The 115343-nt window shown below is 50.6% G+C and carries 94 protein-coding genes, 1 tRNA gene, 2 pseudogenes and 1 riboswitch (1 of these 98 only partly in view); of the genes and pseudogenes, 15 read left to right on the top strand and 82 right to left on the bottom strand.

Annotated elements, in window-relative coordinates:
- Positions 1-70: 70 nt before the first annotated feature.
- From ypfJ to hemA, 13 genes and pseudogenes are all read right to left on the bottom strand, one after another.
- Positions 71-931: a KPN_02809 family neutral zinc metallopeptidase gene (gene ypfJ, locus NST26_RS25270; RefSeq protein ID WP_340980081.1), complete on the bottom strand. Its 861-nt coding sequence runs from the start codon at positions 929-931 to the stop codon at positions 71-73.
- Between the two features lie 194 nt (positions 932-1125).
- Entirely contained in the window at positions 1126-1677 is a 552-nt protein-coding gene (locus NST26_RS25275) for a hypothetical protein (protein ID WP_036725930.1), read from the bottom strand.
- Positions 1678-1859: 182 nt separating this feature from the next.
- Positions 1860-2303 carry a hypothetical protein gene (locus NST26_RS25280; protein WP_155991463.1) on the bottom strand — a complete coding sequence of 148 codons (444 nt, stop codon included), beginning with the start codon at positions 2301-2303 and terminating at the stop codon, positions 1860-1862.
- Positions 2304-3061: 758 nt separating this feature from the next.
- Positions 3062-3787: pseudogene (locus tag NST26_RS25285) on the bottom strand (RluA family pseudouridine synthase); the annotation flags it as partial.
- A 125-nt stretch (positions 3788-3912) separates the two neighbouring features.
- A complete protein-coding gene (gene hemL / locus NST26_RS25290) occupies positions 3913-5214 on the bottom strand; it encodes a glutamate-1-semialdehyde 2,1-aminomutase (RefSeq protein WP_200869542.1) in 1302 nt (433 codons plus the stop codon).
- Between the two features lie 24 nt (positions 5215-5238).
- Positions 5239-6237 (bottom strand): porphobilinogen synthase, encoded by a 999-nt coding sequence (hemB, locus tag NST26_RS25295; RefSeq protein ID WP_036725935.1) that lies wholly within the window; start codon positions 6235-6237, stop codon positions 5239-5241.
- Positions 6238-6379: 142 nt separating this feature from the next.
- Positions 6380-7927, bottom strand: coding sequence for a uroporphyrinogen-III C-methyltransferase (gene cobA, locus NST26_RS25300; RefSeq protein WP_340980082.1), 1548 nt, complete (start codon positions 7925-7927; stop codon positions 6380-6382).
- A gap of 91 nt (positions 7928-8018) precedes the next feature.
- Entirely contained in the window at positions 8019-8963 is a 945-nt protein-coding gene (gene hemC / locus NST26_RS25305) for a hydroxymethylbilane synthase (protein ID WP_036725936.1), read from the bottom strand.
- Between the two features lie 70 nt (positions 8964-9033).
- Positions 9034-9369, bottom strand: a complete 336-nt coding sequence (locus tag NST26_RS25310; protein ID WP_340980083.1) for a hypothetical protein — start codon at positions 9367-9369, stop codon at positions 9034-9036.
- A 79-nt stretch (positions 9370-9448) separates the two neighbouring features.
- A complete protein-coding gene (locus NST26_RS25315; RefSeq protein ID WP_340980084.1) occupies positions 9449-10096 on the bottom strand; it encodes a precorrin-2 dehydrogenase/sirohydrochlorin ferrochelatase family protein in 648 nt (215 codons plus the stop codon).
- A 15-nt stretch (positions 10097-10111) separates the two neighbouring features.
- Positions 10112-10330 carry a hypothetical protein gene (locus tag NST26_RS25320; RefSeq protein ID WP_340980085.1) on the bottom strand — a complete coding sequence of 73 codons (219 nt, stop codon included), beginning with the start codon at positions 10328-10330 and terminating at the stop codon, positions 10112-10114.
- Between the two features lie 51 nt (positions 10331-10381).
- Positions 10382-11209, bottom strand: a complete 828-nt coding sequence (ccsA, locus tag NST26_RS25325) for a cytochrome c biogenesis protein CcsA (RefSeq protein ID WP_209877043.1) — start codon at positions 11207-11209, stop codon at positions 10382-10384.
- Between the two features lie 5 nt (positions 11210-11214).
- A complete protein-coding gene (gene hemA / locus NST26_RS25330) occupies positions 11215-12606 on the bottom strand; it encodes a glutamyl-tRNA reductase (protein WP_036725939.1) in 1392 nt (463 codons plus the stop codon).
- A gap of 331 nt (positions 12607-12937) precedes the next feature.
- Positions 12938-13040, top strand: a riboswitch (purine riboswitch).
- Positions 13041-13165: 125 nt separating this feature from the next.
- Here hemA and NST26_RS25335 point away from each other — a divergent pair.
- The 3 genes from NST26_RS25335 to hpt are packed head-to-tail and all read left to right on the top strand — an operon-like array spanning position 13166 to position 15832.
- Complete coding sequence (locus NST26_RS25335) at positions 13166-13726, top strand: phosphoribosyltransferase (protein WP_340980086.1); 561 nt, start codon at positions 13166-13168, stop codon at positions 13724-13726.
- Between the two features lie 33 nt (positions 13727-13759).
- A complete protein-coding gene (locus NST26_RS25340) occupies positions 13760-15274 on the top strand; it encodes an IMP dehydrogenase (protein ID WP_340980087.1) in 1515 nt (504 codons plus the stop codon).
- A gap of 30 nt (positions 15275-15304) precedes the next feature.
- Positions 15305-15832 carry a hypoxanthine phosphoribosyltransferase gene (hpt, locus tag NST26_RS25345; protein WP_076079431.1) on the top strand — a complete coding sequence of 176 codons (528 nt, stop codon included), beginning with the start codon at positions 15305-15307 and terminating at the stop codon, positions 15830-15832.
- Between the two features lie 424 nt (positions 15833-16256).
- On the opposite strand, the gene NST26_RS25350 is transcribed toward hpt, so the two are convergent.
- From NST26_RS25350 to NST26_RS25445, 20 genes are all read right to left on the bottom strand, one after another.
- Positions 16257-17819, bottom strand: coding sequence for a glycoside hydrolase family 76 protein (locus tag NST26_RS25350; RefSeq protein ID WP_340980088.1), 1563 nt, complete (start codon positions 17817-17819; stop codon positions 16257-16259).
- 56 nt (positions 17820-17875) lie between these two features.
- A complete protein-coding gene (locus NST26_RS25355; RefSeq protein WP_340980089.1) occupies positions 17876-18934 on the bottom strand; it encodes a glycoside hydrolase family 76 protein in 1059 nt (352 codons plus the stop codon).
- A gap of 18 nt (positions 18935-18952) precedes the next feature.
- On the bottom strand, positions 18953-20029 hold the full coding sequence (locus NST26_RS25360; RefSeq protein WP_340980090.1) for a glycoside hydrolase family 76 protein: 1077 nt from the start codon (positions 20027-20029) through the stop codon (positions 18953-18955).
- A 42-nt stretch (positions 20030-20071) separates the two neighbouring features.
- Positions 20072-20959 (bottom strand): carbohydrate ABC transporter permease, encoded by an 888-nt coding sequence (locus tag NST26_RS25365; protein ID WP_036725951.1) that lies wholly within the window; start codon positions 20957-20959, stop codon positions 20072-20074.
- A gap of 34 nt (positions 20960-20993) precedes the next feature.
- Positions 20994-21881 carry a carbohydrate ABC transporter permease gene (locus NST26_RS25370; protein ID WP_339250561.1) on the bottom strand — a complete coding sequence of 296 codons (888 nt, stop codon included), beginning with the start codon at positions 21879-21881 and terminating at the stop codon, positions 20994-20996.
- Between the two features lie 75 nt (positions 21882-21956).
- A complete protein-coding gene (locus NST26_RS25375; RefSeq protein WP_340980091.1) occupies positions 21957-23258 on the bottom strand; it encodes an ABC transporter substrate-binding protein in 1302 nt (433 codons plus the stop codon).
- A 49-nt stretch (positions 23259-23307) separates the two neighbouring features.
- Positions 23308-24594 (bottom strand): glycoside hydrolase family 125 protein, encoded by a 1287-nt coding sequence (locus NST26_RS25380; RefSeq protein ID WP_340980871.1) that lies wholly within the window; start codon positions 24592-24594, stop codon positions 23308-23310.
- A gap of 249 nt (positions 24595-24843) precedes the next feature.
- Positions 24844-26007 (bottom strand): GntR family transcriptional regulator, encoded by a 1164-nt coding sequence (locus tag NST26_RS25385; protein ID WP_340980092.1) that lies wholly within the window; start codon positions 26005-26007, stop codon positions 24844-24846.
- Between the two features lie 95 nt (positions 26008-26102).
- On the bottom strand, positions 26103-27263 hold the full coding sequence (locus NST26_RS25390) for a glycoside hydrolase family 88 protein (protein WP_340980093.1): 1161 nt from the start codon (positions 27261-27263) through the stop codon (positions 26103-26105).
- Complete coding sequence (locus NST26_RS25395) at positions 27256-28623, bottom strand: hypothetical protein (protein ID WP_340980094.1); 1368 nt, start codon at positions 28621-28623, stop codon at positions 27256-27258. Before NST26_RS25395 ends, NST26_RS25390 begins: the two co-directional genes overlap by 8 nt.
- A gap of 69 nt (positions 28624-28692) precedes the next feature.
- Positions 28693-30468 (bottom strand): cache domain-containing sensor histidine kinase, encoded by a 1776-nt coding sequence (locus tag NST26_RS25400; protein WP_340980095.1) that lies wholly within the window; start codon positions 30466-30468, stop codon positions 28693-28695.
- Positions 30465-32099, bottom strand: coding sequence for a response regulator (locus NST26_RS25405; RefSeq protein WP_340980096.1), 1635 nt, complete (start codon positions 32097-32099; stop codon positions 30465-30467). Before NST26_RS25405 ends, NST26_RS25400 begins: the two co-directional genes overlap by 4 nt.
- Positions 32100-32131: 32 nt before the next feature.
- The gene (locus tag NST26_RS25410) at positions 32132-33730 is read right to left on the bottom strand and encodes an extracellular solute-binding protein (RefSeq protein ID WP_340980097.1); all 1599 of its coding nucleotides are present in this window, start codon (positions 33728-33730) and stop codon (positions 32132-32134) included.
- A gap of 100 nt (positions 33731-33830) precedes the next feature.
- Positions 33831-34697 (bottom strand): carbohydrate ABC transporter permease, encoded by an 867-nt coding sequence (locus tag NST26_RS25415; protein ID WP_340980098.1) that lies wholly within the window; start codon positions 34695-34697, stop codon positions 33831-33833.
- An 11-nt stretch (positions 34698-34708) separates the two neighbouring features.
- A complete protein-coding gene (locus NST26_RS25420; RefSeq protein WP_340980099.1) occupies positions 34709-35668 on the bottom strand; it encodes an ABC transporter permease in 960 nt (319 codons plus the stop codon).
- Positions 35669-35937: 269 nt separating this feature from the next.
- On the bottom strand, positions 35938-36204 hold the full coding sequence (locus NST26_RS25425; protein WP_339250580.1) for a hypothetical protein: 267 nt from the start codon (positions 36202-36204) through the stop codon (positions 35938-35940).
- 129 nt (positions 36205-36333) lie between these two features.
- A complete protein-coding gene (locus NST26_RS25430) occupies positions 36334-36666 on the bottom strand; it encodes a DUF3139 domain-containing protein (RefSeq protein ID WP_340980100.1) in 333 nt (110 codons plus the stop codon).
- Positions 36667-37068: 402 nt separating this feature from the next.
- A complete protein-coding gene (locus NST26_RS25435) occupies positions 37069-37848 on the bottom strand; it encodes an SDR family NAD(P)-dependent oxidoreductase (protein WP_340980101.1) in 780 nt (259 codons plus the stop codon).
- Positions 37849-37964: 116 nt separating this feature from the next.
- Complete coding sequence (locus NST26_RS25440; RefSeq protein WP_076079414.1) at positions 37965-38282, bottom strand: hypothetical protein; 318 nt, start codon at positions 38280-38282, stop codon at positions 37965-37967.
- Positions 38283-39096: 814 nt separating this feature from the next.
- On the bottom strand, positions 39097-40287 hold the full coding sequence (locus tag NST26_RS25445) for a hypothetical protein (protein WP_340980102.1): 1191 nt from the start codon (positions 40285-40287) through the stop codon (positions 39097-39099).
- A 206-nt stretch (positions 40288-40493) separates the two neighbouring features.
- On the opposite strand from NST26_RS25445, the gene NST26_RS25450 reads away from it, so the two are divergent.
- Complete coding sequence (locus tag NST26_RS25450; RefSeq protein ID WP_036697495.1) at positions 40494-40673, top strand: hypothetical protein; 180 nt, start codon at positions 40494-40496, stop codon at positions 40671-40673.
- Positions 40674-40745: 72 nt separating this feature from the next.
- Here NST26_RS25450 and NST26_RS25455 read toward each other — a convergent pair whose 3' ends face one another.
- The 5 genes from NST26_RS25455 to NST26_RS25475 form a co-directional block, all read right to left on the bottom strand.
- Positions 40746-41624 (bottom strand): sugar phosphate isomerase/epimerase family protein, encoded by an 879-nt coding sequence (locus tag NST26_RS25455; protein WP_339250593.1) that lies wholly within the window; start codon positions 41622-41624, stop codon positions 40746-40748.
- 56 nt (positions 41625-41680) lie between these two features.
- The gene (locus NST26_RS25460; protein ID WP_340950607.1) at positions 41681-42703 is read right to left on the bottom strand and encodes a LacI family DNA-binding transcriptional regulator; all 1023 of its coding nucleotides are present in this window, start codon (positions 42701-42703) and stop codon (positions 41681-41683) included.
- 65 nt (positions 42704-42768) lie between these two features.
- Positions 42769-44343: a DUF3502 domain-containing protein gene (locus NST26_RS25465; RefSeq protein ID WP_340950605.1), complete on the bottom strand. Its 1575-nt coding sequence runs from the start codon at positions 44341-44343 to the stop codon at positions 42769-42771.
- Between the two features lie 79 nt (positions 44344-44422).
- Positions 44423-45319 carry a carbohydrate ABC transporter permease gene (locus NST26_RS25470; RefSeq protein WP_036725974.1) on the bottom strand — a complete coding sequence of 299 codons (897 nt, stop codon included), beginning with the start codon at positions 45317-45319 and terminating at the stop codon, positions 44423-44425.
- Between the two features lie 27 nt (positions 45320-45346).
- The gene (locus NST26_RS25475; RefSeq protein ID WP_036725975.1) at positions 45347-46282 is read right to left on the bottom strand and encodes an ABC transporter permease; all 936 of its coding nucleotides are present in this window, start codon (positions 46280-46282) and stop codon (positions 45347-45349) included.
- Between the two features lie 408 nt (positions 46283-46690).
- On the opposite strand from NST26_RS25475, the gene NST26_RS25480 reads away from it, so the two are divergent.
- A complete protein-coding gene (locus NST26_RS25480; protein WP_340980104.1) occupies positions 46691-50050 on the top strand; it encodes a GH36-type glycosyl hydrolase domain-containing protein in 3360 nt (1119 codons plus the stop codon).
- Positions 50019-52253 carry a beta-glucosidase BglX gene (gene bglX / locus NST26_RS25485; RefSeq protein ID WP_340980105.1) on the top strand — a complete coding sequence of 745 codons (2235 nt, stop codon included), beginning with the start codon at positions 50019-50021 and terminating at the stop codon, positions 52251-52253. The genes NST26_RS25480 and bglX overlap by 32 nt, the downstream gene beginning before the upstream one ends.
- An 85-nt stretch (positions 52254-52338) precedes the next feature.
- Here the strand turns inward: bglX and NST26_RS25490 are convergent, their stop codons facing one another.
- Positions 52339-53109, bottom strand: coding sequence for a DeoR/GlpR family DNA-binding transcription regulator (locus NST26_RS25490; RefSeq protein WP_076079406.1), 771 nt, complete (start codon positions 53107-53109; stop codon positions 52339-52341).
- Between the two features lie 893 nt (positions 53110-54002).
- Here NST26_RS25490 and NST26_RS25495 point away from each other — a divergent pair.
- The 3 genes from NST26_RS25495 to NST26_RS25505 are packed head-to-tail and all read left to right on the top strand — an operon-like array spanning position 54003 to position 59094.
- Positions 54003-54971: a metallophosphoesterase family protein gene (locus NST26_RS25495; protein ID WP_339250606.1), complete on the top strand. Its 969-nt coding sequence runs from the start codon at positions 54003-54005 to the stop codon at positions 54969-54971.
- 25 nt (positions 54972-54996) lie between these two features.
- The gene (locus NST26_RS25500) at positions 54997-55869 is read left to right on the top strand and encodes a DMT family transporter (protein ID WP_340980106.1); all 873 of its coding nucleotides are present in this window, start codon (positions 54997-54999) and stop codon (positions 55867-55869) included.
- A 54-nt stretch (positions 55870-55923) separates the two neighbouring features.
- Complete coding sequence (locus NST26_RS25505) at positions 55924-59094, top strand: hybrid sensor histidine kinase/response regulator (protein WP_340980107.1); 3171 nt, start codon at positions 55924-55926, stop codon at positions 59092-59094.
- Between the two features lie 95 nt (positions 59095-59189).
- Here NST26_RS25505 and NST26_RS25510 read toward each other — a convergent pair whose 3' ends face one another.
- From NST26_RS25510 to NST26_RS25530, 5 genes are all read right to left on the bottom strand, one after another.
- On the bottom strand, positions 59190-64460 hold the full coding sequence (locus NST26_RS25510; protein ID WP_340980108.1) for an S-layer homology domain-containing protein: 5271 nt from the start codon (positions 64458-64460) through the stop codon (positions 59190-59192).
- A 262-nt stretch (positions 64461-64722) separates the two neighbouring features.
- A complete protein-coding gene (locus NST26_RS25515) occupies positions 64723-66507 on the bottom strand; it encodes an aminopeptidase P family protein (protein WP_340980109.1) in 1785 nt (594 codons plus the stop codon).
- Positions 66508-66584: 77 nt separating this feature from the next.
- Positions 66585-66737, bottom strand: coding sequence for a hypothetical protein (locus NST26_RS25520; RefSeq protein WP_155991469.1), 153 nt, complete (start codon positions 66735-66737; stop codon positions 66585-66587).
- A 357-nt stretch (positions 66738-67094) separates the two neighbouring features.
- Positions 67095-68495, bottom strand: coding sequence for a helix-turn-helix domain-containing protein (locus tag NST26_RS25525; RefSeq protein WP_445323341.1), 1401 nt, complete (start codon positions 68493-68495; stop codon positions 67095-67097).
- A gap of 165 nt (positions 68496-68660) precedes the next feature.
- On the bottom strand, positions 68661-69587 hold the full coding sequence (locus tag NST26_RS25530; RefSeq protein ID WP_340980111.1) for a helix-turn-helix transcriptional regulator: 927 nt from the start codon (positions 69585-69587) through the stop codon (positions 68661-68663).
- A gap of 174 nt (positions 69588-69761) precedes the next feature.
- Here NST26_RS25530 and NST26_RS25535 point away from each other — a divergent pair, with 174 nt between their 5' ends.
- Positions 69762-70457 (top strand): nuclear transport factor 2 family protein, encoded by a 696-nt coding sequence (locus tag NST26_RS25535; protein WP_340980112.1) that lies wholly within the window; start codon positions 69762-69764, stop codon positions 70455-70457.
- A 253-nt stretch (positions 70458-70710) separates the two neighbouring features.
- Here the strand turns inward: NST26_RS25535 and NST26_RS25540 are convergent, their stop codons facing one another.
- The 29 genes and pseudogenes from NST26_RS25540 to lonB all read right to left on the bottom strand — a co-directional run bounded on the left by NST26_RS25540 (position 70711) and on the right by lonB (position 101340).
- The gene (locus NST26_RS25540; protein WP_340980113.1) at positions 70711-71361 is read right to left on the bottom strand and encodes a YdcF family protein; all 651 of its coding nucleotides are present in this window, start codon (positions 71359-71361) and stop codon (positions 70711-70713) included.
- Between the two features lie 3 nt (positions 71362-71364).
- The gene (rfbB, locus tag NST26_RS25545; protein ID WP_340980114.1) at positions 71365-72360 is read right to left on the bottom strand and encodes a dTDP-glucose 4,6-dehydratase; all 996 of its coding nucleotides are present in this window, start codon (positions 72358-72360) and stop codon (positions 71365-71367) included.
- Positions 72361-72400: 40 nt separating this feature from the next.
- Entirely contained in the window at positions 72401-72961 is a 561-nt protein-coding gene (gene rfbC, locus NST26_RS25550) for a dTDP-4-dehydrorhamnose 3,5-epimerase (protein ID WP_340980116.1), read from the bottom strand.
- Positions 72962-72981: 20 nt separating this feature from the next.
- Positions 72982-73860 (bottom strand): glucose-1-phosphate thymidylyltransferase RfbA, encoded by an 879-nt coding sequence (gene rfbA, locus NST26_RS25555; RefSeq protein WP_340980117.1) that lies wholly within the window; start codon positions 73858-73860, stop codon positions 72982-72984.
- A gap of 17 nt (positions 73861-73877) precedes the next feature.
- Positions 73878-73997, bottom strand: a pseudogene (locus NST26_RS25560) (NAD-dependent epimerase); the annotation flags it as partial.
- 93 nt (positions 73998-74090) lie between these two features.
- Entirely contained in the window at positions 74091-74372 is a 282-nt protein-coding gene (locus NST26_RS34095; RefSeq protein WP_445323342.1) for a helix-turn-helix domain-containing protein, read from the bottom strand.
- Between the two features lie 278 nt (positions 74373-74650).
- Positions 74651-76108, bottom strand: coding sequence for a lipopolysaccharide biosynthesis protein (locus NST26_RS25565; RefSeq protein WP_340980118.1), 1458 nt, complete (start codon positions 76106-76108; stop codon positions 74651-74653).
- Positions 76105-76764: a CatB-related O-acetyltransferase gene (locus NST26_RS25570; protein WP_340980119.1), complete on the bottom strand. Its 660-nt coding sequence runs from the start codon at positions 76762-76764 to the stop codon at positions 76105-76107. Before NST26_RS25570 ends, NST26_RS25565 begins: the two co-directional genes overlap by 4 nt.
- 109 nt (positions 76765-76873) lie before the next feature.
- Positions 76874-78061 (bottom strand): hypothetical protein, encoded by a 1188-nt coding sequence (locus NST26_RS25575; RefSeq protein WP_340980120.1) that lies wholly within the window; start codon positions 78059-78061, stop codon positions 76874-76876.
- 288 nt (positions 78062-78349) lie between these two features.
- Positions 78350-79429, bottom strand: a complete 1080-nt coding sequence (locus tag NST26_RS25580; RefSeq protein ID WP_340980121.1) for a glycosyltransferase WbsX family protein — start codon at positions 79427-79429, stop codon at positions 78350-78352.
- A 29-nt stretch (positions 79430-79458) separates the two neighbouring features.
- Positions 79459-80325: a glycosyltransferase gene (locus tag NST26_RS25585; protein WP_340980122.1), complete on the bottom strand. Its 867-nt coding sequence runs from the start codon at positions 80323-80325 to the stop codon at positions 79459-79461.
- A gap of 165 nt (positions 80326-80490) precedes the next feature.
- Positions 80491-81600, bottom strand: a complete 1110-nt coding sequence (locus tag NST26_RS25590) for a glycosyltransferase family 1 protein (protein WP_340980123.1) — start codon at positions 81598-81600, stop codon at positions 80491-80493.
- A gap of 1 nt (position 81601) precedes the next feature.
- Positions 81602-82576, bottom strand: a complete 975-nt coding sequence (locus NST26_RS25595) for an SDR family oxidoreductase (RefSeq protein WP_340980125.1) — start codon at positions 82574-82576, stop codon at positions 81602-81604.
- Between the two features lie 2 nt (positions 82577-82578).
- Positions 82579-83901 (bottom strand): nucleotide sugar dehydrogenase, encoded by a 1323-nt coding sequence (locus tag NST26_RS25600; protein WP_340980126.1) that lies wholly within the window; start codon positions 83899-83901, stop codon positions 82579-82581.
- A gap of 26 nt (positions 83902-83927) precedes the next feature.
- The gene (locus NST26_RS25605) at positions 83928-85028 is read right to left on the bottom strand and encodes a glycosyltransferase family 4 protein (RefSeq protein WP_340980127.1); all 1101 of its coding nucleotides are present in this window, start codon (positions 85026-85028) and stop codon (positions 83928-83930) included.
- The gene (locus tag NST26_RS25610; RefSeq protein ID WP_340980128.1) at positions 85025-86164 is read right to left on the bottom strand and encodes a DegT/DnrJ/EryC1/StrS family aminotransferase; all 1140 of its coding nucleotides are present in this window, start codon (positions 86162-86164) and stop codon (positions 85025-85027) included. Before NST26_RS25610 ends, NST26_RS25605 begins: the two co-directional genes overlap by 4 nt.
- A complete protein-coding gene (locus tag NST26_RS25615) occupies positions 86164-86802 on the bottom strand; it encodes an acetyltransferase (RefSeq protein ID WP_340980130.1) in 639 nt (212 codons plus the stop codon). The genes NST26_RS25610 and NST26_RS25615 overlap by 1 nt, the downstream gene beginning before the upstream one ends.
- 27 nt (positions 86803-86829) lie before the next feature.
- A complete protein-coding gene (locus NST26_RS25620; RefSeq protein WP_340980131.1) occupies positions 86830-87450 on the bottom strand; it encodes a sugar transferase in 621 nt (206 codons plus the stop codon).
- 99 nt (positions 87451-87549) lie between these two features.
- Complete coding sequence (locus tag NST26_RS25625) at positions 87550-88602, bottom strand: stalk domain-containing protein (RefSeq protein ID WP_340980133.1); 1053 nt, start codon at positions 88600-88602, stop codon at positions 87550-87552.
- Between the two features lie 2 nt (positions 88603-88604).
- The gene (locus tag NST26_RS25630; protein WP_340980135.1) at positions 88605-89264 is read right to left on the bottom strand and encodes a hypothetical protein; all 660 of its coding nucleotides are present in this window, start codon (positions 89262-89264) and stop codon (positions 88605-88607) included.
- A gap of 23 nt (positions 89265-89287) precedes the next feature.
- On the bottom strand, positions 89288-91120 hold the full coding sequence (locus tag NST26_RS25635) for a polysaccharide biosynthesis protein (RefSeq protein ID WP_340980136.1): 1833 nt from the start codon (positions 91118-91120) through the stop codon (positions 89288-89290).
- Positions 91121-91161: 41 nt separating this feature from the next.
- On the bottom strand, positions 91162-91848 hold the full coding sequence (locus NST26_RS25640; protein WP_209876903.1) for a CpsD/CapB family tyrosine-protein kinase: 687 nt from the start codon (positions 91846-91848) through the stop codon (positions 91162-91164).
- Entirely contained in the window at positions 91829-92605 is a 777-nt protein-coding gene (locus tag NST26_RS25645; protein WP_083678063.1) for a YveK family protein, read from the bottom strand. Before NST26_RS25645 ends, NST26_RS25640 begins: the two co-directional genes overlap by 20 nt.
- Positions 92606-92703: 98 nt before the next feature.
- Positions 92704-94731 carry an S-layer homology domain-containing protein gene (locus tag NST26_RS25650; RefSeq protein WP_340980137.1) on the bottom strand — a complete coding sequence of 676 codons (2028 nt, stop codon included), beginning with the start codon at positions 94729-94731 and terminating at the stop codon, positions 92704-92706.
- A gap of 92 nt (positions 94732-94823) precedes the next feature.
- Positions 94824-95606: a tyrosine-protein phosphatase gene (locus NST26_RS25655; protein WP_340980138.1), complete on the bottom strand. Its 783-nt coding sequence runs from the start codon at positions 95604-95606 to the stop codon at positions 94824-94826.
- A gap of 101 nt (positions 95607-95707) precedes the next feature.
- The gene (locus tag NST26_RS25660; RefSeq protein WP_340980139.1) at positions 95708-96295 is read right to left on the bottom strand and encodes a non-ribosomal peptide synthetase module; all 588 of its coding nucleotides are present in this window, start codon (positions 96293-96295) and stop codon (positions 95708-95710) included.
- Positions 96296-96325: 30 nt separating this feature from the next.
- The gene (gene yihA / locus NST26_RS25665) at positions 96326-96991 is read right to left on the bottom strand and encodes a ribosome biogenesis GTP-binding protein YihA/YsxC (RefSeq protein ID WP_036726020.1); all 666 of its coding nucleotides are present in this window, start codon (positions 96989-96991) and stop codon (positions 96326-96328) included.
- A 12-nt stretch (positions 96992-97003) separates the two neighbouring features.
- Complete coding sequence (gene lon / locus NST26_RS25670) at positions 97004-99397, bottom strand: endopeptidase La (RefSeq protein ID WP_339311338.1); 2394 nt, start codon at positions 99395-99397, stop codon at positions 97004-97006.
- A 233-nt stretch (positions 99398-99630) separates the two neighbouring features.
- A complete protein-coding gene (gene lonB, locus NST26_RS25675; RefSeq protein ID WP_036726022.1) occupies positions 99631-101340 on the bottom strand; it encodes an ATP-dependent protease LonB in 1710 nt (569 codons plus the stop codon).
- Between the two features lie 182 nt (positions 101341-101522).
- Between lonB and NST26_RS25680 the strand changes: the two genes are divergently transcribed.
- The 4 genes from NST26_RS25680 to NST26_RS25695 are packed head-to-tail and all read left to right on the top strand — an operon-like array spanning position 101523 to position 105600.
- A complete protein-coding gene (locus NST26_RS25680; RefSeq protein ID WP_445323343.1) occupies positions 101523-102992 on the top strand; it encodes a spore germination protein in 1470 nt (489 codons plus the stop codon).
- A 41-nt stretch (positions 102993-103033) separates the two neighbouring features.
- The gene (locus NST26_RS25685) at positions 103034-104239 is read left to right on the top strand and encodes a Ger(x)C family spore germination protein (RefSeq protein WP_340980141.1); all 1206 of its coding nucleotides are present in this window, start codon (positions 103034-103036) and stop codon (positions 104237-104239) included.
- The gene (locus NST26_RS25690; protein WP_209876889.1) at positions 104236-104445 is read left to right on the top strand and encodes a hypothetical protein; all 210 of its coding nucleotides are present in this window, start codon (positions 104236-104238) and stop codon (positions 104443-104445) included. The genes NST26_RS25685 and NST26_RS25690 overlap by 4 nt, the downstream gene beginning before the upstream one ends.
- Before the next feature lie 33 nt (positions 104446-104478).
- Positions 104479-105600 (top strand): GerAB/ArcD/ProY family transporter, encoded by a 1122-nt coding sequence (locus NST26_RS25695; protein WP_340980142.1) that lies wholly within the window; start codon positions 104479-104481, stop codon positions 105598-105600.
- Positions 105601-105685: 85 nt separating this feature from the next.
- On the opposite strand, the gene ispG is transcribed toward NST26_RS25695, so the two are convergent.
- The 5 genes from ispG to NST26_RS25720 all read right to left on the bottom strand — a co-directional run bounded on the left by ispG (position 105686) and on the right by NST26_RS25720 (position 111472).
- Positions 105686-106831: a flavodoxin-dependent (E)-4-hydroxy-3-methylbut-2-enyl-diphosphate synthase gene (gene ispG, locus NST26_RS25700; RefSeq protein ID WP_209877026.1), complete on the bottom strand. Its 1146-nt coding sequence runs from the start codon at positions 106829-106831 to the stop codon at positions 105686-105688.
- A gap of 130 nt (positions 106832-106961) precedes the next feature.
- Positions 106962-108218 carry an ATP-dependent Clp protease ATP-binding subunit ClpX gene (gene clpX / locus NST26_RS25705; protein ID WP_209876883.1) on the bottom strand — a complete coding sequence of 419 codons (1257 nt, stop codon included), beginning with the start codon at positions 108216-108218 and terminating at the stop codon, positions 106962-106964.
- Between the two features lie 12 nt (positions 108219-108230).
- Complete coding sequence (gene clpP / locus NST26_RS25710; protein ID WP_340980144.1) at positions 108231-108821, bottom strand: ATP-dependent Clp endopeptidase proteolytic subunit ClpP; 591 nt, start codon at positions 108819-108821, stop codon at positions 108231-108233.
- A 282-nt stretch (positions 108822-109103) separates the two neighbouring features.
- Positions 109104-110447, bottom strand: a complete 1344-nt coding sequence (gene tig / locus NST26_RS25715) for a trigger factor (RefSeq protein WP_340980146.1) — start codon at positions 110445-110447, stop codon at positions 109104-109106.
- Between the two features lie 95 nt (positions 110448-110542).
- Positions 110543-111472 (bottom strand): hypothetical protein, encoded by a 930-nt coding sequence (locus NST26_RS25720; protein ID WP_209876881.1) that lies wholly within the window; start codon positions 111470-111472, stop codon positions 110543-110545.
- Between the two features lie 153 nt (positions 111473-111625).
- On the opposite strand from NST26_RS25720, the gene NST26_RS25725 reads away from it, so the two are divergent.
- Positions 111626-111699, top strand: a tRNA-Arg gene (locus NST26_RS25725).
- Positions 111700-112553: 854 nt separating this feature from the next.
- Here the strand turns inward: NST26_RS25725 and NST26_RS25730 are convergent.
- The 4 genes from NST26_RS25730 to pstA form a co-directional block, all read right to left on the bottom strand.
- Positions 112554-113786, bottom strand: coding sequence for an SEC-C metal-binding domain-containing protein (locus tag NST26_RS25730; RefSeq protein ID WP_340980147.1), 1233 nt, complete (start codon positions 113784-113786; stop codon positions 112554-112556).
- 27 nt (positions 113787-113813) lie between these two features.
- Positions 113814-114230 carry a hypothetical protein gene (locus tag NST26_RS25735; RefSeq protein ID WP_340980148.1) on the bottom strand — a complete coding sequence of 139 codons (417 nt, stop codon included), beginning with the start codon at positions 114228-114230 and terminating at the stop codon, positions 113814-113816.
- Positions 114223-115029: an RQC-minor-1 family DNA-binding protein gene (locus NST26_RS25740; RefSeq protein WP_340980150.1), complete on the bottom strand. Its 807-nt coding sequence runs from the start codon at positions 115027-115029 to the stop codon at positions 114223-114225. The genes NST26_RS25735 and NST26_RS25740 overlap by 8 nt, the downstream gene beginning before the upstream one ends.
- Positions 115030-115279: 250 nt before the next feature.
- On the bottom strand, positions 115280-115343 hold the final stretch of the coding sequence (pstA, locus tag NST26_RS25745) for a phosphate ABC transporter permease PstA (RefSeq protein WP_076086486.1). Its footprint extends 818 nt past the window's final position; only the last 64 of its 882 coding nucleotides appear in the window; its start codon lies beyond the right edge, outside the window — the gene reads right to left on this strand; its stop codon occupies positions 115280-115282.

Consider the following 115343-nt stretch of genomic DNA (forward strand, 5'->3'; position numbering starts at 1 on the left):
CCTAATAAGAACAAGAGCCGCTCTCCGTCAAACGGATGGGCGGCTCTTGTGGTGACAGAGCAGTTGCAGGCTACAGTTCAGCAGCCTTAAAGGTATCTCCACCGGCAATCGTGCCGGAGTTAAAGCCCTTGTAGAACCAGCGCTTGCGCTGTTCGGACGTTCCGTGTGTGAAGCTGTCCGGCACCACATATCCCTGCGCCCGCTTCTGGATCGTATCATCCCCGACTGCGCTCGCCGCGGTCAGCGCCTCATCCAAATCTCCTTCCTCCAGCAGATTCTGGCCCTGAACATGATGCGCCCACACCCCGGCATAATAATCGGCCTGCAGCTCAAAGCGGACCTGATATTTGTTGAATTCGGTCTCGCTGAGGCGCTGGCGCAGCGAATTCAGCTGCTCGGAAGCGCCCAGCAGCGTCTGCACATGATGACCCACCTCGTGGGCAATCACATACGCCATGGCGAAGTCACCCGGCGCCTTGAACTGCTGCTGCAGCTCATCATAGAAACTGAGGTCGATATACAGGTTGGCATCCCCCGGGCAATAGAACGGGCCGACGGCCGAGCTCGCGGTTCCGCAGGCAGAGTTCACGCTGCCGCTGTAGAGCACAAGCGTCGGGTCCTGATAAGTCATCCCCTGCTCCTTGAAGATATCGGACCAGACATCCTCGGTATCGGCCAGCACCACGGATACGAACTCGGATAACTCCTTCTCCTGGGCGCTCTGTTCATAAGGGACACTTGAGTTCGTGCCCGAACCCGTTGAGGTCAAATTCCCCATAATATCGCCGATATTCCCTCCGCTCAGCAGCGTAACAATCACTATAATCACAATCCCGCTGATTCCGCCGCCAATCAGCTTGCCCCCGCCTCCGCCGCCGCGGCCTCTGCGGTCTTCCACATTAGAACTGCCCCTTCTACCCTGCCATTTCATGGCCTTCCCCCCAGTTATGAATACTCGCGCATGCTGATGTATTTGTACTTATTACTGTTATACCCATAATTGCAGGGGTGCCACTCTCTTGAACAGCGGAGCCGGTCTGTCGACAAATGGAAACAGCATAGCAAAACCCCTCCACAGCCGCAGCCATGAAGGGGTTAACATCGTTTAAATGATGGAACAGCTGTTTATTTTGCAGCTTTGGCCGCACTTAGAATGGCCTTCAGGTAACCTTGAGTATCCACCAGAGTTGCACCGCTTACAGCGTCAACAACTTGCTCTTTGCTTTTGTTAGTCAGTGTAGCTTCAAGGGATTTTATAGTTTTGCCTGTTGCGAATTTCTCGATAGCCGCCAGGTTCTTGTCATAGGCTACTGTCGATTTGGCTTCTTCCGTCATGTGCTCACTGTAGTATTTGGCGTTGGCCTTCTTGGAGGCCAGCACCATATTAGGGTCTTTGTAATTCTTGCCAAAATCCTTGTCCGAGTTCGGTACGCCAGTGGCTACATCGGTGCCCAGGAACTGATAATCATCCAGCGAAGCCGCAACGATTACGCCATTCTGGACTACAGCAACCGCTACGGTGAAGCATTTGGTGCCATGGGCAGCCGCTTCCACCCGGCCTACCTTAAGCGGTGCACTCGCTGCCGAAGTGACATTGTTCAGAGCGCCGCTGTTCCCTACCCCGACAAGTGCCAACGAGATGCCGGCCACGAGCATTAACTTAGTAACTTTTTTCACAAATATTCCCCCAGTTCATCAAATAGACTGCGCTTACATAATATTTTTATCAATATATTGGAAGCTCGTCAGTTACAAATGTTACTGGAAATCTGCAAATATCTGGATTGTAAATGCGCAGAGGGAAATTAAAGGGGATATTTGGAGACCAAGCTGCCAAAATAGCAGTCAGCCTCCATAGATTAGCTGCAATTCTCTTTAACCGTCACCTTGTCATTCGTGATTATTACCTTGGAATATCCGGATAAAGTTTCGGTGTAGGAGCATACTCCGATGGTTTTGGGAACGTCCGGTTCTCTCGGGTCTGAATACTTCAGATAAATTCCGCCTTCACCGCTTAAGGTCAGCCGGGGCTTAATTTTTAATGTTTTTCCGCTTTTGAGTATCTTGCCAACTTCGTCTGCTGACGCCTCCGCTGCTGCGCCGGTTACCACTCCTGTCTCCTGAATACTCAGCTCAAAGTCCGATTGATTGTCTACCGTCACCCGGAAGCTCTGAAGCTGGGCAACCAGACCCAGTACACCGTAGTTGTTGTTCAGTTGCACAACCACCATTATTCCGGCGGCAATCACCAGGGTCGAGGCGGCTAAGATTCCTAACACTCTGCGATTCCATCTCAATCTCACAGCCAGATCATCTCCTCATATTAGTAAGACGGGCTTGAGCGCGGAAATGTATCAGAGGACACGTGGGCTAACTGGTGGCTACAATGAAATAAGTGGAAAAAGGACAACTGTTCACCAGTAAATCTACGAATATCCGGCAACAGTTGGAACAAAAACACTTATATAACCTGAAAATAAACATATAGGACATATTGAGAAAATTAGATGCCCTAAATCCACTTAACGTTCCCTGGAGAGTAATAGTGTGTAAATTAAATAACATAAATCCACTTCTTGTTCGATGTTTCGGCTGGGGGAGGTCGCACTGAACAACAACTAAAAAGCCGGGCCGCAATCCTCCAGATATCAGAGAAACGCGGCCCGGCTGGGCATGGCATCTATGGAGTTACTTAACTTCACGGAGCCGATTAGGTAATGGCCTACTCCAGATCTACGCCGCCGATTTGCTCGCGCAGGCGGCGCAGATCCTCCGGCCAGGGATCAGATACCTCGATCTTACTTCGGGTCCAGGGGTGGGCGAAAATCAGCTTCTCGCCATGCAGTGCCTGGCGGTCGGAACTCTCCTGCTTCGCCTTGACTCCCGGCTTCGAAGGTGGAGCTGGCGGCTGCTTGCCTTGGACTTGCAAACCAGGGGTAAGGCCTGCCTTCTCCTGCTCTTCGAACCAGGCCGTAATGGCAGATTTCACCTGACCAGGCTCCGAACGAAGGGGCTGCTTCTCCTTAAGGCTGTTGCCGGAAGAAATACCCGCAGTATGCCAGGCCGATCCTCCATAGAGGTCGTCCCCGAAGAGCGGATGCCCCGCATGGCTGAGGTGGACACGAATCTGGTGCGTCCGGCCCGTCTCCAGTTGCAGCTTCACTACGGTCCCGCCGGGCAGGGCTTCGCGTCCCACAATCCGTGTTACCGCCTCCTGCCCTCCCGGGGATACCCGCCTGCGCGCCGCATGATGGCGGTCACGGCCGATCGAGGCATCGATCACCGTAAGCTCCGGAGGCACTGTGCCTTCAACAATCGCGGCATACAGGCGGGATACGTTCTTCTCACGCATATCCTCATCCAGCACAAGCTGGGCGTATTCGTTCTTCGCATACAGCACAGGTCCGGTAGTATCCTTGTCCAGCCGGTGGATATGGCGGACGGCAATCCCTCCGCCGGAGGCCGCATAATGCGCGGCTACGAGATGATCCAGCGTCACTTCCGTGCTGCTTCCGTCCGGATGAACCGCCAGACCCGCAGGCTTGTGGACCACAAGGCAGAAGTCGTCCTCGAACAGCACCTCAGCCGTAGCCTCCTGCCATACCGGCTCTATTCCGGCTTCCCGGTGAGGGAATAGGGCCAGCCGCAGCCGGTCGCCCCGCCACTGGATGCCGTTCTCGCGGCGCAGCCGGGCGTGCAGCTTCGCTGGCATCCCGGCTACGCCCAGCAGCCAGGCATCGATGGCGGCCTGCTTGTCGGCAGCCGCTGTAATGATCCGGCCAGGCATGGCTTCCAGCCATTCTCCGCGCCGGGTCCACTTGCCGCCGCCCGCGAAGGGGCCGCTGGCGCCATCACTTCCGTCTTGGATCTCGCCGCCGCCATGCTGGCCGGACAGCTCCTCCGGTCCAGCCGTCATAGCGATTTCAGGGCCTGGTAATGGCCCGCAATCGTATCGTCAATATCCTGCTCGCTGTGCGCAGCAGATACGAACATTCCCTCGAACTGGGACGGCGGAACGCTGATGCCCTGATCCAGCATTTTGCCGAAATAACGCTTGAACAGCTCCAGGTTACTGGTCTTGGCCGTCTCGAAGTTAATGACCGGCTCCTCCGTGAAGAACGGACATACCATCGAGCCCACGCGGTTAATCGTCAGCGGAATTCCCGTCTCCTGCGCATTGCGCTTAAGTCCGGCTTCCAGTCTCGCGCCAAGCGACTCCAGACGGGTGTAGACCTCAGGGGTCAGCAGTGCAAGCGTGCTGTAGCCCGCCGCCATCGCCAGCGGATTCCCGCTGAGTGTGCCCGCCTGATAGATCGGACCGGACGGGGCGATCTGCTCCATAATCTCTCTTTTGCCGCCGTAAGCCCCTACAGGCAGACCGCCGCCGATCACCTTGCCGAAGCAGGTCAGATCCGGGTCCATCCCGAACAGCCCCTGCGCACATCCCCGGTCCACACGGAAGCCGGTCATCACCTCGTCAAAAATCAGCAAAGCCCCGTACCCTGTCGTCACCTTGCGGAGACCCTCCAGGAAGCCCGGAAGCGGAGGCACCACGCCCATATTTCCGGCGATCGGCTCAACGATGATAGCGGCAATTTCGTTGCCGTAACGCTCAAACGCGATTTTGACCCCGTCCAGGTCATTATAAGGTACCGTGATCGTATTCACGGCCACACCTTCCGGCACGCCCGGACTATCCGGCAGCCCCAAGGTCGCCACCCCGGAACCGGCCTTAATCAGCAGGCTGTCGGCATGGCCGTGATAGGAGCCTTCGAATTTGAGGATTTTGCTGCGTCCGGTATAGCCGCGGGCCAGTCTGATCGCGCTCATTGTCGCTTCCGTTCCCGAGTTCACCATGCGGACAATGTCCACCGAGGCTACGCGTTCTACCACGGTTTTGGCCATTGCGGTCTCAAGCAGGGTCGGCGCGCCGAAGCTTGTCCCTCTGGCCGCAGTCTCCTGCAGCGCCTTCACCACCTCAGGATGGGCATGTCCCATAATCAGCGGTCCCCACGAGCAGACGTAGTCAATGAAGCTGTTGCCGTCAATATCGTAGATCCGTGAGCCTTCGCCCCTCTCCACATAGACCGGGGTCAATCCTACAGATTTGAATGCCCGGACTGGGCTGTTCACCCCGCCGGGAATATATTGTTTTGCCTCTTCAAAAGCCATGCGGGAAGCCTCTTCCCGGCGGTTCAACGGCATATTGCCCATGCTTGTTCCCTCCAGTTCCTGATCCTAGCCGCGCAGCCAACGGGCTGCGTCCTTGGCGAAATAGGTAATAATTATATCTGCTCCGGCGCGCTTCATGCCGGTCAGCATCTCCAGCACAACCGCCTGCTCATCGATCCAGCCCTGCTGCGCAGCCGCCTTGACCATCGAGTACTCCCCGCTGACGTTGTAGGCTACAAGCGGCAGATCGAACTGGTCGCGGATGGTGCGGATGACATCCAGATAAGCCAGCGCAGGCTTCACCATCAGCATGTCCGCGCCTTCCAGCACATCGGAATCCGCTTCGCGAACGGCTTCCCGCAGGTTGGCCGGGTCCATCTGATACGTCTTGCGGTTGCCGAACTGGGGAGCGGAATCCGCTGCTTCGCGGAACGGGCCGTAGAAGGCGGAGGCGTATTTTACCGAATAGGACATAATCGGCACCTGCTCGAAGCCATTCGCATCGAGTCCGGCACGGATCGCCTGCACGAATCCGTCCATCATGTTGGACGGCGCGATAATATCCGCCCCTGCCCGGGCCTGCGAGACCGCCGTGCGGGTCAGCAGCTCAAGCGAAGCATCGTTGATTACATCCCCGTGCACCACACCGTCCACCGTATGGGTATGCACCATGCCGCAGTGGCCGTGGTCGGTGAATTCACACAGGCAGGTATCGGCGACAACCAGTAGGTCGGGATACCATTTTTTGATCAGACGCGTGGCTTCCTGCACAATGCCATCGTCTGCGAAGCCGGACGAGCCAACCGCATCCTTCGTCTCGGGAATACCGAACAGCAGTACCGCCGGAATGCCGAGGGAAGCAATCTCATCCACCTCCGCCTTCAGCGTATCCAGCGAGAAATGATAGACGCCGGGCATGGAGCTGATCTCATTCTTCACACCTGTTCCATAGGTTACAAAAATCGGCTGGATGAAATCCAGCACATTCAGAACGGTCTCGCGCACCATGCCGCGAATACCGGCCGACCCGCGCAAACGGCGGTGTCTGGTTATTGGAAAGCTCATTTGATGTATCCTCCTGTTCAGTAAGTATATAATCACATCTATTCGTCTTAAGCAGTATTGAGATGTTAAAGTTATCGCTGCCAGTAGGCCAGACCCGTTTGCAATGCTCAAAGACAATGCTGACAGATCCGGCAGGAACAGGCTATCTCAGCCTCGTCGATTCATTCCAGCGGCATAGCTCCTGCATCAGTCCTTCGATGGTGGCTTCTTCCGGGAGCAGTCCCGGAGTGAGGCCCGCTTCGACTGCGGTCTGCTCGGTAACCGGGCCGATGCAGGCAATCTTGACGCCCGCCAGCAACTCCAGCGGATCTTCCAGGCCCATTCTCTTCAGAATGCCGAGGAAATTGCGCACCGTGGACGAGCTGGTGAAGGTTACCGCATGGATGCGCTTCTCCTCCAGCAGCTTCACCAGCTCAATATCATCCTCCCCGGTGACAATCGTCTCATACGTATCCACCTCGGTCACTTCCAGCCCCAGTTCCCCGAGCTTCGCCGGCAGCCACTCACGCGCCAGGTCGCCGCGCGGAAGCAGCACCTTCTGCCCGGACTTAAGCTCGGGGCCGAAGGTTTCGATCAGCCCTTCCGCCTGAAAGCGTCCGGGCAGCTCCTCGGAGATCAGCCCGCGCTCTGCGAGCGCCGCAGCCGTCCCCGGTCCCACAGCGCACAGCCGCGCCCCGTGCAGGCTGCGGATATCCAGCTTCTGCTGCGTCAGATGACGCATGAAGAAGTCCACGCCGTTCGGACTGGTGAAGAACACCCAGTCGTACGCCGCAAGCCCGCCAAGAGCCGCAGCGATCTCCGCCTGCTTGCCCGCATCCCGCTGCATCACCGTCTCAATGACCGGGAACTCGTACGGCTCGCCGCCCAGCTCCTCGATCCGGTCCACCAGCTCACTTGCCTGCGCACGCGCCCGCGTCACTACAATGCGCTTGCCGAACAGCGGCAGCGCCTCCACCCACATCAGGTGCTCCCGCTGGAGCACAACATCACCGACCACAATAACCGCCGGCGGCTGAAAATCCGCTGCCGTAACCTTCGCCTCAATATCGGCCAGCGTGCCGGTCAGCGTCTCCTGATCCGCACGGGTTCCCCAGCGCACCAGCGCCACCGGAGTTTCCGGCGGACGTCCGTGCTTCATGAGCTGGGCGCTGATGTAGCCAATTTTGGCGACACCCATCAGGAATACCAGCGTGCCTGTCGCATTCGTTACTTTATCCCATTGAATGGAATGATCCAGCTTATCCGGGCTCTCATGGCCGGTAATAATCGACAGGGAAGACGATGCCTCCCGGTGGGTCACCGGAATACCGGCATACGCCGGGACGCTGATGGCCGAGGTAATGCCCGGCACAATCTCATAGTAGATGCCATTCCTGCGCAGCAGCTCCGCTTCTTCACCCACCCGGCCAAAAATCACGGGGTCCCCGCCCTTCAGACGCACCACCGTTTTGCCCTCCAATGCGAGATCTACCAGCAGCTGATTAATATCCTCCTGCTTCATCGTATGGCGGTCCGAAAGCTTGCCTACGTATATTTTCTCACCGCCGGGCTTCATCCATTTCAGCAGCCTTGGACTGGCCAGCCTGTCATAGACCAGCACATCGGCCTTCCGGATACACTCCAGCCCCTTGACTGTAATCAGCTTCGCATCCCCCGGACCTGCACCTACCAGATATACCTTCCCCGCCATCTCCGTCATCCCCTTATCCCTCTACACATGCGATTCTGGCCTGCATAAGCTTCTCCCCAACGCACACTATTCCCTGTCTAACCCTTACCCCTTATTCCCTTACATCTGCCAAAATCTTCTCCGCACCTCTGGCCACCAGCTTACGCGCGACCTCCGAACCCAGCTCCACCGGATCATTGCCGGTGCAGGTCTCCTTCAGAATGACTGTGCCGTCCGGTGTTCCGACCATTCCGGTTAACGTTATGGACGGACCTGCAGCTTCGCCTTCCGGCTCAAGGATCGCGTAAGCGCCGATCGGCACCTGACAGCCGCCGTTCAGGGCGCCCAGGAAGGTCCGCTCCGCTGTCACCGTGAGTGCCGTGCGCTCATCATTATACAGCGCCAGCAGCTTGCGCAGTTCCTCATCGTCCTCACGGCACTCAATACCGAGTGCTCCTTGGCCTACAGCGGGCAGGCAGACCTCAGGCGGCAAATATGCCGTAATCCGGTCCTGCCAGCCCATCCGCGACAGCCCCGCTGCTGCCAGCAGAATCGCGTCATATTCGCCGCTCTCCAGCTTCTTCAGCCGCGAATCAATATTGCCGCGTACCGGCTCAATAAGCAGATCCGGCCGGAGTGCAGCCAGCTGGCTGGAGCGCCGCAGACTGCTTGTGCCAACGCGCGCGCCTTGCGGCAGACCCTCCAGGCCCACTCCGCTATTAGAGATCAGAACGTCGCGCGGATCTTCACGCTTCGGCACCGCACCATTCATCAAGCCTTCCGGCAATTCGGAAGGCATATCCTTCATGCTATGTACTGCCATATCAATATCCTTTGCCAGCATCGCCTGTTCAATTTCCTTGACGAACAGACCTTTGCCGCCCACTTTGGACAGGGTCACATCGAGAATCCGGTCACCCTTGGTCACAATCTTATGCACCTCAAAAGTAAAATCAAACCCATGCTCTCCGCTAAGCCGCTCCAGATCGGCAATCACATGCCCCGTCTGCGTTAAAGCCAGCGCACTTTGTCTGCTGCCCACGATAATCTTCCGCATGCCCACTCCCCCTGTTCAAGTCACCTCTACCCGCCATACTCCCATGCTTGCTGAATTCAGTCGATTTCCGCTAAAAATGAGGGGCAGTTCTGCCCTTCATTTGGCCGTTCCAGCCACTTTGGCTGAAATGAGGGGCACTTTTGCCCTTCATTTGGCTGTTCCAGCCACTTTGGCTGAAATGAAGGGCACTTTTGCCCTTCATTTGGCTGTTCCAGCCACTTTGGCTGAAATGAAGGACACTTTTGCCCTTCATTTGGTCGCTCCAGCCACTTTGGCTGAAATGAGGGGCACTTTTGCCCTTCATTTGGCCGTTCCAACTAATTTGGCTGAAATGAGGGGCACTTTTGCCCTTCATTTGGCCGTTCCAGTTACTTTGGCTGAAATGAGGGGCACTTTTGCCCTTCATTTGGTCGCTCCAGCCACTTTGGCTGAAATGAGGGGCACTTTTGCCCTTCATTTATCGGTCTATGCTGCGTTGATCACCGCTAGATCTCCCGGTTACGCGCCACCCATGACTCGATCTCGTCCCGGGTCCATGGTATAAAGGTGCCCTGCCGAAGCTCATTCAACACATCCAGCTTCCCCAGCCGCCGTAAGAGCCGCGACCGGTTCTCTGCCTCTGGCTCCAGCTGCTTAATCGCTGTCCGCAGCTCATGCAAAAAATCCAGATACGGCTCGTATTCCTCGCCGAGCAGCCCCGCAATCTGCTGCGTAATCTCCGCAGCCGCAGACGGTCCCGCCCCGGAGGTCGAGACCGTAACCGTCAAGCGCCCGCGGCGGAGCACGCCGGGCGTAATGAACGTGCCCGCCTCCGCATGGCTGGCCACATTAACGGGCAGCCCCAGCTGCCGGGCTTCCGCGGCAACGACCTCGTTCACCGCCCTGTTATCGCTGGCGGCATAGACCAGAACCGCTCCCTGGAGATCCCCGGGAGCATAGGGCCGGCTGATCCATTGCAGCCGCCCCTCATCAGCCATCGCAGCCAGCGTCCCGCTGAGCGAGGGGCTGATCACCACCAGTTCCGCGCCCGCTTCCAGCAGCGGAGCCGCCTTGCGCGCAGCCACCGCCCCGCCGCCAACGATCACCACCCGCCGGCCTTCCACATCCAGCATAATCGGCAGATACTTTTTCATCCCGCTCACTCCAGCTCACCCCAGCGCTTCCAACTCGCTCTCATCCATCGTCCATCCCACTGGCAAGCTACTCTCCATCCCATTCACTCCAGCTCTCCCCAGTGCTTCCAACTCGCTCTCATCCATCGTCCATCCCACTGGCAAGCTACTCTCCATCCCGCTCACTCCAGCTCTCCCCAGCGCTTCCAACTCACTCTCATCCATCGTCCATCCCACTGGCAAGCTACTCTCCATCCCGCTCACTCCAGCGCTTCCAACTCACTCTCATCCATCGTCCATCCCACTTTACTCCCCGCCCCAGCCATGGAACTCCGACCAGGAATTCAGCAGGAAATTAAGAATAATGAAGCCGTAACCCGCAATCGCCCAGCGGGCCATGACTGTACCGCTTCGGCGGCCGGAGAACTTCAGCACAAGGTAGACGATGTAGACGCCCAGGCCCGTAAGTGTAGTCAGGACCTTCGTATCCTGAAAAAGCGGTATCCGTCCTTCCGCGACAATCGACAGTCCCGCCAGAATCAGCGAAGCCAGCAGCAGCGGAACTCCGGCCAGGATCGCCGTGTAGGAATATTTGTCCATCGTCTCCAGGCTGGGCAGCCTGCGGACGCGGTCATCCCACTTCTTATTCTTCAGCTTCGTATGCAGGAACAGATACATTATCGCAAATACTGTCCCCAGTGTCAGTGCGGCAAAGCTCAGATTCGCCAAAATGACATGCATCGCCAGCCACCCGTGCACCGCACTCCAGCTCTGCAGCGTATGATCCTCTGCCGTCAGCCATACCCGGTTCAGCAGAAATACGCTGAAGCCCGCCATGCTGAGCAGCAGCACCGTGAACTCACCACCGCGTGTATACGTCACGGCAAACGAGGTAACCACCATGCTGAAGGAGAACCAGAACAGGAAATCATAAGGTGTGAAAATTGGCAATCCGCCCTCCTGGGAGAAGCGGATCGCAAGGCCGGTCAGCTGAAGCAGGCCTACGACAGCAAGAAGCCCTGTGCCCAGCCGCTTTCCGCCCGGATTGCGCCGAAGGCAATCCGAGAAAACAAACAGCAGGCTCAGGGCATATAGCAGTAGAGCGGCATCATATATTCCGTTCAGCAGTAGCATGTTGCTCACCCGCCCAGCAGACCGGCTGGGGTAAGCACCGCTCCCGGCCCCCGGATCTCTCCGCCGGAGGGCCGTTCAGCAGAGCTGCGCTGATGGGGTTCAACACTTCCACCGGCCGGAGCTGCATCCAGCTGCTCCTGCAGAGCGAAGATTTGAGTGAAATACTCCAGTGCTTCATTGCCCTGCTTGCCGCCGGACATCTCCTTGATCACATTGATCGGATCATGCATCATCTGGTTGACGATGCTCTTGGTCAGCCGGCGGATCACCTTGCGCTGATGCTCATCCAGCTCAGGCAGCTTGTTGAACAGGCTATCCATCGTTTCTTCATATATTCCGTTGGACTTGTCCTGCAGTGCACGGATCACCGGTCTGACGCCAAGCGTCTTCAGCCATTGCTGGAAATCCGCCATCTCGCCTTCAATCATAACCTCGATCTTGGCGGCTTCACTGCGGCGCATCTCCAGATTGCTCTCCACAATGCCTTCCAGATCATCGATATCATAGAGGAATACATCCGGCACACTGGCAGCAGCAGGGTCAATATCGCGCGGCACAGCAATGTCGATCATGAACAGCGGCCGTGAAGGGCGGCGCTTCATGCCCTCGGCTACCTGGGCCGCCGTCAGCACATAGCCGTCTGCACCCGTAGAGCTGATCACAATATCCACTTCATCCAGAGACTTCAGCGCCTCTTCAATCGTGCTGGGCTTACCCGAGAATTTCTCGGCCAGCTCGATAGCACGGGACAAGGTACGGTTGGCGACAATCACTTCCGCCGCGCCGCTGCTGTACAGATGCTTCACCGTCAGCTCGCTCATTTTGCCGGCGCCGAGAATGAGCACTCTTTTGCCGGTGAACATGCCGAAGATCCGCTTCCCCAGCTCCACCGCCGCATAGCTGACCGACACCGCGCTCTCGCCAATCGAGGTCTCACTATGCGCACGCTTGCCGAGCGTCACCGCCTGCTTGAACAGCCGGTTGAACCAGGTTCCGGTAACCCCTTCCGCCTGAGCCGTCAGGAAGGCACTGCGCACCTGACCCAGAATCTGCGTCTCGCCAATCACCATGGAATCCAGACCGCAGGTGACACGCATCAGATGGGCAATCGCCTGCTCGTCTTCATATATATACATATGTTGCGTAAATACATCGCTTCTTACTCCGAACCACTGCTCCATGAAGCTGCGGATGAAATATCCGCACATATGAAGGCGGTCCACGACCACATAAATTTCCGTCCGGTTACAGGTGGCGACAACGACCCCTTCCAGAACGCTCTTCGTCTGCAGCAGCTGATGAAGCGCAGCAGGCAGATCCTTTTCGGCAAAAGCGAACTGTTCCCTCACCTCTACGGGAGCCGTACGGTAATTCAGGCCAACGACGACAATATGCATCGCTTGTTCACCATCCTAATCTATATTCATTGGTGTAGGCTCTGTTACTGCTTAGCAGCAAATATTAGTATCAATTTCACAAGATCTCAAATCGCTGTGTTAAGTATATCACATCAAAATACGGCTTTTAACAAAACCTTTGAACTATTTATGAATTGCAGATAATAATTATTATAAACAAGTGCGAAAGTTATGGAATATAACATATTGATGAAATATTGACACACTTTATTGCGGATGATAGCATATAACAAATGATCTGAGTTAAGTTTTATAACATATGTAGCAAAAATAATCTGATTATCCGTATCCAAGTTAGCATCACGTCAGTTATATCTCTTCAAACCTCTCTTGTATAAGCCCGTTAATCCGGAATGGGCGTATCTACAGGCAACCGTAAATTGCCCCAGGCTACAAGAGGCCAGCCCCCCTGCTGGATTAATCAGAGTGAGCTCACGGGCGAAACCGGGCTTTTCTCCGCTGATGTATCCTGCTCTGGGCTGCGCCTCCTTTAGCCTGGGGTTTTTGGCATCCATTATAATAGAAGGAGTGAGGGCAAATGAGTGCTTCCTACGCAAGCTTAAGTGAATCGATCCGTAAGGCTAGAAATGTGAGGATCTACAAGAACAAGGACACCGCCTATGACTTCAAGCTCTACCCCTTCGGAGAACGCGGTACGTACATCGCCCCCGAGCTGATCCGTGAAATCACTCACAATCTGGCGGATGCTGTAACGGAGCAGTTTCCCGATTTTGATTACATTGTCTCCCCTGAACCCGGCGGTCATACCTGGGGGATGCTGGCTGCCTATAAGCTGATGAAGCCGATGAATATTCTGCGGCTCAGCACGGAGCTGTATGAGAATTATGAGGTTAGTGTCAGACGCGAGACGGCGTATAATGAGAATTATATCTATTTTGACGGCTTCTCTGCCGGTGACCGCGTGCTGCTGCTGGATGATGTGATTAGTTCAGGTGCTACGATCCGCTGCATTGCTGCTCAGTTGTCCGTGATGGGCATAGTGCTCGTCGGTGTGCAGGCGATTCTGGCCAAAGGGGAGCATTACAGGCAGCTGGAAGCGGACATTGGAGTACCCGTCAGATTTTTGTCCCAGGTATGAGTTGTCAAAAAAATAGCAGGGGAGTGACAAGCCATGGCTTTTTATTACGAGCAGCCTTCAAGAACCTTCAGTGAGTTCCTGCTGGTACCCAGCCTGACCACCAAAGATTGCATTCCCGGAAATGTGGATCTTAGCACACCGGTCACCAAATTCCGCCGGGGAGAGACCCCGGCACTAACCATGAACCTCCCCGTGACTTCGGCGGTAATGCAGGCGGTATCCGACCACAACATGGCGATTGCGCTGGCGAAAAGCGGGGGCATCTCCTTCATCTACGGCTCCCAGTCCATCGGCCAACAGGTCGAAATGGTCCGCCGGGTCAAAAAGTTCAAAGCAGGATTCGTCCTCAGCGACTCCAACCTGCGCCCGGAAGATACGCTTCAGGATGTGCTGATGCTGAAGGCGCGCAGCGGCCACTCCACCATTGCGATCACAGACAACGGAGAACCGACAGGCAAGCTGATGGGCATCGTCACCAGCCGGGATTACCGCGAGAACCGCCTCCCGCCGGATTGTCCGATTACGGAGTTCATGACCCCGCTCGCTTCGCTGATCTACGCCGAAGAAGGCATCACGCTGACCGAAGCGAACGACATGATCTGGGACCACAAGCTGAACTGCCTGCCGATTGTAAATGCCGGCGGACATCTCGTCCATCTCGTCTTCCGCAAGGATTATGACAGCCACCAGGAGTATCCGCTGGAGCTGCATGACGGCAACAAGCAGCTGATTGTCGGCGCGGGTATCAACTCCAGGGATTACAAGGACCGTGTACCGGCGCTGGTCGAAGCCGGGGCAGATGTGCTGTGCATTGATTCCTCGGACGGTTACTCTGAGTGGCAGGCGGAGACCATCCATTATATTAAGGAGACTTTCGGGGAGAGCGTGAAGGTCGGCGCGGGCAATGTTGTTGACAAGGAAGGCTTCCTGTACCTCGTAGAGGCAGGAGCAGATTTCATCAAGGTCGGTATCGGCGGCGGCTCCATCTGCATCACCCGGGAGCAAAAGGGCATCGGCCGGGGCCAGGCCTCCTCTGTCATCGAAGTGGCGGCGGCCCGCCAGGAATATTACGAGCAAACCGGCATCTATGTCCCCATCTGCTCGGACGGCGGGATTGTCCATGATTATCATATTGTGCTGGCGCTGGCGATGGGCGCTGACTTCGTGATGCTTGGGCGCTATTTTGCCAGATTCGATGAGAGCCCCGGACGCAAGCTGCTGGTCGGCGGGAACTTCGTGAAGGAATATTGGGGCGAAGGCTCTAGCCGGGCCCGCAACTGGCAGCGTTATGACTTCGGCAATGCCGATAAGGAGAGCAAGCTGGAGTTCGAGGAAGGCGTGGATTCTTTCATTCCCTATGCGGGACGGCTTAAGGACAATCTCGATCTCAGCATCAGCAAAATCAAGTCCACCATGTGCAATTGCGGCTCGCTGACCATCCCGGAACTACAGCAGAAGGCCAAGATTACCCTGGTTTCCTCGACAACGATCTTTGAAGGAGGCACACATGATGTTATGCTTAAGGAAAAGGACAGATCATCCTCGTGATCACATCCTAATCCATAAGGAGCGTCAACCATGACCCAAATTACCAAAGTTCTGGTCAGCAAGGACCAGCTGCAGCAGCGAGTACAGGAATTGGGCGCTGAAATATCGCGTGACTATGAAGGCAAGGAACTGGTGCTTATCGGCATTCTTAAGGGCGGGGCCGTCTTCATGTCTGATCTGATGCGTGAGATCACCTTCCCGGTCGGCGTCGACTATATGTCGGTGTCCAGCTACGGGGCAAGCTCCACCTCCTCCGGAGTCATTACGATCAAGAAGGATATCGACATGGATATCCGCGGCAAGCATATCCTGCTGGTCGAAGATCTGATCGACACCGGCCTGACGCTTCAGCATTTGAAGGAGCTGTTCGCCCTGCGCGAGGCGGCAAGCGTGCGGATCTGCACTATCCTCAGCAAGCCTTCCCGCCGCCTCGTCGATGTTCCCATTGACTACAGCGGGATTGACATCCCGGACGAATTTGTCGTCGGCTATGGCCTAGATTACGCCGAGCAGTACCGCAATCTGCCGGAGGTCTGGATCGTAGAGACCGGGGACTAACAGGGTCAGATTTAAAAAGTTGGAGTGGGCGCGATGAGTGGGCTCTAACGGACCTGATAGACCCTATTCCCAGGAAAACGCCCCTTTTTGAGGTTTAACGGACGGAGTGGACCTTATCGTCTCTCTACGAGATGGTTAAGATTAGAAATTCCAAGAATAAGCTCCATGGGGTCCGTTACTTTGCCCAAGCGGAAGCTTTCATCTGGAATAAGCGCGCCTCCGTCCGTTACACCTTGCCAAACGCCGCAATGAACAACTCCCATCTTCATCTTTAAATCTGACGCTGTACTAGAACTAATAAGCAAGCAGAAGGGAGCGCCAATTACGGCGCTCCCTTTGTGCTGCAATATTACCTCAGGACCCAGAAACTCCTGCGTGCCCTTGCTTTTTGCTTTAACAATCCGCCTGTTCTGCCGCCCCGCATTTACAGCCCGCTCAGCAAATCAACATTCAGATAATTCGTATTTCCGAGTGCACTGTTATACCCGAGTTGAATAGTGTTCGAGCCTGCATTCAGCGGAATCGTGACGGATACCGTTCCGTAGGTGCTCCAGCTGGAGGTAGAATTGAATACCAGGTTGGAGGCTGTTACCACGCCGTTCACTTTCACGTAGCGTGAAGCACTGCCGGCCGCCGCCGCGTAGCGGAAGGTGACGGTTCTGGTTCCGGCCGTATTCTGGTTGACATAGAAATCAATGGAGGTGCCGCTTGTGTTCCATCCCCCGACATACCCTCTTCCGCTAAATCCGGCATTGGTGCTCTCATTGATCATCCCGCCTCCCCCAACCAGCGTCCGCACTGCGTTCTCCGCTTCATAAGCCCCGTTGCCCGCAATGTACCCGGTGTAGCCGTCGGCGGGAACGAGCTGCAGAATAGAAGCGCCCGCAGCGGCGGCCAGGCTCTGCACATAGGAGGAGCCTGTATTGCGCAGCCAGTCGCTGCCGATGATTCCATCGCTTACGCGGCGGTGATTCCAGGCCTGCGTTGCATTCTGCTGGAGAAAGTTCAGGTATTGCGGCTGTCCGCCCAGCGTACGGAGACGGTTCAGGTTGCGGGCGAAGACCATCTTGAAGCCCGCGGCATCATTCTCCCCTTCATACATCAGAGTCTGGGCTGATACCATTTTGTTAACGGCATACCCGGCTGCATTATTGGCATCCGTAAGGTAAGCAGCAGTTCCGGTAGCCTGATACAGGGACACAGCCGCCCCCAGGAACGTTCCGTAATTGTAAGTGAAGTCCCAATCCTTAACGATACCGCTGCCTGCACCTTCAATATGATCGTTGATATTGCTGCCGCCAACCAGGGTAGATTTGGTCCAGTTATAGATTTGAGTAGCCTTGGTCAGATAAGCAGGATCATTGTAGGCACTAGACAGCTTGACTGCGGTCATAACCATCGGGGCATTCGTGGCCATATTCTTCTGGGCGTTGGCCTGGCCCGGCACATGGGCGTCCCTTCTCCACCAGATCCCGCCGCCGTACGTGCTGTCCCATTCGCTGTAGATTTGGCCAAACAGGAAGCTGGCGCGGTTCAGATACTCCGTGGTTCCAGTCAGTTCATAGGCTCTTGCGCAGGCCAGCGCCCACCAGCCCAGGTCATCGTTGAACGGATTTGTCATCATATCCGGGTATTTGGCCTTGAATCCGGTGTAGATCTCATCGATCATCGTGCGGTAGACATTGCTGCCCGTGCGCTCGTAGGCATCCATTACGGTCTCCCAGAGCTGTGCCTCCCACCAGAAGTCGGTGTAGAGACCCCCGTTCGGCCCATGGGCATGTTCAGAATGAATCTGGTGATCGCTGTTGGTATAGAAGTATTTGGCGGAAGAATCATAGAATACTTGCACAAAAGAGTTCATTGCAGCATCAGCATTGGAGACGGTGAAAGCCTCTGCCGTACTTCCCGCACCGGGAGACGGTACAGACAGAGACAGGGACAACAGACAGAGAACTGCGGCCGTTCTTACTTTCTTCCAGGTGAACATTTCCAAATACCCCCTTCATTTATACATCCATTCCACAACCGTCAGGCGGCAGCCGGCTAATGGCTAAGCTTGGCTGCCCCCTCAAGCAGCATCAGACCGCTGAGCTGTACACTAAGCTGTACCGGCAATACGGGAACCTGCTCCCAAGAGGGTCCGCACAGCCCCAGCGTCCGGTCCAGCCCTTGCGCCCATAGCGTACGGGCATTGGCCCATATGACTTCACGGACCCGGTCATTTCCGGGGAAATGCTGCTCCAGCTGTACCAGATAGCGGATCAGAATTCCCTTGAACAATCCGGTGTCGTCAATCCCTTCATCCGGCAGCAGCAGCGAATCAGAATGGCATAAGCGGCCGATGCAGGCCTCAGCGGTCCGGCGGGCATCTGCGGCATAGCCGGAATCGCCGGTGACACGGCAGAGCTCTATCCCTGCTCCCACGAACACGCCCTGACAGTAAGTGAATTCCCAGTCGTAATCGATCTGCCCATCGCCCTGCCGGTTCATTCCATCCCATACGAACCCGGTGTCAGGGTCAACCAGATTGGCCTGGTTCCAGCGGTAAATCCGGATCGCCCAGTTCAGATCCTCTTCATGCCCAAGCAGCGAGTATAGGCGGGCGGCCAGAATAGCGGCCGGGGCATTCGCCGGCGTGTTCTTGTAATCCAGCTGATCTTTTTTCCAGGCCATGCCGCCCCCGCAGTGCCCATTCCAGGCCGTCTGAATATCCGCCCATAATTCAAGTACAGCATTCAGATATTCCGCTTCACCGGTAGCCTGATGCGCCCGCAGCAGCGCAAGGGCAGTCCATTCCATATCATCATAATAATTATGCTTGAACGTCCCGCCGTTATAGATTTTCAAGCTGCGGCTCAGGCCGCGGATGCGTTCGGCATATCCAGAATCCCGCGTCCGTTCGTAAGCATCGGTCAGAGCATCAATGACATGCGCCTGCCACCAGTAGTAGAAATTGTCGCCTGCCCTGCTGTATTCCCGCGGATACCACTGGTTCATAATTCCGCTGTCCGCATTATAGTAGTGCCGCCACAGGGAGTCCTGGAGCCAGTCTGCACGCGCTGCCCAGTCTTCTGCTGATGATGTCCCGTTGTAATGATCCATACGCCACCTCCTCCTATTCTAAAATGAGGTTCGAGTTTTCGGCTGCCCGGTCCCTGCAAGCACAGCCATCCGCTCCAGCAGCTTCAGGCCGCTCAGCTGGGTGCTCAATTGAACTACGCCTGAAGGCACCGCAGTCCAATCAGGTCCGAACAGAACCCGGTCTGCCGGCTTCCCCTGGTCCCACAGCATCTCTGCGTTACTGCGCAGGAAGGCCGCAGCGGCTCCGTCTTCCGGCACGGCTTGTGCCAGTTCTGCCGCATAGCGGACCAGAATGCCCTTGAAGAGACCGGCATCGCCGCCGCCCTCATCCGGGAGTATACCGGAATGCGGGCCAGCCAGCTCCTTGACCGCTGCGGCAAACGTGCGCCGGGCCTCCTCAAGATAGTCACGGCTCCCGGTAACCCGGTACAGCTCGATAGCCGCACCGATATAAACACCCTGATTGTACGTATATTTCCAATCCTTATCGATCCGGCCGTCACCGGTACGGTTCATCCCATCCCAGACGAAGCCCGTGTCCGGGTCCACCAGACGGGATTGCTGCCAGTTATAGAGCGCATGCGCCCACTCCAGGTCCTGCGGATCTCCAAAGGCCTGATACAGGCGGGCGGCAAGGATGGCAGCCGGTGCATTGGCCGGGGTGTTCTTGTAATCCAGCTGCGATTTCTGCCAGGCGATGCCGCCCCCCGAATGGCTGTTCCAGCCGGTTCTGATATCCGTCCAGAGGATAAGAACCGTCTCTTTGTACAGCTCATCTCCCGTTGCCTGATAAGCGCGAAGCCAGGCCAGGGCCATCCACTCCATGTCGTCGTACAGCTCATTGGGCCATACTCCGTCATTGCGGCGGAGCAGCCCCCCATGTAGAGCGGACAGTCGTTCGCGGTACTTAGCAGCCCCAGTCCGCAGCAGGCCGTCGACCAGCACATCCACGGCATGGGCCATCCACCAATAATGAAAGACTGTATTACATGCGCCTTCCGGACATGGTGTCTCAATGTCATACATTCCGATGTCTTCGTTCCAGAAGAATACATCCAGCGCTTCCTGCGCCGAGTCCGCCCGTTCCGCCCATTGTTCAAGCTCTATTTGCTTCATATGGTCTCTCTCCCCGTCTATAATTTGCCTCCCTTAGTTGGCTCAGCCTTTGATGCCGCTGAAGGCAATCCCCTGTACAAAATAACGCTGCAGCGCCAGGAACAGCACCAGTATCGGCAGAATCGCCACCAGCGCCCCGGCCATCATCGGCCCGTAATCCGTCTGAAAATTATAAGAAAAAGCCTGCAGGCCCATCTGAATCGTCGCCTTGTCCGGATCATTCAGCACGATCATCGGCCACAGGAAGCTGTTCCAGCCGGCCTGGAAGGTGAAGATGCTCAAGGTAGCCAGCGCCGGACGGGTAAGCGGCAGATAGATCCTCCAGAAAATTTTGAATTCCCCACAGCCCTCAATCCGGGCCATCTCCAGCATGTCAGTGGGGAGTGTAAGAAAAAATTGCCGCATAAAGAATACAGCGAAGCTCCCGGAAGCGCCGGGAAGAATAATGCCCCAGAAGGAGTTCATCAGCCCATTGCCGCCCCCGCCAAAAAGATCATTGCCTCCGGCAAACGGAATATGGCGCATCACATACACTGTCGGGATCATGGTCACAATGCCGGGAATCATCATTGCCGCCAGCAGCACGCGGAACACCGGCTTGTTCAGCCTGAATCTCAGCTTCGCAAAGGCATAGCCGCTAAGTGATCCGAAAAACAGGTTTGCCAGGACGCCCGACACGGCAAGCACGAGCGAATTCCAGAAGAATAAAGCAAACGGCACCGTTGAAAAGGCTTTGCGGTAATGCTCGAAGGTCAGATGCTTCGGAAACCACTGGATCGGCATCGCAAAAATCTCATCATCCGGCTTGAGTGAGGTTAGCAAACTCCAGTAGAATGGCAGAAACATAACAACCGCTATAAGGATACATACAATATAGAAAATGAGCTTGTAGAGGCCCTTCTTCAAGGCCGAACCCCCAGTAACACCCATCCTGCAAACCTCCTTTTTCCTGGACAAGCTGCCCCTAAATGATCGATTCCTCCGCTTTGGAGACCCGCATATTAATCAGCGAGAAAATAAGAATGGCTACAGCAAGCACAAAGGCCTGCGCCGAGGCATAGCCCATCTGCAGCTGATTGAAGCCCTGCTGATAGATTAGGTAGACCGGGGTCTTGGTCACATTGGCCGGACCGCCCTGCGTCAGTACAAAGGCCTGGTCAAACAGCTGCAGCGCACCGATAATCGCCATCGTGCTGACCAGAAAGGTAGTTGGCCGCAGCTGCGGCCAGGTGATGAAGCGGAAGCTGTCAAATGTATTCGCCCCGTCCAGCCGTGCCGATTCATAGAGATAATCCGGGACCCCCTGCAGACCGGCCAGATAAATAATCATATTGGAGCCGACGGATTGCCAGAGGGTGAGCATTACAATGGACAGCATCGCCGTACTTGTCTCGGACAGCCAGGCAGGACCGGTAATGCCCACATAGGACAGCAAGCCGTTCACCAGACCGAATTCCGGATGCAGCAGCCAGATCCATACGGTGGCCGCAGCTACAGCCGACGTCAGCGTGGGCAGATAATAGAAGGTGCGGAACAGCTTGACTCCCCGCCACGCCCTGCTCAGCAGCATGGACAGCAGGAGGGAAATGATAATATTCAGCGGAACAAAAATAATCGAGTAGAAGAACACATTCTTGAACGTCTTCCACAGCAGGCTGTCTTCAATCAGGCGGCGGTAGTTGTCCAGGCCGACCCAGTCATTCTGGCTAAGCACATCATAGTTGGTGAAGCTTAAATACAGGGCCATCACTACAGGTATAACTGTAAACACAGTGAACAGCAGCACCGTAGGCGTAATGAATACATAAGCCGTCCGGGCTTCGTGCCGTTCCACTTTTCTCATGGAAGCCATACAACTCCCCCTCTCATCATCCGGCAAGGCTCCATGGCAGCAGGGAGGCACCGCCTCCCCGCGGCATCAGGCTGGTTACTTAACAACCGCGTTATCCTTCAGCATCTTGTCGCCTTGTTCCTGAGCCTTTTTCAGCGTGTCTTCAATGCTCTGCTTGTTCTGCTGGTTCAGCTGAAGATTAGGCGCAAGCGCATCGGTCTCCATCACGGAATAGCCGGGATGAGTCGGGCGGATTTTGGCAAATTCCAGCGTATCCAGAAACGGCTTCCACTGCGGGTCATCCTGGAAAAACGGATCTTCCATCGAAGGCTTGAAGCCCGGAAGATTCAGACTGGTCTTGGCCCACATCAAGGCATTATCCTTGTTCGCGGTCCACCATTTAATGAATTCCCATGCCTCATCATGATGCTTGGAGCCCTCCGGAATCACGAGTCCGAAGCCGCCCATCACACTGCCCTTGTCGCCGTTCGGCCCGGCAGGAGGCGGTACAATGCCATATTCGAGATCTTTACCGTATTTGTTATAGGTACTGAGCATCCAGGGGCCGGAATAGAGCATGGCGACCTTGCCTGTAACGAAGGCATCCTGCCCTTCGCCAAGTCCCAGCTCAAAGCCAACCTTATACACCTTGTCTTTGTTCATCAGGCGGTCCCAGAATTCAAGCACCTGCTTGCCCTGCTCATTATTGAAATTGGTTTTGCCGTCCTCAGTAAGCATCTGGCCGCCTGCCTGCTGGAGATACATATTGAACAGGCCGAGGTCGCCCATGGAGAAGCCCGCCACCTCCAGCTTGTCGCCGTTCCACTTGGTCAGCTTGGCAGCAGCCTGCTCCAGTTCATCCCAGGTAGTCGGAGGCTGAAGCCCTGCTTCATCCAGCAGCTTCTTATTGTAGAATAATGCCCGTGCATCAACGGTCAGCGGAAGCCCGTATAATTTATCGTTATAGGAGAGCTCGGTCAATGACTCGCTGTAGAAATCATCCTTGGAAATGCCGTCACGCGTTAAGTACTCATCCACCGGATGCAGCACGTTCTTGGGAGCATACAGCGAGGTCCGCCAGCGGTCCCAGAACAGCACATCAGGTGCACCGCCATTGGTGGCCGCCGTCAGGAATTTGGTAATCATATCCTGCTGCAGCACATATTTTACATGAATTTTGTCCTGTGATTTGTTGAAGGCATCCACCATGGTCTCGAACTGCTTCTGGCCTTCACCGCCCCAATCGCCCCAGAACGTCAGCTCCGTCTTCTTGCCGCTGCTGCCGCTTCCGGCTTTGCCGTCATTCGCAGGGCTTTCTTTTGCCGAATTACCGCTGCAGCCTGCCGCCAAGGCAGCGACCATCATCACCGAGAGTACCGTAACCCATCCTTTTTTCATTATTACATCCCCTTCATTTGTATTTGTCTGTTATTAGAGCCCGGGCTGCTCAGCCTCTACTCACCTCAATTCCGCAGCGCATAAGCAGCAGCTCGCAGAACATCATATTGGCCCAGGAAAACCAGGGTCTGGTATACTCTTCCGGATGATCCGCATGAAAAGCCTCATGCATCAATCCGGTTCCGGCATCCGTCTGTTGCAGCAGCTCAAGCATTGCCTCCTGCTCCTCCCTCTTCCCGGAGGTCATTCCCTGAACCGCCAAGGCGATAGGCCATATATAATGCGGAGGGGTATGGGGACTGCCAATACCCGCTGCCGCCTTGCCTTCATAGAAATAGGGGTTGGTCCGGCTTAGAATAAGCTTGCGGGTGTTGAGATACACCGGATCCTCCGCAGATGTATAGCCAAGGTAAGGAATAGACAGCAGGCTGGGCACATTGGCGTCATCCATAAGGTTCACGCCTCCCAGGCCGTCGGTCTCATAGGCGTAGACAAGACCATATTCAGGGTGCTCCACAATGCCATGCCGCCGGATTCCCCCGTCAATCTGCTCAGCCAGATCTTCCGCCGCCTGTGCAAGCTCCGGGTTGCCAAGCACATCGGATGCGATTTCGCTGACGTACCGCAGGACAACGACAGCGAACATATTGGCAGGCACCAGGTAACCGTATTCGCAGGCATCATCGCTTGGACGAAAGCCTGACCAGGTCATTCCGGTATAGGCGGTTACAGAGCCTTTGCCGTCGCGGACAAGCGTATCGGTTGGCATACAGTTCACGCGTTCAAAAACATAATCGGAACCGCTCTCATGACTCTGCTCCCTGATCCACAATTGAATAATCTGCCACACTCCGGCTTCAAACGCTGAATTGAACTGCGTGACCCGCCCGGTGTTTTTCCATAGCAGATAGCTAAGCTGAATGGGATAGCAGAGGGAATCGATTTCGTATTTCCGTTCCCAAATCCATGGACTCATCGCCGTTTTGTCTTCCTGGTGACCCCGTCCATCCGCTTCCCGGTTGAACGCATTCGCATAGGGATCAATGGCAATATAGGCAAATTGCTGTGCGATAAGCCCTTCAATCATGCCGGCAATTTCTTCATCTTCGGAGGCGGGGATCAGGAAGGGACGGACTTGTGCGGTGGAATCCCGCAGCCACATAGCCGGTATATCACCGGTAATGACAAAGGTTGTTCCATCCGGGTTGCGCTGTATCGTTGTGTTCCAGGTATTGAGCATGCACTGTTCAAACATATCTGCCAGGTGCGGATGGCTGGGCAGTTTTTGACGTACACGGCCAGCCAGCTCCCGCAGGGAATCAGGTGTTTCCTTCATCGCTTTCAATCGGAATGACCTCCTCTGTAATGAATGAAGCGCTTTCACAAATGAGTATATTGGTATGTAAATGATATGTCAATATGTATTTTTAGATAATAATATATTAACATATGAAATACACTGATATTGACTAGACTAGGCTAACTTGCAAGCTTAATCTTCCGGCCGGAAACGGATCACATTGGACACAGCAAAAAAACCCATCCGGCGGAATGTCCGGCGGAATGGGTCTTTAGATTACAGCAGCTAGTTGTGACGGACAGGGCCGGTCGAATTCCCGGGCACCAGCTCAGCTTCCAGCATCACCTTATGGGGAACGGCCTCACCGTTCATAATACGCAGTACATTCTCCAGGGCAATCCGGCCCATCTCCTCTTCATTCTGCCGCATATGGGTGAAGGCATACCCGCCTCCCAGATGGGTCGGCGGACTGTCGAAGCATATAATGGAGATATCCTCAGGTATGCGCAGCCCCAGACGTTCCACCGCAGTCTTCGCGAGCAGCGCGATATTGTATTCTATGGCAAATAACGCCGTGACGGACGGATGGCTCTGCAGATGGGTGACCAGCCGCGAGATGTCCCGTTCAATATTATCCGCATTAAAAAACTTAGGCAGCGTCGAGGTCAAATCGCTGACCCACAGCTCCTTGTCAACCATGACCCCCCGCTGCGCATGGGCCTGAATGAAGCCCTCAATCCGGTCCTCCACCGCAGTGGTGTCCACGGGAGGCGGAGACAGAAACGAAATATGTGTATGCCCGAGGTCAAATAAATACTCCGTCGCTTCAAGGGCCGCCTGCAGATTATCGGTGCTGATGGAGGCCGCAGCTACTCCTTTTAGATGTCTGTCTACCAGCACGAGCGGAAAACGCCCGATGACCAGCTTCAGAATTTCCGCATTGAAATACTCGCCCTGGGCCGGGAAAATAATCAGACCGTCCACACCCAGATTCAGCAGCTTCTGGATCGCCTGCTCTTCATTCTCCGGAATCCCGAAGGTTCTCCGCAGCACCAGAAAACAGTCATTATCGCGCGAAGCCTGCTCCATCCCGTAGATCAGCCCCGTCCCGTAGCTGTTGCCGAAGTCGGTGATGATCAGGCCGATTGTTTTCTCATCGGCACGAATATTCAACGCAGCCGGGGCTGTGAGGTTCATCCCCGGGTCAGACTGCTCAGCGGAAGCATCTGTTACGAACGAGCCGCGGCCGGGCTTGCGGACAATCAGCCGTTCGGCGGCCAGCATCTCAAGTGCTTTTTTGCTGGTTATGCGGCTGACACTATAGGTCTCAGCCAGCTCTTTCTCGGAAGGAACCCGCTCGCCGGGTTTATAAGCCTCTGTAAGGATACTCTCCTTCACTTCATCAAAGATCTTCTCATACATCGGCTTGGAAGAGGTTGTTTCAGCCATAACGTTCCTGGTCCCCTGACGTTCATTTTTCGGTATCATACATAATAATATATCATGATATATTGAATTTGTCGATCCGGGTCACCAGAACTTGTCTACCAATAACTCCGCCACTCTCTAAGCACCCGTATCAGGGCCTCACAGTAGAAATAATCCCCCCAGAGGGTGCACTCGTCGATTCCCCAGCCCCGCGGTTTATTATAGACACCATGCAGCAGAATACCGTTGGAATGCAAATGGTCCTTCGTCGTATACCCTTCTGCGAGTGCGGCCAGCATCTCCAGAGCAGCTTTCCTGTACCCGGCTGCACCCGGATCATCAGCCGGTAATTGCCGGCAGAGCTCCAGCAGCCCGCAGACGGCAATAGCAGCAGCCGAGCTGTCCTTCTCCTGGCCGTCGCCGTCCGTAAATATCAGATCCCAATACACAATGCCGTCCGCCGGAAGTTTGGCCAGGAAATAGTCGGCCAGCTGCCTGGAGGCATCAAGCAGCGATGAATCGCCTGTATGGGCGTAGGCAAGCGCGAAACCGTAGATGCCCCAGGCCTGACCTCTCGCCCAACAGGAATCATCGGCATACCCCTGATGAGTGTTGCCGTACAGCGGGTTGCCCGTTTCCGCGTCCATATAATAGGTGTGATAGGAGGTATGGTCGGGGCGGACCAGATACCGGGCCGATTGCCGGGCATGTCTGTGGGCTATGGATGCCAGGGCGCTGTCCCCGGTCTCTTCAGCAGCCCAGTGGAGCAGCGGAAGATTCAGCAGGCAGTCGATAATCATCCGGCCGCGCTGCGCCGGGTCATTCAGATCTCCCCAGGCCTGGATGATTCCAGCCTCCGGAAAGTAACGGTCCGCCAGCAGTCCGGCCGCTTCCAGCGCCATCTCCCGCGCCGCCGGATTGCCGGTAATCCGGTAGGCGGCAACCGCCGAGAGGCTGTACAGAAAACCCAGATCATGCGTATCCACCGCGATCCGCTCCTCCACCCGCCGCCGGAAGCTGTCCAGCTGCTCTTCTGCCGCTTCCCGGTACCTGCTGTCTCCGGTCCATTCATACGCCAGCCAGACCATGCCGGTCCAGAAGCTGGCCGTCCAGTCCGTATTCTCTATTGCAGGATAGACCAGATCTTGGCTGGCCGGCGCCGGAAACAGACCTGTATATACGGGCAGGTTCTGCTCAATTTTACCCATCGCATACTTCAGGGCCTGTTCGAAGAACAGCCGCTCATCCTCCTTGAGTTCACGCAGCGCTTTATGCATGGCCTTCCAGCCTCCTTTTTAAGCGGAGTGTAAGTCCGATTGTCTGCCGGCCGCCGGTCAGATTGAATCTGAGGAAGGCTAGCTTGTCCTTGATCAGCTTAACTTCAGCCCCGCCTGAACAAGCGCTGACTTCATAGCCCGCCAGATCATCCCAGTATACTAACCCGAACGGAACAGCGATGCTGCTCCCAATCTCATATTCAAGTTCAATCACCGCATCCGTCTTCAGATACTTCGTCACGAACACCGGCGGAACAGCTTCTGTGAAATCATCGTTCATATTCAGCTTCCCGATGTAATTGCGCAGCAGACGGGGCCTGCATTCTCCCTCCACGAAGGACAGCTGGCACTCTTTATCATAGTACAGGAAGGTTTCCGGCCAAGGGCCGAAGCCTACTCCGCCCAGAGTCATGGTGTATTCGTTAACCTCCGGCCGTACCGGATAATCATGGGTCAGCATATAGGATGCTGCCGTATATTCATTCTGCTCTTTGTACAGGCGCACAGCATGAGGTAAAGTCGTTAAGGTAATAGGATAGCCGGTAATATATTTGAAAAAGAGATCCAGCATTCCCGCGCATTCCCCGACATGGGAAGCCGGGAATACAGTGAACCGGTCAGTGAACTCCATCTCATGGCCTTCCTGCTGCTGGAGGAAAAACACCTGCCCGTTATGATCCGTATTGAACAAATATTCATCGAACAGATGCTTCCAGTAGTCGATATTCTCTCCCGTACACAGACCGGCGCGCAGCACATCGTTGGGGTCCGTGGAATAGATGACCGGGCTGCCGGTATGGTAGGTGGCGTGCAGGTCACGGGCGGTCCATTCACAGGCCACCACCTGGCCCCGGCCGGAATGCGGCACCTTGAAGCTCCCGCTGTCCACATACCATGACCCCCAGGGAATGCCCTTATGGGTGATGCCATCCCACCAGAACTGCTCAAAGCAATATCCCCACATGCCCTCAAAATCCAGCTCCTCCAGCACTTCAATCACTTCATTGTAAATCTTCCCCCTTGCGGCCACCTTGGTGGTGGCCCATGGGAATGCCTCCTGAAGCAGCGACCAATCCTCTTCCAGCCGCTGCTTCAGGACCTCCTTGGAGGAGCCGGCCTCCTCCTCAAAGAAAGGACATTGCAGGATGACATCATCGCCGAAGGCGATATGCCATTCCCCGATCCGCTCCCGCAGAACCGGAATCGAGCCCCGGTTGACAATCCAGGTTACGGGAATGCGGTATTTATGCGCAAGCTCCGCCGTCAGCTCAATCCCGTCAAGGGCGACACCCTTGCCCCAGTCTGCATCATAATGGGCAGCGTAGCTGACGAAGGTATATATAAGTCGTTCCGGTTTCAACACAATCCCTCCAGGTATTCATAATTTGTTCCTGCCGGACCCTGAGGTGCGCGGCCTCTCCGCTGCTGCCTAGTTATCTTCATACTCCCCCGGAAACCGGAGGGTTACAGCGGTAAGCTTGTAAGGCTCACTCTCCAGCTCCATTACGGCCTTGTCCCCATAGTGCAGGCGCAGCCGGGTGTAGACATTCCGCAGAGCATAGCCGCCATTCTCCTGCCCGGCTGCTGAGACAAGTCCGGCTTCTACCCGCTCCTTGTCGAAGCCCTCCCCATTGTCCTCCACCTTACAAACGAGGAAGGCCCCTTCCCGGTACACGCGGATGTTAATCCGTCCGGTATAGTCCTCACTTTGGAATCCATGGAGAATCGAGTTCTCCACCAGGGGCTGGAGCAGGATTTTTAGCAGCGGCTGCTCTTCCAGCCCTTCCTCCACTGCAATCTCATAGGTGAACAGCTCCTCGTAGCACTGCTGCTGCAGGCTTAAGTAACGGGTGACATGATCTACCTCCTTGGCTACGGTTGTCAGATCACGGCCGTTATTAAGCCCAAGCCGGAACAGCTGGGACAGGGAGACAATCATCTCCTTCACATCCTCCTGCTTGCGGGATTCCGATTTCCAGAGAATCGTATTCAAGGTATTGTAGAGAAAATGAGGATCAATCTGCGCCTGCAGCGCCTTGACCTCAGAGACGCGCTTCTGCTTCTCCGCCTCGGTGACGTTTTGGATGAGCTGCTCAATTTTGACCAGCATGATGTTGAAGCGTTCGCCCACCTGTGCCACCTCATCCCTGTAATCGCTGGAGAAGCGCACGGAGAGATCGTTGTCACCGGCTCTGGACATCAGACGCTGCAGCCGGTAGAGAGGCCGGATCAGCAGGCCGGTAATCCACTTCGACAGAATCAGCGCCAGCGGAATGAGCGCGAGAACGATAATAAGCGTGGCCCACCACATATAGCGGATATCCTTCAGCAGCACAGCCTTAGGCTGGAAGTAGAAGATCATCCAATTATCCGGAAAGGTCACCTTGGCCCAATTGACCAGATATTCCTTCCCTTCGAACCTGTATTCAAAATGATTGCGCCCCGCGTTAACCTCGCGCTGGAAGGCCGCTTCCCGCATCGGGGCCACGAAGCGGGAATGCTCATCCATCACCGGATTACCCGCTGCGTCAATGACTGCAATGCTTCCGCTGTCGCCGACCACATTCGTCTCGGCATATTCTTTGATGGCAGACTCCCGCACATTGACGACCACCTGCACATCGGTTCCCCGATAAGCGGAGATCGGCTCGATCAGCAGGCTGAGGACACTGCCGCTGTTCTCGAACAGCTCGTCACGATGGGCAGGAATCCATAGCGGCAGCGTCTTCTCCTGCATAATCCGGCTTAGCGGAGTGTCCGCGAAATCCAGATTCGTCCGCTTCGCCCCGGTGACGGAATAGAATTCACCGATGGGCGTGGACACAAGCACCGAATCAATGGATGGCTCGATCAGCTGCATCTGGACCAGGGGCACCTGCAGCGCATTGTTCAGCGCAAAATAAGAGTAGTAGCTGGCTTCTGTTCCCGGCGAGGCGCGGAGAACATCCTCGAAGGGCGGACTCATCATAAAGGTCAGGACCGACAGCCGGACCTTGCGCAGCTTCTCCTCCAGCGCCTGGGCCGATTTGCCGATCATCATCTGGCTGAGCTCTGCCGTCTTTCGCTCCAGAAGCCGTGAAGCCAGGTATTGCGAGGAGACGCCTGTAACCCATATTGCCAGAATCACGATGGACACAATACCGATCCAGAGCCTGGTCTTGAAGGTGGAATTGTGCAGGAATGTCCGCAGAACAGGCTTTCTCATCCGTTGCCCTGTCTGGGCCCATAGGCCGCCCGGAATTCCGTGGGCGTCATGCCAGTCGTTTTCTTGAATACATCGCTGAAATAGGAGCGCTCCTCATAGCCGAGGTTTTCGGCAATTTCGGCAATGGGCCGGTCGCCGGCCAGCAGCAGCTTGGCCTGTTCCATCTTCTCCTGGATGACGAAAGCGCCAACGGAGAGCCCGGTCACCTTCTTGAACAGGTTGGAGAAATAGCTGGTGCTCAGGTGAACATGGGCAGCATAGTCGCCGACCATCAAATTGAGATGCAGATGCTCACGCATGTAACGGATAACCGCCTGAATCGTCTCCTGGGCGCTGTATTGCAGCCGGGACTGGACCTGCACACAGCTCAGCTTGCACAGCTGCTTCAGCGATTCGCGCAGATCGTTCAGCACCGCGCGGGGCGAGGTCAACACCTTCATTAACTCGGGCAGCTCCGGACTCTCGGCCAGTTCAGGCACCGCATTGCGGATCAGAGCGGCAAGCTCTACACAGAGCGCCTTCGCACTATCCGGCGAAGGCAGGGCCTCTGTCTTCCCGGCAGTCTCCAGCAGCGCCAGCAGCGACTTCTCAGCCTGCCCGGCATTGCCGGAGCGCAGCGCATAGACCAGCTCCTTCTCCAGATCGGCATCAGGACGCGGAAGCACCTCGGGGCGCTGCGTGATATGCTCCCAGAAGAACACACTGTTGCCCCCGGTATAGAACGTGTAGGTTAGTGCTTCTACTGCCTGCTGATAGGCAACGGGAAGCTCATCCAGCTCCTGAACCGTCCGGCTTACGCCTGCCGAGACCGTGCATTTGGAGTAACGCTCGGCGTTCTCCCGGCATTCCTCGGCGATTCCCAGCGCGCTGGCCCCATTCCCTGTGTTGACAATGAGCACGAAGCGGTGAACCGATTCGCGGAACAGGGTTCCCTTGGCCACCCGGAGTACAGTCTCCTCTACGATGTTCTGCACGGCAAACCGCAGCAGCTCCGCATCATTGACCGGAATCTCCTCGCTCTTCTGTACGAAATGGTCAATCTCCAGCACCACGACGGCGAGCGGAGAGGACTGCATATCCATCTGCAGAAATTCCCAGCGCCTGCGCAGCGTCTCCGGTTGGGCCGAGAAGCGGACCAGCAGGCTGAGGTATTCCTGGCGCAATAACGGCATGCTCTCCCGCAGCTTCTGCTGCATGTCGCTCAGCTCCTCGCTGTGCTGCCGCTCTCTCTCCAGCTCCTCCACAGCCTTCTTCACCACTTCGGCCAGCTGCTTCGGGGTGAAGGGCTTGAGGATATAATCGAAGGCGCCCAGACGAAGCGCTTCCTGCGCATGATCGAAATCGGAATAGCCGCTGATGAAGATAAATTTGGCCTGCGGGAGCTGCGGCCGCAGCTCCCGCATCATCTCAATGCCGCTCAGTCTGGGCATACGGATATCCGTCACAATGATATCGGGCAGCTTCTTCTTAACGAGCGCCAGACCTCCCTCGCCGCTGGATGCCGTGCCCACGATGTCTATCCCCAGTTCGCTCCAGTCCATATCCCGGGAGATCCCGTTCACGACAGCGCGGATATCATCAATTACGACCATGGTATATGTCCGCTTGATAATAGGTGCCTCCTCCTTCAAAAGCCTCCTCCAGACGGAGGAGGCGGAACCGGTTATTGTTGTTCCAGGTAACGCGCGTAAGCCGTATTATAGATTTCCAATACTTCATCCAGCTTAAGCTGCTTAAGCTGCTGAACGAAGGCGTCATAGCTGCTTTCCACTGCCTCTCCGCCCATGAACCACTTCTGTGAAGTCTCCATCACATAGGTTTCAATCGGCGGGAACAGCTCCTTAATCTTCTTGTCTTCATCCAGGGTGAAGTTCAGCTGCGGCACCTGGTACTCAGGGGCGAAGTAGTTATTGTCCACATACATTTTCACGCCTTCCAGTGCAATCTTATTCGTCCATTGCTCTTCGTAGGCGAAATCCTGATGTCCGCCGATGATTAACTGGGCACCGGTAGTCTTGATCAGATAATCGACTACAGCGGGCTCATTCAATACCTTCTCGGTGAATACCGGCTTGCCGTCCACCATCGTGTACGTTTCACCTTCGATTCCAAAGTTATGCAGACGGCGCCCTTCTTCAGTCCACCAGAAGTCCATATAGCGCAGTACAGCCGCCGGGTCCTTGGCGTTCGCAGAAATCGCCCACCCGGCATTGTTGCCCAGCGGATTGCGCTTGGTTACTTCAAATACCTTGCCGGAGATGCTGGCCGGAGGTGCAATTGGACGCAGCGAGAAATCAGGCAGAGTCGGCTGAAGCTTGTTATTGTAATTGGCGGTGCTGGCGAACCAGTCATGTACAGAACCGCCGGTATCATTCGCAAAGAGAATATCACGTGCGGTATTGCCGCGGGTGAAGATCTCCTTATCAATCAGCCCTTCCTTGTACCACTTGGCTGTCTCCGTTGCAGCCGTCTTATACTCCGGCTCGTTCGGCCCGTATACGATCTTGCCGTCCTTCAGCTTGAAAGACAGCGAGGCATCCCACAGCGGAAACAGGGAAGCGAAGCCGGAAGTGGCATTACGGGAGAAGAAAGGCACCTCATCCTTCTTGCCGTTTCCGTTAGGGTCTTGTTCACGGAACGCCTTCAGCACCTCATAGTACTCCTGAACCGTTGCCGGAGCCTTCAGTCCCAGCTTGTCGAGCCAATCCTGACGGATATACCAGCCCTCCTGGGCTTCCCCGTCAGACACGAACGGCACGACATAAATTTTGCCGTCTGAGGCAGTGATAGCACTCTTAATCGCCTTGTTCTCGTCCAGGAACGCCTTGAAATTCGGAGCATTCTCGGCCAGCAGATCATCCAGCGGCACAAGCGCACCCTGAACAGCGATATTATTAAGTCCGGACAGCTGGTAAGCCACAATATCAGGCAGTTCACCCGAAGCTAGCAGCAGATTCCACGCCTGGGCATCGTCGCCTCCGGTCGGAGCTACATTCTTCAGCGTGACGCCGGTAGCCTTGGCCGCTTCCTGAAAAATTGGCATATCGCCGTTAATCTGAAGCGCCTGGCTATAATAGTAGAAATTAAGGTTAAGCGGCTCCACATTTGCCGCCGGTGTTGCGGCAGGTGCAGCAGAGGCGGCAGGCGAAGCGCCTGAATCATTCGCTGACGGGGATGGGGCTGCCCCCTGGTTGCCCCCGCAGCCTGATACCAGGATCGCCATAAGCGCTGGTGCAAGCAACAGGCTTTTCATTTTTTTCATGTACAATAATCCTCCCTTTTATCTATTATATCGTATCCCTTTTCTATGCAAACAAGTACGCCTCCGGTTCAAGGCTTCCCTGGCGGCACCGCTATTGTCCTTAGCCTTTGATGGAGCCGATCATGACTCCGTGTACGAAATACTTCTGGATAAACGGATAGAAGAGCATCATCGGCAGAACGGCAACCACAATCGTGGCATAAATGACCGTTTCTGCAATCAGGTAGGAGCTGTCCGTGACCATCATGGAATCGCTCGGCTTCATCTGTACCACCAGACGATTCAGCAGCACCTGCAGCGGCACTTTGTCTTCACTGCGCAGCAGCACCATGGCCCAGAAGTATCCGTTCCAGCGCCCTACCGCATAGAAGAGCGTAACTGTCGCCAAGGCAGCCTTGGACAGGGGCAGCATGATCCGCATCAGAATCGTGGCCTCGCTCGCCCCGTCAATGCGGGCTGCCTCCTCCAGCTCTTCGGGAACAGACTGGAAGAAGGTGCGCAGAATAATAACATTAAAGGTCGAAATGGCGAAGCCGAAGATGATCGCACTCCGCGTATCCAGCAGGTCCAGACTGCGGAAGTTCATATAGATAGGGATAATACCTGCATTGAAGACAAGCGTGAAGGAAATCATCAGATTGATCGCCTTCCGGCCTTTAAGCCTGCGCTTGGACAAGCTGTATGCACCGCAGATCGTAAGTATCATGCTGACCAGTGTACCTGCAACAGTGTAAAAGAGTGTATTGGCGTACCCGAGCCAAATGGTCGGTTCCCGGAAGACCGCCTTATAGGCGTCCAGTGTCGGCTCGACGGGGAACAGAATCACCCGGCCCGACACTACCGCATCCGGAGAACTGAAGGAAGCGGACAGCACATAGAGTACAGGGAACAGTACAATGATCATCAGAAGCGTCAGGAATACATAATTGAAGCGGTAAAAAAGCTTTTCGCCGCGGCTTTCTGTCATAATTTCTTCACCTACCAGAGACCGTTGCCGGTGTATTTTTTGCTGAGCCGGTTAGAGATTACAATGAGGAGCAGCCCCACAACCGAGTTGAATAATCCGACTGCTGTAGCCATGTCGTAACGGCCGTTCAAGATCCCTTCCCGGTAGACATAGCTGTTGATGACATCTGCCGTCTCGTAGGTTGCAGGCTGGTAGAGCAGAATAATCGCCTCATAGCCGACCTCCAGCAGACTGCCGATCTTCAGAATCAGCATGATCATGATCGTAGGCAGAATTCCTGGCAGCGTCACATTTAGAATACGCTTCCATTTATTAGCTCCATCTACCACCGCCGCCTCATAGAGATCCGTATTGATGCCTGCCAGCGCTGCAATGTAGATAATGGCAGAGAAGCCCATTTCCTGCCAGATACCCATCGAGACGAAGATGGTGCGGAAATACTCAGGCACGGCGAGGAAATAAATTTTCTCGAAGCCCATCTGCTCCAGCAGGAGGTTAACGATACCGTTGCCGGGTGCGAGCAGATTGGTTACAATGCCGCATACAACGACAACAGAGATAAAGTGGGGCAGATAAGTAATGGTCTGCACCGTTTTTTTGAACATGGCATTCTTCACTTCATTAAGCAGCAATGCCAGCAGGATCGGCGCCGGGAATGCGAATAACAGGCTGTACAGGCTGATCAGTAGTGTATTCTTCAGCACCCGCAGGAAGTAATCGCTCTGCAGGAATGTTTCAAAGTGGCTGAAGCCTGCCCACGGACTGTCCGCGATGCCCTGAAAAACGCTGTAATCCTTGAAGGCAATCTGCAGCCCGTACATCGGCTTAAAGGCAAACAGGATATACCATAATACAAAAGGCACAAGGATCGCATACAGGAACCAGTCCCTGCGCAGTGTCTTCCCCAGCCCCCCGGTCTTGACTGGTAATGCCGGCAAGCCGTTCTGACTCTCCTTAATCCGAAGTTTCATCTCTCTTCTCTTCCTTCCTTGGCTGCCTGCACGGCCGCCGCTGTCGTAACTTCATTATAAGTAACGGCACTGCAGGCCATAAGGCAAAATCCGATTGTGAGGGACGGTTATTCTACTGTAACCGGATTCACCCGGATCGGCCCCGGTTATCCGAAGAAGGGGGTAAGCCACCTTCTGCCCACAGCAAAAAACACCCGCAGCAGGAGACCTATCTCCAGTCTGCGGGTGTTCGGGTAATATCGTTTATTCCTGCCAGGATCAAGTGCAGGCTAGTAGCTGCGGCTGTCCTGAATATGAATATAATTAACGCCCTGCGCAGTCAGTTTAGAGCCGCTTGTATTCGCGACGCGGACTGCCTTCTTGCCTTTCCCGCTAACAGAGAAACTGATATTGCTCGCCAGCTTGTTCTCTGCGATCTGTTCCAGCGCGCTGTGGTAGCCTCCGATGGTCACGCCCTCCAGGTTCTCCAGCACCGGTTCCTTGCCCTCTTCAATCGTCTTGAGAATTTGATAGATTAACGACTTGCTTCCATCCATCCTGATTCGCCTCCTGCATCAATTGTGAGCGTTTACACAACAATAACCTTACATGCGAACTTTTCCCTCTGTATATCTATTCTTTTATTCGACAGCACAGACCTTTTACCTCTTATTGGAATTCAATCTTCAATAAAAAGTCTCATCTATATGTTTCCCGTACATGCTGCTGACCCCAACCAGTCTGAACGCTCCATTTACTTTGGCGTATGTATAATTCTGATCAGGTTCATCCTTATACCGTACCTCCGCTTCATAAACGCCCGATTTCAAGCTATAGACTCCACGGATCTCTTGAATATCTGCTTCGGGATACGCTCTAGTATGAATCAGGTATGCTTTGACCTCATTAGCGATGTGGCTTCTTTTATAAGGTGACCCGGTTAGCGACAGGTAGATCCCTCCTGCAACAACAACGAGTACCAGCACAGCAATTATCGTCCCCCGGTTAGTAAGCCTCATGCGGATAACCTCCGTTCAACATTAGTTTTTGCTCTGAGTGGGAATAACATAATTTTACATGTGTCAGTTCATTTTACCACACTGATGAATGCCAGCACATTGTATGCGGTTTTTCTGTGAAAATACGTCTGGCACTGCGATAAAAGTACGGCTTATGCGTCGCTCCCGATCCAATTGTATTCGGTTTTTCGATTACATTCGGCTTATGCGGTGCACCCGGTCCCATTGTGTTCAGTTTTTCGCATACACTATATCCGCCTCCGCACTAGACGAATATCATAAATCCCCTATACAAAAGGCACAAAAACACCCCGTAGGTGCTTTTGTGCCTTTTTGTAGCTCGTAGCTCGTGGCTTGCAGCTTATAGCTCGTAACTTATGGCTTGTAGCTTATACTTACGCGTTATGCATTCTGCCGGTATACCGGCGCGCCCAGCGGCGAGCTGCCTGCACCGCCGTCCACGGCGATATCTGCACCTTGGATATACGAAGAATCATCGGAAGCCAGGAACAGGGCGACCTTAGCGATCTCTTCGGGTACACCCGCACGGCCCAGAGGAATCGACAGTGCCATGCCTGCCTCGACCTGCTTCCAGTTATCCATCGCCGACTCTCCCCAGATTGGAGTGCGCGTTACGCCAGGCGCGATGTTGTTGACGCGAATGCCCAGCGGAGACAGCTCGGAGGCCAGTACCTTCGTCATGCTGCTGACTGCTCCTTTGCTGGCAGCATAAGCGGAATTGCCGGGTCTTCCGGCCTTGGCTAACACGGAGCCGGTCAGAATGACGGAAGCTCCGGCCTTCAGATGAGGCAGTGCAGCCTGGACGGTGAAGAAGGTACCGGTCACATTGATCCGGAGCACTTCCTCGAAGGTGGCAAGCTCTGTGCTGCCCAGCGGTGTATAACCCGCGATTCCTGCATTCGCATAGACCACATCCAGTCTGCCGAAGGCCTCTATTGCTGCATTCACAGCCTTCACCGCACTCTGCGGATCAGTCGCATCCGCCTGGACAGCAACTACATGCTCCGCACCCAGCTCTTCTACCGCCGCCTGCAGAGATACCGGATTACGGCCGGTTATGACCACTCTTGCGCCCTCTGCCACAAATAGCCTGGCACTAGCCAGCCCTATCCCGCTATTTCCTCCAGTAATCAATGCAACCTTCCCGTCAAGCTTCCCCATCGTTACCACTCCTCATCTGTTTTATTTGAGACCGTTCGTTCTACTATAGCCAAAAAAATAATCTGCCTCGTACTAGCATTTTAGCATATTCGAGAACGATCAGTAAAGTATTATTTTTACCGGACGTTCTCAAATAGCATTAGCCTTGCAAAAAGCAGAAAATATCCCCCAATCCACAGCAGTGCCCCTATCATGATGAAGATTCCTATGTACCCCGCCCAGCCTGGCGGTTTCCTTGTGTACTTCAACAGAAGAAGCGACGCAACAACCAAAACCGCAGAGGGGATGCCTAATATCTGGAGCAGCATTATATTTACAACATCCAGGATAAACCCTTGGCTGAACCCCGGGCTCGTCTGTAACAGAAAGAGGGCCAATCCTACGATATTCACTACTACAGCGCTTATCCAGAGTATTCTAACGGGTCTGACCATACTTCACCCCCTATGCTATCCCATTACCCGCTAATCACAAGTGTTACACCAAAGCAAACGTTATTCTCCACAATACCTGTCCTTCTGCTGCACCACAATAGAAACGATATCGTTCATTTAAAGGACGGTATCGTTTCAGCCGAACACAACGTATGCTGTTTTTCGCATACATTCAGGCCGGGCCTGCTTGCGAGCACCGAATGTAATCGAAAAACCGATTACAACGGGACGGCGAGCGGCGCGTGGGCCGATTGTAATCGAAAAACCGATTACCATGGGACGGCGAGCGGCGCGTAGACCGAATGTAATCGAAAAACCGATTACAATGGGACGGCGAGCGGCGCGTGGGCCGAATGTAATCGAAAAACCGATTACAATGGGACGGCGAGCGGCGCGTGGGCCGAATGTAATCGAAAAACCGATTACAATGGGACGGCGAGCGGCGCGTGGGCCGAATGTAATCGAAAAACCGATTACAATGGGACGGCGAGCGGCGCGTGGGCCGATTGTAATCGAAAAACCGATTACAACGGGACGGCGAGCGGCGCGTGGGCCGAATGAATCGAAAAACCGATTACAACGGGACGGCGAGCGGCGCGTGAGCCGATTGTAATCGAAAAACCGATTACAACGGGACGGCGAGCGCCGCGTGGGCCGATTGCTCCTATTACAACAATCAAGACGGGCCCGCCCCCATAGGGAGAAGACCCGTCTTTGTCTTTGTCTTTGCCTTTGACCTTCGTCATTTGTCATTTGTCATTCATCTTCGTCATTCATTCTTTCCTGCGCCATTCGTCATTATCTTACGGACAACCTACCGCCCTGCCGTCTCAAAAGAAAACCGCGCTGCCCACGTAGCACCTCCATCCTTCGTCACGTAGAGGGTGGAGCTATTCATATCCTTCACAGCCATCCAGCCCTGATTGGCATCGGTGAACGAGATTGTTCCTTCGAAGCCGGGAACGGTCTGCTGATTCTTCCAGCTCTGTCCGTTGTTCTTGGTGAGCCCGATGCCCACTTGCTCCGCTGCCGGCTGGTACCCTGCCAGGAAGGCTGCCGATTTGCCGATCAGCACCATATTGCCGGGGGTGCCCGAAGCGGGGCCCTTCTTCGCTACAGCTACGCCGCTGCCGGGAGCCGGACCGCCGCCTGCGGTCTCCTGGGCAATCACCCGGGTCCAGCTGCCGCCGGAGTTAGAGCTGCCGTAGAGGGAATAGGAGGTCTGCGACATGCCGACGCCGCCGTACAGCAGCGCATACACCTGACTGTCCTTGGCGTAGATCTGTCCGTAATTCGCCTCAAGGGTGGAGGCGCTAAGTACCTGCTTCCAGGCTGCTCCGCCGTTAGTTGTCTTCATTACCCGATAGCCGCTCCCGGGAACAACTACCACAGCCCAGCCGTTATTCCTGCTGGTGAATTCTGCTCCGCGTGTGTTGGCAGGCGTCTTGATCAGACTCCAGCTCTCCCCGCCATCCTTCGTATAATATGTAGATGCGCGGTTGTAGCCAAAGCCCTGGTTGCTGTCCAAGAACTCTATCCGTTCAAAGGTTACTGCCTGGTTCGACAGCCTTGTCCAGGTAGAGCCGCCGTCTGCCGTTCTTAACAGATATTTTGCCTGTCCGTCCTTAACAGCGGCAAGCGCCCAGCCGTGAACATTATCCGGGAAATCAATCTGCTGGAAGCTCCACTGTCCTTCATAGATCTTTTGGAAATGGCAGCCGCCGTCCGAGGTTCCAATCAGGAACCCATTCCCGGCTGCCCGCCCCGTATCTGAGCTTAGGAACTCTACATCCGAGAAGGCCAGCGGCTGTGTTTCCGCTCCCTGGTGTGCCTTCTGCCGATCCTTAAGAAGCCCGTGATCTCCGGTGCTGCATCCCTGCGGCGGAGTTGGGGCCGGTGCTGCTGCCTGAACCGGGGAAACCGCCGCTCCCCAGCCTGACAGGGTAAGTAGACCTGCGGTAAGAAGAGTTACGGTTATCTGCTGTAATCTGGTCGTTTTATTCATCGGTAACACCTCCTAGAATATATATACCCTCTGAGCAGAGCATTACTCTGACAGTACATGAACATGTTACTCCATCTGAGGCCAACTATGTAGGTGTGAAATGGTACAAAACTGTAACCAATTTTGCTGTTAAAATCTCCTATTCGTGTTTAATAATAAGTACAGAGATTTACAAGCATACTGCATTCAAGGAGGAAGTGAAGAGTATGATTAAACAGGATATTCAGCATGCACTTCTCTCCAATCTATGCCAGCGCGTGCATTTGATCAGCGGAGAAACGTACACCGGAGTATGCCAAATCGACCACTCCGCAGATGCACTGCATATTGAAACGAATAAAGGGACCTTCACCGTCCCCTATTGGACGATCAAGCGATTTATATAATCCCAATTAATCACCAAAAAGACCTCACGGCCACATCAGCAGATGTGAACCATGAGGTCTTTCTTTTTATACTCATACAACCGGATTTGGGATCATATTGCCGCCCCGGCAATGCTTCAAGTAATTCAACGCATGGACCTGGCCGGTCATCTCCAGCTCACCTTGATAAACCGGATCATGCCAGCCTTCAATATCAATCGTGCCCTGATAGCCGCCCTGCCGGAGAATGGTAATAATATCCGTCCAGTTCGAATCCCCAAAGCCCGGTGTCCGGTCCCATACATAAGACTTCGGTCCATGAATTCCGTACTCCTTGATGATATCCCAGGCGATAGTGACATCCTTGCCGTGCACATGGAAGATCTTATCCACCCATTTGCGCAGCTGCGGGATCGGATCGATCAGCGCAGTGAGCTGATGGGCAGGCTCCCATTCCAGCCCGAGATTGTCTGCCGTAACGGCGTTGAACATTTTCTCCCAAGCTGTAGGGTTATGCGCGATATTCCAGTCGCCCTTCTGCCAGCTCCCGCCCATCGCACAGTTCTCAAAAGCAATCCGCAGACCCTTGTCTGCCGCCCGCTTCGACAATTCGCCGAATACCTCAGCGAATCTCGGAAGCGACTCGTCAATCGACGAGCCGGGCAGCCGTCCGGTGAAGCCGCCGATAATGTCCGTCCCGAACAAGTGAGCGTGCTCAATCAGCTGCTCCCAGCCCGCAAGGGTATCCCCGCTCTCGGGGTTGCCGCCAAGCGGATTACCATAGATGCCGACAGCAGAAATGACGAAGTGATGCTCCGCCGCCAACTCCCGAATCCGGGCCGCCGCCTCCACCAGATCGGTATCGCCAATCGTCTGCCAGAAATTCAGTTGAAAGGATTCGAAGCCATGCTCCACAATCTGCGGAATGACCTGGACGGCTTCGCCGCCACGGACCAAAGTGCCTATTCTCAAAGATTCTTGCATCCTTAATATCAACTCCAGTTAGTTTTATAGTAAGCGCCCTGCTGTTACCGGCCCTTAATCATCTTGCAAGAGCCACGCTTGAGCAATACCGCATCATAGACAATATGCTGATGGGAGGAATGTTTGGTAATCAGGTCGAACAGCACGCCCACACTGGACAACGCCATTTCAGTGCCCGGCTGGCTGATCGTATCCAGTGCAGGATGATAGTATTCGGCCATCTCAATACCGTCGAAGCCGATGATCGAAATATCATCGGGGATAGATAAGCCTGCCGTAAGCACAGCTTTGGCCGCACCGATTGCAATCGTATCAGAGGCTGCAAAGATAGCAGTTACGGTTCTGTCGCGGTTCAGCAATCTGCGTGCAGCGTTGAAGCCCGAGCTTGGACTGTATTCACAATCCTCTACGAATCCCGGATTATAAGTTATGTTATGTTCTTCCAGCGCCATCTTGTAGCCAAGAAGGCGGCGGCTGCCTGTGGTGTCTTCCAGTAAAGGGGATTTGGCGAGAAAGCCGATGTTCCGGTGTCCAAGCGAAAGTAAATATGAGGTTGCCTTATAGGCTTCCTTGGATTCATCGATCGTTACGCTTGAGAAGATAGACGGGTCCACTTCCTGTGAGGTGGTGATGGTCGTGAGTACGAATGGAACCGTTAACTGCTTGAATTTCTCTTCGGAGTGGTTATAGGTACCGCCCATGAAAATGATACCGCTAAGATTCTTCTCCTTCACCAGCTGAATGGCAGCATTGATCTCATCGGTGCCGTCCTCTACCTGATGGATGAGAAACGGATAGCCGCGCAGATTGACCTGACGTTCAATCTCCTTAATCATAATGGAGAAGAACGGGTTAGTAATCCCTTTTACCATGAGTGCAATATTCTTGGATTGGGTTGTCTTTAGATTTCGGGCATTGGAATTGGGAATATAGTTATATTCCTTGACGACACTCAGTACCTTCTCCCGGGTGGCATCGCTCACCAGACCCTTGTTATTGATCACTCTGGACACTGTTGAAATGCCGACACCGGATATCCTGGCGATATCCTTAATGTTTACGTCCACTCTACTCCCCCATTTATAGGTAAGGGAGCTATAAGATATAGCTCCCCTGTAACCTATACATTCTTTTAGTTAACAGGTGTAAAATCTGCCAATTGTTTCTCTACTTCGGCAATGACCTTGTCAACTCCTGCTTTTTTCAGCTGATCGCGGTATTCTGCTACAGCCGTTTTTGGATCTTTATTTGTTTTACCCAGCATGAGCTGAATACCAAGCTGTGCATTCACGTTCGAGATCGAGGCAATTTCAGTAGTTACATTAGCCGGGTCGAAGCTGAAGCCGTTGTACGGATCATCGATCGCTTCTTTATCCCATGCCGTGAACAGGTCTTTACGGACCGGGTTCTCAGTATCACTAGGAATCACAAACTTGTCGTTTCTGAGCGACCAAGCCGAGAAGCCGCCGCCGTCTGTTTTCTCATTGAAGCCTGGAGGCTGTTTCTTCACGCCGTCTTCAATGATATAGTGTTTGCCTTCAATACCGTACTGCATCAGGTTGTAGTAGCTTTCATCTGTCATGAATTTCTCAATAACCATCAGAGAACGCTCTGGATTATTGGAATTGGCGCTAATAACGGTTGAGTTGTCTACACCCATCTTACGTTTGATTTTCTTATTGGCTTCAGCAAAAGTATAGAAGGCTGTAGGAGCGTCAGGCAGCGCCTTGATATCTCCGCCATACTGGCCGATCCAGTCCTGGGCATGAGTCAGATAACCCGCAGAGTTCGCGGCTCTGAAGTTGTCTTTGCTGCCGAGGGAAGCGGACAGAACGTCTTTGCCCCAGTAGCCCTTGTCGCCCCACTCACGCATTTTCACAGCCCAATCCTCGAATTCCTGAGTGAAGGCCGGATGGAATACAGTCTTGTAATCCTCTGGACTCTTAGTGACCAGGTTCAATTCATTAAGCGAGATACCAGGTGCGTTCAGCCACATGCCTGTAGTATCTACGAGCATTCTGTACATGTTCTGTGCATCCTCAGCCTTACCGTTAATTGGCGGGAAGGATTCATTGGCAACCACATTATCCATGTATTTAACCATATCATCGATTGTCTTAATTTCAGTCATACCGTATTTCTTCAGCAGATCGGTACGATAAGCATAACCGGCAGGCGTATATTCGCTGAACAGACTCGGTACGCCGTAGATTTTGCCATCCACCTTGGTGTTCTGCCAGGAGGATTCTGGAATCTCCGCTTTCAGCTTAGGCGCTACCTTGTCCAGCATGTCGGTAATGTCAGTCAGCGCGCCTTCAGTAGCCAGGGTGTAGTAGGACACAGGAGCACCCGGAGAAGCATGCGACAGATCGAACGATTCGCCGGAAGCGAACAGCAGCGGATACTTGGTCGCTACGTCACCCCAGTCAATATATTTGATTTCAAGCGTAGTATTCAGATCGGCCTTAAGCTTCTTGTTAATCTCAGCCAGAATGTCTTTATTGGTAACTCCCTCACTGCCCCACAGGTAGTACGTCAGCTTCGCTTCCTTAGAAGTGTCTACGCCTCCGGAATTAGTGGAAGTGGATGGAGTGTTCGACGAGCCTGTATTTCCACCATTTGCATTATTGCTTGACGAACAAGCGGATAGCACTCCAGTAAGCATGAGGACAGCGGCTAGAGAAGAAGCAATCTTTTTACCTTTCATTCGGTAAGCCTCCCTTTTCTTTTCTATATTATGGTTTTTGCATCTATAACAAACACCCTTCATTTGAAGCAGGCGTCCATTAACCCTTGACAGCACCGATGGTAAGACCGGTTACGAAGTAACGCTGAATGAATGGATACAGGAGAATGATCGGGCCTGTGGCCAGCACGGCTGTAGCCATTTTGATCGATTGGGTCGGCAGATCGGCTGTATTAATGACCGCCCCCGAGTTGATGAGACTGCCCATATTCGCCTGGTTGATCATGCGCTGCAGGAAGTACTGGAGCGGGAACTTGCTCTGAGTGTCCATGTACAGCATTCCGTTGTACCACTCATTCCAGAAGCCTAGTGCCGAGAACAGTCCGATCGTTGCCAGTGACGGAACCGCCAGCGGCATGAAAATCCGCCAGTAGATGCGGAAATCGCCTGCGCCGTCAATCGTCGCTGATTCATACAGGGAATCCGGGATCGCCTTCATGAAGTTACGCATCAGGAAGATCGACCACGCCCCTACCACCGCCGGCAGGATCATGGCGAACAGATTGTCCTTGAGGTGCAGATGCTTAACCATCAGAATGTAAGTCGGAATCAATCCTCCGCTGAACAAGGTGGTGAAATAGATCAGGAAGGAGAAGAAGTTACGGTATTTGAAATCCTTGCGGTTCAGGACAAATCCGGCCATGGACATCATGAACAGCCCGAGCACCGTACCGACGACTGTGATAAAGATCGTTACCTGATAAGCATCCACCAGCTTGGAGGAGTTACTGAGCAACAATTCATAGGCCTTGAAAGAGATCTCATTCGGTATCAGCTTGTACCCCTCGCGGATAATCTCCTGCTCATTCATGAAGGAGGAGGAAATCATCAGCGCAAAAGGAAACACACAGAACAGGGCAAATACGGAGATGCAAATGTAGCTGATCACCTTAATGAAAATGCTGCCTGAATCCTGTTTAATAGTATTACTTGCCATATTAACACCCCTGTTTCTTATCTTGTCTTAGAACAACGCGCTGTCCGGTTCAACCTTGCGCACAATAAAGTTAACCACAAGCACCAGAACCAGACCGAATAAGGATTGGTAGAAGCCTACCGCAGCACCCATGGAGAAGTTAAATTGTCCTACGAGCGACCTGAAGACATACGTATCTATAATATCCGTCTGCGGATACAGCACGGAGTTTGTTCCAATCAGATTGTAGAAGAGGTCGAAGGAGCCTTTGAGAATTCCGCCCATACCGAACAGGAGGAGCAGAATGAAGGTTGGCTTCAGAATCGGCAGAGTCATATAACGGATACGCTGCCAGGTAGTGGCACCGTCCATATAGGCTGCTTCATAAAGATCATGGTTGATCCCCGTTATAGCTGCCAGATAGACAATCATACCGTAACCGGTACTTGCCCAGATCTTGAATGCTACAATGATGTATTTCCAGATTCCAGCGTCGGAGTAGAACTCAATCTTGTCTAAGCCCGTACTGGTAAGCATCGTATTGATAAACCCGGAGTTGAAATTGAACAGGTTATACGCGAACACACCGACGATAACCATCGAGATGAAGTTCGGAAGCAGAATAACCGACTGGGAGATCTTCTTGAACCACTTGCCTGCAATCTCCGACAGCATGATGGCAAATACAATCTGGATGATGTTACCCAGTGCAAGGAACACCAGATTGTAGAGCAAAGTATTCTTGGTGATATTCCAGAGGTCTCCGTTCTGAATCAGGAACTCGAAATTCTTGAGTCCGATAAAGTCACTGCCAAAGATCCCTTTGTTGAGCTTGTAATCTACGAATGCCACGTAAGCGCCAGGCATTACCGCGTAATGAAACACAGCAAAATACACAATGACAGGCAGCAGCATGAGATACAGCACTTTGTTCTTCAATAATTCCCGGACAACATTTCCGCCCGATTGTACAAATCTTGCCAATGAACCCACCTCCAAATTAAACATTGCATTCCACTGCAACTAATTAAGCATTCTACTGCAACTAATTAACCCTTTTCGACCATATAGAAACGTTTCCATTATTTCTTTGTGTTTCCCCTGCTCAGAGCATACTCCTTCCTTGTATACGCTGTCAAACATTTTTTATTTTTAAATAACAAGTAATAAAATTACATTTCGCTGTACATAATAGATGAAAAGCCGTTTTTTTTATAGATAATTGACTTTTTTCAGTCAAAAGTCTAAACTCGAAATGTATCGCCTATGGAAACGTTTCTATTTATTCTTTACATGGACATGTCAGCCATTTTTTTGTGACATCTGATGATGAATTCCCCCGTTCTGATCGATTTCATGTCCTAACTTAAGCACTGGAAAGCGAGGCTCGATATGATATTCAAACAACAAATGAACATGATTACCTTAACCCGGGATGACCTGTCGTATACATTCCTGCCTACAGGAGATATTTTTGAATTCACGCAGGGCTCCACTCTTATTAATCTGTTCCAGGGTAATCCGGCAGAAGGCTCTTCCAATAATATCTATCTGCGCGTATATACGGAGCAAGGAATCCAGAGCTATCCGCTGCTAGGTATTAAGTCGGGCTCCAAGCTGTCCCGTACCGATGACAAACTGATTTTTGAAGGTTCTATAGAAGCAATCAGCTACCGCGTTACCTTCGCACCGGCCAAGGACGGCATCTGGTTCTGGCAGCTTCAGCTCTCCGGCAACGGCGAGACTGTAGATGTAGTGTATGGCCAGGATGTCGGCATTGCAGACAAAGGCGGCATTCTCGCTAATGAGCTGTATATGAGCCAATATCTGGATCACAGCATCTGGGAAGGCCCGCAGGGCTACGCCGTCTGCTCGCGCCAGAACCAGCCGCAGGGAACTAACTTCCCTTATCTTCAGCAGGGTGTAGTCGGCTCGCGGACAGTAGGCTACTCCACGGATGGTATGCAATTCTTCGGCATTTCCTATAAAGGCAGCTATGTGCCTGAGGCGCTTGCCGGCAATCTGCAGAACCGTAATTATCAATACGAGCTGGCTTATACCGCACTCCAGACCGAGACTATGGTCCTGTCGGCTCCCGTTGAATTCGCCTTCTACGGCCTGTTCCGTCCGAATCATCCGGCTGCTGTAACCGGGCTTGAATTCCAGGCTGAGCTGCAGGCAGCTTATGCAGAGATCGACTGGAGCAGCAAGGAAGCCGTGCCAAGCCGGGATGTTCCTGTGCTGAGTGACGACATCGGCAAGCCTTATGTCTCCCCACAGTGGTCACAGGCCGAGATTGATGACACCTTCCCTAACCGGAAGCTTGAGGAGATAGAGAACGGCCAGCTGCTCTCTTTCTTCACAGACGGGCATGTCCATGTGGTTCTGCAGCCTAAGGAGCTGCTGGTGGAACGTCCGCATGGCCATATTATCACCTCGCTGCTGGGCGACAAGCAGGTAGACAATAACCTGATCTCCTCCACTAACTATATGTACGGTCTTTTCAACGGTCAGGCCGTGGTGGGGAATACCTCTTTCCATAAAGGGCTCTCTACGCCGCGCGGCCTGCTGAACATTCAACGCAATAGCGGTCAGCGGATCTATGTCCGCATGGACGGGGTTTACCGGATTCTTACACTGCCTGCGGCTTACGAGATGGGCGTGAATTTTGCGAAATGGCATTATCAGCTGGAAGACGATGTACTGACCGTTACTTCGATCGCAGCAGCAGGCCAGCCGGATGTCGCGCTGCAGGTACAGTCGAAGCTGGGCAAATCCTATGATTATCTGATCACGAACCAGCTGGTCATGGGCGAGCATGAATTCCAGCATCCGGTACGGGTGGAAGAGAAGGACAGCATCCTGCAGCTTCTTCCTGATGAAGCATTACTTCAGAAGCTTCCTTATCCGGGCCTGCATTTCGATATCCAGCTGCCGGGAACCGCATATACCTACAGCGATGACCGGATGTTCTTTGCCGACAGACAACCGCGCAACGGCACTCTGCTCACCTTGTCGGTAACGCAGTCCTCCGGCTTCCAGCTTGTGATTCAGGGCAGACTAACTGCAGCAGATGCTAATCCACTGGCGGCACCTTACACACTGGAGAAGGAACAGGCAGCGTTTAACGAATTCTACGCTTCGTTCACTTCCGGCTTCCAGCTGGAGCTGGATGGCGCGGAGCAGTCACGGATCGACATTCTGAATGAGACCGCATGGTGGTACACCCATAATGCGATGACCCACTTCATCATGCCGCATGGCCTTGAACAGCCGGGCGGAGCAGCCTGGGGGACACGCGATGTCTGTCAAGGGCCGATGGAATACTTCCTGATGACCCAGCATTATGAGCTGGCCCGCAACGTTCTGCTGAAGATCTATTCGCATCAGCTGTGGGAGAGCAAGGAATGGCCGCAATGGTTCATGTTCGACCAGCATCCGGTTCAGGCTCATGAATGGCATGGCGACGTCGTGCTCTGGCCGCTGAAATGCATCAGCGATTACATCATGGCTACCGGAGACTACACGATTCTTAACGAGAAAATCGGTTATCACCATCTGGCGGATGCTCAGCCAAGCCAGCAGACCGAAACAGTCCTCGAACATGTGAAGGCTGCTGTAGAGACCATCCGTGAACGCTTCGTACCGGGCACAGCTCTGATCAACTATGCCGGCGGCGACTGGGATGACACCCTGCAGCCTGCCAATGAAGCGCTCAAGACCAAGCTGGTCAGCGCATGGACGGTCGCGCTCGCCTTCCAGGTAATCCGCAATCTGTCCCAGGTGACTTCCGCCGATCCTGAATTCTCCGCCAGCCTGTCAGCTATGGCCGAAGAGATGAAGGAATCATTCCGTACCCTCCTGATCAAAGACGGCGTGATCGCCGGCTTCGCTTACTTCCAGGAGGACGGCAGCATTGATTATATGCTTCATCCGCTGGATACAGAGACCGGCATTCATTACCGGTTATTGCCGATGACCCGCAGTATTATTGCCGAGCTGGTTACTCCGGAGCAGGCGGCAGAGAACCTGCGCCTGATCGACGAGCACCTGAACTGCCCGGATGGCGTGCGCCTGATGGACCGTCCTGCCCGCTATGAAGGCGGCGTAAGCACCATCTTCCGCCGTGCGGAGCAAGCAGCCAGCGTCGGCCGTGAGATCAGCCTGCAATATGTACATGCCCATATCCGCTATATTGAAGCTTCCGCCAAGCTGGGCGAAGCGAAGCGTGCCTGGGATGGCCTGTTCCAGATCAACCCGATCAACATCCGGCAGAGCGTGCCTAATGCCCAGCTGCGCCAGAGTAACATGTACTTCAGCAGCTCGGACGGCGACTTCCCTGACCGTTACAGCTATCAGGAGAACTTCGACCAGCTGCGTGACGGCAGCGTAGAAGTGAAGGGCGGCTGGCGGCTGTACTCCAGCGGTCCCGGGATCTATCTTAATCAGCTGATCTCAGCCGTTCTGGGTATCCGCTTCAGTGAAGAAGAGCTGATTATCGATCCGGTCCTTCCGGCCAGCCTTGACGGCTTGCGCTTCACTTATGAGTGCTTCGGCAAGAAGATGACCTTCGTCTATCACATTAGCGCAGGTGAGGGTGAGGCCCGCACCCCGGAAGTGCAGGCAGCAGGCGTTGCTGTAACCGGTCAGGTACTACCGAATCCATACCGCCCGGGCGCGGTAAGCATTGCCAAGAATCACCTGCTGAGCCTGCCCGGCGATGAGCTGCATATCAGCTGCATATCTATGTAACACAATAACTTTCAGTACGCTTACGAAGGAGTTAGCCATGACTAAACCGTTTATCCAGGATCTCGTGAACGATATGACACTAGACGAGAAGTTAGCCCAGCTTACCCAGCTTGGTCCATACTATTGGGGTCTGGATGATACCGTGGATTTGACGGGTCCATTCAAAGAACTTAATATCGAGCCGCAGGTAATCAAAAGCATCGGAAGCGTTCTGAACGGCATCGGCGCACGGAATGTCATTGAGCTGCAGACCCGGCATCTGGAATCCAGCCGTTTGAAGATCCCGCTGATCTTCATGGCCGATGTCATTCACGGCTACCGGACCATTCTGCCGATTCCACTCGCCATGGGCTGTTCTTTCGATCTTGATGCCTGTGAGCAGTTCGCTGAAGTAGCTGCGCGGGAGAGCGCTGCCGCCGGCATTCACCTCACCTTCTCTCCGATGACCGACCTCGTACGCGATCCGCGCTGGGGCCGGGTCATGGAGACCTCCGGTGAGGACCCTTACCTGAACGCCCGGGTGACCGAGAGCATGGTCCGGGGCTACCAGGGCAAGGACCTGAAGGAGCCGGGGCGGATCGCTGCCTGCGTGAAGCATTTCGCCGGCTACGGCGCGCCTGAAGGCGGCCGTGAATATAACACGGTGGACATGTCCACCGGCGTGCTCCGCGAGTTCTATCTGCCAGCCTACAAGGCGGCAGTAGATGCCGGTGTCGCTATGGTGATGGCTGCGTTCAATACCATTGACCGCATTCCGTCCAGCGGCAACAGCAAGCTCCTGCGCGGTATTCTCCGCGAGGAATGGGGCTTCGATGGCGTAACCATCGCCGACTTCAACTCCGTGAACGAGCTGGTGCCCCACGGCGCAGCGCAAGACGGACGTGAAGCTGCCCTGAAGAGCCTGGTAGCGGGACTTGATATCGAGATGATGTCCACCCACTATCTGAACCACGCTTCGTCGCTGGTCCAGGAAGGTCTGCTCGACCTCCGCCTCATCGACGAAGCGGTTACGCGGGTACTGGAGCTTAAGGATGCCCTCGGCCTGTTCGACAATCCGTTCAAGGATGCCGACCCTGTAGCTGACGAAGCCGATAAGCCAAGTCCTGAGCACCTTCAGGCGGCACGCGAGATGGGCGCCCGCTCGATCGTTCTGCTGAAGAACGAAGGCGGAGTCCTGCCGCTGAAGCGCGGGATGAAGATTGGCCTCGCCGGTCCCTTCGCTACCTCGATCAATGTTCTTGGCGGCTGGGCCGGTACCGAGAAAGACCCTGCGGTCTCCCTCTACACCGGCATCACCGGCAAAATCCCGGCAGCGGACCTGCTCACAGCCATGACCGGCGAGCTGGGAAGTATGCTGGAGGGTGTATTCGATGTGGAGGATGCTTCCGAAGCGGCTTACGAGCAGCTGAAGGACTGCGATGTCATTCTGGCCGCAGTCGGCGAGAATCAGCAGGATACCGGAGAAGGCGGCAGCAAGGCCAGCCTGCGGCTGTCCGCCAATCAGGAGAAGCTGATCCACCGCCTCAAGGCAACCGGCAAGCCGGTGGTCACCATTGTGTTCAGCGGCCGCCCGCTAGAGCTTGCACCAGTGCTTGAATCAAGTGACGCGCTGGTACAGGCCTGGTTCCTCGGCACGGAGTCGGGGAATTCCATTGCAGATGTGCTGTTCGGCGATTATAACCCGTCCGGACGCCTCTCCATGAGCTTCCCTTACTCCGTGGGACAGATTCCGGTGTACTATAACGCTTATCAGACAGGACGCCCTTATGATCCCCAGTATCCGAATGTGCGTTATGTGACCCGCTATCTGGATATTCCGAATGATCCGCTGTTCTGCTTCGGCTACGGCCTGAGCTATTCTACGTTTGCCTACAGCGGCTTTACGGTAGAAGCTGCGGCAGACGGCAAGGTGCTTGCCTCCATCCAGGTGGAGAACACCTCGGAGGTTACCGGCAAGGAGACCGTTCAGCTCTATATCCGCGATGTTACCGCAAGTGTGGTCCGTCCCGGCAAAGAGCTGAAGGGCTTCAAGCAGATTACCCTTGCCCCGCATGAGAAGCAGACGGTATCCTTCGAGATTACCAGAGACATGCTCATGTTCTACGGCCAGGAGGATCAGCTCGTGTTCGAGCCTGGAGACTTCGATATTATGCTCGGTGCCAACTCCGGCGACCATAGCACGCAGCGGATCTGGATCGGCTGACCCTGCCCATAGACATAACAAATAGCGCCAATCCAACACTTCACAAGTGTATGGATTGGCGCTATTTATATTGCATAGCTCTGCGTTACGCCCCGGTCAGCAGCTCGATATCCAGCCGGGCAAAGGTATCCTTCCATTCCGCAGAGCAGCCGCTGTCGGTCAGCACCATGGAGATATGCTCAAGCGGAGCGATCTGGGCAAAGGTAGTGATGCCGAATTTGGAATGATCCGCGACCAGAATGGATTCCTCGGCCCGTTCCATCATTTTGCGGGAGATGAGGGCTTCCTCCAGGTGGTAGTCGGTGATCCCCTCCGAGAGTGAGATCCCTCCAGCAGAGATGAACGCCTTATTCACCTTGAACTGCCCCAGCAGATCATGCGCGGTGCCCCCTACTGCCGCCTGATACCCTGCATTCACCTCACCCCCGGCAAAAATAACCTTCCCCGCAAACTGCTCCAGCGCACAATTCAGCACGGGAACAGAGTTCGTAATCACCGTCACCTGTGTACGGTCCTTAAGCGCTCGCATAATCTCAAGGGTCGTTGTCCCGTTGTCGAGGATGACCGTCTCACCGTCTTGAATGAGCGAGGCTGCCAGCTTGCCGATAGCCTGCTTGCCCGGCAGATGCATCTGGGCGCGCTTCATGAACGTAGGCTCATGATTCTCCGAGCGGATTCGCACCGCTCCCCCGTACACCTTGCGCAGCCGCCCTTCCTTCTCCAGCCGGTCGAGATCGCGCCGGATCGTCTCCGTCGTCACCCCGAACCGTTCCGCAAGAAAATGCACCTGCACCTTGCCCTCAAGGTCCAGCTGGGACAGAATCGTGTGCTTGCGTTCTTCATAGGTCAGCGACATCTATGCTTCCTCCAGTCGTTGTGGATTTTATAGTGATTGTACTTTTAATTACTTTAACTAACTAATGGCTTGCTGAGGGTTTACCGCGCCCGTTTAGTGTGCAAGGGGGAGGCTTAATTGCAATTTGTACAACTAAATCGCCTTATGTGCTGCCAAATCTCCGTTTAGTTGTAGTTCCTGCAATTAAAATGCCTCTATATCTGGATTTTCGCCCATCCGGGCAAATTTAGTTGTACGAACTACAATTAGAAGAGGAAGCCCACCCGTTTCACTGTTTTTAGTTGCACAGAATACACTTATCCCTGTTGCTTTGCTAAGAACGCAGCTTCATACCATACCATATTTATGGAATGAAATCACTTATTTATTTCTGATTCTCTACTAGTTAGTACAAAAAAATGTATGTTGGGTATCCCTAGTTGGAATGTTGTTTCTAGTGTATTGATGTTGTTTTCACCAGTATATGAATCTGAATTCCACTTGTCAATGCGGACCCCTTGCCACAGAAAAATCCTTGGTAGGCATGTAGGTGTGGCACACATTGTACTTTATACAGCAGATTACTCCAAAATCTTCCGAAAAATAGCCTCTGCTGCACTTTGTACACTAGAATTCTGCTAAGAAGAGGTTTTGAAGCTATATTAGTGAAATCTAATGTATGAACTACAGCAGAATGAGCTTTTGCCTAATCTCGTGCTAATTCTATTGCAGAGAATACAACCAGCACGAAATGAAGCTTGACAGAATAACCATCCGAGCCTAAAATCAACATGAAACAACATAAAGAAACACGAATCAACAACACAGTGAATCAACAAACACCGCACTATTACATCACCACACGCCTTACCGCTTAACCCATAATCGGATTGACAAGAGAGGGGATTTTCCGCATGAACAGTAAATTATCATTTCGGCCAGACGGTACCTTCACCATCGTACAGTTCACCGACCTGCACTGGATGGATGGAAGAGCAGAGGATCAGCAGACCCGGGAGCTGATGGAGCTGGTGCTGGAGGCGGAGCAGCCGGACCTGGTTATTTTCACAGGGGATACGATCTATACGGGGCCGGTCCGTGAAGGCGAGCTGACTTGCCAGGACCCCAAGCAGGCCTTCCGCGATGCCGTGGCTGCTGTAGTGAATTCCGGTGTGCCTTGGGCGTTCGTATTCGGCAACCACGACACGGAGAATGGAGTGACCTACAGCGAGCTGATGGAGATTGCTCAGGAGTCCCCGCAGTGTCTGGCTGAGGCTGGTCCGGCGGAGCTTGCCGGTTCAAGCAATTACGTCCTGGAGATTGAGGGCGCGGGCAATCATGCGGGAGCCATCCTCTATATGCTCGATACGGGTGCCTACTCTCCGCTGGAACAGATTCCCGGGTATAGCTGGGTCCGGCGCAACCAGATGGATTGGCTGGCAGAGCAGTCTGCGCGGCTGAATCCCGGAGAAGGTCAAGCGAAGCGGCCTGCGCTGGCGTTCTTCCATATCCCGCTGCCCGAATATGACCAGATGTGGAACACCGAAGTCTGTTATGGACACAAGTATGAACGGGTCTGTGCTCCGGTTCTGAATTCAGGGTTATTCGCTACGCTCGTAGAGATGGGCGATGTGGCAGGCACCTTTTGCGGACATGACCATATCAATGATTTCACCGGTACGCTGCATGGCATCCGCCTCAGCTATGGCCGGGCAACCGGCTATAATACTTACGGGCACGACAACCTCAAGCGGGGCGCCCGCGTCATCCGTCTAGAGCAGGACCATCCGTCCTTCGATACCTGGCTCCGGCTGGCAGACGGCTCCAGGTGCACTGAACAGCCTGCCCATACACCTCTCTCTGCTGCCGATTCACAACACTAACTACTTCCTGAGGGGTTGACTATCCATGCTGCTGCCAATTCTTTTGGTGCTGGCTTCCGGAATGTGCCACGCAGTGTGGAGCATGTTCACCAAAAGAAGCCTGAATAAAAGCATCTTCCTGTGGTCGATCATGATGGTCTCCACAGTGCTGCTGCTGCCGGTCCTGCTTATCGAGCTGTGGACACAGCCGCTGGCCGCCGGTGCTTACGCCCTGCTGCTGCTCTCTGTAGCGCTGCAGGCCTTGTATTCCTGGCTTTTATCCATAACCTATGAGATGGGCGACCTGTCCCAGATCTACCCGGTGATGCGGGGGACAAGCACGCTGCTGATCCCGCTGATCGGCGTTATTTTCCTGAAGGAATCCTTGTCTGTCTACGGCTGGATCGGGATCTGCTGCATGCTCGGCGGCTTCGCTGTCCTCAGCGGAATCGGCGCAAGAAGAAGCCTCCCGGCTTCCTCCGGCTCCGGCACCACCCTCGGCTACTATACTCCGATGCTCATGGCCCTCTGCGTGGGATTATGCACCACCTGCTATGTGTTCGTCGATAAGCTGAATCTTCAGCATATGTCGCCGCTAGCGCTGCTTGAGGTGACGAATATCGGCTTCGTGGCCGGACTGACCCCGGCCGTCCTGAGATCGCGGAAGCTGCTTGAAGAGTGGCGCCGCAACAAGTTCACCATCCTGCTGGGCAGCGTGCTGAATCCGGGTTCCTATCTGCTGTTCCTGTTCGCACTTCAGCAGGCACCGCTCGCCCACATCAGCCCGCTGCGGGAGATCGGAACCATATTCGCTACGCTCCTCGGTGTGCTACTCTTGAAGGAGCGGCAGGGCCTGCGGCGGATGATATGCTCGGTCGTCATTTTCTGCGGAATTCTGCTAATTGGCATCTGGGGGTAAGCAGGATAACTATCACAGATGTCGAATTGAAACCGTATGATGAAGATAACCTCGATGAGTACACACCTAATGAAGGCCAAAGCCAGATTCAACCCCAAGCATGCTCTATTGCTGCTTCTCTACTTAACCATTCTGATCAGTCTGCGCTATCTGTGGTTCAATGCCAATACGGCGTCCGAGCATCCCGTGGCACAGCAAGGTGTGCTGGATATGCGGGGCTGGGACTTCGTGAATTCCCCGTCCATCCAGCTGGATGGAGAATGGGAGTTCTATCCCGGCCAGCTCCTGGGCTATGAGGATTCCGCCCTACTTGCTGCGGCCACACCGCATGTTGTCCAGGTTCCCGGTGACTGGAGCAGCGGCTTCCCGGAAGGGGAGCAATCCTCTCTGGGCTATGGTACATACAAGCTGCGTATCCTTATAGATCCGTCACAGACCGAGCCTTACGGCTTCTGGATTCAGCGGATTCAGGCCACCTCCAGCATCGATATTAACGAGCAGAGAGAGACCAGCTTCGGGAAGCTGTCCACGGATAGCGGGGACTATATCCCTAAGGCGGTCTCTTACACCGCAGCCTACGAGAATCCGGGAAGACAGGAGATTGTTCTCCTCGTCCGGGCAGCCAACTACGACCATCCGCTGGAGGGCGGGATTGTGAGGTCGATCCGTTTCGGCTCCCAAGCAGCGGTGGATAGCGAACGGATGTATTCACTCGGCTTCCAGCTGGTGGCGTTCATGATCATGCTGCTGCATGCGCTGTATGCGGGGATTTTATTCTTTTTTAACCGGAAGCAGCGGGCGTTCCTGCTCTTCTTCCTCCTGCTGATGGCAGTAGCAACTACCATTGTAGCCGATAACGATACGATTCTCCTGCTCTGGTTCCCCATTAACTATACCTGGGCACTGAAGCTCAAAATGCTGGCCTACCCTGCGTTGTCCCTGTTCATGCTACTGCTGACGCGCAGCTTCTCTGCCTACGAGCGCCCCGGCCGTCTGTTCAAAATCTATCTGCTGGGTCTCCTGGTCTATACCGCCTATGTTCTGATCTTACCGGCACATTACGTGGTCTATGCCAGACTGTTCTTCTCCGTCCTCTACCTGCTTCCGGTAGCCGGAGTCATCTATTCTATTGGCCGGATGGTGATGCGGCAGGAGCAGGATTCCTTCTTCCTACTGTTTGCTGCCGCCGCTATCGGCTCCAGCGTCATTGGCGGGGCCATGGAATCCAATGCCAAGGGAAGTATCCTGTATTATCCTATAGATGTCATTGCCGCAATTATTGGCTTCTCCTCCTACTGGTTCAAGCGGTACTTCCGCAATGCAGAGGAGAACCGGCTGCTCAACCAGCAACTGAAGGAGAGTGACCAGAAGAAGGACGAATTCCTGGCGAATACCTCCCATGAGCTGCGGACACCGCTGCACGGCATTATCAGCATTGCCCAGACCGTAGCCACCAAGGAACAAGCTTCACTGGACGAACAAAGCTACAAGGATCTGGAGCTGCTCATTACAATCAGCCGCAGAATGTCCCTGATGCTGGGCGATCTGCTCGATGTGACACGCCTGCAGGAGAAGCGGATTGTGCTGCAGCGGGAGCCGCTGGCCATGGGTTCACTGGTCTCAGGCGTGCTTGGAATGTTCGAATTCATGATCGAAGGCAAGCGGCTGCAGCTGCGTAATGAAATTCCCGCTTCATTGCCGCCGGTCTGGGGGGATGAGAAACGGATTGTGCAGATCCTCTATAACCTGCTGCACAATGCCATCAAATACACGCAGGCCGGAACGGTCACTGTATCCGCTGCAGCCGACGGCAAGCTTGCGTGGATCAGCGTAGCCGATACCGGGGCGGGGATCGACAAGGAGACGCAGGCGCGGATCTTCTCGCCCTATGAGCAAGGCAGCAAAGGCATCATTGACGGCGGCGGCATCGGTCTCGGCTTAAGCATCAGCAAGCAGCTGACCGAGCTGCACGGCGGTGACCTTACACTAGACTCTGAGCCGGGAAAAGGGTCCGTGTTCACCTTCACTCTTCCGCTGGCCTCCTCTGCCGGGGCCTGGGAGAGCATGGATCAGGATACAGCCGCCGCCGGGCAGCCGGAGAATCCTGATCTGCAGGGGCTGCTGCTTGAGGAGAGCCGGCTGCTATTACAACAGTCCGATATCCGCAATCTCACAGTCCCTATAGAGTTAACGGCTCCGCCGCAGATACAGGACGCCTCTCAGTCGGCCAAGTCTCTGATCCTGGCTGTCGATGATGATCCGGTCAATCTGAAGGTGCTCTCCAGCATGCTCTCGGCAGAGCATTATCAATTGGTCACCGCCACCAGCGCAGGGGAAGCCTTGGAGCTGCTTGGCACCGAGCCGTGGGATCTGCTGATCGCCGATGTGATGATGCCGTATATGTCCGGCTATGAATTAACACGGATCGTCCGGCAGCGCTTCTCCCTCTCGGAGCTGCCGATCCTGCTGCTCACCGCCCGCAACCAGCCGGCGGACATCTATACCGGCTTCCTGGCCGGGGCCAACGATTATGTCGCCAAGCCGGTGGACGCGCTGGAGCTGAAGTACCGGGTCCGCTCGCTGACCGGACTGAAGCAGTCCATCAACCAGAGCCTGCGGATGGAGGCAGCTTACCTGCAGGCTCAGATTCAGCCGCACTTCCTGTTCAACACGCTGAACGCGCTGATGGCGCTGAGTGAATTCGACCAGCCGAAGATGCGCGATCTCGGAGAAGCCTTCTCCTCCTACCTGCGCATCAGCTTCGATTATATGAACTCGCAGCAGCTCGTCGGATTATCCCATGAGCTGGAGCTGGTAGAATCCTATCTCTTCATTGAGAAGGCGCGCTTCGAGGAACGTCTGCAGATCGAATGGGAGGTTGATCCCGGCATCGAGCTGCTGCTTCCTCCGCTCACCCTACAGCCGCTGGTGGAGAACGCCGTCAGACACGGCCTGCTGAGCCGCAAAGCCGGAGGCAAGCTCCAGGTCCGCATTCGCCGCCAGAAGGGATACACCTCCTTCGAAGTGGAGGACAACGGCAAGGGCATGAGCGGGGAACAGGTGGCCCGTCTGCTCGACGACACTTTCCGGGCCCACCGCGGCATCGGCCTGCTGAATACCAATCGCCGCCTGACCCAGCTCTACGGCGAAGGCCTCGTCATCCGCAGCCAGCCCGAAGTTGGCACTACAGTATCCTTTGTGATTCCTGAGCGGAGGCAGGGGTGATCCTGTAGTTATACAGCTCAGACTTTTGACCACAACACAAAGCAGCGATTCTCCAATACCGGGAGAACCGCTGCTTTTTTGAGTTTAGATATCATTCAGTATTTCAACTGATATAACCGGTAGATCAAGGCCGCAGCCTCTGCTTTACTGGCGGTCTGGGCAGGACGGAAGCTCTGATCCCCGAAGCCTTCGAACAGATGCATACTCTTGGTCAATGCCACACTGGATGCCGCCCATTTCGATATTTTGGCTCCATCTGTGAAGGAGGCAATCAATGCTTCCGGCTGGGTAACAGCCGATTTACCGTTATACGCTGTAAGTGCACGTGCAAGCATTGTTGCAATCTCTTCACGTGTGATGGTTGCGTCAGGGTCAAAAGCTGCCGGTGATTTGCCGTTAATGATCCCGGCTGCATAAGCCGCAGCAATCTCATCCGCATAAGGATTCGTTGTCTTGATATCCTTAAACGGCAAGACCACTCCCTCACCATTCAGTCCGTAAGCTCTGGCCATCATTGCCGCGAACTGCTCGCGGGTAATCTTGTCAGATGGAGCAAATGCTCCGCCTTCGTCCAGGATTCCCTTGGTCAACAGGTAATTGATCTCTTTCACTGCCCAGTGACTGGCAGGCACATCTGTGAATACAGCAGCTCCAAGCATCACAGTGTACTTGCTGAAGTGTCCTCTCGGCGCAGTTACAGTTTGAGTAACAGGATCATATTTACCCCCAACCGCTTCCCAGGTAAGACTCTCCTCATTCAGGACGTACACGGTCAGATTCTCCAGATTCGCCTCCGAATATTTCGAAATATCAATGGCTGACACATCAAAGGTCACATCGATCGGCTTAGCGAAGCTCTTCACCGGCTGGCCGCCAACAGAAGCACTGAATTCCATCACTGGGATGTTAGCCAGCGGTTCTGCCTGACGGGGTTTGTTAATCACAGCATTCTGTACAACTTCTGCTGCCAGATTAATCTTCTGGCCTGCCTCAACCTTACCGAAGGTATCCGGCTCAATGGTAAATGCCGTCTGATCCATTTGAATCTTCAATCCGGCAATATCATTCTCCCGCACCAGGGTAAGAATCTCGGAGGGAAGCGTGGTGTTGAGCTTATGAATCCCTTTATCCACCGGAGGTACCTTCACCGTCAGGCTCAGCTTCAGGTCAGCAGCTGTTCCGGCCCCAAGCTTGCTTGTCAGCTCTCCAGCGACTGATGCTAATGCCTGCTTGGCCGTTTCAATCTGTGCGCTGATGAATCCCGAATCCAGCTGCGAAGAGACGGCGTTTCCTGCTACAGTTACATTTTCTTTGGCAATTGTAGCTTCGCCAGCCTTGTTCAGCGCGGCCTGGCTGGAATGAATAACAGCATCCTTCAGCTTCTGAACCTCTTCAGCCTTGATGCCCTGCGCGTTATTCAGCACCGCAGCCGCATTATTAATAAGGGCCTGGGCAACCTCTACTGCCTTGCTGGAGCTATCCAGCTTGTTCAGTAAATAAGGCGCACTTCCTATCAATTGAGTAATTGAACTCACAATCTTCTGTTTCTCTGCGGAATCCTGAATAGTTCCCAGCAGCTGCGCTGCTGTATCCATGGCCAGAGACAGACTCTTACCGTTCTGTTCAGCCTGTGCAGGCGTATTAGCCGATTTGAGTGACTCGGCAATGCTGGACAGTGCATTCTGGGCCGCCGAAGCCTTCTCTGCCGCAGAGCCGGAAGTATTCTTCAGCAAGTCCTGCAGCTTGTCATTCTGCTGCTGAACATTCGCGTCATTCCCTGTTGCCGCAGCCGGAGCCGGAGCAGCCGGTGTTGCTGCTGGTCCAGGTGCTCCCGGCCCGCTTCCTCCTGGTGCCGGTGCAGGATTTGGATTCGTACCGGTGTTGCCGCCGCTACCACCATTATCGCTTCCCGGCGGGTTCGGGGCCGGATTAACCACAGTACCTCCAGACGACTCCAGGATTACTTTTTTGTCCAGGGTATAGGTCTGTCCATCAATAGTCATCGAAGCTTTGATCACATAAGTACCGTCCGTCAAAAATTTGTTATCTGCATAATTATAAGCGACCGCCATTAGCGGGTAGCCTTGTATCGTCTCTGTAGAGAGCACTTTCCCCGCTTCGTCCTGAAGCTCATAGGTAGCCTTGTCCGGGGACAGACTCTTGCTGCCTCTGCTTGATCCGCCATTGGCAACCAGAATTTGCGGCTTCTTGATTTGTCCGATGGAGTTGCCTGCCGTATCGACCAGTCCAATCTCAAGCAAGGTCGTACCTGCGGGCCGGATTAATTTTCCATTCTGCAACCCTACAATATCCAGCCCTTTCAAGGCCGGTGGCGCAATCTGGGTTAGTGTGCCTGCTTGCAGCGTTCCAGGTGCGAAATGAATATCGTACTGGTATTCGATGGCACCCTTGATTTGGTCTACAGATACTACTACATCGCCAGGGGTAACTTGTACCTGATTGGCATTGAACGCATAGCCTTGGAGTGTCGATTGGCCCGCAGTCGTATATTTAACCGCATAGATGGTCCCCGATTCAGGCGCCACCAGCGTAGCCAGCGCGGACGCACTATCATCCATCGACAAGCTATTGTCTCCTGCACCGATTACCACCTGATCACGGTATACAAAAGTGTCCGACCGGGTATGTGCCAGCATGCTATAGATTCCTTGAGTTGCGTAGAAATAATTCTCATTTGCAGGATTACTGTCGATAACATAAGGGATATAATCTGCCCCTGCCAAGTCCCGCCGCACCACATACAACTCATCTGTCGGCTGATCTAATAGAACCTTGCTGACTTCCTGAAGCTCTTGTCTTGCATCCAGCACCAGCGAATAATCCTTGCCGGGTTCTGTGTTAATGGAGCCATACATGTAGTAACCATATTTGGACTCAACTCCATTATGGCTTCTGTTGTAGCGTATGAAATCAACATCTACGGCAGAAGGAGAATCTACTACCAGGAATCCCTGTGATCCGGGAGTGCGAATGTAAGAAGAGGCGGTAGCAGAAGTTCCGTCGCTTCTTTTCACTATAGCCTGGATATTCGCATTATCGAGCGGAATCCCGCCCGCATAGTTCCCGCCTTCCGCCTTATCGAGACCCCGTACACGGATGACAGCCTGCGATTGCGGATCAATGATCGCTACGTACACACTTTTAGCTAAATAATCAGTCTTCTTAAAATACAGCTCACCTATATAAGAAGCCTTGTCAGCCAGAATGGTGAACGTTCCCTGCTCATCGGTGGTGCCAAGCACCTCCTCATAACGGCGGATCTGCACTCCTGCCACCGGTTGCCCCTGGGCACCCGTATCATGCTGGCGTACAGTAATCGTTACCTTCTGCGCCTGGTCAACGGTCAGGTATGGCTTGTCTATCAGATCCACCAGCTTGCCGTCATTGCCTCTAATCTCAATATCCAATTCGTTCTTCGGCAGAACCTTCAGCTCAGCCTCACTCAGCAACTCCCCCTGAACATAACCATTATTTATCCAGGTATTTGGGAATAATTGAACCTTATACGTGCCTGATTTGGCAGGCTTCCAATTCCGCATGTTGATTCGCTGCGGATTGCCTTCCTGCTCCTCAGTAGACCAATACAGAGAGTCATCCGAGATCACTGCACCGCTCTCATCTGTGATGACCAGCTTATAATTACTGCTGAGATCAAGACGATTCTCGTACTCATCTGTCACCTTCACCAGAACATCTGCACTCTCGCCCAGAACTACCTGATTGCGGAGTTCAGCCTCGTCATAATAATTGGAACCCGGAACCCGGAAGCTGATTCCGGCCTTATAAGTACTGCCGCCACGGATCGTATACTCATCGTCAACCGGAGTGAAGTATGAACTCAATACAAGTTCATTCGGGTTGCTGTTAGAATCCGCACCGCCAAAAGTAGTGTTTGCCGTCAAGCGGTGAATTTCTTCACCCTTAGGTACATACAGATGATCGCCTACAGCAAGATTCATACTGATCTGGTTATAGTTATATCTTTCGTTCAGATAAGAGATGTTTATTTTACCACGTCCCATCCCCATAGCCGGTATCTGAAGTTGCAGCTTGCTGAAATCCCGGGAATGTCCATCATAGAATATTTCATGTTTTGCTTCAGTCGGCGTGATTTTATTGCGGAATAAGATATTGACGCCGGTATCACGATTTCTAGCAAGCGACGTGAATTCATATTCCTTATTCTTCTCAAGATAGATACTTTGCCCGAAAAAGAGCTTAGCACCTCTCGCATCGCCAATCTGCTTGTACCTGGTATTATCAATGAGAGAATAGTTCTCTACATATACAGGCTCACCGTCCAAGGAGGCACGGAAGCTGATCCGGCTGTAGTCACTGGCATCCTTGATGATTTCTTTGTGTAGCCCGTCTTCCGTTGCGTACAATGAAGAGGCAGGAATCTGGAACACGTAAGCTTCACGGTCCTCAGTGGCTATATAAGCTTTATAGTCTCCAGGCACCTCTCCCGTTCTGAATACCAGCACCGTATATCCCGGTACAGCAAACTGATTCACCATTCCACTGAGTCCGGAGTTGGTCAGGAACGGCTGGGTGAACAGCTTCCCCTTGGCATCCAGATAACGGACAGCCACCATATATGTACCCGCTTGCTCCCGGTCAGTTACATAGATAGGCTTAGCCTCATACTGTTCGCTTCCCTGCTTAAGCAATACGAACATTACCGGACTATTCATAGATAATTGATGATTATCCCTAAGCTGAATCTGTCCGTTCGCATCCGTGGTATAGTTGTAAGACTGATAATTCATCCATACCGCCACAGACCCATTCACAAGCGGAACACCATTATTCAGGATGGTAAGCCTTACATTCTTATCATCGCTGCGGATCTCCGGTTGTGTAGCACTTTCATATGTATTGGAATCCTTAGTCATCCGTTCTACAGAGATATCAATCCCCGTAGCTGAAGGCACCCGGATGCTCTGCGGGGGTGTCACCACCAGCCCCTGCTCGCCCGTATATTCGGCATGGAGAGAATATTCCTCACCGGCAGCCAGCCCTTCAAAAGAAAGATAATTGTACTCCATAGAAGTATACACTGCATCCAGCACAGTCAGCTTGGCTTCACTTCTCGCCTTCACCTTACTGGCTATCTGGGCATCTTCTTTCATAAGTACGAACTTAACCTCATTTAGAACCTTAAGATCGCTATAAGTCACATCTACTACACTATTGACCGTAATCCTTTGTGTGCCGTCCGGGAGCCGGTCATTCGAGATTACCCCTGCTCTGAACGGGGCGGCTGATACCTCAAGCACACTTAATAACGATAATAATACGACCATAACCATGGATACTGCCGTTCTTAATTTCTTCGAATACATATTCCATCTCCTTCTCCCCAGTTCAATCAACACATTTTAACTTATAGTTAGATTATTACTCCCTCCCCAGTTAATCCTATTCAGAAGACTCACAACAAGGATGTTACATTTTTTTCGCGAAAATGTCTATTACTTCCTTAACAGGGTCCCGGAAAGTTAACTTTAAGCCGGGATTTTGTCACATTTTGTCTGAAATAAATTCCAAAAACATATAAAAAAGACGAAGACCCCAAGGTCCCCGCCTTTTCAATTCTACTATTCCTCACAACACCAAAGCCCCCGTCTCCCGCTTCAGCCACGCCCGATGCTCCTCATCCAGCAGCGGAGCCAGCTTATCGTACACCTCAGCATGATAATGGTTCACCCAATCCAGCTCCTCGCTGTTTAGCATAGACGGCTCAATCGCCCGGAGGTCTATCGGTAAATAACAGAGGTCTTCAAATTTCAGGAATCGTCCGAACTCCGTAGTCACATCCTCCGTAATCAGCAGCGTGTTCTCCGTACGGATCCCATGACGGCCTTCCTTATAGACTCCCGGCTCTACCGTAATAATCATCCCAGGCTCCAGGCGGACCTCATTCGGCTTGAAGCTGAACCGCTGCGGCTCTTCATGCACATTGGAGTAATAGCCCACACCATGTCCGGTTCCACACTTATAATCCAGGCCATGATCCCACATCGGCTTACGGGCAAGAATATCGAGCGTAGATCCGGTGGAGCCATAGAGGAACTTGGCCGTAGAGAGCGCAATCACAGACTTCAGCACCAGTGTAAAATCTCTCTTCTCCTCATCCGTCAGCGGGCCAAGCGCCAGCGTGCGGGTGATATCCGTTGTCCCGTTCTGGAAGTGTGCGCCCGAATCCAGCAGATACAGGCCTTTGGCTTCCAACTCTACCGGATGGTCGGCGGACGGCGAGTAGTGCATCATCGCAGCATTCGCGCCGTAGGCAGAGATACTGGAAAAGCTCAGCTCAGCGAATAACGGCTGCTGCCGCCGCAGCTCCAGCCCCTTCTGGTCTGCTTCCACCTCTGTCACCGGACGCACGGGGACGGTCTCCTGCAGCCATTTGAACAATCCTACAAGGGCAACGGCATCCTTCAAATAGACATCACGGATATTACGGATCTCCACCTCGTTCTTAATCGACTTAAGGGCCACCACAAGACCTGGCGCTTCCATAATAGAAGCGGATTCCGGGATGGCAGCCGCCAGACTATATCCGGTTTTATTAGGATCATACAGCACGGAAGCCGCTTCCGGGAGCGCCTGCAGGAACGGAAGGATGTCCTCATACTCCTTGATCTCCACTCCATCCCGGGCCAGCGTATCCTTATCTTCCGGGGTGGCCTTATGTCCTCCGGTGAACAAGATTGCATGATGTACCCCTACTACGGCAAAAGCAGTCACATACGGATTGAACGGAATATCCCGTCCCCGGATGTTGAACAACCAGCACAGATCATCCAGCGCAGACAGCACATAATAATCAGCCCCCTTACGCTTCATCGCCTGCCGGACCTGCTCCAGCTTATCTACCCGGCTGAGGCCCGCATACTGTTCATCATGCAGCATTAGCGGCTCGGCCGGAATGGCCGGTCTGTCCGTCCAGATCGCCCCTACCGGGTCGACGTCTGTAATCGCCTGAATCCCTTTCTCCGCGAGCTTGCCCTGCAAGCCCTTCATAGCGGATACGGACAGCGTTCTGCCGTCTACCGCCATACGTGCGCCTTGCGGCAATTGCTCTGCCAGCCATTCATCCCATTGCGGGACGCCCGGTTCAGCCATACGGAACATACGGATGCCCGAGCCCTCCAGCTCCCGCTCCGCCTGAATGTAGTACCTGCCATCCGTCCACAAGCCAGCATCCGTTAGCGTGATCACAGCCGTTCCGGCGGAACCGGTGAACCCGGTAATCCAGCGGCGGCTTTTCCAGTGCTCCCCCTCATATTCACTGATGTGCGCATCCCCGCTTAATACCACACAGGCCGCTATCCCGCGCTCCGCCATCCATTCTCTTAGCTTATGTACTTTCTCCTTAGGCAACATATCCGCAACTCCTTCTCTTTATCTAGTCTACTGAATTATCATACACCTGCATTTCCTATAAAAAAAGATGAAGACCCTCAGGTCTCCATCGTCTCATTATCCTCTTTCCGTACCAGCTTCCGCCGCTGCTTCCCCTTCTTCACCCACAGCCGGTCCTGGTCATCCCGGTAGAATCTGATCCCGAACAAGCGTAACGGTGTCCACACTTCCCTAAAATAATAATTAGGCATGGTCCATTTCTCCCAGACTATAAATAGATTTGCTCCTAATTATAGACCGGGATACCTGGTTTGTTTGTCGCATTGTGGAAGGAGAGCCTTAAGGTTACCGCCCATTTCCCAAAATCGCCTTATCTGCGGAACCAGCGCATGATCTGCTCCAGCGAACCCTTCGCTTCAAATCAAAAACGCTCCCGATATACCGGGAACGTTATTTGCTCTGTGTACTGACTTGAAATCATATCTTTGCTGCCCGGTAAGCATCAACCGCCACCATAACCGTGATTCATAATTTGAATAAGACTTTGAGTACTGATATTTGCTACAGGCTCAGCAATACCAACAGTTATAATAATTGCAATAGCTAGACTACAGGAAGCTAGAAGCTTGAACAATTTTGTTTTCATGTGAATCCTGCACCTCCCTAATTAGAAGTTTGTATTGTTCCTTCTCTTCTTCATCTGCCAGATGCCGATGCTGCTCGAACAAATCAACACATTTGATGATATTGCTCTCGTTATTGATTCTAGCAGACGATTCCAAACTTTGTAGGATGAATCTAATACCTTCTTTACGCTCATTATGTAAATAATAGGCTGCCATTTCAGCAAGGAATTGAGTGTGTTGGTCCAACATAACCTGCCGGTTATAATCGCCAAATTCTGTAGAATACGTCCGGTAAGGAATATAGGCAGCAAACCGCTCCAGAATATAATCAACATTCCAGTCATAACGGTTAGCCGACAAGATAATATTGTTTAACCCTATGAATATCTCATCTGGTCGGTGGGAGATATATTCGACATATGCTGAGAGTACTTCGGACTGTCCTCCCAGCACCTGATAGAGCAGTCTGTTTGCGATACCCCACTCCTGGAACTGAGCAATAGTCCGCTTCACTTCTTCATTGTCCTCCTGTATCCAGCTCCCATCCATATAGAGGGATACCCAATCTAATGCCGAATTGTAGTCTCCTAATTCCTTACACACAGCTGAACGGATAAGCTGCGCGTACAGGATATAGAAGTACAGGGGTTTCTCGGTTTTTTTCTCGTTACTCTCTCTACGGTCCGACTGACGCTGGAGATTATAACGAAGAGTCGCTAATTGCTGCATCTTGTTCGCGAGTTCATCCACCTTGTGCCACCGATTCATTGAACCATAGACATGACCCAAATGATTCAATCCATCCACTTGATCCGCTTCATCCAGCCGGTCCAGGTAACATTCGAAGAGATGTGCCGCTTGTAAATTCCGCGCCTGGTCATCACCAATGGCGATTCGGAATAGACGGTATTGGCATATCGCGAGTCTCTCGGAATTCTGATACTTCTCACTGACACTCACATTCTTATACAGCAATTCAGCAGCTTGCCACAGCCCCTCTTGAAATAGGCCTTCAGCCACTTCGAACAGCATGGGGGCATAGACCAGATTCTCCAGCAGATTCTGAACCACCTGTTCAACGCAATCCAGACGGCCCAGCTCAGCGGAGCGCACAAGAAATGGCCGTAGACGCCGCCAGGTGGGTGACGAGAAAAAGAAACATTCATCCACGTATAAGCTATAAAAATGATCCTCCGGCAGATCCATCGTCTTGGTGATTCGCTCCAGATGGTTCATAGCAATGGGCTGCTGACCACTAAGTATCCGGCTGAGCGTTCCTGAATTAATTCCGGATTGTCCCGAGAATTGATTAATAGGCATTCCCTTCTGCGACAAATACAACGCTAATTGATCGCGAATCATCGTTCTAGTAGTAGGGACCACGCAAACACCACCTAACTGGAATCCAATATAATTTCTTTTATAGTTGTAATAATATGTCACATTATACCAATGGTCAATAACGCAGACTGCTGCAGATTAGTCTAATCCGTGAACTACAGGCAACCCGTTTGCCAGGATCGCAAAAAAATAGAGACTCTAGTAGTCTCATAAGGTAAGTCCACCCTTTCGATTCAAATTCCCCATCATCACCTCTATCTTGCTCATAACAGCATCCCGTAGACTTTGAGGCTCCATCGCTTCAATAATCGGACCATAAGAGAGAAAGTAATTTGAAAGCCAATCTCCTTCGGGCATCGATGCGATAACAGTAAAAGATCCATCTTCATGTTTTGTTATTTCTTTTTCACTAAAGTCATCATATATTCTATACGCTCCAGCCGAAGAGATTTTTAACCGAATATCAATAAATTTCTGAACTTGATTATCTGTCACTTCAGCCGCAGATTCCACTGATGTCTCTTGCTCAAAAACCTCTTCAGTGATTTCAATATTAGCCATACGGGATATTTTGAATGTTCTGTATGTTCTTTTATCATAGCAAAACGCTTTCAAATACCATGCCTTATCCTTAAAAATCAACTTAATTGGCTCAACCCTGCGCAAGCTTTTCACACCTGAGGTATTAAAATATTCGAATATAATAATATGTTTGCTTATAATTGCCATTTTTAGTGCATGGAAATTTTCTTTGTTTCGTTCATTACTTCCCCAGGGTGAGAAGTCCAATTCAATCCAATTAACATCACTCTTTTTGAAAAGGCTGCTTAATCGTAAAAGAATAGTCTCAATTTCCGGATACCGCGCTGCTGATAGATTCTGCAAGGCGAGCAGTATTTCATCCTGTTCTTTTTCAGAAAGTAATGACTTATTGAGTATAAATTTGTCAAGAATGACGATTCCGCCGCCTCTGCCTTGATTCGTATAGATAGGTATACCAGCGCTGCTTAATGTCTCAATATCGCGATATATTGTTCTAACCGATACTTCAAAACGGTCAGCAAGCTCTTTCCCCGTAGTTTCTTTTTTCTCAAGTAAGTAATAAACAATGCCGAAAAGTCTGCTGATCTGCATTAAAGCACCTCAATTCAAGTACAGTATATCGTTCTGAACACGACACCAGTGTGTCATATTTACTTATTTATTAACACAAAACCAGACGGACTGTTGTCAGGTTTTGTCCTTTATATTAAGAAGTGTACAATCGACTGCGGCGTTGTCCGCACATTATAAAGGAGAATGATGATTATGATAAACAAAATTCAATTACCCCAACCGGTTGAGGAACATTTTCATGCGACAAATACAGATGATCCCGCGGCCTTCCTTTCGATCTTTGCCGAGGATGCCGTTGTTTTTGACGCCGGCAAAGAATATCACGGGAAAACCGCTATCAAAGAGTGGAGCGACCACGATTATTTCGAAGTAGGCTTAAGACTAGAAATCATAAATGTCGTTAAAAATGCCAAGGAGATCGTTGTTACCGCACAATCAGACGGAAATTACGACAAAACCGGACTACCGGACCCCCTCTATCTTGATTTTCATTTTACTGTGGAAGGGGATAAAATTACACGCCTGCACAATGTTCTTTCCTCTAACAGTAGGGCAATTCCTTTGCCGCAGCCTATTGCAGCCTATTATCATGCCTCAGATATCTTTGACGGTGACCTTCTCGCTAACTGCTTTGCAGAGGATGCCATATTAGTTGACAATGGAGAAGAATTTCATGGTCCCGAAGTTATCAGCAAGTTCATTGTGAAGGCAAACAGAGACGCTGCGGGTAGGACTGAAATCACCAATTGTGCGGAGAAAAATGAAGAAACGGTTGTCACCGCCACCATTTCAGGTAATTTCAAAGGCAGTCCAATTCCACTGGATTTCCGCTTCACGCTTAATAACGGGAAAATCAAAGCCTTGAATATCGTAGTGTCAGGTGTATAAAGACGATGGTGGAGAATTTAATTAAGGTAAATCAAGAAAAAGAGCAGGTTATCGAAAAGATAACCTGCTGCATATGAACGTCGTCTATGTCTTCTTTGTTAGAATCCTGTTATTATACCCGGCAACTTCCGGACAGGCAATCCCGCCAGCTTCGCGGCGTTATGATTCAGCAGAAACATCTAGTAGACTCATAAGGTCTCTGTCGTCCTGGTATCACAATTGCAAAGCTGCTGCCTCTACTGTTCCCCCTGCTTCACCCACTGCGGAACCAGCGCTTAATCTGCTCCAGCGAACCCTTCGCTTCCGGGCCATTGTAGCCGAAGGCATTGCCAATCATCTTAATGTATTCGTTAAAAGTCGTCTCCCGGCTATACCGGTCACTCCACCACGCCTTCGCGTTATAGCCCGAGTCCGCCCCGATATAAGTCAGCTCAATCCCCGACTTCTTATACACATGATCGAAGATAAACTTCACCCGCCGCATATGAAAATCCGACGACACCACAATCGCCGACTTAAAGCCATGCTGCTTCATGATCGGGAGCGTAAGCTGGGCGTTCTGGTAAGTACTCTCGGCAGCATCTTCCGTCAGAATAGCGGATTCCGGGATTCCCAAGGAAAGGGCGGTTTCGCGCATGTCGCCAGCGGGGCCGGTAGTTTCTTTGGAGTTAGAGAGCAGGAGCTTCGGCGCATAGCCTTTTTGATGCAGCTTAACCCCTTGCTCCACCCGTCCTCCGCCACCGCTAAGGATGATGATGACGTCTGCTTGCTTTGGAGTCTCCGATACGGGAAGGAAGCGCCCGGCGCACAGGAGCAGCAAGACGATTAACAGAAGGGGCAAGAACAGAAAGAGAATTCTTTTTCTGCGCTTGCCCGGCTTGTTCCTGGTTAGGTTGGGTCTCATAAGCTACTTCCGGTACTCGCCGCTAAGAATCTGTTCCCACCACTGTGCATTCTCCGTATACCACTGGATGGTCTGGGCAATTCCGGTCTCGAACGTATACGTAGGCTTCCAGCCCAATCTCTCCAGCTTAGCCGGATCAATCGCATAACGTTTATCATGACCCAGCCGGTCGGCAACGAATTCAATCAAATCCTCAGATTTCCCCAAGGTATGAATAATCGTCTTCACAACCTCAAGATTGGTGCGTTCATTATGCCCGCCTACGTTGTACACCTCACCGCTTACGCCCTCATGCAGCACCAGGTCAATCGCAGCACAATGATCCCACACATGCAGCCAATCCCGGATATTCGCGCCATCTCCATAGACAGGAACCTTCTGTTCATTCAGGACCTTAGAGATCGTAAGGGGAATGAGCTTCTCCGGGAAGTGGTACGGGCCATAATTATTGGAGCAACGGGTAATGTTCATCGGCAAGCCGAAGGTCTCGTGATACGCACGGACTAACAGATCGGACGACGCTTTGCTTGCGCTATAAGGGCTGTTAGGCTGCAGCGGGGTCTCCTCCGTGAAGAATACAGCAGGGTCCCAGTCCAGTTCGCCATACACCTCATCCGTAGACACATGAACGAACTTGGTCACTCCAATCGCACGGGAAGCATCCAGCAGCACCTGGGTTCCCATCACATTCGTACGGACGAATACCGCCGGATCGGTAATAGAGCGGTCCACATGACTCTCGGCTGCGAAATGGACCACATAATCAAAGCGCTCTTGTTCAAAAAGAGACTGAATAGCCTCACGGTCAGCAATATCCGCCTGGATGAAGTGGTAGTTATCCCGATCTTCAATCTCCTTGTGCTTGGAGAGATCACCCGCATAGGTCAACAGATCCAGGTTATAGACATCGTAATCGGAGTACTTATCGATCATGTACTGCACGAAATTCCCGCCAATGAAACCGGCACCTCCGGTAACCAACAATTTCTTTCTATTCATTAATTACACCTCAGAATCATTCAATTAGATTTCCATCTACTCAGGGAGTGTAGGTAAAATTCAAAACAGCATCTTGCAGTAACGGAGCCTGCTCGTCTTTGCCGGAGAGAATGGGGGTAACGTGGAGGGGCCATTCAATCCCGATAGCCGGATCATTCCAGAGAATGCCGCCATCACAGTCTGGAGCATATAGCTCATCACACTTATACTGAACTTCAACATCCTCGGTCACCGTCATGAACCCATGGGCGAACCCCTTGGGAATCAACAGCTGCTTCTTATTCTCTGCGCTCAGTTCAACACCGAACCACTTGCCGTAAGCGGGACTGCCTGCTCTAACATCCACTGCCACATCGAAAATGGCCCCACGGGTACATCGCACCAGCTTGGTCTGAGCTTTGGGATTGAGTTGATAATGCAGGCCGCGCAGGGTACCCTTAACCGCAGAATAGGACTGATTATCCTGTACAAAAGCAATATCAATGCCCTGCTCTCTGAACTTCGCATCACTGAACGTCTCCATGAACCATCCCCGGTGATCCCCGAATACCGCAGGTTCAACTATATACACGCCTGGAAGCGCTGTTTCTGTTAACTTCATATCCTCTACACCTCTACTGCTTAATATTGAATTTTCCCGGTAGCAACCTTGATCAGGTACTGGCCGTAGCCCGTCTTGCTTAGCTTCTGCCCGCAACTCAGCAAGTGCTCCTTCGTAATCCATCCGTTAATATATGCAATCTCTTCGAGCGCGGCAATCTTAATCCCCTGATGATCTTCAATCGTCCGGACAAAATTAGTGGCATCCACCAGACTCTGATGAGTTCCCGTATCCAGCCAGGTAAAGCCGCGGCCCAGGAGTTCCACATCCAATTCTCCCATCTTAAGATATGCTTCATTAATAGAAGTGATCTCAAATTCACCCCGGGAAGAAGGCTGCACGTTCTTGGCAATCTCCACAACACGGTTATCATAGAAGTAGAGACCCGTAATCGCATAATTAGACTTAGGCTGTACCGGCTTCTCTTCCACACTCAGTACCTTGCCTTCATCATTGAACTCCACCACACCGAACCGTTCCGGATCATGGACATGATACCCAAACACAGTCGCCCCCTGTGCCTTCCCGGAAGCACGCTGAAGCATCTTACGAATGCCATTCCCATAATAAATATTATCGCCAAGAATCATTGCCACAGCATCATTCCCAATGAACGATTCGCCCAAAATAAAAGCCTGAGCTAAACCGTCAGGACTGGGTTGTACTATGTATTGTAGAGAGATCCCGAACTGAGAACCATCCCCTAAAAGACTCTCAAACCTCGGAGTATCCTCAGGTGTAGAGATGATAAGGATATCTCTAATTCCAGCCAGCATTAAGGTGGATAATGGGTAATAGATCATAGGTTTGTCGTAAACGGGTAGAAGCTGTTTACTGGTGACCATGGTTAACGGATAGAGCCGGGTGCCGGAGCCACCGGCTAGGATTATGCCTTTCATAAGGTTCACCTCACTTATTATTTGGCTTCATAATATTTAACATACCAGTCAGTAAATTTCTGCAATCCTTCTTCAATAGATGTGCTCGGCTTAAACCCCACCGCGGCTTGCAATAGCTCAGTAGATGCATAGGTTGCCGTTGTTTGCCTGTAGCCTTGATTATTCGTTGTTTTCCACGGATAAACCATATTTTCTGAATGGATAGATAATCTCGAATTGTGGATTCGTCTTCAAAAAGCAAATGCTCGATTTCGCACTCCATCACTCTTTTCTAAATCGGGAAACGTCGATTTTGTAAACTTACATTGTTTTTCTTCGTCTGCTGCGACCAGTGTATATGTTGGTTTGGTGTAGCTTAGCCCCCGGCGATGCATCATTTTGGAGATCCCGCGAAGTGAGTATTTGACTCCAAATTTCCTTTTTATCAAGGCTGCAATAATTTCAAGTGTCCAGTTATGCCATGCTGTAAAACCCTTATCGTGCGGTATGGAGCTTATAATGAATTGTTTCAACCTTTCTTGCTGTTCTTTAGTTAATCGACCTGGCGTTCCTGGAGAATAAAATATTTGAAGGCTGAAAGCCCGGTCGCTTCATACGCCCAATGTAACCTTTTACGGTTTTCTCACTTTGATTAATTATGTGGGCGATGTTCTCCAATTCTGTTTCTTGCAGATACAAATACAGTGTCTGGTATCGTTCATACATCCGACGCTTTTTAGCTTGTTTCATTGCGGTTTAGATCTCTTGAAAAAAGCTGTTTGGTCTATAACATTTTCCTACCTGTTTGAAGTTAAAACTCTCCACTATTCATGATCAGCTTAATGTCTTTAAGCGCCTGAGTTACTTCTTTCCGTTTAAAAAATAAATATATTAAGTAAATTACACTATAAAAGATAACTGAATATAGGGAGTATATCTCTCTCCCCAACCACCCTATTAAGATAAAAGTAAATATAACAATCGATTCTAAGAGTATGTCTTTATAAATTGATATTGAAAGAACGTTCGATAGATACCACTCGGCTAATATAGTTCTGAAAGCTAAAATAATCACTATTGATAGTATTGCCAATGTTAGATTTTTTATTAATATTGAAGTGACCAGGGTTAATACTAAACTCAACACAAGAGATATTAAATTGATTCGTAGCATCAGTTTTTCTTTTCTGAGAGTCTTAAGATATGTATTTATTAACAGCGCCATTTTTCCTTCATATACAAACATTGGAAAAACCAAAGCCATATATAGTAAACTATCAGAATAATCTGGTAACCAAGAAGTTAAAATCATTTTTAGAGGATAATAACTTATCAGCAAACCTAAAAAAAATGTCATTAATAAAGGGCTTATTGTAACATATATCTTGTTTAACTTTTTTTCATCAATTCTTCTCAGTATAGGAAACAAAACCACTCCTACGGCATTTATAAAAATCATCATCATATTTGATATACTTAAAGTAAGTGACACTTTCCCAAAAGTGGATACGTCCCATGAATGCTCTACACCAAACCTTACAACACCTATTATTAACAAACTTGCAATATTTGCAAACATAAGATTTATGCCAACATTAATATTACTTGATATTTCTCTAAAACTAATCTTGAGTGAATAAAGTTTCTGAAAAACAATATCTTTACAGCAATACATCGCATATACTAATGAAATTAACTTACCAAGTAAATCAGCATAAATCATGATTTTAAATTCGTTAACACCAAAAAACAAAAAAGAAACAATCAAAACAAAATACAGCACTCTTCCTATAATCGTGATTTGAGCAAATTCTTTGATTTTATTTGTGGCCTGTAGAATAAAGAGGGGCATAGCTCTAACACCCACTAATATTAAACAAAGAGCCACCATTGTAAGTATAAACTGCCTATTAGCATCGTCAAATAGAAGGATGGATAACAAAATAATAATTATGGCAATTACTGTTTGAGAAATAAATAATAACCAGAATTGTGTAGAGAATAGTGATTTATTTAAATCTTCATACTTCCCCCCCCCATATCGTAAATATATTCCATCATTCCATCCAAACTGTAAGAAGCCGACATATGATGTATAGAATAAATACAGTTGCCAATATCCATATTCTTCTACTCCGATCATTCTTGGTACGATTAAAACTACTAATGTTGATATAAGTAAGGAAATCAAATTCGATGATACTGCATAGGAAAAATTCTTAAAAAAAACCTTTGATTTACCACTAATTCTCTTTCCTCTATTATTCATAAGAGATTCACAATAAATTCATTATTTAACATATCTGAATTTAATTCAGTGCACAAAAAGTCCATATTCCGCTGTATTGTATCGCAACTTAATTTCCCAAAATCAATCAGTAATAATACATTTATAATATCTTCTGTAAACCTATATTTAATTATTTTATTCCCCCCATAAATTGCATATGGGGGTACATCTTTTGAAACTATTGAACCAGCAGCAATAACAGCACCTTGGCCAATTCTAACACCAGACATAATGATACAACCTTGACCTATCCAAACATCATCCTCAATTATAATATTTCCTTTACTAAACGCTTCCCTTTGTTTTAACATTTGAGACCTAAACGGGTACGTGGAAATAGTTTTATAATTATGTTCACCGCATAATAGAAATTGAACATTCCCTGCTAAAGAACAAAAATTCCCAATAATTAATTTTCCATCACTATTAAAAGCGGTAATATTCAAGTCACCATATGTGTGGTTACCAACCTTAATATCATTAATTGGAAAAATAGTTCTCGCAACAGTGTGATTATTTCTATTTATTTTTCTCCATTTCCGATTAAATAAGACTAATTTCAAATGCATATATACTGGCATTAACAAATCTTTTATCAACTTAATCACCACTTTAATTAATTTATATTTAGACATAATGGTTTTTCTTATTAAATATCCCACTAAGTATTACTAGAATCGATCATACGCTTTCTTTTCGAATAATTTTGTAAGACTCTATCGAGAAATAAAGATTTCCCCTTTTTTAATGTTTATAAGAAGAAATCGATAAATCACTTTCTGTTCGAAGATCCGTTTTTCTTATTTCAATAATAAAAGATAAATACATCACCATAAAACTCCCAAATGCAATTTCCGTACCTAACATTGATACCAGAAGTAATACTAGAGCAATCCTCTTATAACCTTTTTTAATATAAACGTATTGTATACTATAAAAACTAAATAAAATTAAACCAGTAATTCCAAAGTAGTAATACACTCTTGGAATGCTTGGGATATATTCTTCATACCGAACCATACCATGTCCGATTACCTTTTCAACTAGGTTTAAATCTATATTCCTGAAAACATCAACATAGTTTCCAAATCTTCCAGTAGTAGCTGTTTTACTCTGAAATGTCCTATCCATAAAGTTATTAAAAATTTGTGTTTTAGTAAATATCAAGAAACATAAACCAAAAAACAAAATTATTATAAAAAAATTAATAACCTTTTTGGTATTATTGAGGCTCCTTAGTAACTTCCCTGCCCAAAGTAAAACTAATCCTATCGCTATTAATATCCCAGTGGAAGAACCTGACAAAATCAAAGCTAAGCCTATCAAAATCAACATAACTTTTTCTTTTTTATTATCTCCAAATAAGGTTATCCCAAAATACAAAAGTACATAACTTGAAAAATGAGCAGGCTCATAAAAAATTGAGGTAGGTCTTTTAACAAAGCCCAGTGCATATTGTCTTCCCATTTCATTCATTGATTCAGTAGATAGCGGTAACCCTGGAATAAATCCTGATAAATAATAATTTCCATAATTCAATAAAAGAAACTGAATTATTAAAAAAATTGATGAAAAAAATGATATAAATTTTAATAACTTCAATCCTAACTGAAAATCAAAATACTCTCGTGCAAAAATAGCGATAAACAATAAATATGAAATATAACGAAATGTTCTCAAAAGTGTGTCACTTTGAAATCCCGTCCGGCTTAAAGGTATTAATACTACTAAATGAAATACTATTAGCATTGATATTATGAATAGTTTTTTATTGATATTTATTTTCCGTTTAACCATTAACATATTAATAATGTATATTGGCGAAACACATATTAATAAAGCATCGGCTAATGTAAATGTCATTATATTAATCTTATATATTGTTAAGGGTACAAATAAAACTATTATCCAAGTATATATTTTTTTCAACATTTATAATCACCTGTTTTTTATATTTCAGAAATTACATCAATTCCCTAGCGAAACTTTCTGAAATTATATTAATCCAAAGAGTAACAACAAACTTAAAAGATGCCTAAAATTTTGATTTTGAGTATACACATTCACATTCACTTTTACTTTCAGGCTGTACAATTTATATTAGACTTCATCAACTACACCAGAAAATTCTTAAATAGAGAATTCTGTTTATCACCTGATTTAAATGTAGTATCAGCATTAAACTATTCACTATATGATAAATAAGATCTAATTTTACCTTTAATCATAGTCAATCATAGTTTCCTTAATTGCTTCCAAATATGAGAATCCATATTTCTCATCAGGTTCTAGATATGCACCCTCACTCCATTCATTCCAAGCGGTAATAAAAACAAATTCACTTTTTGATGTTTTACTTCTTTCTAATTGCTTTTTTAAATACTTTTTAAATTTAATTGGTGAAGCTCCAATATGTACAATTCCTTTCTTTCCCCATCTTGCCGTCGTGTCCCAGTCATTATAAGCTCCTAAAAAAGTTTTCACACCATTACTTGGTGTTTGATTTATTATTCTTGTCCAAACTTTGTCATAACTAATTCTGCACGGAATATTAAACACATCTTTACATAGCAGCCTTTTAAGATTATACCATTTTGCATAATCAATCTTATGAGCCTTTGCCAAAGCAAATGTTGGTTGATATTCAAATTGGGCATCAAACTTTTTTTCTCGTGAAAATTGAACATCTATCTCATGTTTTAAAGTTGTAACATAATACAATCCTTCCCATCCGTTTTCTAGAGCTAGTCTATCCCACAAATTCTTCATTGCATCCCAACAATCTATGTTGACTGCGTCATAAATAACTATCATTGGTTTTCCATTAACCTTTATATATCTATCGTCATTAAATAATTTTTTCAGATAATCAAAATGCTCAATCCAATCAGGCTCAGTACCATATTTCTGTTCAATCAGAATTGTTCGATTTTTCCTTGCAGTACTATTTGACCAGGAATGATTTGCCCAGGATACACAAAAAGGAATATCAATTTTATTATTATTCAACATATTACTAATAGGTTGTTCAAGCAACTGCTTTCCAGAGAACCAATAATGATAGTAACAAAATCCATATACACCATATTCCTTAGCGATTTTCGCTTGATTAATTTGGGCATCTATATCTAAAAGGTTATAATAATTATTATTAAGAGGAACTCTTGGCTGATTCTGCCCTTTAAAAAGTGGCTTAGCTTTTTTACAACTTACCCACTCCGTATGACCTTTCCCCCACCATTCGTTGTTTTCTGGTATTTCATGATATTGTGGTAAGTACATTGCTAATATATTTGTCATTTTACCCTCCAACATATTACATAATTAAATTAATATTTACATTCACCCATTGTTCTTCTTTTACCATCTATACAACCTCTAATTGCCATGTTTATTTTTTTTAATTTCTGATCCTCAAAACAAATAATTTTTATAATGAACTTATATAAATTTACTCCGATGTATTTTTTATGATTAGGGAATTTATTTTCTAAATATTTTTGATTTCTGAAAATGTAATAAGTTCTGTTAGGATTCGCAAAGGATGGGTGAACAGTTTTCCACAAAAACTTCCGCGGCTTCGAATTCCCAAATGTCTGAAAAAGTTTTGAATCATTTAATTTAATAATTTTCTTCCCAAGCATGTGAAACTGTAAACATATATCAATATCTATATGAGCTATGAACAATGATTCGTCAAATCCAGAAGTTAACATATAATCATTAATACACATCATACTTCCAGAAGTCATGGCCCAATTACATTCTTTATTCCAACCAGAAAGTTCAGTATAAGCTATCTTGGTTTCTCTTGTAATTTCATCTTTATAGATTGAAATTGCATTTGAAGCAACAATTGCGTAATGATCCCGTGAATTTTCAATAAAGTCAATTAAGCAAAATGCAGAATCCCCTTCAAAAAAAGAGTCTTGATCCATTGTTAGCACGTAATCAAAACCTTCTTTTGTTGCTATATCACAGCCTATTTTCAATGCTTTTGCCAGTCCTTTATTTCCATTCAAATTTATATATTCAACCTTCTGATGCAAGCATAGAAGATCTCGCATAGCTAGATTAATAGAATTTGAATTATCAATAACAAATAGTTTATCAATAAAGTTAATATAAGTATTGATGTTATCGTTCACATTAGTATCAGGGTTATAAAGAACTACAACTCCAGCATATTTATACAAAATCAAATCACTCCTACTTCTCCATATAAAAGTTTTGTAACGAGTAAGATGTTTGTTTGATATCGTACCCAGATTGAATATGCGTATCCAAACAATATTCATCATTTATAAAATTAGATTCTAATTCAGTACCCTAACTATTATTATATTATCCATTTATAAAACTCATTCTATACTAATCTTTAAATAAAAATCTTCTAACAACTTTACTTGGTCCTTAACATCATAATTTGCTTTTTTTATTTTTTCAAATGTACTTTTACGTATATTGGAGTCTCTAGAGGTGATTACTTCCTTAGCCCAATACTCTGGATTCTCTTTTAGTGAAATGAACTTCACTAAATCTGTAATTCCTACTTCACTAGGTACTACATCTGAAATCACACATGGTAACCCAGCAGCTTGAGCTTCAATTACAACAATGCCTAGTCCTTCATATATAGAAGGAAAAGCAAAAACATCAATAGCTTGTAAAAGTTGAGGGATATCACTACGAACACCTAACAAAACCACACTATTCTGTAACCCGAGTTTTATAATTTTTCGCTCAATAGTATATCTCAGATCGCCATCTCCAATAAGTAAAAGAACGGTATTAGGATGTTTAGTATTTAGCGACTTGAACATATCTAATAAAAACTCATGATTTTTTTGCTCATGAAATCTTCCAATATGACCAACAACAAATTTGTCAACAAGCTCTAATTCTTTTCGATACCTATCTCTGGTTGATTGGTCAAAAGTGAATTTTTTTGCATCTATTGCATTATTCATTACTTCAAATTTTTTCTTTCCATACAACCACTCACCTGCATCTATGCTACATGCAAATCTATAGTGGGATATCTTTCTCAAGGGAAGTTGTAGTAAGTTTTTAATAGTTGCTATTATTCCCTTTCCAGATGAAGTATTATGACTATGAATTATTGTTATAATACCTCTTTTTTTAGCCATTGATAAAAAAACACTTGCTGTACTCCTAATGTGGGAATGAATAATTTGATAATCTTTATATGTATCAAAAAAGACATTCCAGCTTTTTATGTACTCCCTAATATTTTTCCCTTTAAATTTTGGTATAGAATAAATAGTTCCACCTAATGCTTCAATTTCATCATCATAATAGCCCTTGTCTTCACTATGAACTATAAAATCAAATTGAATCTTTTCCCTATCAATATTTCGATAGACATTCATAATAAATGTCTCAGCACCACCGCAGTTCATTATCCCAAACACATGGAGAATTCGTACAGGGGAATTATGGACATTCATTTTATATGTTCTCCTTATACCAATTTACCGCCAATTCAATACCGGAGTTAAAATCAAACTCCGGATCATATCCTAAAAGTCTCTTTGCTTTAGATATATCAGCATTTGAATGTTTAACATCACCAGCTCGGTCAGGCCCAAAATTAGGTTGAATACTCTTCCCTAATAATTCAGATAGCTTATTGTACAAATCTATCAAGAACACTCTACCACCAAATGCGATATTATATACCTCACCAGCAGCCTCCTTAGGAGCAAGCATTCCCTTTAAGTTTGCTTCTATCACGTTCTCAATATAAGTGAAATCTCTTGATTGTCCACCATCTCCATTTATAGTAGAGATTTCATCATTTAAAAGTGCTTTAACGAATTTAGGAATAACCGCTGCATAATAACCATGAGGATCTTGTCTTCTACCGAAGACATTAAAGTATCTAAATCCTACTGTTTCCAGCCCATATATCTGAGTGTACAATCTTCCATACTCTTCACCAACTTTTTTGGTAAGTGCATAAGGAGACAATACTTTCCCTACTCTATCTTCGACCTTAGGAAGATTGGGTTCGTCACCGTAAACTGAGGAGCTTGAAGCGTAAACGAATTTCTTCACCTCATTTTGTCTCGCAGCTTCCATCATATTTAAAGTGCCTTTAATGTTAATTTCCTCATAAAGAAGTGGCATTTCAATACTTCTTGGCACACTTCCCCACGATGCTTGGTGTGTAACATAATTCACTTCTTTACAAGCTTGCATACAAGTATCAAGATCTCTAATATCCCCTTCAAATAGTTCAAATAAGGGGTTTTCTAAGAATGGAGCTATATTTTCTCTTTTTCCTGTAGAGAAATTATCCAAGCATCTTACAGAGTACCCCATTTCTAAAATAGCCTCACACAAATTAGAGCCAATAAATCCTGCTCCGCCTGTAACTAAAAATTTACTATTTATAGGAAACTCTAATCGTTTATAGCTCATTCTTATAATCTCCAATATCTATAATTTGATTTTTCTGTTTCTCCTCGATCTAATATTGCTTTAACATCAATAATTATTTTTTTGTTATTATCTACTTTCTTAAAAAGGATATCCAAATCATTTAAGTTCATATTCAAAAACTCTTTATGAGATACTGCTAAAATAATTACATCCAGATTATTGATTTTTTTAATATCAGAGAAGGTCACTCCATATTCATGTTCTGCTTCTACAATATCAGCTACAGGATCATAAATAAGTGGTTCTATCTTGTATTCTCTTAACTCATTAATAATATCAATTACCTTGCTGTTTCTAGTATCTGGACAGTCTTCTTTAAATGTAAATCCTAATACCGCAACTTTTGCATCGTGAATGGAAAGGTCTGCCTGAATAAGATTTTTAACAACATTCTCAGCCACATATTTCCCCATCCCATCATTTATTCTTCTTCCAGAAAGAATGATTTGTGAGTGATATCCGACTTCTTCTGCCTTATATGTTAGATAATATGGATCTACACCTATACAGTGTCCACCTACTAGCCCAGGCTTGAAGTCTAAGAAGTTCCATTTAGTCCTTGCCGCTTTCAACACTGACTGAGTATCAATCCCCAATTTATTGAAAATAATCGATAGTTCATTCATAAATGCGATATTTATATCTCTTTGAGAGTTTTCTATTACTTTTGCAGCCTCGGCAACCTTGATGCTCTCTGCTTGATATACTCCTGCAGTTATGACCATGCTATATATCTTTGAAATCTGTTCTAATGATTCTCCGTCCATTCCCGCTACAACTTTTACAATTGTTTCAAGCCTATGTAATTTATCTCCAGGGTTAATTCTTTCTGGAGAATAGCCTACTTTAAAGTCTACTCCACATTTCAACCCCGAGTATTCTTCTAGAATCGGAACACAAATATCCTCAGTAACCCCTGGAAAAACTGTGGATTCAAAAACAATAATCGAATTTGCAGTCAGATTTCTTCCTAAAGTCTTACTCGCAGATATAATTGGTGTGAGATCAGGTGTCTTATCTTTATTTATGGGTGTAGGAACTGCAACTATATGAAACTTAGCATCCTGTAAGTGAATTTCCTCAGATGTAAAGTAAGCTGTAGTATTTTGTATTTCTTCATTACCTACTTCTTTGGTAACGTCATTGCCCCTGTTGTACTCTTCTACTTTGCTCTTAGAAATATCAAAACCAATAACGTCAGCCGCTTTGGCAAAGGCAATTGCTAAAGGCATTCCTACATACCCTAGCCCGATAATAGATATTTTTTGTTCCTTTCTGGATATCTGTTCATAAAGATTCGTCATGGTCTTCCTCCAAAACTTTATTTATTTTAAATCTCCAAAATATTCATAATACTGTTATTAACCTTATTAACTTCATACTTCTCTTTACATATTTCAAGGCTTTTTCCAGCTTTTCTTATAAGATCATCATTATTTTCTATAAGAAATATCATTGCTTCCACTATACTATTAACATCTTTAACCGGGACCAAAAATCCGTTCACACCATGAACCACTGTTTCCCTGCACCCAGGAGCATCGGTGGTAATAATGGCCCTTCCCATAGCCATAGCTTCTAGAACAGTTCTTGGCGTACCTTCTCTATAAGATGGTAATACAAATACTGAAGCCGCTTCTATGAACGGCCTAACATCCTTAGCCTCACCCAAATAATCAACAATTTTTGAATCAATAAAGGGTTGTATGGCCTCATAGCTTAATGAATTAGGGTTAGTATCAAAAGGTCCCACTAATGAAAAATTAATTTGAGGATAAGATTGCTTTACGATTTCAGCAGCCCTTAGATATTCTGTTACACCCTTATCTTTAATAATTCTGCATATCATTAAAAAACTCGTCTCCTGAGGCAAAGGTACAGCACTAAAATAGTCCATATTCACGCCAGAGCCATTAATAAGAGCAGTTTTACTTTTATCAACTAATTTTTGTGATACGAATTCATTTAAGTCATCCGGATTTTGAAACAGCACTCTTTTACAACTCTTCAAAGCAACTTTGTACAGAGTCTTACTAATGCTTCTAATGATTGCTGCTTTCTTCCCACGAGCTGTAAAGACATACCCCAGCCCGGTAAGCATAGCATGAATATTTTTGACACCTGCCAATCGGGCAGCAATTGATCCAAAAATAACAGGTTTAATAGTATAACTAAAAACCAAGTCTGGTCTTTCGGATTTAATAAATTTATAAATTTTAAATATTAATGTAAGATCATTTAAAGGATTGGTCCCTGTTCTTACAAGTGGAAGTTGAGCGAATCTAGCTCCTAATTCTGCTAATTGCTCTTCATATCCGCTTTCAGGTCCTACTGCTATAACTTCATATCCCTTGGCAACCATTGCCTTGATTAAATCTCCACGGAAGTTTAAAAGCGATGGAGTATAACCAGAAATCATTATAATTTTCATTGCAATACCAATTTAAAGGTCTCTTTAATTACTGAGACAACCCTTTTAATATCATCATCGGTCATTCCTGTACCTGAAGGGAGACAAATCCCCGTCTCAAATAATTCATCAGATATAGAATTCTTATGGCTAAAGAACTCATAATCTTTAAAAAGTGGCTGCAAATGCATAGGCTTCCAAACAGGCCGAGCTTCAATATTTTCCTTTTCAATTTCATTAAGAATATGATCTCTTAAGTTGCTTTCATTTGTTGTTAAATTCAATACTGTCAACCAATTGTTCGGCTCATATCCTGTTAAACTAGGCATAAATTCCACTGGATAATTAGTTAACAATTCCTTGTATCTTGTATTAACCAGTTTTCTTTTTTCCACTATATTGTCCAACTCTAATAGTTGCCCCCGCCCAATCCCAGCACAAATATTAGACATCCGGTAATTGTATCCTACCTCTTTATGCTCATAATGCTTCGCAGGCTCTCTAGACTGTGTAGCCCAGAAACGCATCTTCTTAATAGCCTCTTCATCATTAGAAACGATCATCCCACCGCCAGAGGTAGTGATGATCTTGTTCCCGTTAAATGAAAAGATACCAATGTGACCAAATGAACCACATTTTTCCCCTTTGTAGGAAGCCCCAAGAGCTTCTGCTGCATCTTCAATGACAGGTACACCATAGCGCTCACAGATCGGAAGTAATGCATCATAATCTGCACTTTGTCCATACAAATCAACTATAATAACTGCCTTCGGCATTTTATTTTCTTTTTTGGCCCACTCGAATGCTTTCTCTAAAGCTATGGGTGACATGTTCCAAGTTTCCGGTTCGGAATCAATGAATACTGGATTTGCATACTGGTAAAGAATCGGATTACAGCTTCCTGCGAAAGTTAAATCTGAACAGAATACATAATCACCAGGACCTACACCAAAGTATTTCAGTGCCAGGTGAATTCCTGCTGTACCTGATGACAAGGCTAGCCCATGCTCCATGCCAACATAGTCGCAAATTTCTTCTTCGAACTTATCAACGTTAGTACCTAAAGGGGCAATCCAGTTACTATCGAATGCCTCCTGTATGTATTTCATTTCATTTCCACTCATATGTGGAGGTGACAAATAAATACGCTCCTGCATTACGATTCATCTCCAAAGCATTTTTTTATTTGTGCTGGTACACCTGCTACCATTACACAATCAGGAATATCATTAATTACTACAGCGCCAGCGGCAACAATCACATTGGAGCCTATAGTGATATTATTTACAATCTTCGAACCTACACCTAGCCAAGAGAAATCATTAATTGTAACTGTTCCGCTAATATTGGTGCCTGGAGAAATATGCACCCCATTTCCTATCACACAATCATGATCAATCGAACTTGAAGTATTAAGGATGCATCCCTTTGCGATCCTAGCGTTTGCATTGACCACAACACCCGCGAGAACTACAGTACCGGACTCAATTTCACAGAATTCACTTAATATGCTGGAGGGATGAATTATTACAGGGATTTTGTAGCCTGCTTGTTCAAGTGTAGTCAGCCAAGTCAACCTATTGTGATTATTCCCGATGGCAACGATCGCATTAGAATATGTCTCTTTATGGTTAGGATAAGTATCGAAACCTCCAATAACAGGAATCCCTATTACCCTATTAAGAGTACTATCATTGTCCAAAAAAGCTATCTCATCCCATAGACCAGTACGCATAGCTGTTTCTGCGACAACCTTACCATGTCCTCCAGCCCCCAAGATCAATAAGTTTCCCAATGAAATCACCTGGCCTTGATAGAATAATCAGCTTTCAATTGTCTTGCCACCAGTAAAGACTGGCATTGTATCTGTCTGAGAGTTGTTAACCCCTTCGCTAATCAAAACATTCTTAACCGTCTTCCAGAAAATTTTCATATCGAGCTTTAAATTAATATGATCAACATACCAAACATCATAATCGAACTTTTCTTCCCAGCTGATTGTGTTTCTTCCATTCACTTGAGCCCACCCTGATATTCCTGGTGTAACTTCATGTCTACGATTTTGTTCAGGTGTATAATATTCAAGATATTTGACTAACAGAGGCCGCGGTCCTATAAAGCTCATATCCCCTTTAAGAATGTTAAACAATTGAGGCAGTTCGTCAATGCTTGTCTTACGCAAAAAAGAACCTACCTTGGTCATTCTTTGAATATCGGGCAAAAGTTCCCCCTGCGCATCCGTCTCTAGAGACATTGTCCTAAACTTGTAAACCGTAAAGATTTTGCAGTTCTTTCCGGGGCGTTTTTGCTTAAATAAAGCAGGCCCCTTAGAGCTAATCTTCACAGCTATAATTGCTGCTATCATAAAGGGCGAACTGAGTACAATAAGCACACATGCAATGAGCCAATCAACAACCCTTTTTACTACTAAGTATGGCCTCATTCACTATCAACCTCTGTTTTCAGATATTGAAAATAGCGGATGTTAACCCGCCATTTTCTTGACAATGTCTCTTCTTTGTTAAAGCTATTTCATCGCCTATTATTTCCCCATACCCTCAGCTATAGCTCTTCCATTATCCAGGTCAGCCTCAAAGGCCGCTCTATACTGAGCAATAATAGCCGTGCTATATCCATTACTGTTTAGTTTTTGTTCAGCGTCAGCGATTATACTGTTAAATGAGGCTTTAAAAGAAGCTAGTTGCTCTAACCCTTTGGCCTTAATACTTTGCTTGGTTGCAGCATCTGTAGCACCCACATATTCAAAGGCAATTCCTAACAATGTAGATGTACTCTGCGATTTTAGCGCGCTCAGCTTCGCTTCTGTCTCACTAGTTATACTCTCGTAAGAAACCTTACCGGACCCTGTTCCTGCCGATCCTGAACCGCCTGCTGCTCCACCTGGTTCAGCAACAGGGGTTGCTGCTGGTACCGGTGTCGGGCTTGCAGATGGACTAATTCCCTTGTCGGTTGGTTTCGCCGAAGCCGTATTTTCTTCGTAGTTCTTGGAATTTGCTGTAATGGTCTTTGTTTTCGGATTCCAGCTAATGGAATTTCCTACAGATTCCGATAAGAATCTTAGGGGGACATAGATCGAGCCATTCAGCAGATAGCTGGACTGGCCTTGGGGCAATGCCTTAGTACTCCCGTTAAATACATAACTTGCCTTAACGTTGTTCAGCGTAATATTCTTGGCTGTAAAAGAAGGACTGAAAGTCGCATTCATCAGGTATTCCTTAATGACTACCATCTCTGAGCTGCTTGGCTCGGCTACGGTTACCTTCAGGTTCTTGGCATCCCAGTTTACGCTCTTCTGCAGGGCATATGACATGAAGCGTAAAGGAACATAAGTGGTGTTATTGTACATGAACACATGTTGTCCGGCTGGCGGCTGTAGGGCTACACCATCGAATAGCATGGTTACATCTACATTCTGTACTTTGATAGCATTGGACGCCTTGAGAGACGCTGCTGTTGCAGTGGCTACAGGAGTAGCTGCCGCTACGGTGGTAACTGGGGCCGATGCTGTCAGGGGCTCACAGCCCATTAAGGCTACGCTCAGAAGTGCTGCTGCTGGAATCTTGATCTTGAACATGCCTATTCACTTCCTTTTTCTTGGGCTTTAAGCTTTTCTTCTTCAGCCAGGATCTGATCCCGGGTCTTGCCTTGGCTAACGCCGTACTTCTTGGCAATCTGAGCTAATTCGTTATATTGCTCCTCTGAGACCTTGCCGAGGATGATGCTGCGGGCTTCCCGCTTCTCTTCATTGGTAAGTCCGCCTTGGGCTAACTCTTGCAATCTCTTGATATCTGAGACACCGAGCTGCTTAGCTAGGATTGCTGCCACATTCGCTTTATCTGTGATCGTTACGTTCTCTTGAACTTCCTTGGCCTTATCCGTTGAAATATGGGCTAATCCATCCACAGGTGTTGGAGCAGGAGTGCTTGCAGGCTTGCCAGTACTTACCGGCTTGTCCGTGCTGGCGGCATTACCGGATGCAGGTGTACTAGCTGGTGCAGCGCTTGAAGCCGGATCAGCGGAAGCTGCTGGCTCCGCAGACGGGTCGCTATCTGCTACCACAGGCTCAATCACTTGTCCCTGAGGAACACTAGGCGTATTGCCAGCTTCCACATCGAAGCCGCCAGCCATAGAATTCATCAGCTTGTCGACAGCATAATTGGCTGCGAATAGTCCGCCAACCCCTAACACCACGATGACCGACAGCGTCCAGATCAATACTTTTTTCCATCTTTTCACTTCAGGTACCTCCACATCTCTAATTAGCTAATGGCTGCCTGGATCACTGGCTGCATCGGTACGATCTGGTTAATCACTTCGCGGATGGCTTCTGCATCTTCGGTGATCACCCGTTCTAACCGTTTGAATTCCAGCTCCATCTGGCTCCGGGTGATGACATTAGGTCTGCCGATGAAGATCCGGTCATGCTGAGTGGAACCCAGGTTCTCCTCATCGGTCAGCAGTTCTTCATACAGCTTCTCGCCTTCACGGACGCCTGAGAAGGTGATGTCGATGTCCTTGTAAGGCTCGTAACCCGACAGTGTTATAAGGTCCTCCGCAAGCGTCAGGATCTTAACCGGTTCACCCATATCCAGAACAAAGACTTCTCCGCCATTCGCGAAGGAACCGGACTGGATCACCAGTTGAACAGCCTCAGGAATAGTCATGAAGTAACGGACCATCTCGGGATGCGTTACGGTGACAGGCCCACCGGCTGCAATCTGCTGCTTGAAGGCGGGAATGACGCTGCCCCGGCTGCCTAGTACGTTACCGAAGCGTACCGCAGAGAACTTGGTAGGACTTGTTACATTAAGACTCTGCACATACATCTCGGCAATCCGCTTCGTAGCCCCCATGACGCTGGTCGGGTTCACGGCCTTGTCGGAAGAGATCATTACGAAGCGCTCTGCACCATACATGTCAGCACAGTCGGCTACATTGCGGGTCCCGAAGACATTATTCTTGATGGCCTCGGAAGGGTTGCGCTCCATCAGAGGAACGTGCTTATGTGCTGCTGCATGAAAGACCACCTGCGGCTTGTAGCTCTGGAATACATCCATTAACCGGGTGCGGTCCTGAATATCAGCAATTACGGTCACGATCTCCAGGTAAGGGAAGCTCTTGCGCAGCTCCATCTCAATCGTATAGATACTATTCTCGCCGTGTCCCAGAATCAGCAGCTTGTCCGGTGCAAAAGGGGATATCTGGCGGCATAGCTCTGATCCGATCGAACCGCCTGCGCCCGTAACCAGTACGGTCTTGTTATGAACATAGCCCAGAATACTGTTCATGTCTGCAACAATCGGCTCACGGCCCAGAAGGTCTTCTACGCTGACATCGCGGAGCTTCTTGACAGAGATCTTGCCAGCGATCAGGTCATTCAGTGCCGGAATAATCTTCAGCTTCGCACCTGTAGCCTTGGCCAGATTAATAATCTCGGATATTTGGGTTCTGGAGACTGAGGGCATCGCGATAATAATCTCGTGAATCTCCTTCTCCTTCACAATCCGCGGAATATCATAACGGTTACCCAGTACAGGTACACCCAGTATGGACATGTGATATTTATCTGCGCTGTCATCGATGAATCCAACCAGCCGGGTGCCCGCGAAGGAAGGTCCCGTCAGTTCTTTGGCAATCAGGATTCCGCAATCTCCGGCTCCGACAATAAGCGTATGAAGCTCCGTATTCTTATTGTTGCTCCGGTCACTGCGGAAGACTCTCCAGAAAAAACGTACGCCCCCCACCAGCAGCAGAACCGTCTCCATCGCCCGGACTTCTATGCTGAATGGCACGCGCTCAGGCAGGATTATATAAGCGGCAGCGTAAGATAACACTGCTCCTACTACAATAGCTTTGAGAACCGATATAATCTCGTTAATACTGGCATATTGCCACATTCTGCGGTAGAGTCCGAAGTAGACCAGGCTTCCCCCGATGGCTACCGTGGAGATTACGCCGAACACGATCATCTGTACTACATATTCCGGCGGAATCTCATTGTAGAACCGGAACAGGTAGGACGTCACGATGCTGAACCATATGATCGCAATATCGATCATGAATAATACCAACACTCTGGTTTTCGCTGTCATTTTCAGTGCCTCCAAAAATAACATTTTATCTATTAAACAATTCAATTGCCGTAGTAGTAATAATAGTAGCCTTCACTGGCCTTGCGCTTCACATTGTTAAGGACCACGCCCAGCATCTTGGCCCCGACCCGGTCCAGATTGGCCTTCGCCTTAGCTGCAATATCGCGCTTCACCTTACCGTAGCTGACCACCATAATTACGCCATCACTCTTGGAGGCAACAATCTGTGCATCTGTAACGGCCAATAGCGGCGGAGTATCAATCAGAATCACATCATATAATTGACGCAGCTCCTGCAGCACCGCACTCATCCGGTTGGAGGCCATCATCTCAGCGGGATTCGGAGGAATCGGGCCGGATGTCATCAGATACAGGTTGTTCACACCGGATTCCTGAATCACATCGGACAGATTCGCCTGCTGCGAGAGCAAGGAGGACAACCCATACCGGTTACTCAGTGTAAAAGTCTTATGTGCTGTAGGCTTACGCAAGTCACCGTCGATCAGCAGCACCTTCTTATCCGCTTGCGCGTACGCAGCGGCCAGGTTAGCAGTAACGGTTGATTTCCCTTCCTCCGGTCCGGAAGAAGTGACCATAATAATCTGGATCTGTTCATCTACAGAGGAGAAATCTATGTTCGTGCGCAGTGCCCGAAAGGCTTCGGATACCGGCGAACGCGGGTTGGTCACGGTGATCAGATGACGTTGTTTATTTGGCTGCTGTGACATGCTCTAGTTCCCCCGCCTTTCTGCTCTGTGTCTGAGCCTGCTGCCCGGTGGTCTTGGTCTCTTCCTGCCCCAGCCGGGTAATCATAGCTATAGTCGGAAGTCCCAGGTATTTCTTAATGTCGTCTTCTGTCTTCAGCGTATCATCGAGATACTCCAGCAGGAAGGCGATCCCCAGACCAATCATTAGGGATACGATAAAAGCAATGGCGAGGTTCATGACCACATTCGGCTCTACCGGTCCGGGTGCAACTGGCGGATTAAGCTTGGCTTCGTTGAGGATGGACACATTCTGTACGTTGAACAAGGACGGAATCTCCTGCTTGAATACAAGTGATATGGCATTCACGATCTCTGCGGCTCTCTGGTATGAATTATCTCGAACGACAAGTGTCATCACCTGCGTATTATTTACAGAACTCACGTTAACCTTCTTCAGCATTTCCTCTGCCGTAATCCCGAACTGCGGGTAGTTCTTAGCCACAACATCGAGGATCGCCGGAGTCTTGATAATTTCCTTGTACGTATTGATCAGCTGAATGTTGGTATTGATCTGATTCAGATCCAGCTGTGCTGCCGTAGCTTGGGTAGGCGTCTGATTAACAATGATCTTCGTTGAAGCTTCATAGACCGGATTCTTGATATATAAGCTGTAGATCCCGGCAAGAACACAAGCCACGATAACAATGCTGATAATCATCCACAGTCTCTTCCTGACAATCTGGAAATAATCGCGCAAATCCAATTCTTGTGCTGACAAGTGCATTTCCCTCCAAGCTGTAAATTCTTATACCCTATATCCTAAAAAAGTGCCTCCTCTCTATACGACGAGAGGAGGCTCTCCACAATACTATTTACTTACTTGAAGTTGATTGTACGGTAGATAATTACTGCAGCTTCAGCACGTGTAGCTGTGTTGTTAGGGTTAAACTTGCCGGCGTTGCCGATCACCAGGTTGTTGCTGGCAGCGAAGGCTACTCCGTCTTTCAGGGAAGCAGCGATCTTGCCTGCATCGGAGAATTTGCTGAGGGAGCTGACATTCGTTGCAGCTTCCGGCTTCTGCGACTTCACGGCACGGGCAATCATCGTTGCCATCTCAGCACGGGTAATCGTTGCATTAGGATCGAACTGGGCTGCACTGCGTCCAGTAATGATTCCCTTCTCAGCAGCAACAGCTACGTAAGGAGCATACCAGGCAGTGGAGCTAACATCGCCGAAGCTCTGCTTCGCGGAGTTGTTCTCCAGGTTCAGTGCGCGGATCAGCATCTTGGCAAATTCTGCACGGGTCACATTGTTCTTCGGAGCAAAGTTGCCGTTGCCTACGCCTTCAATAGCGCCCTTGGCTGCTACGACTGAGATCTGTCTTCCAGCCCAAGCCTGAACACTGGCAACATCCTTGAAGCTGACTTTGTTCTCCAGTACAGCGTAGGAAGAGAAGCCGTCACGCGGTTCAGTGATGTGATCACCATCTACAACACCGCCCTGGAATTGCAGTGCCCCGTATACTACCTTTGCTACGGACAGCAGTTCACGGTCAAGGCCTTCTGTATTCTTAAGCGGCAGCTTGATAATGATTGGCTGCTGGAAGGTTGTTGTAGCAACGCCGCCTACAGTCAGTTCGAAATCATACACGCTTGATGCCAGCTTCAGGCTGGACACAGAGGTTACGGTTGTATCTGCTACGGTGGAAGCGGTCAGTGTAACAGCTTCACTGAACTGTCCTACCGGAATCGTTACGGTCAAGCCGTTGAAGGTAATTGCAATGTTGGCAATGCCTTTCGCCTTGGCTGCTTCAATGATTGCTTTGGACAATGGCACTTCTACGGTTGCCGCGTTCACTGTACCCAGGTTCAGGGTAAGCGTAAGACCTGTCTTACCGGCATTAGCTGCAACCAGTGCATCAAAGGCTTTCAGCACATCAGCGTCCACCAGCTTCAGGGTTGCTTTGTCGCCTACAATCGTTACCAGCTTGGATACATCGTATACACCTGGTGTAGCTGTAGGGTTGGTAACTGGAGCAGTTACTGTGCCGCCACCACCGCCGCCATTTCCGCCATTGTTGCCGCCAGGGGTTCCAGGCTCGGTAGTTCCGCCATCAGTCGGGTAAGCTCTCAGATAAGCAAAAGCAAGTGCCTTCAATGCAGGCGTAGTTGTTGGAACTGTATCCTTCAGGTTCTTCAGACTGAGCTTAATATCAGCAGGAGTAATATTCAGGTTGTATACTACTTGACTTACTGTTAGTCCACCCTCAACTGTGTTATGGTTCAGAACTTTGGTGATGGCTTCATCCAGCAATGCATTGAAAGCCTCATTAGTGCTGGAAGCATTCGCAAGCAGGTTCACCAATTCGGCACCGGACTTATTGCTGATCAATGTACGAAGTTCAGCTTCAACGCCTTTGTCGCCGAACAGGAATTCAGTGAAGTCTTCAGCTGTAAGATTCTTTACGCCAGCCTTAGCTGCAATTCTCTTCAGCAGATCCACGTTCTTCTCATCATAGCGGATCTCCTTAATTGCAGTGTAATCCTTGTCATATACATCGTAGACTACACTGGATACACTAGTGAATGCTTTATGGGCAGTTGCAAGATCTTCAGTCTCTAAGGCAAGCTTGTCCAGCACTGGCTTGAAGATCTGTTCGAAAGTAGCTGCGCTGATATTGCCTGCTGCCTGCTCATAATTAAGAAGATCTTGTCTCTCTTTTTCTGTAAGCTGAGCATAAATCTTCTCAACCTTCGCCTTCACATCTGCCTGCGATACTGCTGCTGCGGAAGCTGTACTCACTCCAAAATGTTCAGCCAGCCCCTTGCTGCTGAACGGGAATCCGGCAACGGATGCCGCTGCCATGCTTACTGCTAGTGTAGATACTGCTAGTTTTTTCTTCAAAGTCACTTGTCATCCACCTCTTGGTATGTATTTGTATTAATAATAGTGCAAGAATCCAGTAATACCCATTCTACCATTAATGACACAGAAGGTCACCCTTTGCGAGAAAAAAATCCGAACAATCTATGAAGTTTGCTGTTAGATTGAATAGAATTCACTCGATTAATCTCGTTATTTGCAAGGATGTCGCGCGCATTTTGTAGAAAAAAGTCGAATGATTCTTCTCCCAATTCCCGCCGCACCACTCCGTAAGCCTCGCTTAATCCAAAGGGACGGTGCACAGAATCATGCGCATCTGATGCAATAATATGCACGGCATGCTGGCGGCATAATTCGAGCGACAGCTTCTGCAGCTTACTCCCGAATACGCCGGCCATACTCTGTGCGGTAACCTGCCCCAGGGCACCAAGCTCTATTAACCGCAGCAGCTTGGACGGATCGGCAGCAACCTCCGCATTGCGCTCCGGGTGGGCGATAATCGGCACCATGCCCTGGATGACCAGCTCATGGCAGGTCTCCTCCATCGTGCGGGGCACCCGCGAAGAGGGCATCTCCAGCAAAATATACCGGGAACCGGCAAGCGTCAGCAGTTGTCCGCGCTCCAGATCATCGAGCAGTTCTCCGTAGATCCGGATCTCCTGCCCCGGCAACACGACCAGCGGATTGCCTGCCTCCTGCAGCTTCGCGTTCAGCACCCGCACCGCCGCTTCAATCTCCGGAGCCGGATTCATATAGACTCCGTTCGCATGGTGGGGGGTAGCCACTACAGTTGTAATACCATCGTTATGGGCGTCAAGCGCCATGGCGAGAGCGGCGTCGTAATCAGCGGCTCCGTCATCCATGAAGGGTAGAATGTGGCTATGGATATCTATCATATGTTGTTTATCGGTCCTTTCGTAGAGGATATGTATAGTTTTCGCAAAAAAATACAACCATTTCACTAGGAAATGATTGCCAAATTTTAAAACAATATCATTTATGCTTCCAGTCGGAACAGCCGGACGGCCGCCTCTGCAAGTCTCTCATCGACTTCCTTAATTACTGCCTCTTGCTGACTACGGTTGCGCATATCGAGCAGTCTATCAATCTCTTGACGGAGCTGCTCAATCTCACATTCTACCGTCTGACGCTTGTAGACAGCCAGCATCTCTGCTACTGAATATTTATGCTGATAGATCAGCTTGGTGCCGCCCGGTCTCACTTCCGAGATCCGGCGCACCGAGCCGCCTTCATAGTAGTACATCATTGTAAGATCCTTATAAATCCGGTTTACGGTCCCCGTGCCCTTATACATGAAGAATAGTTTGCGGACTGCATTAATCAGATGAGGATTCACCACCCTGCAGGACAAGGAACCCATATAGATGCCGCCTTTGCGTTCAAAAGACAGATGGACCTCCTCGCCTCCGGCCTCCTCCAGCACAATCTCCTGTTCGCCCGCGCCTAGTACCTTCACACGGTGACTGATATAGCTGGTATCAGCGGTCAGCAGAAACTGGTTCAGCTGAAATTCGGTCATTTGCATCGTTGCATTCACATATTCCATCGCCAGACGCTGAGCCATAAACATCCCTCAATTCTTAATGACAAACCCTTAAGTCTCGGAAGGCGCTTCGTGCTGCGGTTCATCCCCGGAATCCTGATCATCCGGTTCTGCCGGAAGCTCTTCTTCGGTGGGTAGAGTATGTCTATCTATAAGTTCCCATAATTCGTCTTTGCCAAGTCCAATCTCTGATGAATACGCAATGAAGCTGTCTCCCGGCAGCACACCGAGCTCCTGCTTCATTACCTTGATATGCTTCGGCCAGCGGGTCTTCGGAATTTTGTCCGCTTTGGTAGCCACTACGCAGAGCGGCAGATCGTAGTGCTTCAGCCAGTCAAACATCATCTTGTCATTGGCTGTCGGCGGATGGCGCAGATCCACTACAAGCAGGACCATCTTCAGCGTCTCGCGCTCCGCCATGTACTTCTCGACCATTTTGCCCCAGGAGGCGCGCTGTGTCTTCGAGACCTTGGCGTAGCCATACCCCGGAAAGTCAACGAAATACATGCTCTCATTCACAAGATAATAGTTCATATGCTGCGTCTTGCCCGGCGTAGAACTGGTGCGGGCCAGATTCTTGCGGTTAATCATCCGGTTGATCAGAGAGGACTTCCCTACATTGGAGCGCCCTGCCAGAGCAATCTCCGGCAAGGCATCCACTGGGTATTGGTCAGGGCCTACGGCACTGATAATAAATTCTGCGTTGTTAACTTTCATAAGACTTCCTTTCTAATGCACACTACTGGGCGCTTCAATGCTTATTTCTGTATCTGAATCTGAGCCGGTGTTAACTTCTTCTGCATGGTCTACGAGCGCGTGCTTCAGCACCTGGTCCATATGGGATACCGGCACGAACTCGACATCATTACGGACACTCTCAGGAATATCCTTGAGGTCGCGTTCATTATCCTTCGGCATAAGAATCTTCTTGTAGCCTGCACGGTGGGCGGCCAGGGACTTCTCCTTCAGGCCTCCGATCGGCAATACGCGTCCGCGCAGCGTGATCTCGCCGGTCATGGCCACATGCTTGGAGACATAACGCTTGGTGAGCGCGGAGATCAGCGCCGTAGCGATTGTAATCCCTGCGGACGGGCCGTCCTTGGGAATCGCACCTTCGGGAATATGGATGTGAATATCGTTCTTCTCGTGAAAATCAGGGGCAAGCCCCAGCTCCTCCGCCTTCGAGCGGGTATAGCTGAAGGCGGCCTGCGCCGACTCCTTCATTACATCGCCGAGCTGTCCGGTCAGCGTCAGCTTCCCGGTGCCCTGAACCACCGTGACTTCAATCAGCAGCGTATCGCCGCCAACCTCTGTCCAGGCCAGCCCGGTAACGGTACCGATCTGATCCTCCAGCTCAGCCATTCCATAACGGAACTTGGAGGCTCCCAAATAATCCTTGATCTCCTCCGGAAGAATGCTGACGCGTTCCTTCTCTTCCGAGACAATCTGCTTCGCCGCCTTGCGGCAGAGGGCAGCAATCTGCTGCTCCAGATTCCGCACCCCGGATTCACGGGTGTACTCGCGGACAATCTTCAGCAGCGTATCGTCTCCGATGGACAGCTGCTCTTCCGCAAGGCCATGGCTCTTGCGCTGCTTCGGCAGCAGATAACGGCTGGCAATCTGCAGCTTCTCCAGCTCCGTATAGCCGGGAATGAACAGCATCTCCATCCGGTCCAGCAGCGGACGCGGAATGTTGTGCACGGCATTCGCCGTAGTGACGAACATGACGTTCGACAGGTCGAACGGCAGCTCTACGAAGTGATCGCTGAACGTATTGTTCTGTTCCGGGTCCAGCACCTCCAGCAGGGCCGCCGACGGATCGCCGCGGAAGTCCGCTGCCATCTTGTCGATCTCATCCAGCAGGAAGACCGGGTTGATGCTGCCTGCCGTCTTCATCCCCTGGATGATCCGGCCCGGCATTGCGCCGACATACGTACGGCGGTGACCCCGGATCTCGGCTTCATCCCGCACGCCGCCCAGCGAGATGCGGACGAACTTGCGGTTCAGGGAGCGGGCGATGGAGCGGGCGAGCGAGGTTTTGCCGACACCCGGAGGACCTACCAGACACAGGATCGGCCCCTTCAGACCCTTGACCAGCTTCTGCACGGCCAGGTATTCCAGTACCCGTTCCTTCGGCTTCTCCAGACCGTAGTGGTCTGCGTCCAGCACCTCTTCCGCCTTGCGGATATCCAGATCATCTTCCGTGGCTTCACTCCAGGGCAGACCGAGCAGCCAATCCACGTAGTTGCGGATGACGCTGCCTTCGGCCGAGCTTGCCGGCATTTTCTCCAGACGGTCGATCTCCTTCAGGATCTTCTCCTGCACCCGTTCCGGCAGATTCTTCTCTTCCATCTGGGTGCGCAGCTCATCGGCTTCACCGGCCCGGCCTTCCTTCTCGCCAAGCTCCTTCTGGATCGCTTTCATCTGCTCGCGCAGGTAATATTCCTTCTGTGTCTTCTCCATCTGCTTCTTCACACGCTGGCTGATCTTGCGTTCCAGCTCCAGCACTTCGCGCTCATTATTGAGGATATCGAGCAGCTTCTCCAGACGTTTGCTGACGTCAATGGTCTCCAGGATCTCCTGTTTGTCCTTGATCTTCAGCGCCAGATGACTGGTGATGACATCCGCCAGCCGCCCAGGCTCCTCGATATCGGAGACCGCAGCAAGTGTCTCTGGAGTTACTTTTTTGGATAAAGTGATGTAGTGTTCAAACTGGCTCAGTACGCTGCGCATCAGGGCATCGCTCTCCTGGTCCACATCCTCCTGCTCCGGCAGCTCACGCGCCATCACCTCGTAGTACTCCTCGTTGTCCGTATAATGAATGATCTCAGCCCGCTCTACGCCTTCCACCAGCACACGGATCGTACCATTGGGAAGCTTCAGCATCTGCCGCACATTCGCCACTGTACCCACGCGGAATATATCCTCTTGCCCCGGCTCCTCAATATTAACTTCCGATTGGGAGCAGAGGAGAATAAGATTATCTTCAACCATAGCTTTCTCTAGTGCCCGGACGGACTTCTCACGGCCTACATCCAGATGCAGAACCATACTGGGATATACAAGAAGACCTCTAAGCGGTAATAAAGGAAAACGACGACCTTTGGATTTATTTTGTATCATCGCTTTCGCACCTCCCATGGTTCATAAGTAGTGTCATATGCATTCATTCTAACAAAAGCCGCATGAAAACACCAACAACCCGTGTCCGCAATTGGCGTTATTGGCACGCTCACCCATCGGTATGTAGTATTCGCCGAACATTCGTGTCCTATGCCGCTGCTGCTCCCCCTCCTAATGCGCCAAAAAAAATCCCCCGGCAGCTGCCCGCCAGGGGATTCTACTATGTGTCTGTCTTACCCGGGCAGACTCTCGCCCGAAGCATCCGCCTTCAGCAGTGAAGGCGCTGAAGAGAAGGTCTCGCCGGATACGGCAGGCATTCTGATGTCTGCCGTGTCGGTGCCGAACAGGTGGCGGAAGACTTCCTCCACCGTGTCCACCGGGATCACCCGCAGCGCGCCGAGATCGGCGAACAGTGACTGCCAGTTCTCCTTCGGAATCAGCACAGTCGTTGCTCCCGCCTGGAAGGCAGCCTCCACCTTGGCGACTACGCCGCCGACCGGCTTCACCCGGCCATGGATGCCGACCTCGCCGGTGATCGCCACCGTGTTGTCCACCGGCAGCTGCCGGATGGCAGAGACGATGGCCACCGCCATGGCCACCCCGGCGGACGGGCCGTCAATCGGCGTCCCGCCGGGGAAGTTAATGTGCAGGTCATACTTGTCCGGCTCCAGCTTCATGGAGCGCAGGACGGTCAGCACATTCTCAATCGAGCCCCGGGCCATACTCTTGCGCCGCACAGTCCGCGAGCCTCCGCGTGTCTCCTCTTCATCGACTACCCCGGTGATATTCAGCCTGCCCGGCCCGTTAAGGGCTGGCGCGGCTGAGACCTCAATCTCCAGCAGTGTGCCCATGCCGGGCCCGTAGACGGCAAGGCCGTTGACCAGTCCGACCTGTGGGGCGGATGGTATCTTACGCTCCGTCCGCAGCGGCAACTGGCTGCTGCTGGCGACCCATTCCACTTCCGCAGCGCTCAGCGTATCCCGGCCTTCGGTCAAGGCAAGGCCCGCAGCCAGCTGAATCATATTCACCGCCTCGCGGCCGTTCGTAGCGTACTGCTGCACGACCTCGACCGCTTCGGGGCTTGGCTTCAGCCCGATCTTCTGGACGGCATCCCGTCCGATCACGGCAATCTCCTCCGGCAGCAGCGGACGGAAATAAATCTCCATGCAGCGCGAACGCAGCGCCGGCGAGATCTCGTCCGGCGACCGTGTCGTGGCTCCGACCAGCCGGAAATCGGCAGGCAGGCCATTTTGGAAAATATCATGAATATACGCTGGTGTATTGCTGTCTTCCGAGTTGTAATAGGCGCTCTCCAGCAGCACCTTGCGGTCCTCCAGCACCTTCAGCAGCTTATTCATCTGAATAGGATGCAGCTCGCCAATCTCATCGAGGAACAGAATGCCGCCATGCGCCTTGGTTACTGCGCCCGGCTTCGGCTGCGGGACTCCGGCCACCCCCATAGCCCCCGCACCCTGATAGATCGGATCATGCACGGAGCCGATCAGCGGATCGGCAATGCCGCGCTCGTCGAAGCGCGCCGTAGTGGCGTCGATCTCGGTGAATTTGGCATCGCGTTTGAATGGCGATAACGCATTCTTCTTCGCTTCTTCCATAACTACCCGCGCCGCTGCCGTCTTGCCTACACCCGGCGGCCCGTAGATAATAACATGCTGCGGATTGGCACTGCATAACGCGGCCTTCAAGGCGCGCAGCCCATCCTTCTGTCCGACGATATCGTCGATGGAGGCGGGGCGTGTCTTTTCCGAGAGCGGCTTGGTCAGTGAGATCATCCGCATCTTCCGCAGCTTGTCCAGCTCCTTGCGTGATTCCCGGTCCACCGCTGTCTTATTGGTCTTCTGTCCCCGCAGCAGATTCCAAAAATAAACGCCGATGACCAGCGCGAAAAAGAGCTGCACGACCATCAGCAATATACTTAGTTCCATAGGTCACCCTCCTGTATCCTTCCGTCTGCCTATTCTGTATTCAGCTTCTACTAGGTAGTATAGCCGTTTCAAACATTCGTAAACTCCCGCAGCAAAAAAACCGAATCCCATTCTCCTTCCTTGCCGATAGATTGCATAGGATCACCTCATACGGAAAGACTATACGGGATGATGGGAGGCGAATGAACATGACACAGCTGGAGAACGCAGGCTCGCCGCAGGAGAAACTGCCGGACTCTCTGTCCGCTTTTATAGAGGGAATACAAGTCCGTCTGGGCACAAGTACAGATATCATCTACCGATTCATTACACTCGGACCCTCGTCTGTAGTGGTTGTATATATTGAAGGAATGGCTGATCCGCAGGCTCTGATGAAGGCCATTCATGAAGACGCGGGCCAGTTCAATGAGTTCAGTGAACCGCAGCCGGAGCGCTGCCTGAAGCTGCTGCAAGACAGAACGCTCTCCCTCGGCAAGGTTGGAGGGATTACTAATTATACAGAGGTAGAGACGGAGCTGCTGGCTGGTAACTCGGTCATCTATATCGATGGAAGCACGCATGCGTTATCTGCCGGTACAGAAGCGCTGAAGCAGCGTTCAGTGGAAGACGCGGTATCCCAATCTGTAGTAAGAGGGCCGCGTGAAGGCTTCACCGAATCCCTGCGGGAGAACACGGCGCTGATCCGCCGGCGTATCCAGAACCCCAAGCTGCGTATTGAAGAGCGAAGGCTCGGTGAACAGACACAGACCAATATAGCTGTGATGTATATAGAAGACAATGCCGACCCCGTCGTCTTGCAGGAGCTGCGCAGCCGGCTGGATAAGGCCAGACTGGACAGCGTGCTGGAGAGCAATTATATCGAGGAGGTCATTCAGGATAAGCATTACAGCCCTTTTCCTACCGTTTATAATACAGAGCGTCCCGATGTTACGGCTTCGGCACTGCTGGAAGGGCGTATCGCCATTCTCACCGAAGGCACTCCGTTCGTACTCGTAGTTCCTGCGCTGCTGGTCCAGTTCTTCCAGTCCAGTGAGGATTATTACCAGCGGAGTGATTTTGCCACTCTCGTCCGGATGCTTCGCTTCTTCTGCTTTGCCATCGCACTGTTGACTCCCTCCTTCTATATAGCGATCACTACCTTCCACCAGGAGATGATTCCGACCACCCTGCTGATCAGTCTGATCGGGCAGCGCGAGGGGATTCCTTTTCCGGCCTTCCTTGAAGCCTTCATCATGGAGATTACCTTCGAGATTCTGCGCGAGGCCGGCATCCGTCTGCCCAAGTCGATCGGCCAGTCGGTGTCCATCGTCGGAACGCTGGTGATTGGTCAAGCGGCGGTCGATGCAGGACTTGTCTCGGCGGCCATGGTTATTGTCGTATCCATTACAGCCATCGCCAATTTCACCTTGCCTGCCTTCAATGTGGGAATTTCCGTGCGGATGCTGCGGTTTGTCCTGATGGTTATTGCCGCTTCCTTCGGTCTATTCGGAATCATCATTGCCTTGATTATTCTGGGATTGCATCTGTGCAGCCTTGAATCTATGGGCATCCCTTACATGACCTCTTTTGCCCCCATGCGCCGGCAGAGCCAGAAAGATACGTTCATCCGCTTATCCCGGCGCACCATGAAGAAGTATTTTGGGCAGAATTAGCAGGGCGACATGAACTCTCTTCAACGAAAGGACTGCTGGCCATGTGGAGAAAATTCCTGTGTATCCTTCTGATCATCAGCCTTACCTTGCTCACCGGATGCTGGAGCCGCAAAGAGCTGAATGATCTGGCGCTCGTCATGGCACTCGGCATTGATCTCGATCCGGGCGGCTATGCCGTCACTGTTCAGGTGATGAATCCCGGGGAGGCGGGCAACCAGAAGGGAGGCAGCTCCGGGGGGGTGCCTGTGGTGACTTATCAGGCCATTGGCAGAACTGTTCCCGATGCGTTGCAGCGTATGTTGAGCATGACTCCGCGTATGCTGTATCTGGCCCACATCCGCGTGTTAGTCATCGGAGAGGCCTTGGCCCGCAGGGGAGTCAGCGATGTGCTGGATTTCACCTCTCGCAACCATGAGCTGCGTACGGATTTCTTCCTGCTGGTGGCGAAGGAATCCAGGGCCTCCAAGATACTGGAAATCATCACCCCATTCGAGCATATTCCGGCGAACTCCCTGTATTCTTCAATTCTGGTCTCGCATAAAAAATGGGCAGCCACCGGGAAAGTGACTCTCCAGCAGTTCATTACCGAGCTGGAGCGCGGCGGCTCCAACCCGGTGATGTCCGGTGTGCAACTGAATGGAGACAGGCAGAATGGAGGGTCCGTGAATAATGTGGATACGATCAGCCCGAAGACCATGATCGAGCATGCGGGAATCGCAGTGTTCAAAAAAGACAAGCTGGTTGGCTGGCTGGACGAACCTGGCAGCAAAACGGTCAATTATGTCCTGGATGAAGTAGACTCCACAGTTAGCAATGAACACAGTCCCGGAGGCGGACTTGCAGGCTTCATAATAACCCGTTCAGACAGCAATCTGGACGTCCGGCTAGATGCACAGGGCAAGCCTGAATTTACGGTAAGGCTAAATATTGAAGCCAATCTCACCACGATTCAAGGCAAGCTTAATCTGAATAATCCGGCCAGCATCGAAGATATTCAGAGGAATCTGGAGCAGGATTATGACCTCAGCCTCACGCAAAATATCCGGGAGGTCCAGCAGAAATACGGCGCTGACATCTTCGGGTTCGGCGAAGCCCTGCACCGGAAGTATCCCCGTCTGTGGCGAACGTACCGCGAGAATTGGGAGGACAGCTTCAGAACCGTCAAGGTAAAAGTACGCTCCAAGATAGTGATTCAGCGCATCGGTTCGATCATCCAACCCTTGAAACAGGAGATAGAGGAAAAATGACTTGGAATCTGATTCTGCTGTTCTTTCTGTTACTGGTATTGATCCTGAAGACACCTGCCGTAATTAGGCTACGTTCACTGCGGGATGCAGCCGCCTTCTATAGTCTCTGGAGTCTTACGGTTGCGGCAACCTTACTGGACATGGCAGACTTGCCTCAGTTCAGGCCGCTCGACTGGGTACGCAGTATCATGCAGCTTCTGTCCTGAAATAACTTTCATGAGCGAGGGAGTGAACCACCTGTGAAGAATCGTTCGGGTATTTCCTTACGGCAGTTCTATATCATGACCTTCGGACTCACCATCGGAACCTCCATTCTGATCATCCCAAGCGGATTAGCACATACTGCAAGAGAAGATGCCTGGGTCGCTGCTCTTTGCAGCCTCCTGATTAATCTGATTATGGTCATCCTGTATCTCGCGGTTGCCCGCCTGTATCCCGGCAGAGATCTCTATGACATACTCGAAGCGGGTTTCGGCAAATGGGTTGGCAAAATTGTCTCGCTACTGTATCTGTTCTATTTCATGATTCTCACCGGTACGCTGCTGGGCGACCTCGGCTTCTTCATCACCAGTGAGATTCTGCCCGAAACACCAATTGAAGCGGTCCAGATTATCTTCCTGATCGCTGCCATAGTGAGTGTCAGTTCAGGGGTTGTCGTATTTGCCAGAGTATGCGAATTATTATTCCCCTGGGTGCTGTTCCTGTTCCTGATTCTGGTGCTGGCCCTGATTCCCAAAATCGAATGGAATCATATCAAGCCGGTCCTGGAAGGGGGGTTACCTCCTATCCTCCTTGGCGGCTATCAATCCGCTGTGTTTCAGGAACTCATCGTGCTGATGACCTTCCTGCCACTCGTCAGGAAGCCAAAAAGCGGGGAGCGGGCCTTTCTGCTGGGCACGTTCACAGGCGGCATGGTCCTTAGCATCATCGTGCTGCTCAGCTTGCTCATTCTCGGGATTGAACAGACGGAGAACAGCACCTTCCCCGCCTATGCACTGGCCAAAACGATCAATATCGGAAATATTCTGCAGCGGGTCGAAGGCATTCTGATCACCATTTGGGTACTGACCTTTTTCATCAAAATCTCGTTGCTCTACTTCTCCATTCTGAAGGGGCTGCAATCCGTCTTCCATCTGCGGAAGCAGGACTATCTCATCTATCCCCTGGCTGTATTGTTCATCATCATCGCTTGGAATACTTATATCAATACCGTTTATGTTAATGAAATCATTGCAAAAGTATGGGGGAATTTCGCGTTCATCTTCTTGGTGATTCTTCCCTTACTGCTCTATATGCTAACTTTGTTGAAGAAGACTATACGTAAGATTCGCATAAAAAAACGCCCCGGTGCAAACGTCTGATTGGACAGACTTCTGCAGCGGGGCACTTCAGGTACATGGACATAATTATAATTAGGACAGGGTTCGTAACGAACGGGGCGTTCTGTTAATTCCCGTTCTCCGAATTGCTGAGCGCAGCGGCCGGAGCCAGTCCGGCATGACTACGGCCGGGAATCTCGCCAGTCGCCTCGAAATGCTCCACAATAATGTCAATCTCCTTCTTCAGCTCGGAGACCAGCTCCGCCTCAGGCACCTTGCGGATCATCTTGCCATAACGGAACAACAGCCCTTCTCCGCGCGCACCGGCGATGCCGATGTCCGCTTCTCTGGCTTCCCCCGGACCATTCACCGCACAGCCGAGGACGGATACCTTAATCGGCACCTTCAGCTTGGAGATGTACTCCTCCACTTCGTTCGCAATCGAGAAGAGGTCAATATCCAGGCGTCCGCAGGTTGGGCAGGAGATCAGAGTTGCCGCATTCGAGATGAGACCGAAGGTCTTCAGCAGCTCACGCGCTACCTTCACTTCCTCCACCGGATCAGCACTCAGGGAGATCCGCACTGTACTGCCGATGCCCATGGAGAGCAGCGCGCCGATCCCGGCGGAGCTCTTCACTGTTCCGGCGAACAGAGTACCAGACTCGGTAATCCCCAGATGCAGCGGATAAGGAATGACCTCCGCTGCCTTGCGGTAGGCTTCGATGGCCATTGGCACATCGGACGCCTTCAGCGATACGATAATATCGTGGAAGTCCAGCTCCTCCAGAATGCCGATATGGTACAAGGCACTCTCCACCATCGCCTCCGGTGTAGGATAACCGTATTTCTCCAGCAGGTGATTCTCCAGTGAACCGGCGTTAACCCCGATACGGATCGGTATCCCCTTCTCCTTACAGGCCTTAACAACAGCTTCCACCTTATCACGGCGTCCGATATTGCCGGGATTGATCCGCACCTTGTCGATGCCGTTCTCAATCGCCAGCAGGGCCAGCTTGTAATTGAAATGAATATCCGCTACGAGCGGGATATGAATCTGCTTCTTGATTTCCTTAATCGCTGCTGCCGCTTCTTCATTGTTGACCGTTACGCGCACTAGCTGACAGCCGGCTTCCTCCAGCCGCAGAATCTCGGCCACGGTTGCCTCCACATCAGCGGTCTTGGTCGTACACATGCTTTGGATGGCAACCTCGTTGTTACCCCCGATAATCACTCCGCCAACATTGACGGGACGGGTCTGGTGTCTCAGGAACATGGTTTTCTCCCCCATAACGATCAAAGCTCCACCCTCCCCGCCCCCGCAGGTCATGCGGGGTGTGCGGGAGAAAGTGGAGACCCTGAGCTGTATTGTTAAGCCGTGTCAGGCCCGGTTATTTAAGCCTGGCTTACGCGCTTTCTTCTTTTTTCTTATCCTTCTTGAGACTAAGCTCCGGCAGGGACTTCTCCTTAACAACCTCCTCGGTAATGACACAATCCTTAATGTCATCCCGTGAAGGCACCTCGTACATCACATCAAGCATAATGCTCTCGATGATGGCACGCAGTCCGCGGGCACCAGTGTTGCGCTTGATCGCTTCCTTCGCAATCGCTTCAAGAGCAAGCGGTTCGAACTTCAGCGCTACATTATCCATCTCCAGCAGCTTCACATACTGCTTCACGAGCGCATTCTTAGGCTCGGAGAGAATACGTACCAGGGTGCTCTCATCAAGCGGCTCCAAGGTCGAGATCACCGGCAGACGGCCGACGAACTCTGGGATAAGACCGAACTTCAGCAGATCCTCAGGCAATACCATGGACAGGTATTCACCGGCCTTGAGGTCCTTCTGTCCTTCAACCGCAGCGTTGAAGCCGATGACTTTTTTGCCGATACGGCGCTTGATCATCTGCTCCAGGCCGTCGAAGGCACCGCCCACGATGAACAGAATGTTCGTAGTATCGATCTGAATGAATTCCTGATGAGGATGCTTGCGTCCGCCTTGCGGTGGAACTGAAGCGACTGTACCTTCCAGAATCTTCAGCAGCGCCTGCTGAACGCCTTCACCGGATACGTCACGGGTAATGGACGGATTCTCGGATTTACGCGCTACCTTGTCAATTTCGTCTATATAGATAATGCCGCGTTCGGCTTTCTCCACATCATAATCAGCCGCTTGAATCAGCTTCAGGAGAATGTTCTCAACATCTTCACCCACATAACCGGCTTCCGTAAGGGAAGTGGCATCTGCAATGGCAAAAGGCACGTTGATGATCTTCGCCATCGTCTGCGCCAGCAGGGTCTTACCGGAGCCTGTAGGTCCGAGCAGCAGAATGTTGCTCTTCGTCAGCTCCACATCTTCAATCTTGCTCTGGCTGTTGACACGCTTGTAGTGATTGTATACAGCAACGGAGAGCGATTTCTTCGCTTGCTCCTGGCCGATAACGTATTGATCCAAGATATCACGGATTTCCTTCGGTTTCGGAATATCCTTCATATCCAGCTCTTCCTCGTGGCCCAGCTCCTCTTCCACAATCTCCGTGCACAGCTCGATGCATTCGTCACATATATAAACGCCAGGTCCCGCTACGAGCTTACGAACCTGCTCTTGTGATTTCCCGCAAAAGGAACATTTCAATTGTCCTTTTTCATCGTTAAATTTAAACATCTTACCACCCCTTTAAGATATGATCGGTGAAGAGAGTACCTGGTCAATGAGCCCGTATTCCTTCGCTTCTTCCGCGCTCATGAAGTTATCGCGGTCTGTATCCCGTTCGATTTTGTCAAGGGGCTGACCTGTGCGCTCTACATAAATCCGATTCAGCTTCGCCTTGGTCTTGAGAATCCAGTCGGTATGAATCCAGATGTCGGACGCCTGCCCCTGAACGCCGCCAAGCGGCTGATGAATCATAACCTCGCTGTTGGTCAGCGCATATCTCTTGCCGGGCGCTCCGGCTGTCAGGAGCAATGATCCCATACTGGCTGCCATCCCTACACAAATCGTTGAAACATCCGGTTTGATATATTGCATCGTATCATATATACCCATGCCGGCTGTGACAGAACCACCGGGCGAGTTGAGGTACAAGTGAATGTCTTTTTCGGGGTCATCTGCTGCCAGGAACAGCAACTGCGCAATAACCAGATTGGCGACATCATCGTCAATCGCACTGCTCAGGAAGATGATGCGATCCTTGAGCAATCTGGAATAGATATCGTATGAGCGTTCTCCCCGGCTTGTCGTTTCCACAACCATTGGTACCAGACTCATGCCACCAACCTCTTTTCTCTATACAGATTAGTCTTTCCGTTTCAGAAATATTTTAACACGTTCAAAGCGGGATGTCATTTATTCACTGTGCCCCTAAACCGCATTGCTCATGTGCATGCCATTATAACGCAATTCCACGGACAATGCCAATTGACGGATTCATGATATGTACTACCAAACGCCCGGCCCCCGATAAAAATAAGGCACGTAACAAAAACTTACGTGCCTTATCAAATCTCTATGGAGGCTAATGGATAGCCGTTCTAGGTAAAGGATTGAAGCTTACTCAGCCTTTGCTTCTTCTGCTGCCGCTTCTTCTGCAGGTGCTGCCGGAGCTTCAACTTCCACGCTGTTGCTAACGAGGAATTCGATGGTCTTGCGCAGGGAGATCTCATCGTTCAGGCTGCTCAGGGAACCGTTGGCTGCCAGAATGCTGCGGATTTCTTCAGGAGTACGCTTGTAAGCTTCAGCCATAGTAGCCAACTCTTGCGTAACTTCTTCTTCCGACACTTCGATCTTCTCTTCCTTGGCAATAACTTCCAGAACAAGGTTGTTACGAACGCGCTTCTCAGCATCGCCCTTCATTTGTCCCTGCAGGTCTTCACGAGTCTGGCCCGAGAAGCTGAGGAACATATCCATGTTCATGCCCTGCTGGCGGAGACGGGTATCGAAGTCACGAACCATGTTCTCCACTTCGCTGGCGATCATGGCTTCAGGAATTTCCACTTCAGCATTAGTTGCTGCTGCGTCAACTACCGCGGATTCACGAACGCTCTTCAGCTCTTCCTGCTTACGGGATTCGAGCTGTGCTTTCAGGTCTGCTTTGTATTCTTCCAGTGTGTCGAATTCACTAACATCCTTGGCGAATTCATCATCCAGCTCAGGAAGCTGTTTGCGCTTGATTTCGTGCAGCTTCACTTTGAATACAGCAGCTTTGCCTGCGAGTTCAGCAGCGTGGTAAGTCTCAGGGAAGGTTACTTCAACATCCTTGAAGTCTCCAGTGGACATGCCCACTACCTGCTCTTCGAATCCTGGAATGAAGGAATTGCTGCCCAGCTCCAGGGAATGACGCTCAGCCTGTCCGCCTTCGAATGGAACGCCGTCAACGGAACCGTCAAAATCAATTACTGTGATGTCGCCGTTCGCTGCTGCTCCTTCTTCGATGACAACAAGCTCAGCGTGACGCTCTTGCAGACGCTTCAGTTCAGCATCCAGCTCTTCGTCAGTGACTTCTGCCTTCTGCACTGGTACTTCCAGACCTTTGTACTCGCCCAGCTTCACTTCTGGCTTAACTGTGATCTTCGCTTTGAAGATGAACGGCTGGCCCTTGGCGAATTGCTCGATGTCCACTTCAGGACGGTCTACAGGGAAGATGTCAGTCTGTTCAACGGCTTCGCCGTAAGCTTCAGGAAGAAGAATGTCGATAGCATCCTGATACAGGCTTTCAACACCGAAACGGGATTCAAAAATCGGCCGCGGTACTTTACCTTTACGGAATCCAGGTACGTTTGCTTTCTTTACCACTTTATTAAAGGCTTTGTCGAGTGCTGCAGCTACGCGGTCTGCTTCTACTTCGACTTCAAGAACTCCGAGGTTCTTCTCTATCTTTTCCCAAGTTGCTTTCATAATATACTTTTCCCTCCAAAAATAGGTTACATGTTTACTTAAATAGTCCAACATTTCACGCACAGAATAACCACTATATTATATACAACATTACTTTATTTATCAAGTAGAGAACTCTTCACGAATCCCCTGAGCGAACGGTAGGCCCCCTCAAATTGGAAGCGCATGCTATCGGTGATGCCGTACATCCCCCGTGTTTCCTCTTCTTTGCGGTTCCCGTTCAGGCTCTCCGACACCATCTGGTGCAGGGCCCCCGCCCAAATATCCAGCTCCGAATACTCCCCGTCCAGCAGCTTGCGGTAATCCGCCGTCCCGTAGATGGACATGACGAACTGCCCCCACAGCTCCTGGGCAAAATAATACAGCGTCGGCTCATGCACCTCCGCCTGCTCGGCCACCCGTTCCAGCACCTGGCTGATTTGCGGCGGGAACTCGTCGTTCTGCAGCGGCACGGTCTCGATCTCCACCTCAGCAGCCTCATGGCCCCGGCTCAGCCTGATTGCCCCCTGAGCCCCTCTGCGCCGCAGCGTCTGCAGCGTGCGGAATTGCAGCAGCGGATGCACCTCCGCCTGCTGCAGCCAGCCGGTCAGCGCTTCATCCACCCCGCTCCCCTCCAGGTAGGAGAGCTGCTCCAGCGCCAGCACGGTCGCTTCAGACAGCGGTTCGTTCATCACCCGCTTCAGCAGCTTATCCGGGTACTCCGCATCCTCCTCCAGCTTGGATCTGGCCAGAATCCGGGCCATGTCCTCTTCCCCCAGATCCATATCCTCCGCATCCGGGGCATCGTCCCCGTCACCACCCTGCGCCGCGTAGGGGAAGGCCGCCGCCAGCCATTCCAGCAGCGACCGCCATTCCTCGTAGTGCCGCTCTTCCTGTCCCTGGCACTGCAGCAAAAAACGCAGCAGTTCCATCGCTTCCCCGTAACGTTCATTCTCCAGCATAACTGTGAGCTGAATCTGGTAGTAATCCAGGGTCTTGGGAAACAGCACGATGTTCTCTTTGGCGGGGGAATTGAATTGATTCATGAGGGCACCTCCTTTTCTCCGAACTGTAATCGCTTCTGATCCTTAATCAATTGTAGATTATAGCATATCCCTGCCCGGTTTCAAAAAAACAAGTTGAAAAAGTTAACTATGTATGATAACATAATTTTTGCTTGCTTTTCAGTCAGTCTTCATGTCCCGGTAGCTCAGTTGGATAGAGCATGCGCCTTCTAAGCGCACGGTCGGGGGTTCGAATCCCTTCCGGGACGTCATAGAAACAGCCTTCCTTCGGGAGGGCTGTTTTGTCGTCCGGAGGGATGAGAACCCAGCGCGTAAGCGAGGGGACGTTGGAGCATACGCTTCGATAGCACTACTTCGCAATCAGCCGAATTTTGGCTGTATCCCTTCCGGGACGTCATAGAAACAGCCTTCCTTCGGGAGGGCTGTTTTGTTGTCCGGGGGGATGAGAACCCAGCGCGTCAGCGAGGGGACGTTGGAGCATACGCTTCGATAGCACTACTTCGCAATCAGCCGAATTTTGGCTGTATCCCTTCCGGGACGTCATAGAAACAGCCTTCCTTCGGGAGGGCTGTTTTGTCGTCCGAAGGATGAGACCCCCCCCCCCCCTTTTTTTTTTTGAGTAGGATCAGGGTGAGCACTTGGGTGAACGCTGCGCGAACGGATCGTTGTTACAATCGCTGTTGTCTCCAGATTTTATTTATTTCCCTAATCGGTAAAAATCCGGAGACAAAGGCGAACGCTATCGCTTTTCCGCGGGTCGTTCCGTCCACTCCGCTGTTTGAGCGGGAAATGAACTTCACAGACCCGCCCTCACTCTTTAGTAGTGGAGGAATAAGAACCATGCACGAACATTGCGGACTGGAGATCCCTTATTCCGGCGGATCACGCCTGTCCGCAGGGCCATGCGGACTCAGGGGCCGTTAAGTAACCTGTTTCTCCGCTTTTTCTGCTCGAATGAACAGTTTAACGTCCTCTGAGTCCGTTTAAGACAGAAAAGTTGGTTTTTTCGGAGAATAGCGTACCCTCAGTCCGTATACATCTGCTGGTGGCTACATGTCTATTCGTTCAATCGTTCAACATGAACCGGCTCTAGTCCCACCCATTAAGCGTTAGCACCACAGCATTTCTTGAACTTCTTCCCGCTTCCGCAGGAGCAGGGGTCGTTACGGCCTACTTTTGCCGGGCTTATATAAGTTTTGTCAGTTCCGTTAATTCTGTTATAAGTCCCTATAGGGGCTTTAACTCTAGACATCCGGTCTACTTCTTTCCTGCGCTTGGCCATCCGTGCCTCTTCCGCATCAAGCTTCTTCTTCCACTGCAGCAGTGACGGGTGAGCCGTATCAGAAATTACACAGTAAGCATAGATGGACTCTATGAGATTCAAGTACCCCTCGTCATAGCCTTCCTCCACCATGGCCTCAACGAGCGGAAGTCCTTTTACCGATCCCAATTGGCAAAGATCATCAGCCAGTTTAGTCGCATTGGTAATATCACGTTCTTCCGGCAATAAGGCGAGCAGCGCCTCCTCGGAGTCCGGCAGCTTAATTCTTCCGAATACATCGGCGGCAAATATCCGGAAGAATTCCTGTGAAGCAGAGACATATTGCTCGGTTAACGTCTTGATCACCCCGGCTGTGCCTATTTGAGCCAGCGCGTCAACGGAAGTGGTTGGAAGCAAATCATCATTTGTACCCAAAAAACTGCACAGCACAGGGATAGCCGTCTCCAGCTTCATCTGACCTGCCAGTTGGATTAGATAGTGGACTTCGTAGCTCGGAGAATCCGGGTCGTTATCGCGCAGCTTTTCCAGCACAGTATCAGCGTCCAGACATTGTCTAAGCGCCAGCTCATTCACTAGCTCATCCCCGTACACATTATCGAACTCATCCCAGTATTTCCCTGAACTCTGCTCCAGAAATAAGCTGAATTCGTCCAACATTTCCTGGTCTGTCATCTTTGAGAGGCGAATCTTCTGATCAACCTTAATTTTCCATTCCGGAATTCCCTGGACAGACTCCATGAACGGGTCCAATAGCCGAAGATCACAATTCCTCAAAATTCCCAGCACCAGAAATCTTGTATTATAGTGGGTGGAAGGAGATTGGTACCAAGCCAGCAGCTCACGGATCGTTTCCTCGGTCTGCGGGAACTTATAGGCATGAAACAGGTGAACCTCTTCGGTATCCTTGCATTGCTTCAGCTTTTGTAACACAAGCGGCATCAGCGTAGTATCGTGCTCATACAAGAAACTGTCGGCAAAATACCTCAAAGCAGTATTGCTCACAGCCGGCTCCGGATGGAGAATAAAGCTTTTTACTTGTTCGGTATTGAACATTAGCAGGTCCCCCTCTTATTATGTTGCTTACTCATCCTTCGGCTGCATATTCCCACTAGTCAACGATGGATTTCGAGGTACCTCCTGCTTAGCCGGCACATAATGAGTAGCGTAATGTTTCTCAACATTGGGATCTCCGGACTTTGAAAAGCGGAGCGGTCGCTTCGGGCCTTTGCCCCATCTCATATAGGCGGTGTAAGACGGCTTCAAATGAAGCTCCCGCGCGTTCTCGCGAAGCAGAGACATGATAAAGCTGAATTGAGACAGATTGCCCTGAAGCACACGTTCCAAATATGGCACTCTTCCGAAGCGCCACTCTTCTACGAGCTTAGGAGTGATTTTCCCGATCCTCAAGAATACATCCAGGGGACTTACGAAACCCTTCTCCGAAACGATTTCATTGACCACATGGCGTACCTTCGTTCGCAGTTCAAGCCTATTCATGCAAGGACTCCTCCTGATGCCGGCAATCGGGACACTTCTCCGGAAAGTAAATGCCATCTGCCCGGTAGCAGCTAAAATCAAGGTGATCGAATACAAACGGACCGTCGCATTCCTGACACACAAGTATAACGGGATCGCGCGAACGTACAATCAGTGATTGCGCACGTTCCCGCAGCAGCTCATGCCACTCAATCTCCACCAGCCGTTCGCGCTCATTCAGGTCTGCTATTACCTGCCTGATCTCAACCTGTACCTTCCTGAACTCTATGGACTGCCATTGCTGTAAAAAGGGAATGTATTTCCGGTCACCGGAACACAGGATTTTAAACAGGAACATCAGAATCATCCCCCGGTTCCGGTCCTTCAGATACTCCATACTGACCGGCGTGATCCCTTGGTCCAGCCAGTTCTCCCACTCCCGCAGCAGCTCCTCCGTCGCCCGCTCCCGCCGGACGGTCCAGCCGTAGACGGTGAATTCGATCATGGGAAGCTTCCCGGACAGCTCGGTCTTCAGGTAACCGGCCTCAATGAGGACGTCCACCTTCTCCACGATCTGCTCCATCGTCAGTTCGCGGAAGAAGCCATAGGCAGGAGTGTGATCCAAGCCGAGTTCAAGCAGCTTCTTCTCCTTCGAGCCCTTCAGGATCTTGGCCAAAAGCGTACGCCCTCCGGCGGCGATAATCTCATCGGCTGCCTGCAGAATGGCTAGCAGCTCCGGCCTCGGCAGTGGTGTATTCAATGGATACGCCGCTACCTGCTTCCGGTTCGGCTTACGGCGGTTGGTCTTCTGTGTGCCCACAGCGTTCTGCCTCCTTGTCCTTTATAATGGGCACAGGCTAGTCCAGACTGCACGTATTTTATAGTCGAATTATACCATATCAGGGCCGGGAAACAGGAAATTTAGAGGTGAGTTTCAGCGCTTCCCGGAGCACTCAGAAGCTCCAACCCCTTCACAGCAAACAGGCTGCCCGCCATGAAACTTCCATAGCAGAGCAGCCTGTTCTTACAGGGTTATAGCGATAGCGTCAATCCGCGCATCCGCATCCCTCTCAGCGTCCCCGGCGGCGGTTGCCCAGCCATAGCGGGAAGCGGAACATAAAGTTGATCAGCAGC

It is taken from the genome of Paenibacillus sp. FSL R7-0128 (assembly GCF_038002245.1).
GTDB lineage: Bacteria > Bacillota > Bacilli > Paenibacillales > Paenibacillaceae > Paenibacillus_AQ > Paenibacillus_AQ silagei.

What these genes read in the sequence shown, in the direction of transcription:
- ypfJ (WP_340980081.1), bottom strand. Translation starts at nt 931, where the DNA reads ATGAAATGGCAGGGTAGAAGGGGCAGTTCTAATGTGGAAGACCGCAGA.
- hemL (WP_200869542.1), bottom strand. Translation starts at nt 5,214, where the DNA reads ATGGGCAATATGCCGTTGAACCGCCGGGAAGAGGCTTCCCGCATGGCT.
- hemB (WP_036725935.1), bottom strand. Translation starts at nt 6,237, where the DNA reads ATGAGCTTTCCAATAACCAGACACCGCCGTTTGCGCGGGTCGGCCGGT.
- cobA (WP_340980082.1), bottom strand. Translation starts at nt 7,927, where the DNA reads ATGGCGGGGAAGGTATATCTGGTAGGTGCAGGTCCGGGGGATGCGAAG.
- hemC (WP_036725936.1), bottom strand. Translation starts at nt 8,963, where the DNA reads ATGCGGAAGATTATCGTGGGCAGCAGACAAAGTGCGCTGGCTTTAACG.
- NST26_RS25310 (WP_340980083.1), bottom strand. Translation starts at nt 9,369, where the DNA reads ATGAAGGGCAAAAGTGCCCCTCATTTCAGCCAAAGTAACTGGAACGGC.
- NST26_RS25315 (WP_340980084.1), bottom strand. Translation starts at nt 10,096, where the DNA reads ATGAAAAAGTATCTGCCGATTATGCTGGATGTGGAAGGCCGGCGGGTG.
- NST26_RS25320 (WP_340980085.1), bottom strand. Translation starts at nt 10,330, where the DNA reads ATGGAGAGTAGCTTGCCAGTGGGATGGACGATGGATGAGAGTGAGTTG.
- ccsA (WP_209877043.1), bottom strand. Translation starts at nt 11,209, where the DNA reads ATGCTACTGCTGAACGGAATATATGATGCCGCTCTACTGCTATATGCC.
- hemA (WP_036725939.1), bottom strand. Translation starts at nt 12,606, where the DNA reads ATGCATATTGTCGTCGTTGGCCTGAATTACCGTACGGCTCCCGTAGAG.
- NST26_RS25335 (WP_340980086.1), top strand. Translation starts at nt 13,166, where the DNA reads ATGAGTGCTTCCTACGCAAGCTTAAGTGAATCGATCCGTAAGGCTAGA.
- NST26_RS25340 (WP_340980087.1), top strand. Translation starts at nt 13,760, where the DNA reads ATGGCTTTTTATTACGAGCAGCCTTCAAGAACCTTCAGTGAGTTCCTG.
- hpt (WP_076079431.1), top strand. Translation starts at nt 15,305, where the DNA reads ATGACCCAAATTACCAAAGTTCTGGTCAGCAAGGACCAGCTGCAGCAG.
- NST26_RS25350 (WP_340980088.1), bottom strand. Translation starts at nt 17,819, where the DNA reads ATGTTCACCTGGAAGAAAGTAAGAACGGCCGCAGTTCTCTGTCTGTTG.
- NST26_RS25355 (WP_340980089.1), bottom strand. Translation starts at nt 18,934, where the DNA reads ATGGATCATTACAACGGGACATCATCAGCAGAAGACTGGGCAGCGCGT.
- NST26_RS25360 (WP_340980090.1), bottom strand. Translation starts at nt 20,029, where the DNA reads ATGAAGCAAATAGAGCTTGAACAATGGGCGGAACGGGCGGACTCGGCG.
- NST26_RS25365 (WP_036725951.1), bottom strand. Translation starts at nt 20,959, where the DNA reads ATGGGTGTTACTGGGGGTTCGGCCTTGAAGAAGGGCCTCTACAAGCTC.
- NST26_RS25370 (WP_339250561.1), bottom strand. Translation starts at nt 21,881, where the DNA reads ATGGCTTCCATGAGAAAAGTGGAACGGCACGAAGCCCGGACGGCTTAT.
- NST26_RS25375 (WP_340980091.1), bottom strand. Translation starts at nt 23,258, where the DNA reads ATGAAAAAAGGATGGGTTACGGTACTCTCGGTGATGATGGTCGCTGCC.
- NST26_RS25380 (WP_340980871.1), bottom strand. Translation starts at nt 24,594, where the DNA reads ATGAAGGAAACACCTGATTCCCTGCGGGAGCTGGCTGGCCGTGTACGT.
- NST26_RS25385 (WP_340980092.1), bottom strand. Translation starts at nt 26,007, where the DNA reads ATGGCTGAAACAACCTCTTCCAAGCCGATGTATGAGAAGATCTTTGAT.
- NST26_RS25390 (WP_340980093.1), bottom strand. Translation starts at nt 27,263, where the DNA reads ATGCATAAAGCGCTGCGTGAACTCAAGGAGGATGAGCGGCTGTTCTTC.
- NST26_RS25400 (WP_340980095.1), bottom strand. Translation starts at nt 30,468, where the DNA reads ATGAGAAAGCCTGTTCTGCGGACATTCCTGCACAATTCCACCTTCAAG.
- NST26_RS25410 (WP_340980097.1), bottom strand. Translation starts at nt 33,730, where the DNA reads ATGAAAAAAATGAAAAGCCTGTTGCTTGCACCAGCGCTTATGGCGATC.
- NST26_RS25415 (WP_340980098.1), bottom strand. Translation starts at nt 34,697, where the DNA reads ATGACAGAAAGCCGCGGCGAAAAGCTTTTTTACCGCTTCAATTATGTA.
- NST26_RS25420 (WP_340980099.1), bottom strand. Translation starts at nt 35,668, where the DNA reads ATGAAACTTCGGATTAAGGAGAGTCAGAACGGCTTGCCGGCATTACCA.
- NST26_RS25425 (WP_339250580.1), bottom strand. Translation starts at nt 36,204, where the DNA reads ATGGATGGAAGCAAGTCGTTAATCTATCAAATTCTCAAGACGATTGAA.
- NST26_RS25430 (WP_340980100.1), bottom strand. Translation starts at nt 36,666, where the DNA reads ATGAGGCTTACTAACCGGGGGACGATAATTGCTGTGCTGGTACTCGTT.
- NST26_RS25435 (WP_340980101.1), bottom strand. Translation starts at nt 37,848, where the DNA reads ATGGGGAAGCTTGACGGGAAGGTTGCATTGATTACTGGAGGAAATAGC.
- NST26_RS25440 (WP_076079414.1), bottom strand. Translation starts at nt 38,282, where the DNA reads ATGGTCAGACCCGTTAGAATACTCTGGATAAGCGCTGTAGTAGTGAAT.
- NST26_RS25445 (WP_340980102.1), bottom strand. Translation starts at nt 40,287, where the DNA reads ATGAATAAAACGACCAGATTACAGCAGATAACCGTAACTCTTCTTACC.
- NST26_RS25450 (WP_036697495.1), top strand. Translation starts at nt 40,494, where the DNA reads ATGATTAAACAGGATATTCAGCATGCACTTCTCTCCAATCTATGCCAG.
- NST26_RS25465 (WP_340950605.1), bottom strand. Translation starts at nt 44,343, where the DNA reads ATGAAAGGTAAAAAGATTGCTTCTTCTCTAGCCGCTGTCCTCATGCTT.
- NST26_RS25470 (WP_036725974.1), bottom strand. Translation starts at nt 45,319, where the DNA reads ATGGCAAGTAATACTATTAAACAGGATTCAGGCAGCATTTTCATTAAG.
- NST26_RS25480 (WP_340980104.1), top strand. Translation starts at nt 46,691, where the DNA reads ATGATATTCAAACAACAAATGAACATGATTACCTTAACCCGGGATGAC.
- bglX (WP_340980105.1), top strand. Translation starts at nt 50,019, where the DNA reads ATGAGCTGCATATCAGCTGCATATCTATGTAACACAATAACTTTCAGT.
- NST26_RS25490 (WP_076079406.1), bottom strand. Translation starts at nt 53,109, where the DNA reads ATGTCGCTGACCTATGAAGAACGCAAGCACACGATTCTGTCCCAGCTG.
- NST26_RS25495 (WP_339250606.1), top strand. Translation starts at nt 54,003, where the DNA reads ATGAACAGTAAATTATCATTTCGGCCAGACGGTACCTTCACCATCGTA.
- NST26_RS25500 (WP_340980106.1), top strand. Translation starts at nt 54,997, where the DNA reads ATGCTGCTGCCAATTCTTTTGGTGCTGGCTTCCGGAATGTGCCACGCA.
- NST26_RS25505 (WP_340980107.1), top strand. Translation starts at nt 55,924, where the DNA reads ATGAGTACACACCTAATGAAGGCCAAAGCCAGATTCAACCCCAAGCAT.
- NST26_RS25510 (WP_340980108.1), bottom strand. Translation starts at nt 64,460, where the DNA reads ATGTATTCGAAGAAATTAAGAACGGCAGTATCCATGGTTATGGTCGTA.
- NST26_RS25515 (WP_340980109.1), bottom strand. Translation starts at nt 66,507, where the DNA reads ATGTTGCCTAAGGAGAAAGTACATAAGCTAAGAGAATGGATGGCGGAG.
- NST26_RS25520 (WP_155991469.1), bottom strand. Translation starts at nt 66,737, where the DNA reads ATGCCTAATTATTATTTTAGGGAAGTGTGGACACCGTTACGCTTGTTC.
- NST26_RS25530 (WP_340980111.1), bottom strand. Translation starts at nt 69,587, where the DNA reads ATGCAGATCAGCAGACTTTTCGGCATTGTTTATTACTTACTTGAGAAA.
- NST26_RS25535 (WP_340980112.1), top strand. Translation starts at nt 69,762, where the DNA reads ATGATAAACAAAATTCAATTACCCCAACCGGTTGAGGAACATTTTCAT.
- NST26_RS25540 (WP_340980113.1), bottom strand. Translation starts at nt 71,361, where the DNA reads ATGAGACCCAACCTAACCAGGAACAAGCCGGGCAAGCGCAGAAAAAGA.
- rfbB (WP_340980114.1), bottom strand. Translation starts at nt 72,360, where the DNA reads ATGAATAGAAAGAAATTGTTGGTTACCGGAGGTGCCGGTTTCATTGGC.
- rfbC (WP_340980116.1), bottom strand. Translation starts at nt 72,961, where the DNA reads ATGAAGTTAACAGAAACAGCGCTTCCAGGCGTGTATATAGTTGAACCT.
- rfbA (WP_340980117.1), bottom strand. Translation starts at nt 73,860, where the DNA reads ATGAAAGGCATAATCCTAGCCGGTGGCTCCGGCACCCGGCTCTATCCG.
- NST26_RS25565 (WP_340980118.1), bottom strand. Translation starts at nt 76,108, where the DNA reads ATGAATAATAGAGGAAAGAGAATTAGTGGTAAATCAAAGGTTTTTTTT.
- NST26_RS25570 (WP_340980119.1), bottom strand. Translation starts at nt 76,764, where the DNA reads ATGTCTAAATATAAATTAATTAAAGTGGTGATTAAGTTGATAAAAGAT.
- NST26_RS25575 (WP_340980120.1), bottom strand. Translation starts at nt 78,061, where the DNA reads ATGTTGAAAAAAATATATACTTGGATAATAGTTTTATTTGTACCCTTA.
- NST26_RS25580 (WP_340980121.1), bottom strand. Translation starts at nt 79,429, where the DNA reads ATGACAAATATATTAGCAATGTACTTACCACAATATCATGAAATACCA.
- NST26_RS25590 (WP_340980123.1), bottom strand. Translation starts at nt 81,600, where the DNA reads ATGAATGTCCATAATTCCCCTGTACGAATTCTCCATGTGTTTGGGATA.
- NST26_RS25595 (WP_340980125.1), bottom strand. Translation starts at nt 82,576, where the DNA reads ATGAGCTATAAACGATTAGAGTTTCCTATAAATAGTAAATTTTTAGTT.
- NST26_RS25600 (WP_340980126.1), bottom strand. Translation starts at nt 83,901, where the DNA reads ATGACGAATCTTTATGAACAGATATCCAGAAAGGAACAAAAAATATCT.
- NST26_RS25605 (WP_340980127.1), bottom strand. Translation starts at nt 85,028, where the DNA reads ATGAAAATTATAATGATTTCTGGTTATACTCCATCGCTTTTAAACTTC.
- NST26_RS25610 (WP_340980128.1), bottom strand. Translation starts at nt 86,164, where the DNA reads ATGCAGGAGCGTATTTATTTGTCACCTCCACATATGAGTGGAAATGAA.
- NST26_RS25620 (WP_340980131.1), bottom strand. Translation starts at nt 87,450, where the DNA reads ATGAGGCCATACTTAGTAGTAAAAAGGGTTGTTGATTGGCTCATTGCA.
- NST26_RS25625 (WP_340980133.1), bottom strand. Translation starts at nt 88,602, where the DNA reads ATGTTCAAGATCAAGATTCCAGCAGCAGCACTTCTGAGCGTAGCCTTA.
- NST26_RS25635 (WP_340980136.1), bottom strand. Translation starts at nt 91,120, where the DNA reads ATGACAGCGAAAACCAGAGTGTTGGTATTATTCATGATCGATATTGCG.
- NST26_RS25640 (WP_209876903.1), bottom strand. Translation starts at nt 91,848, where the DNA reads ATGTCACAGCAGCCAAATAAACAACGTCATCTGATCACCGTGACCAAC.
- NST26_RS25655 (WP_340980138.1), bottom strand. Translation starts at nt 95,606, where the DNA reads ATGATAGATATCCATAGCCACATTCTACCCTTCATGGATGACGGAGCC.
- NST26_RS25660 (WP_340980139.1), bottom strand. Translation starts at nt 96,295, where the DNA reads ATGGCTCAGCGTCTGGCGATGGAATATGTGAATGCAACGATGCAAATG.
- yihA (WP_036726020.1), bottom strand. Translation starts at nt 96,991, where the DNA reads ATGAAAGTTAACAACGCAGAATTTATTATCAGTGCCGTAGGCCCTGAC.
- lon (WP_339311338.1), bottom strand. Translation starts at nt 99,397, where the DNA reads ATGATACAAAATAAATCCAAAGGTCGTCGTTTTCCTTTATTACCGCTT.
- lonB (WP_036726022.1), bottom strand. Translation starts at nt 101,340, where the DNA reads ATGGAACTAAGTATATTGCTGATGGTCGTGCAGCTCTTTTTCGCGCTG.
- NST26_RS25680 (WP_445323343.1), top strand. Translation starts at nt 101,523, where the DNA reads ATGAACATGACACAGCTGGAGAACGCAGGCTCGCCGCAGGAGAAACTG.
- NST26_RS25685 (WP_340980141.1), top strand. Translation starts at nt 103,034, where the DNA reads ATGTGGAGAAAATTCCTGTGTATCCTTCTGATCATCAGCCTTACCTTG.
- NST26_RS25690 (WP_209876889.1), top strand. Translation starts at nt 104,236, where the DNA reads ATGACTTGGAATCTGATTCTGCTGTTCTTTCTGTTACTGGTATTGATC.
- ispG (WP_209877026.1), bottom strand. Translation starts at nt 106,831, where the DNA reads ATGTTCCTGAGACACCAGACCCGTCCCGTCAATGTTGGCGGAGTGATT.
- clpX (WP_209876883.1), bottom strand. Translation starts at nt 108,218, where the DNA reads ATGTTTAAATTTAACGATGAAAAAGGACAATTGAAATGTTCCTTTTGC.
- clpP (WP_340980144.1), bottom strand. Translation starts at nt 108,821, where the DNA reads ATGAGTCTGGTACCAATGGTTGTGGAAACGACAAGCCGGGGAGAACGC.
- tig (WP_340980146.1), bottom strand. Translation starts at nt 110,447, where the DNA reads ATGAAAGCAACTTGGGAAAAGATAGAGAAGAACCTCGGAGTTCTTGAA.
- NST26_RS25720 (WP_209876881.1), bottom strand. Translation starts at nt 111,472, where the DNA reads ATGAATCAATTCAATTCCCCCGCCAAAGAGAACATCGTGCTGTTTCCC.
- NST26_RS25730 (WP_340980147.1), bottom strand. Translation starts at nt 113,786, where the DNA reads ATGTTCAATACCGAACAAGTAAAAAGCTTTATTCTCCATCCGGAGCCG.
- NST26_RS25735 (WP_340980148.1), bottom strand. Translation starts at nt 114,230, where the DNA reads ATGAATAGGCTTGAACTGCGAACGAAGGTACGCCATGTGGTCAATGAA.